This window comes from Cryobacterium lactosi (genome assembly GCF_004403945.1).
GTDB classification, from domain to species: domain Bacteria; phylum Actinomycetota; class Actinomycetes; order Actinomycetales; family Microbacteriaceae; genus Cryobacterium; species Cryobacterium lactosi.
This window is the reverse complement of the sequence record NZ_SOHM01000030.1, coordinates 57180-171449: the sequence shown is the minus strand read 5'-3', so window position 1 is coordinate 171449 and position 114270 is coordinate 57180. Positions and strand designations below refer to the sequence as shown.

Below are 114270 nucleotides of genomic sequence, written 5' to 3'. Positions count from 1 at the left end.
GGCCCATCTCGATGACAACCATCAACCAAATGATCGACAACGGCGGCTTCCGACCGATCTTCTTCGGCGGCACCGGCGCCGTCCTGGCCCTGGGCAACAAAGCCCGCTGCTTCACCCCCATGCAACGCAAAGCCATCACCGCCCGAGACGGCGGCTGCATCATCCCCGGCTGCACCTGCCCACCCCAATGGACCGAAGTCCACCACGTCATCCCCTGGCAACACGGCGGACCCACCAACGTCACCAACGGAGTGCTCCTCTGCTGGCGCCACCACCACGGCATCACCAACACCGACGGCTGGAAAATCCGCATGGTCCTCGGCATGCCCGAAGTCAAAGCCCCACACTGGATCGACCCCACCGACACCTGGCGCAAACCACCCCAACACCGCGCCCACAACCCCACAACCCGACAACCACCCCACACCGAATGAGTCAGGCCCGGCCGGGTTGGCTGGCTGGCTGGCTGGCTGGGTATCCGGCTGGCTAGTCGCCGAGGTTACGGCGGGCGGAGATGGCTCGGTCGGACTCGCGCTTGTCCTGGCGTTCACGCAGGGTCTGGCGCTTGTCGAATTCCTTCTTGCCCTTGGCCACCGCGATCTCGACCTTGGCCTTGCCGTCGCTGAAATAGATCTTCAGCGGGATGAGGGTGTAACCACCCTCCTTGGTCTTATGGCTGATCTTGATGATCTCCTGCTTGTGCAGCAGCAGCTTGCGCTTGCGACGCGGCGGGTGGTTCGTCCAGGTGCCGGCGGTGTACTCCGGAATGTGCACGGCATCCAGCCACGCCTCACCGGACTCGATGAACGCATAACCGTCGACGAGCGACGCCCGCCCGGCCCGCAACGACTTCACCTCGGTGCCACTGAGCACCATTCCGGCCTCGTACGTATCCTCGATGAGGTAGTCGTGGCGCGCCTTGCGATTGGTCGCGACGACCTTCTCGCCTTTTTCCCTGGGCACGGCATTCTCCTCGATCGGTTCGGGTAAATCGGCCTGGCATCCGCCGGGCAGCCCATCAGTCTAGTGGATCTGATCAGACCTTCAGATAGCGGGTGATCGCGAAGTTCGCCGACGCCGCGGCCAGCGCCGCCCCGAGGACCAACAGGATCGGCACCACGGTGAACGCATCATCGAGGCCGACCAGGGCGAATCCGGTCAGGCTGGCGCCCAGATAGCCCTGCACGAAGTAGTGCACGATCGCCACGATCGCACCACCGGCCAGCAGCGATCCCAGCAGTGCCGCGAAGACACCCTCGAGGATGAACGGCGTTTGGATGAACCGGTTCGACGCACCCACCAACCGCATAATGCCGAGCTCCTTGCGCCTGGAGAAGGCCGACAGCCGGATGGTCGTCGCGATCAGCAGAGCCGCCGCCACGAGCATCAGCGACGCGATCCCGATGGCCGTGTAACTGGCCACGTTCAGCACCGAGAAGATCTGATCGAGGTACTTGCGTTGGTCGGCCACGTTCTCGACACCGGCGACGCCGGAGAGGCTCTCCACCAGCACATCGGAGTCCGCGGGGTTGTTCAGGTTCACCCAGAAGGTCTGGTTGAGCTGATCGGCCGTCACGTAGTCGGCCACGGGGTTGCCCGCGAACTGCGTCTTGAAGTTCTCGAACGCCTGCTCGTGGGTCTCGAAGTAGTACTTGTCGATGAAGGTCGCCAGCGTCGGGGACTGCAGCTGCGCCTCCACCGAGTCGATCTGCTCCTGGCTGGCCTCGCCGGCCGTGCAGGTCTCCCCCGGCGAGATGGCGGTGCACATGTAAATGCCCACCTGTGCGCGGTCGTACCAGAAGTTCTTCATCTGGCCGATCTGCATCTGCATGAGGATCGCCGCTCCCACGAAGGTCAGCGAGATGAACGTCACCAGTACGACCGAAACGACCATCGAGGCGTTGCGGCGCAGGCCGTTGGATGCTTCGGAAAGCACAAGTCCGAGTCTCATCGGGTGGGTCCTACGTTCTGCTCACTGGTCGGGTCGGGCTTTTCGCCCGGAGCGCGCAGGCCGAGCTTCTCGGCCAGGGTGAGCTGTTCTGGTTCATCGTGCTGGGTGACCGGAAGGACCGGCCTGGACATTGTCGAGGTCGGCGGTTCAACCGGCGGCTCGGCATCCGGTCGCGGGGTGACCGCAGCGGGCGCGTCGGCACGCGGCGCACTCGGGGCACTCGGCGCCGGCGGAGCAGGCGCAAAGGCCGGCACGGTCTCTGCGACGGCAGGCCGGGGCTCGGTCGCCGGCACAGTCGGTGCGACGGTCTCGGCGACGGTCTCGGCAGGAACCGTCGGCGGAGCGGTGCTCACCGCAACGGCGGCGGCCTCGACCTCGGCCGATGCCACCTCCTGGGGCAGAACCTCGGGAGCGGGGTGGGTGAACGGCTCGGCCGGGGTCTGATCGGTGATCGGCCCGGTGGTCGCTGCCGTTGTCGGCATCCGCGACGACCGGGACGCGGCCCGTTCGCCCGGCGCAAGCACCATCGGGATGGCCGCGGTGGCGTAGCCGCCCTGACGCTCGTCACGCACGATCTGGCCCGCGGAGAGTTCGATCACGCGGCGCTTCATCTTGTCCACGATGCCCGCCTCGTGCGTGGCCATGATCACCGTGGTACCGCCGGCGTTGATCCGGGCCAGCAGCGACATGATCTCGGCACTGGTGGTCGGGTCGAGGTTACCGGTCGGCTCGTCGGCCAGAACGATCTGCGGCTTGTTCACGATCGCACGGGCGATCGCCACACGCTGCTGCTCACCACCGGAGAGTTCGTGAGGCAGCCGCTGCCCCTTCTCGGCCAGTCCCACCATGTGCAGGGTGTCGGGCACGGCCTCCTGGATGTACCCGCGAGACTTGCCGATCACCTGCAGGCTGAACGCGACGTTGTCGTAGACGGTCTTGTTCGGCAGCAGGCGGAAGTCCTGGAAGACCACCCCGAGGTTGCGGCGGAAGTACGGCACCTTGCGGTTGGAGATGGAGCGCAGGTCCTGGCCGAGCACGTGAATGCTTCCGCTGGACGGCTTCTCCTCCTTCAACATCAGGCGAAGGCAGCTGGACTTACCCGAGCCCGAAGCCCCGACCAGGAAGACAAATTCGCCGCGAAGAATCTCGACGTCGATTGAGTTCAGGGCCGGTCGGTTCGTACCGGGATATTTCTTGGTGATGTGATCAAATCGGATCATGGCGTTTCGAGCCTAGGCAGCCATCCGCGTTTTACCTACTTGCGACATACCTCAACCAGCAAGTCCAAAGGTTCGCGGGCGCCGTGCGATGCCTTAATCGGTCGGGGTTTTACGCCACCGGATGCCCGCGGCGATGAATCCGTCCAGGTCGCCGTCGAACACATTGGACGGGTTGTTGACCTCGTACTCCGTGCGCAGGTCCTTGACCATCTGGTACGGCGCGAGCACGTAGCTGCGCATCTGGTCACCCCAGCTGGCGGTGATGATGCCGGCGAATTCCTTCTTGGTGGCCGCTTCCTGCTCACGCTGCAGCAGCAACAGCCGGGAGGCCAGCACCCGCATGGCCGCTGCACGGTTCTGGATCTGGCTCTTCTCGTTCTGGCAGCTCACCACCAGGCCGGTGGGCAGGTGGGTGATGCGCACGGCGGAGTCGGTGGTGTTGACCGACTGGCCGCCGGGGCCGCTGGAGCGGAACACGTCGACCCGGATGTCGTTGTCGGGGATCTCCACGGCCTCGGCCTGCTCGATCAGCGGCACCACCTCGACGGCGGCGAACGAGGTCTGCCGCTTGCCCGCGGAGTTGAACGGGCTCATCCGCACCAGCCGGTGGGTGCCGGCCTCGACGCTCAGGGTGCCGAAGGCGTACGGCGCGTTCACCTCGAAGGTGGCGGACTTGATGCCGGCTTCTTCGGCGTAGCTCACGTCGAGCACATTGGTGGTGTAGTCGTGCTGCTCGGCCCAGCGCAGGTACATCCGGAGCAGCATCTCGGCGAAGTCGGCGGCATCCACCCCGCCGGCGCCGGCACGGATGGTGATCACGGCCGGGTTCGGGTCGAACTCGCCGTTGAGCAGGGTGTGCACCTCGAGGTCGCCGAGCACCTTCTGCACGCTCTTCAACTCGGCCGTGGCCTCATCGGCCGACTCCTGGTCGCCCTCGGCGTTGGCCAGCTCCACGAGCACCTCGAGGTCGTCCAGGCGCGACTCGATACTCTCGATGCGCTTGAGCTCGCTCTGGCGGTGACTGAGGTCGCTGGTCACCTTCTGGGCATGCTCGGAGTCGTTCCACAGGTCGGGGGCACCCGCCTGGTCGTTCAACTCGGCGATGTCAAGTTTCAGACGGTCGATGTCGATCACCGACCGGATGTCGTCAAACGTGGCCCGCAGCGCGGCGATCTGCTCAGAGAAATCCAGCTCAATCATTGTGGAATCCAGCCTACCGGGCGAGAGGTAGCATCGAACGGATGAGTACCGACCGCCCCTTCAGCCTCCGGGGAGTGGCTCTCGCGGCGTTCTTGCCCACCATGCTCTTCTCGATCGGCGAGGGCGCGATGATCCCGCTGATCCCGCTGGTGGCCGACAGCCTCGGTGCATCCCTGGCCTTCGCCGGATTCATCGCGGCCATGGTGATGGTCGGCGAACTGGCCGGGGACATTCCCAGCGGCGCCGTGGTCTCGCGCTTCGGCGAGCGGAGCTCGATGATCGGCGCATCGCTGCTGGCGATCCTCGCCGTGCTGGTCTGCATAATTGCGCCCAACCCCATCGTGCTGGCCGTCGGCATCTTCCTCATCGGCCTGGCCACTGCGGTGTTCGCGCTCGCCCGGCACGCCTTCATGACCAGTTACGTACCCGTGGCCTACCGGGCCAGGGCCCTCTCCACCCTCGGCGGCGTCTTCCGGGCCGGCTGGTTCGTCGGCCCGTTCATCGCGGCCGGCGTCATCCAGCTCACCGGCAGCACCACCGCGGTCTTCTGGGTGTTCATAGTCTGCTGCCTGGCGGCTGCCGTGGTGCTGCTACTCCTGCCGGACCCCTCGAGCACCTTCGCCAGCGCCGCACCCGGAGCGCCCGCCGGCACCACCGTGCGCACGGCAGGCGAGGACGAGGCCGCGGCGGAGACCACCGGCCTGTTCGCCACCATCTGGCGCTACCGCGGCGTGCTGCTGCGGCTGGGCAGCGGCGCGGGCCTCGTCGGCGCGATGCGTGCCACCCGCACGGTGATGCTGCCGCTCTGGGCGGTCAGCATCGGCATCAACGAGCCGGACACGGCCCTGATCATCGGCATCGCCGGCGGCATCGACTTCGCCCTGTTCTACGCCAGCGGCCAGATCATGGACCGGTTCGGCCGGATGTGGACCGCGATCCCCTCGATGATCGGGCTCGGCATCGGTATGCTCGCCCTTTCATTCACCCACGACCTGCCCGACAACGTGCAGTGGTTCATCGCCGTGGCCATGTTCCTGTCGCTGGCCAACGGCATCGGCAGTGGCCTGCTGATGACTCTGGGCGCCGACCTGGCGCCGCCCACCGGCCCCGCACCGTTCCTGGGCGCCTGGCGATTCACCGCCGATTTCGGGAGCGCCGCCGCTCCCCTGGCCGTCGCCGGCATCACCGCGGTGTTGTCGTTGTCGGTGGCCAGTGGTGTCATGGGAGTGGTGGGACTCCTGGGCGCCGGCGTGCTCTGGCGCTACATCCCGCGGTACGCGCCGCGCCACCCCCGTTTTCCCCTGAGAGAGAAGTAGGTCGACCATGCCCCTGCACGGAGAATACGAGCCCAGCCCCGAGAAGTGGGTACGTGATCAGGTCGACCTCTACGAAAGCTCTGGCGGCACCGCGGGCACCACGATGCGCGGGATGCCCGTGATCGTGCTGTCCACCCTCGGCGCCAAGTCCGGCAAGATCCGCAAGGCCCCGCTGATGCGGGTCGAGCACGACGGCCGGTACGCCGCGGTCGCGTCTCTCGGGGGCAGCCCGAAGAACCCGGACTGGTACGCCAACGTTGTCGCGCATCCGCTCGTCGAGGTGCAGGACGGCCCGCTCAGGCAGGACATGACAGCCCGGGAGATCACCGGCGACGAGAAGGCACTCTGGTGGGAACGTGCCGTGGCGGCGTACCCGGACTACGCCGACTACCAGACCAAGACCGACCGGGTCATCCCGGTGTTCCTGCTCGAGCCGCTCTCCTGATGGCCCGCGCGAAGAAGCGCGGTCCGCAGCTCGACCGGATCGTCCTCGACAACCTGCTCGACAACGACGGCGCCCTGGTGGGCCGCGGCGACGACAGGGAAGCCGAGCGGTTCAGCCGGGTGGACTTCTCCGGCCGGGACCTCACCAGCACGAGCTTCACGGAGTGCGAGCTGCACGCCGTGGACCTGAACACCACGGTGCTGCGCGGCAGCTCCTGGTCGGAGTGCATCGCCACCGAACTGCACGCCGCGGTGTTCAGCGCGCCCCGGTCGTCCTGGCGCGACGTGCGCATCGAGCATTCCCGGCTCGGCTCGGTGGAGATGTACGACGCGAACCTGCGCAGCGTGCAGATCGACGGCTCGAAGCTGGACTTCGTGAACCTGCGCAACGCCACACTCACCGACGTCCTGATCAGCAACTGCATCATCGACGAGCTCGACCTGTCGAGCGCGGTCGTGCAGCGGCTGGAACTGCGTGACTGCCGCATCGGCACGCTCGACGTGGCGGGAGCCCGGCTCACCGACGTCGACCTGCGCTCGAGTGACTTCTCGGCGATCCACAGCTTCGAGGGGCTCAAGGGCGCCACCATCGACGACGCCCAGCTGTCGATGCTGGCGCCGCTGCTGGCCGCGCACCTCGGCATCCTGGTCGAATAGGTCGCCAGGGCCGAGGGCGCGCTGCCGGCTCAGCTCAGGCTAGAGCCACTTCTCGGCGAGGTGCTCGGCCACGACCCGACGGATGGTGCCGCTCTTGCCGCGCAGCACGATGGACTCGGTGCGGATCTTCGGGCCCATCTTGCGCACTCCGCCGACCAGCTGGCCGTCGGTGACTCCCGTGGCCACGAAGTAGGTGTTGTCGCTGGTGACGAGGTCGTCCACGCCCAGGATCCGCTCGAGGTCATGGCCGGCGTCGATGGCCTTCTGGGCCTCGTCGTCGTCCTTGGGGTGCAGCCTGGCCTGGATGAACCCGCCGAGCGCCTTGAGGGCGCACGCAGTGATGATGCCCTCAGGGGTGCCACCGATGCCCACGCACATGTCGATGCGGGTCTCGCTCAGGGCCGCGTTGATACCGCCGGCCACGTCGCCGTCGAGCATCAGTCGGGTGCCGGCTCCGGCCGCGCGCACCTCGTCGATCAGTCCCGCGTGGCGCGGACGGTCGAGGATGGCGATGGTCATGTCGGCCACGTCCTTGCCCTTGGCCTTGGCGAGGGCGCGGATGTTCTCGCCGATCGGCTGGCGCAGGTCCACAACACCGTGGCCCTCCCAGCCGGTGACGATCTTGTCCATGTAGAACACGGCGCTGGGGTCGTACATGCTGCCGCGGTCGGCGACGGCGATCATGCTCAGCGCGTTCTGGCGGCCGTTGGCCGTGAGCGAGGTGCCGTCGATCGGGTCGACCGCGATATCGCAAGACGGCCCGCGGCCGCTGCCGACGTGCTCGCCGTTGTAGAGCATGGGCGCGTCGTCCTTTTCGCCCTCGCCGATGACGACAACGCCGTCGAAATCAACAGTGCCCAGGAACTTGCGCATAGCGTCGACGGCCGCACCGTCGGCGGCGTTCTTGTCGCCCCGGCCGATGAACGGCACCGCACGGATGGCGGCGGCCTCGGTGGCCCGCACCAACTCCATGCCGAGGTTGCGGTCGGGGTGCAGGTAGAGCGAAGCGTGTTCGGTATTCACCATGTGTGGTTGTCCTTCGAGGTCGTATGTGGGTTGCTGAGGGACGTTCCGGATAACTTCGCCGGTACGTCCCCCAGCTTACCCAGCGGTCCGGTGACGACTCAGGCGCTGACTGAGCCGCCGGCCACCGGCCGGTTCAGGCGCCCGCCGCCCCCACCACCAGCCACAGAAGAGCCACGATCAGGAACCCGGCGACCCCGAGGACCGTGGTCAGCACGGTCCAGGTGCGCAGACCGTCCGCGACGCTGAGACCGAGGTACCGGGTGACCACCCAGAAACCCGAATCGTTGACGTGGGAGAGACCCAGCGCCCCGAAAGCGACGGAGAGGGTGATCAGGGCCACCTGGATCACCGAATAGTCCGACGCGGCCACGTTCTCCGCGATCAGACCGGCCGTCGACAGGATCGCGACGGTGGCGGAGCCCTGCGAAACGCGGAGCACCAGGGAGATCAGGAAGGCGAGAACCAGGATCGGCAGGCCGGTGGCAGTGAGGGCGTCGGACAGCGCGGTGCCGATGCCGCTCTCGGTGAGGACCTTGGCGAACGCCCCACCGGCGCCGGTGACGAGGATCACGATCGCGGCAGGCGGCAGAGCGGCTTCGAGGACATCACCGGTGTGCGCCAGGGACCAGCCACGGCGCACAGTAAGGAGGTAGAAGGCGAGCAGGAGCGCAACCAGGAGGGCGAAGATCGGGGCGCCGATGAACGCGAACAACGGGCGGAGCGGGTCACCGAGCGGCAACAGTGTCGCGGCGAGGGTCCCCGACATGATCAGGGCCAGCGGAACCAGGATCAAGGTGAGGATGGTGCCCGCCGTCGGTGGGGCCTCGGTCTTGGTCAGGGTACCCGTGCGGGTCGATCCGGCCGGAGAGCCTCCGCCGGTGGACGCATCCGCACCGCCGGTGCTGCCGGTGCTGTCGGTGCCGAACTGGGCGAACTGCACGGCCGTGGCCGGCAGCATCGTGAACTCGCGCCGGTTGAGCAGCTTGGAGACGAAATGAGCCAGGAAGCCCAGCGGCACGGCGACGGCGAGGCCGATGATGGTGACCCAGCCCAGGTCGGTGCCGAGCAACGCCGACCCTCCGACGATGCCGGGGTGCGGGGGCACGGCCACATGCACCGCGAGCATGATGCCGGCCACGGGCAGGCCGAACTTGACCGGGTTCACCCCGGCGATCTTGCAGAAGCCGTAGATGATCGGCACCAGGATGATGAACCCCACGTCGAAGAAGACCGGGATCGCCAGCACCAACGCCGCAGCGGTGAGAGCGGCGGAGACCCGCTTGGGCCCGAGCAGCGTGGTGAACTTGCCGGCGAGACTCGCCGCGCCACCGGAGACCTCGATCAGCCGGCCGAGCATGGCGCCGAGGGCCACGAGGATGGCGACGGTTCCCAGGGTTCCGCCCATTCCGGCGACGATGGTTTGGATGACGCCGAGCCGCTCCGGGGCGTCTTCGGTTGCCGGGATGGTGGTCAGCGGGATGCCGGCAGCGAGCGCGACGAGCAGGCTGACCAGGAGCAGGGCGACGAACGCCTGAACCTTGAACCGGATGATGAGCACGAGCAGCAGGGCGATGCCCCCTGCGGCGATGCCCAAGAGGATGGCGGTATTCATCGGGGTGTCTCCTTTGACGGTGTGCAGTGACTAGTAGAAGTGAGAAAAGGTCAAACAGAAAATCAGGCGGTGGCCTGTGGGGCGACGACCTTGATGACGGCGGAGTCGTCCGCCGCCGCGAGTCCGGCGGCCTGACCGAGCAGGTAGACCTGCTCAGCGGCCGAGGCCACCGGTGTGGCCAGGCCGAGACCACGGGCCGCCTTGGTGACGATGCCCATGTCCTTGACGAAGATGTCGAGCCGGCTGAGCACCTCGGCGCCGTCCTCGGTGTAGGCCTCGAGCATCCGGGGGCCGCGGTTGGCCAGCATGAAGGAGCCGGCCGCGCCGCTGGACAGGGTGGCGAGGGTGCTCTCGACGTTCAACCCCAGCGCGCCGGCCAGGGCGAGAGCTTCGGCAGCCACAGCGATGTGCACACCGCAGAGCAGCTGGTTGACGGTCTTGAATGCTTGGCCGTCGCCAGGCTTGTCGCCGATGACACTCAGGGTGGAGGCGAGCAGGTCCAGCACCGGCTGGGCCTTGGTGCGGGCAGTGGGATCGGCACCAACCACGATCAGGAGGTCGCCCTGGCCTGCGCGGACCGGGCCGCCGCTCAAGGGCGCGTCCACGAGTTGCACGCCGTGCCCGGCGAGCCTGTGGGCGACCGCGGTGACGTCGTCGATCCCGACGGTGCTGGTCATGATCACGACGGAGCCGGGGCTGAGCACGTCGGAGATCCCGTTCTCCCCAAAGAGGACGTCGCGCAGCTGGTCGCCGTTACGCACGGCCAGCAGCACGGCGTCAGCGCCGGCTGCGGCGCCCTGCGCGGAGTCGAAGACCTCGATGCCGGCGTCGGCGGCGAGGTCCAGACGGGCCTGACTGATGTCGAAGCCGTGAACGGAGAGCGCGCTGGCGAGGCGGGTCGCCATGGGCAGGCCCATCGCGCCGAGGCCGAGAACGGCGACGGTGTAGTCATGGCCGGATGGGTGATTCTGGCCGGAGGCCTGGGTCTGGTTCATGCGGGGACTCCTGTGGGGATAGTGGTGAATGAGGTGAGGGTGTGGGCGCTCAGCGTCTCGACGACGCGAGCCAAGGAGGTGTCGTCGCCGACGTTGCCCGCGAAGACGATGTACGGGATGCCGGCGGCCGGTCCGTCGGTCGGCTCCCAGAGCGAAACGATGCCGGGCAGCATCGGGCCACGCACGATCGCGTGGCGGATGCCGAGCCCGAAGGCGGCGACATCGCTGGAGGTGATGCCTCCCTTGGCAATGACGAAGCGGGGCGGCGAGGCGGCGAGGGTGCGCTGCACGACGGTGACGACGGCCGCGGACACGTCCCGGGAGATCTGCAGGCTGGCCTCTGGGTCGTCGGTCTTCACGAGCACCCGGCTGGTGTGCACGATCACGTCGGTGTGCCGCAGGTTCGACACGATCTCGGCGACCAGCCCGCCCAGATAGTCCCCGGTACCGACGGGGTCAGTTTCGGTCTGCCGGGCGCCCACCACTCGGGCCACGTCGATCTCGACGGTCGCGGCGAGCGGGCGCGCGGTGCGCAGCGCCGCGAGCTGTCGGGTGGTGACTCCCACGTGCGAGCCCACCACGATCAGGCCGCCGCCAGGATGGGACTCGGTGCCGGGGAAGATCTCCGCGCTGGTCAGCGGCTCGCGCTTCTCCTGGCCGATCCGTGCCCGCACGAACGGCGGACCGACCCTGTACAGCAGGGCCTTGCCGCGCCGCTCCGCCTCGTCCAGGCCGAGGGCGAGCAGTCGGAGGTCATCCTCGGACACGGCGTCGGCCACAATCGGGGTCGAGCCTGACACCGCATCGAGGGCGTCGGCGACGGCGGCAGCGCCCGCCCTGATGATGCCCAGGTGGAGCACGACGACGTCGTCGGCCGTGACACGGCCCAGTGTCTTCTCTTCGACGTAGCCGGGAAGGTCGGAATGGGTGTAGCCGAATGTCGAGTCCTGGGCGAACTCCGTCTCGGCGACCGGGGTGAGGCCGTCCGCCCCACGCATGTAGTGCACTCCCCCGATGGTGACCCGTCCCGCGTCGGGGAAGGCCGGCACGATGACGACGCCGTCGATGAGCTCTCCGGTGAGTTCCTCGAGCGTCTGGGCGATGACATCGGTTTCGAGGGGGTAGTGGCCGCGCAGAGTGGAGTCGCCCCGGCTGACGAATCCCAGCGCCAGGCCGTGCCGGGCGGAGGCTGCGACGGCGCTCCGCACGATCTCCCGATTGCGCTCCGCCGCATCGGCCGGGCTGAGGCTGCGAGTGTTGGTCAGCACGTAGATCGCCGCGGACCCCCTGGCGAACGCCCAGTCGAAGTCGGCCTCCGACCAGCTCGTGAGCACGGGCAGGTCGGCGACCGATTGGGTGCCGGTGGGGTCGTCGTCCAGGACCACCAGGATGCGACCGGATTCGGTGACACAGCGGGCAACGTCGGCGGCCGGGACCGAAACTGGGGCGGGAAAGGGGGCGAGGGCAAGACGCTCATCCATGTGGCGTTACTCCTTTGTAAACGCTGTCTGTTGTCAGCTGTCAGACAGGTTACGGGAGTGGGACGAGTTGAACAAGTGATTCAGCGGAACTACTTTTTTCGCACGATCTACCCCGCGGCGTGCACGTATGTGCGGATGTCCGCCAGGGTCTGGTCCATGTGACTGTCCATGGCTCGCCGGGATGCCTCGGCGCCCCCCTGGCTGAGCGCGGCGAGGATCTCCGTGTGTTCCGCGATGGCGTGCTCCTGGATGGCCACCACCCTGGACGTCTCGGTGCGACGGTCGGCCATCACCCTGGTCAGCGGCTCGAAGAGCACCCCAAGGAAGACGTTGCCGGAGGCGCGAAGGATGACGTCGTGGAACGCCAGGTCTGCCCTGACGAAAGCGGCCACGTCGTTGACCGCGTGAGCTGCGCGCATCGCCTGGAGGAACCCCTCCAGGGCCGCCAGATCGGCGTCGGTGCGGCGAGTGGCGGCCAGGAACGCAGCACCGGTCTCGAACATCCGGCGCACCTCGATGAGCTGCTCCGCCACGTCGAGGGCGCTCGCCCCCGCTCCGGCCACTCGCAGCACGGCGTCCAGTGACGTCCACTGCGCGACCGGATTCACAAAGCTGCCCTTGCCTGACTCCACCCGCACGACTCCCTGCGCCTGCAGGGTCTTCATGGCCTCGCGCACGGTCATCCGGCTCACGTCGTGTTCGTCGCCGATCTCGGCCTCGCTCGGCAGTCCCTCGTCGATGCCGATGGAACCTCGCACAATACGGTCGAGCAGGTCATCGGCAACAACGGCGACGAGTGATTTGCGGGCCACGATTCCTCCAACAGGGGTCAGACATCCGATTTCGGACAGCTGACACCATTCTGCCCGGCTTCCACGCTCGGTCCCGAAAGGCCACGGGACCTACTACCCGCTCCCCGCCATGCCGGGCCGAGTCCGCCATCGCTACACTTGATTGACAACCCCGCTCGATTTCGAGGAGAAGCAATGCCCATCGCAACCCCAGACCAATACGCCGAAATGCTGAACAAGGCCAAGTCGAAGGGGTTCGCGTACCCCGCATTCAACGTCTCCTCCTCGCAGTCCATCAACGCCGTTCTCCAGGGCCTGACCGAAGCCGGCTCCGACGGCATCATCCAGGTGACCACCGGAGGCGCAGACTACTTCGCCGGCCACACCGTCAAGAACCGTGCCGCCGGCGCCCTCGCGTTCGCCAAGTTCGCGCACGCCGTTGCTGACAACTACCCCGTCACGGTGGCCCTGCACACCGACCACTGCCCCAAGGGCGCACTGGACGACTTCGTCCTGCCGCTGATCTCGGCCTCCGAGACCGCAGTCGCCGATGGCTTCAACCCGATCTTCCAGTCGCACATGTGGGACGGCTCCGCCATCGCGCTCGACGAGAACCTCGAGATCGCGAAGACCATCATCAGCCGCACCAAGGCGATCAACGCCATCCTCGAGGTCGAGATCGGCGCCGTCGGCGGCGAAGAAGACGGCGTTGAGGGCGACATCAACGACAACCTGTACACGACCTTCGACGACACCGTCAAGATGATCGAGGCCCTCGGCCTCGGCGAACAGGGCCGTTACATGGCCGCGCTGACCTTCGGCAACGTGCACGGCGTGTACAAGCCCGGCAACGTCAAGCTGCGCCCGGAGCTCCTCAAGGAGATCCAGGAGAGCGTCGCCGCCAAGTACGGCACCAGCGCCCTGCCGCTCGACCTCGTCTTCCACGGCGGCTCCGGCTCGACCGATGCCGAGATCGCTGAAGCCGTTGCCAACGGCGTCGTGAAGATGAACGTCGACACCGACACCCAGTACGCGTTCACGCGCGCCATCGCCGACTACATGCTGAAGAACTACGACGGCGTGCTCAAGGTCGACGGTGAAGTGGGCAACAAGAAGCTGTACGACCCGCGCGCCTGGGGCAAGGTCGCCGAGACCGCCATGGCCGCCCGCGTCGCCCAGGCCACCCGCCAGCTCGGCTCCGCCGGACACTCCAACAGCTAGATCAGAAACAACCGGATGACGATGGCAGAGAACGCTCCAGACCAGACGCCGGCGACCCCGCCGGTGGACTACCGCCCCCAGCCCCGCTACGGCGAGCTGGCCCCGGAGGGCTGGACCTGGACCCCGCCGCAGGACGAACACGCGCCTGCGGACTCTGCCGTCGTCACCCCGGAACCGGTCCAGGCCCCCGTGCCCCCTGGCCGGTTCGGGCCGGGTGCAGCACCAGGGTCGGTACCGGGGTCGGCACCGACCTGGGACCGTCCCGTCACCCTCAGCCTGCTCATCCTGGGGGTGCTCGGCGCGTTCTTCACCATCTCGATCCTCGGCTCGATGCCGGAGGCCCTGCAGATGCTCTACACGCAGGCGAGCCTCGGCGACTACACCGCCGCCGACTCGGTCGGCTCGATCATCACCGCCGGCAGCATCGCCCTCGGCGTGCTCTGGCTGGCCACCGCCACGGTCTCCGTAATGCTGGTGCTCCGCGGCCGCCGAGCGTTCTACGTTCCGATCGTCGGCGGCGTCGTCGCCTTCGTGCTGCTGGTCGCGGTCACGGCCGTCGTGCTCGCCGGCGACCCGGCGCTGCTCGACTACTTCAGCCGGCCGTAACCTCTACTCGGGCTGGCTGACCCGGCCACCGAGCGCACGCGCGTCGGTCTTGCCCTGCAGGTCCTTACGCAGTTCCTTGGGCAGCGAGAAGAGCAGATCTTCCTCTGCGGTCTTGACCTGCTCCACGTCGCCGTACCCGGCATCGGCCAGGTCGCGCAGCAGTTCCTCCACGAGCTCCTCCGGCACGGAGGCCCCGCTCGTGACGCCGACGGTGTTCACTCCGTCGAGCCATTCCTGCTTCACTTCGTTGGCGTAGTCCACCCGGTAGGCGGCCTTGGCGCCGTATTCCAGCGCCACCTCGACCAGTCGCACCGAGTTGGACGAGTTGGCCGATCCGACCACGATGACCAGGTCGGAGTCGCGGGCGACCTTCTTGATGGCCACCTGACGGTTCTGGGTGGCGTAGCAGATGTCGTCGCTGGGCGGGTCCTGCAGGTTGGGGAACCGGGCCCGCAGGCGCCGGACGGTCTCCATGGTCTCGTCGACGCTGAGCGTGGTCTGCGACAACCAGACCACCTTGTTCGGGTCGCGCACGGTGATGGTGTCGGCTTCATCGGGGCTGCCGACCAGTGTCGTGTGCTCCGGCGCTTCGCCGGCGGTGCCCTCGACCTCTTCATGGCCCTCGTGGCCGATCAGCAAGATCTCGAAATCGTCCCTGGCGAAGCGCACGGCCTCGCGGTGCACCTTGGTGACCAGCGGACAGGTCGCGTCGATGGCCGACAGGCCGCGCTCGGCGGCGGCGTTGACCACGGCCGGCGACACGCCGTGGGCGCTGAAGACGATATGCGAACCGGTGGGAACCTCATCCACTTCTTCGACGAAGATGGCACCCTTCTTCTCGAGTTCGCTGACCACGTGGGTGTTGTGCACAATCTGCTTGCGCACGTACACGGGGGCGCCGTAGAGCTCGAGTGCTTTCTCGACGGCGATGACGGCGCGGTCCACGCCGGCGCAGTAGCCGCGTGGGGCCGCAAGCAGCACCTTTTTCGGCCCTTCCACCGGGGTATCCTTGAGCCTGTTGGCCAGGCTCGGAATTCTGGGCATGCCAAGGCCGATCACGGGCGCATTAGTACTGGTACTCACCTGAACAGTCTATGCGGGCGCGTCTGGACAGACCGTGCGAGCCGTAAGTAGACCTGCAGACCTGGAGAACCATGAACGCTGTCACGATGCCTGCCGCCGGCGATGAGCCGCCCACCGTCGAGGCCCCCTGGCCGGTCGCGGTGCTCTCGAACAAGATCCGCGGCTACATCGAACGGCTCGGCACCGCCTGGGTCGAGGGCGAGATCGTGCAGTGGGGCGCCAGCGGCGGCAACGTCTACGGCAAGCTCAAGGACCTCTCGGTGGATGCGACGGTGAGCTTCACGGTGTGGTCGTCGGTGAAGGCCCGCCTCACCGGCGACTTCAAGCAGGGTGACCGGGTGATCGCGCTGGTCAAGCCCAACTACTGGGTCAAGGGCGGCACCCTCACGATGCAGGTCTTCGAGCTGCGGCACGTGGGGCTGGGCGACCTTCTCGAGCGTCTCGAACGGTTGCGTGCACAGCTCAAGGCGGAGGGGCTATTCGACGCCTCCCGCAAGCGGCCGCTGCCGTTCCTGCCCCACCGCATCGGCCTGGTGACCGGCAAGGACTCCGACGCCGAGAAGGATGTGCTCCGTAACGCTCAGCTGCGCTGGCCGGCGGTGGACTTCAGCGTTGTGCACGCCGCCGTGCAGGGCGACCGGATGGTCGGCGAGGTCACCGCGGCCATCAAACGGCTTGATGCCGACCCGGAAGTGGACGTCATCATCGTCGCCCGCGGCGGCGGCGACTTCCAGAACCTGCTCGGCTTCAGCGACGAGTCCCTGGTGCGCGCCGTCGCGGCTTGCACGACCCCGGTGGTCAGCGCCATCGGCCACGAGGCCGACCGGCCGCTGCTCGACGATGTGGCCGATCTGCGCGCCTCCACCCCCACCGACGCCGCCAAACGGGTCGTGCCCGACGTCTCCGACGAGTTGAACCGGGTGCAGCAGGCCCGGGCGCGCCTGAGCAGCCGGCTCACCGGCATCCTCGCCACCGAGGTGGACAGGCTCGGCGCCTTGCGCAGCCGCCCGGTGCTCGCCGGCGCCGACTGGATCATCGACAGCCGCTCGCAGGACCTCACCCGGTACGTGGCCCGCGGTGCCGAGCTGATGCACCGCACCCTCGAACGCGCGGGCTCCAGCGTGGTGGAACTCCGCTCCCAGCTGCGCGCGCTCTCCCCGCAGGGCACCCTGGACCGCGGCTACGCCATCGTGCAGCTGCCCGACGGCCACGTGCTGCGCTCGAGCGACCAGGCGCCGGCCGGCACCGATCTGTTGATCACCGTGGGCGTGGGCACCGTGCCGGCGGTCTCGAAATAGAATGGCTGACATGACTTCGTCCGCAGGCACGCCCGTTCCCGTCGACTCGCTCAGCTACGAGCAGGCCAGGGACGAACTGATTCGCGTCGTCTCGGTGCTCGAGCAGGGCGCGTCGACGCTCGAAGAGTCCCTGGCACTGTGGGAGCGAGGCGAGACCCTCGCGACCCGCTGTGAGGAATGGCTGATCGGCGCGAAGGCACGCCTGGACGCCGCCCGCGGCGCGGCCGCCGCGGAATGAGCCGCAGCCCCCGCCCACCGCGCGTCGTCGCGGAGCTCGGCCGCCCGGAGACCGGCCAGGAGCGCGCCACCCGGCTGGCGACGAACTCCCGCAACTACCGCTCGCGCAAGACCATCAACAATCTCGTCTACTCGCTGCTGGCGACCGTGGGCGCCGTCATCGTGCTGGTGCTGATCGTGCCGCGCAGCGACACCCCGCTGACGCGGAACGTGGACTACGCCAGCGTGGCCGAACAGGTCCAAACCGGCGTCGACGTGCCCCTGGTGGCCCCCGAGCTGCCCGCGGGCTGGGCCGCGAACGCTGCCGAATGGCGCAACGGCGGCAGTGACGGGGTCTCCAGCTGGTACATCGGCCTGCTCACCCCGTCGAACGAGTTCATCGGCCTCACCCAGGCCGTCGACGCGAACCCCACCTGGCTGGCCGACAAGCTGGAGAACGTGGCCGCCGACGACACCGTCACCATCGACGGCGTCGAGTGGGACGTCTACCGCAACCCGGCGCCCCAGGAAGACCGGGGCAATTTCGAGTCCGCACTCGTCACCGAGGCCGGCGCCAGCAGTTACCTGCTGATCGGCACCGCTTCCGACGAAGAGTTCAGCGTTTTGGCCGGCGCCCTGGCCGAGCCCATCACCACAGAGAAGAATGGTTCCAGCGAATGAGTGACACCCTCACACCGGCCCAGGTCTGGAACGACCTCGCGGAGGGGAACGAGCGCTTTGTCGCCGGCACGCCCCAGCACCCCCGCCAGGACGTCGACCGGCGCGCCGAGACCGCGTTCGTGCAGACCCCGATGGCCGCCCTGTTCGGCTGCAGCGACTCCAGGCTGGCCGCCGAGATCATCTTCGACAAGGGCCTGGGCGACCTGTTCGTCGTGCGGAACGCCGGCCAGGTCATCTCCGACTCCGTGCTCGGCTCGCTCGAATACGCCGTCGCCGTGCTCAAGGTGCCGCTGATCCTGGTGCTCGGCCACGACAGGTGCGGCGCGGTGCGCGCCGCCATCGACTCGCAAGGCGCGGACGCCGAGACCCTGCCCCCGCACATCAACAACATCATCGAGAAGATCGTGCCGGCCGTGCGCCGCGTCGGCGGCCCCACGACCGGCCCGCTGGACACCGACGACATCGACGCATCCGCCGTGGGCCGGGAACACCTGCGCGACACTGTCGCCGAACTCGTCCAACGCTCCGAGATGATCAGTGCCGCCATCGCAGAAGGTACATTGGCTATCGTCGGCGCGAACTACCGGCTCCTCGAGGGCCGGGCCGACCCGGACATCGTCGTCGGCGTCGTTTAGCGCCGTCGTCACACAGCAATGAATCGAAAGGTATGACACACCGTGGTGGACATTTCAACTGAGACAGGCTCCGTGCCGACCGGGTACCGGATCGAGCACGACACGATGGGCGAGGTGCGGGTTCCCGCCAACGCACTCTACGGCGCGCAGACGCAGCGCGCGGTCGAGAACTTCCCGATCTCCGGGTCGGTGCTCGAGTCCGCCCAGATCGCGGCCCTGGCCCGCATCAAGAAGTCGGCCGCCCTCGCCAACGCCCGCCTCGGGGTGCTCGACTCGGCCATCGCCGACGCGATCGCTGCGGCAGCGGACGAGGTCATCACGGGCCGGCACGACGCCGAGTTCCCCATCGACGTGTACCAGACCGGCAGCGGCACCTCGTCGAACATGAACATGAACGAGGTGCTCGCCACCCTCGCCACCCGGCGCCTGGGCAGCCCGGTGCACCCCAATGACCACGTGAACGCGTCACAGTCCTCCAACGACGTCTTCCCCACCTCGGTGCACATCGCCGTGACCAGCGCTCTCATCGACGACCTGATCCCGTCGCTCGACCACCTCGCGGTGGCGTTCGAGGCCAAGGCCGAACTGTGGGCCACCGCCGTCAAGGCCGGCCGCACCCACCTGATGGATGCCACCCCGGTCACCCTCGGCCAGGAGTTCGGCGGCTACGCCCGCCAGATGCGCCTGGGCATCGAGCGGGTCCGCACCGCGCTCCCCCGCGTCGCCGAGGTGCCGCTGGGCGGCACCGCCGTCGGCACCGGAATCAACACCCCCGCCGGCTTCCCGCAGCTCGTCATCGAACTGCTCACCGCGGAGACTGAACTGCCGATCACCGAGGCCGTCGACCACTTCGAGGCGCAGGCCAACCGTGACGGCCTCGTCGACGCCTCCGGCGCGCTCCGCACCATCGCGGTGGGCCTGACCAAGATCTGCAACGACCTGCGCTGGATGGGCTCTGGCCCCAACACCGGCATCGGCGAGCTGAGCATCCCCGACCTGCAGCCCGGATCGTCGATCATGCCGGGCAAGGTCAACCCGGTCATCCCGGAGGCCGTGCTCATGGTCTGTTCCCGCGTGATCGGCAACGACGCCACCATCGCCTGGTCGGGTGCCTCCGGCGCGTTCGAGCTCAACGTGGCCATCCCCGTGATGGGCACCGCGCTGCTCGAGTCGATCCGGCTGCTCGCCAACGGTGCAAGGGTGCTCGCCGACAAGACCGTCGACGGCCTGGAGGCCAACCTCGACCGGGCCCGAGCACTGGCCGAGTCGTCGCCGTCGATCGTCACCCCGCTCAACCGGGTGATCGGCTACGAGGCCGCCGCCAAGGTGGCCAAGCACTCCGTGGCGCAGGGCCTCACGGTGCGGGAGTCGGTGATCGACCTCGGTTTCGTCCAGCGCGGCGAGGTCACCCTCGAGCAGCTCGATGTAGCGCTCGACGTGCTGAGCATGACGCGGCCGCCGCAGGCGCGCTAACCCTCACGCGAAAGCGGCGAAACGGTTGCTTCAGCTTCGCTGAGGCAACCGTTTCGCCGCTTTCGTGGGCTCAGGCCAGCTCGTTGCCCTCCAGCATTTCGGTGACCAGGGCGGCGATGGCGCTCCGCTCCGATCGGGTCAGGGTCATGTGCGCGAACAGCGGGTGCCCCTTGAGGGTCTCGATGACCGAGGCGACCCCGTCGAAACGGCCCACCCGCAGGTTGTCGCGCTGGGCCACATCGTGGGTGAGCACCACGCGGGAGTTCTGCCCGATGCGGCTCAGCACCGTCAGCAGCACGTTCCGCTCCAGCGACTGCGCCTCGTCCACGATCACGAAGGCGTCGTGCAGGCTCCGGCCGCGGATGTGGGTGAGCGGCAGCACCTCGAGGATGCCGCGCTCGACAACCTCCTCGAGCACGTTCTCGCTGACCAGAGCACCGAGCGTGTCGAAGACCGCCTGACCCCACGGGCCCATCTTCTCCTGCGCGTCACCGGGCAGGTAACCGAGCTCCTGGCCGCCCACCGCGTAGAGCGGCCGGAACACCATGATCTTGCGGTGCTGCTGACGCTCGAGAACGGCCTCAAGGCCCGCGCAGAGGGCGAGCGCCGACTTCCCCGTCCCCGCTCGACCTCCCAACGACAGGATGCCGATCTCCGGGTCGAGCAGCAGGTCGATCGCCAGGCGCTGCTCGGCCGACCGGCCGTGCAGGCCGAACAGGTCCCGGTCGCCGCGCACCAGGCGCAACTCGCCCCGACCGGTGACCCGGCCGAGAGCCGAACCGCGGTCGGAGTGGATCACCAGGCCCGTGTTGACCGGCATGTCCTGCACCAGGCGGGTCTGCAGGGACTCCTTGTCGTAGAGGTCGTTCACCTGCTCGGCGCTCAGGGTGATCTCGTCCATGCCGGTCCAGCCGGAGTCCACGGCCAGCTCGTGCCGGTACTCGTCGGCGGCCAGGCCGATCGAGGCGGCCTTCACCCGCAGCGGCAGGTCCTTGGAGACCACCGTCACGGCGAGCCCGTCGTTGGCCAGGTTCATCGCCACCGCCAGGATGCGCGAGTCGTTGTCTCCCAGTTGCAGACCGCTGGGCAGCACCGACATGTTGGAGTGGTTCAGCTCCACCCGCAGGCTGCCGCCCTCCCCCACCGGGATGGCGAAGTCGAGCCGCTCGTGCTTCACCCGCAGCTCGTCGAGGTAGCGCAGCGCCTGCCGGGCGAAGTAGCCGATCTCCGGGTCGTTGCGCTTGGACTCGAGCTCGGTGATCACCACCACCGGCAACACCACGGCATGCTCGGCGAACCGGAAAATCGCCTTGGGATCCGAGAGCAGCACCGAGGTGTCCAGTACGAAGGTGCGCTCGGTTTGGTCGACCCCTGAGACGCTCTGGTCCGCGTTCAGGTAGTCGGTTCGATTAGCGGTCACAACCACTCCCACCCCGCACCTTTCGGTGCGGATTCGTTGGCGAGCGACCACTAGCTTTTTTCTCGAGCCGTACTTATGTGGCCGTCTCGATCAGGTGCCGTACCTGATGTGTTGAAGGTACGTCGATTGGCTGGGAATTGGAAAAACGACACGCCCAACGTCATGAGACGTTAACGTTCGCCGCCGGCGGGCAGGCAGGCAGGCAGCTCGGTTAGTACGTGGCGCCGGCGGAGTACGCCGTGAAGGCGCCACGGAGCATCTCGACGGTGTCGTCGGCGAGGTGGGCGTGCACGCTGAGGCGCACCCTGCCGCCCCGGGTCGTCACGGTGACGCCGTGGTTGTGCAGCGCCGCGCCCAGGGCGGTGAGGCGCTCGGCGGGCGGCGCGAGCACCACCAGGCCGGCTCGTTGCCGCACGTCCCTGGACGAGACGACAGGCAGGGCGTACTCGTCGGCCAGGTCGATCAACCGGTCGACGTTGTGGCGCACGGCGCCCTCGATCGCGGCCACGCCCACGGCCTGGATCTCCTCCAGCGCCGTCGCGAACCTGGCCTGGGCGATGCCGTCGCCGTCGGTCACCCGGAACGCCGACGCCGCACGCACCGGCGGCAGCACCTGGTCCCAGGGCTCGGTCACGTCGGTGCCGGCGAACCCGGACACGACCGGGGTGAGCCGTTCGACGGCGCGGTCGCTCAGGGCGAGGAAACCGGTACCCCAGCCGGCCCTGACCCATTTCTGACCGCCGGAGACCACAACGTCGGCGACCTCGTAGGCGGCGTCGACCACCCCGAAACCCTGAATGGCGTCCACGATGAGCAGCCGGTCACCGATCACCTGCCGGATGCCCTCCAGATCGGCCCTGAAGCCCGTACGGGAGTCGACCAGGCTGACGGCGACCGCCACGGTGCCCGGTGTCAGCTGGTCGCGCACCTGCCCCGGTGTGACCGCTCCGGCGCGCATCTCGCCGCCGTCGGCCGTGAGCCAGAGCGGCGTGGCAGCGTGCAGCGCCTCGGCGGCCCGCACGGCCGCGAACGGCACGCTGGGAAAGTCAGCCGGCGAGAGCAGCACGTCTCCGGTGAGACCGAACATGGCGTGCATGAGGCCCATGCTGGTATTCGGCTGCGACACGATCTGGTCGCTCCCGAAGCCGAGAACGGCCGCCACCGCGGTGCGCATCCGCAGGTCTTGCTCGCCGAAGTGGCCCAGGCTGCCGAACCGGGCCCTGGCGAGGATCTCGGTCTGGCCGCGGGTTTCGGCGACGACGGCCCTGGAAACCGGGCCGATGCGACCGTAGTCCAGGTAGCCGGGGTCTTCGGTGAATCCGTCCAGGTAGCCCGCCAGGGGCGTGTCGACCGCGCTCACCCGCCGAACCTGCGGTGCCGTTTGGCGAAGTCGCGCAGGGCCCGCAGGAAGTCGACCTGGCGGAGGTCGGGGCCGAGGGCCTCGACGAAGTAGAACTCGCTGTGCGCGCTCTGCCAGAGCATGAAGTCGCTGAGCCGCTGCTCGCCCGAGGTGCGGATGACCAGGTCCGGGTCGGGCTGGCCGCCCGTGTACAGGTGCTGGCCGATCAGCTCGGGGGTGAGGGTCTCCGCGAGGTCTTCAAGGGTTCCGCCGTGGGCGTGGTGGGTGGAGACGATGCTGCGCATCGCATCGGTGATCTCGGTGCGGCCGCCGTACCCGACGGCGAGATTCACGTGCAGGCCGCGGTTGGCGTGGGTACGGGCCTCCGCGGCCGCCAGCGCGCCTTCGAGAGGGCCGGGCAGGCATTTCTTGGAGCCGACCTGCTGCACCTTCCAGTCCCGGTAGTGCGAGAGGTCCTCGGCCAGGTCCGCGATGATCTCGAACAGGGCATCGAGTTCCTCTGTCGGCCGCTGGGTGAGGTTGTCGGCGGAGAGCAGGTACAGCGTGACGACGGAGATGCCGAGGTCGTCGCACCACTCCAGGAATTCGCGCATCTTCGCGGCCCCGGCCCGATGGCCGTGCGCGGCGGAGTCGTAGCCGAGTTGCTTGGCCCAGCGGCGGTTGCCGTCGATGATCATGGCAACGTGCTTGGGCAGGACCGCAGCGGTCAGCCCGCGACGCAGTCGACGCTGGTAGATCCTGTAAAGGAGTCCGCGTCCGAGGGAGGATTGCCGCATCTGCACACAGTTACGCTAGCTCAATCCGGCGGGCGCTATATGCCGCAACGCGTTGGGCGCTGCCGTATCCTGACAGCATGGCCTCCACGGACGACATTCCGAATCTCCCTCTTCTCGAAGACGAGATCGAGCATCCGCTTCCCGAGAAGCCCACCTGGCGGGGCTGGATCCACGCGGGCACGTTCCCGGTCACCATCGTCGCCGGCATCATCCTCCTGCTCGCCGCCGACGGCCCGGCCGCGAAGTGGAGCTCGGCGGTCTTCGTGGCCAGTTCGATGCTCCTGTTCGGCAATTCGGCGTTGTACCACCGGTTCAACTGGCAGCCGCGCACCCGGATGGTGCTCAAACGCATCGACCACGCCAACATCTTCCTGCTGATCGCCGGCTCCTACACGCCCATCACGGTGTTGGCCCTCCCGCCGGACAAGGCCGTGCTGCTGCTGTCGCTGGTCTGGGGCGGCGCGATCCTCGGCATCGCGTTCCGGGTGTTCTGGATCAACGCCCCGCGCTGGCTGTACGTGCCGCTCTACCTGGCGCTCGGCTGGGGCGCACTGATGTTCATCGTCGACTTCTTCCAGGCCGACGCCCTGATGATGACGCTGATCATGGTCGGCGGACTCTGCTACTCGGTCGGCGCCGTCGTGTACGGCCTCAAGAAGCCCAATCCGGTTCCGGGAGTGTTCGGATTCCACGAGATCTTCCACTCGCTCACTGTGGTGGCGTTCCTCTGCCACTGGGTCGCGATCCTGATCATCGCGACCCACCCGCTCTACCCCTAGGGCCCGCTTCGCCCCTACGGAGTGTCGGACTTCTTCTGTTCAGCCGCGGCGGCATCCCGTTCAGCGACCTCGGCCTGCAACCGTTCCCGCATTTCGGCACGGTACGTGGTGCGGCGGATGCGGCGGGCGAGGTCCATGCCTAGCAACAGGGTCACGACCGCGACGAAGAAGATCGCAAAGAAGCCCCACGGCCCCGGTGTGACGGTGTCCGGGTTGAACTCCGGCGGCGGGGTGTTGGACAGGATGAAGCCGAGCACGGGCGCGAACGTGACGCTCATGCGTCGTCCCGCACGCCGCTGAAGAGGTCGGACTCGGGCATGACGGTGTCAACTTTCGATTCGATGAGCTGGAAGTCCTCGTAGGGCCAGGCCTTGCGGACCATGTCGTTGGGCCAGAAGAAGAAGCTGCTCGTGGGTGAGACCTGGCTGGCGTGCGCCTTGAGGGCTTCGTCGCGCACCTCGAGGAAGTCCCCGATCGGCACGTGCGTCGTGGCCAGGTTCGGGTAGTCGCTCATCCGCTCCCTGGCGCTGGCGAGCGGCTCGAGCAGCTCGGAGTCCGGTTCGGCGACGCTCAGCTCGAGGTACATGGCGTCCATGCGTTCGAGGTTGAAGATGCGGTCGTAGTACAGCTTGTCGATCTGCCACGGGGCGCCGGCATCCGGGTACCGCTCGGTGTCAGCCGCCGCCCGGTACGCCTCGAGGGAGACCTCGTGGCAACGGATGTGGTCGGGGTGCGGGTAGCCGCCGTTCTCGTCGTAGGTGATGAGCACCTGCGGGCGGAACTCGCGGATGATGCGCACCAGGGGTTCGGCCGAGTACTCCAGGGGGATGGCGGCGAACGAGTTCTTCGGAACCCCGCCGTCGTCGGACATACCGGAATCCTGGTAGCCCAGCCAGCGGTGCTGGATGCCCATCGCCTGCTGGGCCGCCGCCATTTCCAGGCGGCGGAGTCCGGAGAGGTCCCGCTCGGCCATGGCCACGTCGACCAGGTCTTCGTTGAGGATGCTGCCGCGTTCACCGCCGGTGCAGCTCACGATGAGCACCTCCGCGCCGAGGCTTCGGTAGTAAGCGTACGTAGCGGCGCCCTTGCTCGACTCGTCGTCGGGATGGGCGTGCACTGCCAAGAGCCGCAGCGTCATGAAACTCCTCAGAAATGCCAGCTAACCTAAGGTGCAAGCCTAATCGTTGAACAGTGAGTGTGGAGTCTGAGTGGCCGTGAGCAGCAACCTCGACGAACGCTATGGGCGAACCCCCGGCAGCAGGATCCGTGACCGCCGGGTGCTCTGGATCGTCGCGGGCGCTTTCGCCCTGATCCTCACCGCCTGGGTGGTCTGGGCGGGATTGGACGGCGCCGGCCCGGCGATCGAGGCCAGGGACACCCGGCACCAGATCATCGACGAGGACAGCATCAGCGTCACCTTCGAGGTGTCGCTGCCCACCGACACCGCCTCCAGCTGCGCCGTGCAGGCGCTCAACGAGTCCTTCACCGTTGTGGGCTGGAAGGTCATCGACCTGCCGCCGTCGGACGACTACACCCGCTCGTTCACCGAGGTCGTGAAGACCACGGAGCTGAGCAACACCGGATTGATTTACCGCTGTTGGTTGACCTAGACTGATGTATTCGCCCTGACAGAAGTCGGGGCGTCCGCTGTATGGCGCGGTGTCTTCGTGACGTACTCAGCGACGAACGGCCGCCTCCGCGGCACCATCGGCGCACTATCTGCCGGCGCACCACCGATCAGCACGAGAAGGAGAGAACCATGACTACCGAAACTTCGGTCACCTGGCTGACCCAGGAGGCCTATGACCGCCTCGCTGCGGAGTTGGACACTCTCAGCACTGTTGCTCGGGTGGACATCGCCAACAAGATCGAGTCGGCCCGTTCGGAGGGTGACCTCAAGGAGAACGCCGGCTACCACGCGGCCAAGGAGGAGCAGGGCAAGATGGAGGCCCGCATCCGCACCCTGACGCTGCTGCTGCGCACCGCCGAGGTGGGCCACGCCCCCGAGAGCAAGGGCGTTGTGGAGCCCGGCACCATCATCACCGCCACGATCGCCGGCGATCAAAGCCGGTTCCTGATCGGCAGCCGCGAGATCGCCGGCGACAGCGACCTCGACGTGTACAGCGAGAAGAGCCCCCTGGGCGAGGCCATCATCGGGCTGAAGGTCGGAGCGAAGACGAGCTACGAGACCCCCAACGGCAAGCAGATCGCCGTCGAGATCCACCTGGTGGAGACCTTCACGGGCTGATAACCGCGCACAATATGAAACGGCCGGCTGCACTCGCAGCCGGCCGTTTTTTTTGCGTCTCTAGTCGGTGCGCGGGTCGTACCCGGCGGCGCGCAGGGTGTCGACGACGTGCTGGCGGTGCTCCGGCCCGCGGGTCTCGACGCTGATGTCGAGTTCGACCTCGCTGATCTGCAGGCCCACGCCGTGCCGGGTGTGCAGCACCTCGATGACGTTGGCGTGCGCCTCGGCGAGCAACTCGGAGATCCGGGCGAGCTGGCCCGGCCGGTCGGGCAGCATGATCCGCAGCTTGAGGTACCGGCCGGATGCGGCCAGACCGTGGCTGATCACGCGCTGCATGAGCAGCGGGTCGATGTTGCCCCCGGAGAGCATGGCCACGGTGTTGCCCGTCGCGGTGATCTTGCCGGCCAGGATGGCCGCGACGGACACGGCGCCGGCCGGTTCGACGACAAGCTTGGCCCGTTCGAGGAGCACCAGCATGGCCCTGGCCATGTCGTCCTCGCTGACCGTGACGATCTCGTCGACGGCGTCGCGGATGATCGCGAAGTTGAGCAGGCCCGGCTTGGCCACGGCGATGCCGTCGGCCATGGTGGGGCTGATGTCGATCGCGAGGGCCTCACCGGCCGCGAGGGAGGGCGGGTAGGCCGCCGCGTTCTGCGACTGCACGCCGATGACCCGGATCCGACGATCGTGGCTGGCCGCGTACTGCTTGAGCACACTGGCCATGCCGGCGGTGAGCCCGCCGCCGCCGATCGGGACGATCACCGTGTCGAGGTCGGGCACCTGGTCGAGGATCTCGAGGCCGAGGGTGCCGGCGCCGGCGACGACATCCGGGTGGTCGAACGGGGGGATCAGGATGGCGCCGGTCTCGCGGGCGTACTCGGCGGCGGCCAGCAGCGGTTCAGCGACGGTGTGGCCGCGGAGGATCACCTGGGCGCCGTAGTCCCTGGTGGCCTGCAGCTTGGGCAGGGCGACGCCGACGGGCATGAAGATGGTCGCGTCGATGCCGAGTTCGCGGGCGGCGAAGGCGACCCCCTGCGCGTGGTTGCCGGCCGATGCGGCGACGACGCCGCGGGCCTTCTCCTCGTCGGTGAGCTTGGACAGCCGGTTGTACGCGCCGCGGATCTTGTACGATCCCGTGCGCTGCAGGTTTTCGCACTTGAGGAACACCGGGGCGCCCAGAATTGCCGACAGGAACCGTGAGGTCTCCATGGGGGTCACATCGGCCACCCTGGAGACGACGGTGCGGGCCGTCTCGAAGTCGGCCAGGGTGGGACCGGCCAGATCTGCGGGGGCGAGAACTGCGGGGGTGTCAGTCATGGACGGGTCTCTCTTATTCTGCCGTGCTCTGGGGTACTGCCTGCTGGATACTCCGCGGCTGCCGGAAGCCCGGCCGCTGCGGAATCGTCTGCCACAGGATGGAGCCGCCGGCAGCGGCTGCCGGCGGCACTCCCCCGCGCCAGGCACCGCTGTGGATGTAGCTGATCATAACGTTCAGTACGGCCGCGACGGGAACCGCGAACAGGGCGCCGGGGATACCGGCCAGAAGCGCGCCGGCCGCGACGACGAGCACCACGCCGAGCGGATGCACTTTGACGGCGGTGCCCATGATCAGCGGCTGCAGCACGTGACCCTCGATCTGCTGCACTAGGAGCACAACGCCGAGCATCAGCAGGGCCACGAACCAGTCGTTGAAAATCAGGGCGATGAGCACGGCCACCGCACCGGTGGCCACGGCTCCCACGATCGGGATGAACGAACCCAGGAAGACCAGCACACCGATCGGTATTGCCATCGGCACACCGAGGATCGCGGCTCCGGCGCCGATACCGATGGCGTCGATCGTGGCGACCAGGATCTGCACCCTGGCGAAGTTGCCCAGGGTCCGCCACCCGGCGATACCGGCGCCGGCGATGGCCGGCCGAGCCCGGCGGGGGAAGATCTTGACGATCCAGTTCCAGATACCGGCACCGTCGATGAGGATGAACAGCAGGCTGAACAGGGTCAGCAGCGCACCGGTGGCCAGGTGCCCCAGCGACGAGCCCAACGACAGGGCACCGGTGATGAAGATCTGGCTGTCGTTCTGGAGGGCGTCGACCGCCTGGCTGAGGTACCCGTTGATCTCGGCGTTGCTCAACTGCAGCGGCGACGCGGCCAAGACATCCTTGAGGTTCGCGTAGGAGGCGGCGAACCGGGTGCTCAGCCCCACCGACCCGGCCGCGATCTGCGTGACGGCCAGCGTGACGAGGCCGGCGATCACCGCGAGGGTGCCCACCAGTGCCAGCGCCACGGCGAGGCCCTTGGGCCAACGGTGCCGGGTGAGGAAACCGACCAGGGGCACCAGCAGGGCGGACACCAGCACCGCCACCAGCAGTGGAATCACGATGAAGCGCAATTGCACCACCAGGAACAGCACGACCGCGATGGCCGCGGCGATCACCAGCAGCCGCCACGACCAGGCGCCGGCCAGGCGGATGCCAGCGGGGATGTTCTCGTCCACCCCGTTCGGCACGGCCCGGACGGGCGACACGACCGCCGTGATCGGCTGGGCCGAGGGTACCTCGGGTGCCGTGCGGACTTTACGCCGGCGGCTGAACCAGCCGGATCTTCCCGTGGATGTGCTCACCGAACCAGTCTAAGACGCCGCTTGAACCGGTACCGGTGCGCCGCTGAAGCGCACCATCACGGAGTCGCCCACCTGCAGGCGGTCTCGCACATCGTGCTGCACCACGACGGTGCCGCCCTGCGCGAGCCGCACGCTCGTGCGGCGCAGCGACCCGAGGAAACTGGAGATCAGCACAGTGCCGGCCAGGCTCCTCCCGCTCTGGTCCGCCGGGCCCGCTTCGCCCGGCCCGGCCGGGGCCAGCGTCAGGTCCTCCTGGCGCACGAAGACCTGAACCGCACCATCCGGATGTGACGGATCGAGCAGCGGCAGCACCACACCGTGCACCTCGGCGAAACCGTGCCGCACCACGCCGGGCAGCCGATTGCTCAGTCCCACGAAGTCCGCGATGAACGGGGTGGCCGGCCGGGTGTACAGCTCCTCCGGCGTGCCCACCTGTTCGATCCGGCCGTCCCGCATCACCGCGACCCGGTCGGCCACGGCGAGGGCCTCGTCCTGGTCGTGGGTGACGAACAGGGTCGTGATGCCCAGGTCGGTCTGGATCCGCCGGATCTGGTCGCGCAGCTGCACGCGCACCTTCGCGTCCAGCGCCGAGAGCGGTTCGTCCAGGAGCAGCACCCTGGGCTGGGTGACCAGTGCCCTGGCCAGGGCCACCCGCTGCTGCTGGCCGCCGGAGAGCTGGTGGGCGAACCTGTCGTAGTGTGCGTCCAGGCCCACCAGGGCCAGCGCGGCCGCCGCCCGCTCGCGCCGTTCGGGGGCCGGCACCCGGCGCATCCGCAACCCGAATTCGACGTTCTCGCCGGCGCTCAGGTGTGGGAACAGCGAATAGGACTGGAACACCATGCCCATGTCCCTGCGGCTGGTCGGCAGGGCGGAGACGTCGTCACCGTCGATCCGGATGCCACCGTCGTCGCAGCTCTCCAGTCCCGCCAGCACGCGCAACGCCGTGGTCTTGCCGCTGCCGCTGGGGCCGAGCAGGGCCACGAGTTCGCCGGCCCGCAGGGTGAGGTCGAACTCGGTCAGCGCCAGGTGGGTGCCGTAGCGCTTCGCGACCCCGGAGAATTCGACGACGGCGCCGGTCCTGGTTGCTGCACGCTGCGTTGTCGTCTGGCTCATGGTCGGTCTCCGGTTGGGGTCAGGGTCGGGGTGGCGGTCTGGGGCGGTGAAGCGGTGACCGCGCGCCGCGTGCGGCTGCGGCGCGGGGCGCCGAGCCGGCCGATGGCCATCAGCAGGGCGAAGGCCACGAGCAGGGCGATCAGCGAGAGGATCACCGCCGTGTACGGGTCGTTCTTGCTCACCACGACCAGCGCGGTCTGCAGGTTCACCCGGTTGAGCAGCGAGGCGATGGTGAATTCGCCCAGCACCACGGCCACGGCGATGAACGCGCCGGCGAGGATGCCCCGGCGGAGGTTCGGCACCAGTACCCGCAGCAGCACGCTGCCCCAGCCGGCGCCGAGGGTGCGGGCCGCCTCGCTCAGGGTGCGCACGTCGACGCCGTCGAGGTTGGCCTGGATGGCCCGGTAGGCGAACGGCAGCACGGTGATGCCGTAGGCGAACGCCAGGGTCCAGACGCCACTGCCCACCAGTCGGGCCACGACGGAGAACACCGGCGCCAGGCCCACCACGAGAACGATGGCGGGAATCGAGATCGGCAGGATGCAGATGATCTCCAGGGCCCGGCGCAGCCGCCGGAACCGGATGTGCACGAGCAGCATGGTCGGCACCAGCAGCAGCAGGATGATGGCGACGGTGCCGAGCGCCAGGCCCACCGAGTTGCCCAGCGCCACCAGCACGGGCTTGTATTCGCCGGTGAGGCCGCCCTGGAACAGCTCGGTCCAGCGGTGCAGGTCGTAGCCGCCGACGAGTCCTCGTCGCAGGGTGAACTCGACCATGGCCACGAACGGCACGACGAAGACCAGCCCGACGACGCCGAGGATCAGGCCGCGAACGAACCGGCTGGGAGCGTGGGCTACGCCGCCCGTGGTGCGGAACCCGCCGCTCATCGCTGCCACCTCGCCGCGCGGGACTGCAGCACCGAGTAGCCGATCATCACGACGGTCATCACCAGGATCATGCCCAGGGCGAGCGCCCCGGCCAGGTTTTCCCGACCGAGCATGGTTTCGCTGGTCAGTGCCGAACGGATCTGCAACGGCACGATCTGCGACCCCTGGCTGGTGAGGGCGGCCGCTGTCGCGTAGGAGGAGAACGCGTTGGCGAACAACAGCAGCAGGCTGCCCAGGAAAGACGGCGCCAGCACCGGCAACGCGATCCGCAGCCAGTAGCTGCGCGCGCTGCCGCCGAGGGTGGCGTTGGCCTCGGCCCAGGTGGTCTTCAGCGACACCAGCGCGGGCATGAACGTGATCACCATGAGGGGCACCTGAAAGTAGATGTAGGGCAGCACCAGGCCGGGCAGCTCGTAGAGCCAGACGCCGTCCGCGTAGATGTCGAAGCCGAAGGTGTCGCGCAGGAGCACGGTGACCATGCCCTGGATGCCGATGGTCGCGACGAACGCGAACGCGAGCATGACGCCGCCGAACTGGGCGAGCACGCTGCTGAGCGAGTCGATGGTCGACCGCAGCGGCCCCGCTGGCGGGGCACCGAGCAGCGCGTAGCAGACCAAGGCGCCCACGATCGCGCCGATGATCGCGGTCAAGGCCGACAACCAAATCGAACTGCCGAACGCGGCCAGGACCACGGGGTCGGTGAGGGCGGCGACGGTGTCGAGGGTGAACGCTCCATCGGTGCCGACGAACCCGGTGCCGACCGCGATCAGGGTCGGCAGCGCCAGGAAGAGCAGCACATAGACCGCGAACGGCAGCAGCCCGAAGGCTGCTGCCGGTACACGGAACCTACTGGACAGCCGCTGCCCACTTCTCGCCGAGCAGCGTGGCTGCGGCTTCGCTCTGGGCTGCGGTGGGCACCACTGTGGTGTCCGGCACGGCGGGCAGGGCGTCGAACAGGTCGGCGTCGATGGTGCCAGCCTCGGCCATGGCGTCGGCCCGGGCCGGGCGGGCGCCTCCGGCGAGCCACAGGTTCTGGGCGTCGTCGGAGTAGAGGAATTCCTGCCAGAGGCGCGCGGCGGCCGGGTGCGGCGCATCCACGTTGATCGCCTGGTTGTAGTAGCCGGCGTATCCGGTGCCGGGGAAGACCACGACCTCCCAGTTGCGCTCACCCTCCAGCTGCGTGCCGTAGCCCACGTTGAGGTAGTCCCAGTCGAAGACCACGGGGGTCTCACCGGAGGCGATGGTGGCGGGGGTCGGGTCGATCTTCACGAAGTTGCCGGCGGCGTTGAGGTCGCCGAAGAAGTCGATGCCGGCCTGGAAGTCATCCACGGAGCCGTCGTTCTGCACGGCGGCCATGCCGACCGCGGCGAAGGCGGCGCCGGCCTGGGTCGGGTCGCCGTTGATGGCGACCTTGCCCTTGTAGTCCGCGCCGAGCAGGTCGGCCAGGGACTCCGGTGCCGGCACGGCGTCGGGGTCGTAGCCGACGGCCATGTATCCGCCGTAGTCGCCCACGTACAGGCCGCTCTCTTCCTTCAGGGCGTCGGGGATGTCGGACCAGGTTGCCACCTGGTACGGGGCGAACTGGTCGGTGTTGGCCAGCGCGACGGCCAGGCCGAGGTCGAAGACGTCGGGAGCGGTGTCCTGGCCGGCCAGGTTCTGGGCCGCCTGGATCTCCTCGGCACTGGAGCCGTCGGGCGCGGCCTCGGTGATGGTGATCTCGGGGTACTTCTCGGCGAAGAGGTCGAGCACCGCGCCGTAGTTGGCCCAGTCGCGCGGCAGGGCGATGACGTTCAGTGCGCCTTCGTCGATGGCGGCGGCCTCGAGGGCGGCCAGGTCGCCGAAGGCGGAGATGCTGGTCGCGGTGGAGGCGTCGACGTCGCCGCTGGTGCCGGCCGCGTCGGCGGCGCCGGAGCAACCGGTGAGGGTGAGGGCGACGATTGCGGTCGCCGCGATGGTGGCCGCCAGGGTTCGGGTGGTAGGCAAGGGTTCCTCCGTCGTGAACAGTTCGGTGCCGGGTAACCGGTCGCTGCGAGGCTAGGAGCGGGGAATGTCCTGGTGCCGCCTTGCTCCTGAACGGCGTGTGAACGTCGTGTGTCACCGGGCATCGGTAGGGTCGAGTCGTGGTCCAGACGATCTCCCCCGCCCTTGCCCGCCGCATCGCCCTCGCCGCGCAGGGCTTCGGCCGGCCTGCCGCGCCGGCTCCCGGCATCCGCCAGCTCGGCGCCCTGGTGGATCGGCTCGGGTTGCTGCAGATCGATTCGGTGAACGTCTTCGAGCGCAGCCACTACATGCCGGCGTTCAGCAGGCTCGGCCCGTACGACAAGGCCCAGCTCGACAGGTTGAGCGGCGGCGCCAAGCCGCGGCTCACCGAGTACTGGGTGCACGAGGCGTCGCTGATCCCGGTCGACGACTGGCCGTTGTTCCGCTGGCGGATGCAGGCCTACCGGGACAAGGCGGCCGCCGACGACGCGCACTGGTCGCAGGACAACGCCCCGATGCTGGCCTGGCTGCTGGGCGAGCTGGCCGCGAACGGCCCCATGCGCGCCAGCGCCATCGAGCACGACGCCAACACCAAGCGCGGCCCGTGGTGGGGCTGGTCCGACGTCAAGATCGGCCTGGAGACGCTGTTCCGCTGGGGCGACGTCGTCAGTGGCGGACGGGAGCGGTTCGAGCGGGTCTATGCGCTGCCCGAGCAGGTCTTCAGCACGGAGCTGCTGGACCGGCAGGTCTCCGCCGCCGACGCGCACCGCACTCTCATCAGCCAGGCGGCGAGGGCGCACGGCATCGGTACGGTGAAGGACCTGGCCGACTACTTCCGGTTGCGCACCGAACCCGCCAGGGCCGCCATCACCGACCTCGTGGATGCCGGCGAGCTCATCCCCGTCGAAGTGCCCGGCTGGGGCCGCGGCGGGGCCGCTGGCGCCGCCTGGTTGCACCGGGACGCCCGGCTGCCGCGCCGGATGGATGCCGCCGCCGTGCTCAGCCCGTTCGACCCGGTGGTCTGGGAACGGGCGCGGGCGCTACGGTTGTTCGACTTCCACTACCGGATCGAGATCTACACCCCGCAGGAGAAACGGCAATTCGGCTACTACGTGCTGCCGGTGCTTCTTGGCGACACCATCGTGGGCCGGGTCGACCTGAAGAACGACCGGCAGGCCGGGGTGTTGCGGGTGCAGGCCAGCTGGGCCGAGCCCACAGCGCCCGCCGACACCGCGGCGCGGCTGGCCGGGGTGTTGCGGAGCACCGCGGCGTGGCAGGGCCTGTCCGACATCGAGGTGGTGCCGCGCGGCACCCTCGCGGCCGGGCTGGCTGCGGAGCTGGACTAGTTCCCTAGAACTTGCTGCCCATCGCGTGCAGGCGCTCGATGCGCTCGTTCAGCGGCGGGTGGGTGGCGAAGAGCTTGTCCATCACGCCGGGCTTGAGCGGGTCGGCGATCCAGAGGTGCGCCATCGAGGTGTTCTGCTTGCGCATCGGGCGGCCGTACTCGCCGAGCTTGGCCAGGGCGCTGGCCAGGGCATCCGGCTGCCGGGTGGTGAGCGCGCCCGTCGCATCCGCCAGGTACTCGCGCTGACGCGACACGGCCAGCTGCACGACGGAGGCGATCAGCGGGGCCACGACCATGGCGACCAGGCCGAAGACCAGCACGATCGGGTTGCCGTTGTTGTTGTTGCCGCGGCCGAAGAACGCCATCCGCAGGAAGATGTCGGAGATGAAGCCGACGGCCACAACCAGTCCGAAGACGATCATCGACACCCGGATGTCGTAGTTGCGCACGTGGCCGATCTCATGGGCCATGACGCCCTCGAGCTCGGCGTCGTCCATGATGTCGAGCAGGCCGGTGGTGGCGGCCACGATGGCGTGCTTGGGGTCCCGCCCGGTGGCGAAGGCGTTGGGCGCCGGGTCGTTGATGATGTACACCTCGGGCATCGGCGTGCCCGTGGTGATCGACAGGTTCTCCACGATGCGCCAGAGCCGCGGGTGATCGGTGACGCTGTTCACCCGGATGCCGCCGCTCATGGCGATCGACTGCCGGCCGGCCGCGAAGTACTGGATCAGCGCGTAACCGCCGGCGATGACCAGGGTCAGGATGAGAACGCCCGGGCCCTGCACACCGTAGGCGGCGCCGGCAAGCCAGCCGAGCCCGGAAATGATCACCAGGAACAGCACGATGATGATGACGGTGTTGCGCTTGTTTCGCGCGATCGCGCTATACATGGATCCTCTTCGAGCTCAGGGTGAGAACTGCGTGGTCAGGACTGGTTAGAACTGCACACGGGGCGGCTCGGCGATGGCCGCTGCGTCGCTGACCTCGAAGAACTCGCGCTGGGTGAAGCCGAGGTTCTTCGCGAACAGGTGGTTCGGGAAGACCTGGATCTTGGTGTTCAGCTCCCGCACACCGCCGTTGTAGAACCGGCGCGAGGCCTGGATCTTGTCTTCGGTGTCGACCAGCTCACCCTGCAACTGCAGGTAGTTCTGGCTGGCCTGCAGCTGCGGGTAGGCCTCGGCGACGGCGAAGATGCTCTTCAGGGCGGTCTGCATGTGGTTCTCGGCCGCCGCGGCGTCCACCGGGCCCTGTGCGGAGAGTGTCTCGGCGCGCGCCTTGGTGACGTTCTCGAAAACTGACTTCTCGTGTGCCGCGTAGCCCTTCACCGTTTCGATCAGGTTCGGGATGAGGTCGGCACGACGCTTCAGCTGCACCGTGATGTCGCTCCACGCTTCATCCACTCGCACCTTGAGGGTGATGAGCGAGTTGTAGGTCGCCCACAGGTAGATACCCGCGATCGCAACGAGTACGACAACGATGAGGACCGGGATGAGCCATTCCATGGCAACGTCTCCTTGCGATTGAACCTGTGGGAATTCCCCGTGGCGAGTGCACCGGTGGGGATTGAGCCCATCATAACGAAGCACGCTGGGGCTCCCATGTGCTTCCCATGACACTCCAAGGAATCGCGCCCCGCGGCACGTGACTTTGGACCCTGACCGGCGAATAATGCAGACATGGAGTACTCGCCAGGGACCGAACCGGAGCCGGCCGTCACGGTGTCCGGCCTGCACGTGCGCCGCGGCAGCCGGCCGGTGCTGGCCGGGCTGTCGCTCACAATCCCGGCCGGCCTGGTCGTGGGCCTGATCGGCCCCAGCGGGTCGGGTAAGACCACGCTCATGCGCGCCATCGTCGGCGTGCAGGTCCTGCGGTCGGGTACGGTCACGGTGTTCGGCCGGCCAGCCGGCAGCGCGGCTCTCCGGCACCGGGTGGGCTATGTCACCCAGGACGCCAGCGTCTACGACGACCTGACCGTGCGGCAGAACCTGGATTACTTCCGGGTGGTCCTGGGCGCCGGCCGCAAGGATGTGGACCGGGTGATCGAGGCGACGGACCTGGGCGCCAGCTCCGCCCAGCTGACCGGGTCGCTGTCCGGCGGGCAGCGCAGCCGGGTGTCGCTGGCGGTGGCCCTGCTCGGCTCCCCCGAACTGCTCGTGCTCGACGAACCCACCGTGGGCCTTGACCCGGTCCTCCGGCGCGACCTGTGGGCCCTGTTCCACCGCCTGGCCGCCGACGGAACCAGTCTGCTGGTCTCCAGCCACGTGATGGACGAGGCGGCCAGGTGCGACCGCCTGCTGCTCATGCGCGGAGGCGCCGTGCTCGCCGACGATACCCCGGCCGGTTTGCTCGCCGCCACGGGCACGACGGACATCGAGGCCGCCTTCCTCAGCCTCATCGAGGAGGGCTCATGACGATCACCCGCACCCTCGCCACCGCCGGCCGGGTGCTCACCCAGATCCGGCACGACCCGCGCACCGTCGCGCTACTGCTGCTCGTGCCGAGTCTGCTGATCGGCCTGGTGGCCTGGATCTTCTCGGACACCGAGGTGTTCCAATCGGTGGGGCCGGCGATGATCGCGCTCTTCCCGTTCATCGTGATGTTCCTGGTCACCAGCATCACCACCCTCCGGGAGCGGCGCACCGGCACCCTGGAGCGTTTGTTGTCGATGCCGCTGGGCCGCGGCGACCTGATCCTCGGCTACACACTCGCGTTCGGGCTTCTCGCGGTGCTGCAGTCCAGCATCGCGGCGCTCTTCGCCGTCACGGTCTGCGGGCTGGACATCGCCGGATCGCTCGGGCTGCTGGTGGCCGTCGCCGTGGCGGACGCCATCCTGGGCACGGCCCTGGGGCTGCTCGCGAGTGCCTTCGCCCGCACCGAGTTCCAGGTGGTGCAGTTCATGCCGCTGCTGGTCTTCCCGCAGATCCTGCTCGGCGGTATCTTCCTGCCGCGCGACCAGCTGCCGGAGGTGTTGCAGGCGATCGGTGATGCGCTGCCGCTCTCGCACGCCATCGACGCGCTCACCGCTGTGGCCGCCGAAAGCCACGACGACGCCTACGTGTTGGGCGAACTCCTCGTCATCCTGGCCTGGATCGCCGGTGCGGTGATCCTGGCTTCCCTCACCCTGCGCCGCAGAACCCCCTAGCCCCCTCCCGCGAACTGTGAGCTAAGCACCTTTCGGGGCGCGTTTTGAGTGCTTAAGTCACAGTTCGCGGGGCTAGCGGGAGCTTAAGACCCGCTGGAGCCAGCGGTAGGAGAGCTTGGGGGTGCGCGGGCGGGACGGGTCGGTGAAGTCCACGTAGACCAGGCCGAAGCGCTGCGTGTAGCCGGCCGCCCACTCGAACCCGTCCAGCAGCGACCAGACCAGGTAGCCGCGCAGGTCCACGCCCTCGGCCGGCCCGCCGGGGGCGACGGCGTCCACGGCCGCGACCAGGTGCTCGGCCAGGTAGTCGATCCGGGCCAGGTCGGTGACCGCGCCGTGCGCATCCGTTCGGTCGGGGTAGCTTGCACCGCCGGCGGTCAGGTAGACCGGCGGCAGGGCCTCCTGGTAGCGCTCATGTAGTTCGGCGAGTAGCACCGGCAGGTACTCCGGGGCGTTCGGCCAGCCGAACCCGGTGACCGGATGCTCGCGGAACGCTTCGACATGGAAGGGCAGCCTGCTGGCCATCGGGCGCTCCTCGGCGGGCCGCTCCCCCGGCACGCTGACCTGTCGTGCCCCGCCGGCGGCCACCCGGGTGGGCTGGAAGTAGTCGATGCCGTAGAAGTCCAGCGGTTGATGGATCGTGCGCAGGTCGTCGGGCTCGATCTCGTGCAGATAGCGCAACTCGTTCTCGAACACCCCGGTGGGGTCCGGGTAACGGCCGAGCAGCACCGGGTCGGCGAAGAGCCGGTTGTGCAGCAGGTCGTAGAGCGCGGCTGCGTCGCGGTCGGCCTCCCGGTCGGTGGCGCTCTGCACGGGCGAGTGCACATTGGCCAGGCCGATCCGACCGCTGACGTCGGCGGCGCGCAGGCCCTGCACGGCCAGGCCGTGCGCGAGCAGCTGGTGGTGGCCGGCCGGCAAGGCGTCGAGCAGCAGGGTCTCGCCCGGGGCATGCGCGCCGATCGCGTAGCCGTTGAACATCACCGTGGCCGGGTCGGCGATGGTGACCCAGCGTTCGATCCGGTCGCCGAAGACCTCGCCCATCTGGTGGGCGTAGTCGCCGAAGCGCATCGCCGTGTCCCGGTTCAGCCAGCCGCCGCGCAGCGCCAGCGGGGTGTCCCAGTGGTAGAGCGTGGCCATCGGGCTGATGCCACTGCCGAGCAGTTGGTCGAGCAAGCGGTCGTAGAACGCCAGGCCGGACCGGTTCAGCGACCCGCGGCCGTCGGGCTGCAGCCGCGGCCAGGCGAAGGAGAACCTGTAGATATCTGCGCCCAGTTCGGTCAGCAGCGTGACGTCCTCGGTCAGGTTGGCGACGTGGTCGGCTCCGATCGACGCGTTCTGGCCGTCCAGGATGCGCCCGGGCGCCCGGGTGAAGGCGTCCCAGCTGGATTCGCCGCGGCCGCCGTCGCGGGCGCCGCCTTCGATCTGGAAGGCGGAGGTGGCCGTTCCGATCTGGAAACCGGTGGGCAGCCGGTCGCCCAGCTCACTCGCCCGGTGCTGCCAGGCGCGGGACGCCGGGGTGTTGCTGCTCATGGTCCAAGGACTCTTTCCAGGTAACGGTTGGTGAATCGACGCTCCGGGTCCAGCCGGTCGCGCACGGCGAGGAAGTCGTCGAAGTGCGGGTAGACCGTGCGGAGCGTGTCCGCGGTCTGGTTGTGCATCTTCCCCCAGTGTGGGCGACCGTCGTGCGCGCGCATAATCGCCTCGACATCGGAGAAGTAGCGGCTGGGGTCTTCCCGGTAGTACTTGTGCACGGCGATGTAGCCGGTATCCCGGCCGAAGCCGGTGGACATCCACAGGTCGTCTGCCGCGGCGGTGCGCACCTCGAGGGGGAAGGAGATGCGCCAGCCGCGCTTCTGGATGAGCGCGCGCACCTCGCGGATCGCCGCCGGCACCGCCTCGCGTGGCAGCGCGTACTCCATCTCGTGGAACCGAACGGTGCGGTTCGTGACGAAGACCCGGTGCGAGTGGTCGGTGAAGTCGCGGCGGCCGGTGAGTCTATCGGCCAGCCGGTTGACCCTGGGCACGACCGGCGGCACGATCAGGCCGGCCGCGCAGGTGGCGCGGTACAGCCCGTTGGCCAGCAGCTCGTCGTCGACCCAGCGGTTGAGCCGGCCCCGCGGGGCCCGGCCGGTGCCGGGCGGTAACCGGGTGTTGGTCTTGGTGAGGGCGGTCTCGGTGTGCGGAAACCAGTAGAACTCGAAGTGGTCGGCCGTGGCACTGCGTTCGAGGTACCCGTCCAGCACGGCCTCGACCGGCTCCGGTGTGTCGACGGCATGCAGCAGGTAGGCGGGCACGCACTGGATGGTGAGGTCGACGAGGATGCCCAGGGCGCCCAGGCCCAGCCGCACGGCGGGGAGCAGCTCGGGGTTCTCGGAGTCGCTGACGTGCAGGAGCGAGCCATCGCCGGTGACCAGGGTGACGGCCACGATCTGGGCGGCCAGGCCGGCGAAGCCGGTGCCGGTGCCGTGCGTGCCCGTCGAGGTGGCGCCGGCGATGGTCTGCCGGTCGATGTCGCCCATGTTCTGCAGCGCCAGTCCGTATGGGGCCAGGAGCGCGGGCAGCTCGTGGAGATGTGTGCCCGCGGCGACGGTGACCCGGCCGGCCGCCTCGTCGACGTCGATCAGCCCGCCGAAGGCCAGGTCGAGTTGAACCCCGGAGGCCAGCGCGATGCCGGAGAAGCTGTGCCCGGCGCCGACGGCCTTGATCCGGATGCCCGATTTCGCCGCGGCGAGCACGGCACGTTGCACCGCTCCCGCACTGGTTGGCCGCTCCACCCTGGCCGGCACGACGGATTCGCTGCGTGCCCAGTTCTGCCAGCGCGCACCGCTGGCCGTCACAGGAAGGCCTTCCCTTCGCCCCGGTAGGTCGGCAGCATGTCGACCACGATACCGTTGTCGACCAGCGCGAATTCGTTGAGGTGTTCGCTGAGTTCACCGGATTTGGTGTGCCGCAACCACACCCGGTCGCCCGCCTGTAACCGAGCGGCAGCGGCCCCGGTGACCGGTGACTGCACTTCCCCGGCCATCTCGCGGGGCACCAGGGCCAGACCCTCAGGCCAGACCAGCCGGGGCGAGCGGTCCGCGCCCGGCGGGCCGGAGGCGATCCAGCCGCCGCCGAGCAGGGTCGCCGTCGAGGCAGTCGGTTTGCGCACCACCGACAGCGCGAACGCGGCGGCAGGGGCCGGCTGGAAGCCGGAGTAGTTGTCGAAGAGGTGGCCGCCGAAGAAGCCGCTCCCGGCGGCGATGTCGGTCACCGAGGTGTCGGCGTGGGTGCTCTCCAACGACCCGGTTCCGCCGCCGTTGACGAATTCCAGGTCGGCCACCTGCCGCACCGCGGCGACGGCGGCGGCCCTGCGGGTGCCGATGTCCTCGATCGACCGGTTGCGCACCCATCGGTTCAGACCGCCCTGCAGCGGACGGCCGGCCGGCCGGTCGCCCAGCCCGGCGATCTGTGCCTCGTAGGCCATCAGCCCGACCAGGTCGAAGCCGGGCCGGGAGACGATCGCCACGGCCAGCGCCCTGGCGTCCTCGGGCGTGTGCACGGGCGAGCGCCAGACGCCGAGGTGGCCGAGTACCGGGGCGTTCCAGGACGCATCCAGTTCGAGGCAGACCCGGATGCGTCCACGCTGGGACGGCGCGATCACGGCGTCGATCAGGTCGAGGTGGGCGATCGAATCCACCATCAGGGTGACCCGGCCGGCCAGCTCGGGCGAGCGGGCCAACCGCCGGATCGCCGAGGTGTCGGCGCTGGGATAGCCGACCACGATGTCGTCGACGGTCTCGGCGAGCCAGAGGGCCTCGGCCAGGGTGTACGCCAGCACACCGCTGTAGCCGGGCAGCGCGAGCACGGCCTCGAGCACGCCCCGCACCCGCAGCGATTTGCTGGCCACCCGGATCGGGGTGCCCTGGGCGCGGCGGAGCATGTCCTGGGTGTTGTGCCGCAACGCGCCGAGGTGCAGCGCGCCCACGGGGGTGTCCAGACCTCCGGTGGCCTCGGTCAGGCCGGGCCAGTACGACTCGGGGGTGAGCCAGGGGGCGCCCTGGTCGGTGCTCCGGCCGAGGTCTGACGCCAGGCTCATGCTGGTCGTCCCAGCCGCGCGACGGAGTCGGCGGCCACGTCGAGCAGGCTCGCGGTGGCGGCGTCGTTCCGGTCGACCAGCCACGCGATGGTGAGGCCGTCGGTGAGGGCCACGACCAGGCGGGCGATCTCGCCGACCGGGAGCAGCCAGACCGAACCGCTGCGCTGGGCCGCGGACTCAAGTGCCGCGGCGGCCAGGGCGTGGTAGCGCTCATACTGCGCCTGCGCGAGATCGCGCATCATCGGGGCTCTGAGCGCGTACTGGGTGAGTTCGAGCATGGCCTTCTCTCTCAGTGGGTCCTGGCGCAGGTGATCGGCGTAACCCTGCAGCCCGTCGCGCAGCACCTGACGCAACGGCTCGGGCTCGCCCGGCCCCGCGGAGGCCTCGATGGCAGGCTGGAGCAGCACGGCGGTGGCTTCCTGTTCGACGACGTAACGGATGAGTTCGGCCATCAGCTCGTCGCGGCTCTCGAAGGCGTAGTGGAAGCTTGCCAACGACATGCCGGCATCGGCGACGATCGCACGGGTCGTGGCCTGGGCCACGCCCTTGTCGGCCACGACCCGCAATGCGGCGCGCACCAGAGCGCTGCGCCGGTCAGCGGCGGGGATTCGAGTCACTCGGTCACCTCGTTCCTGCCTGTTCGACGTCGAATAGTGGGGCAGTTGACCCAGTGCATAGTATGCCGCACCGGGCGCGCCGGATTGACATTCCGGGCCATGGACCGTGGAATGGTGTGAGGGGGTCCATGCTCACGTCACGCCGTTCCAGCGCGCACGGGCCGAATCAACGAGCCCGTCGGGGTGGTCGTCGAGCCCTGGTGGCACGGTTGGCCCCGCTGGGCATCCTCGTGGCGGCCCTGATCGTCGGCCCGCTCGCCGGCACCACGACTCCCGCCACCGCGGAATCCGCGGAATCCGTCGGGTCCGTGGAGTCTGCAGCGACCGTGGCCACCGCCGAACCGACGCCGGAGCCCTCGGAGACCGCCCCGGCCTCCCCGGCACCCGAATCGTTCGCGCCGACACAGCAAACTTCGACACAGCAACCGTCCCCGCAACCATCCGCGCAGCCGTCGGAATCGCCGTCGCCCACTCCGTCCACCGCCCCCAGCGCGGCGCCGACCATCGACAGCCCCGGCGCCAACGCCTTCGTCAGCGGCAGCATCACCGTCACCGGCACCCGGGACCCCGCTCAGGAGATCCAGCTGCTCTCCCCCACCGGCGGCGATCCACTGTGCATCGCGGCCCCGGACGGCTCGGCCACCTGGGAGTGCCCGGGGGTACGTCTACCCAGCGGGCCGAGTGTCAGCCTCAAGGCCGTGGTGACCGGGGACGCCGGCCTCGCGGCCTCGCACACGGTGCGGGTGCTCCAGGCCCCCACCGTCACGGGCGGTTCGACCGGTCAGCCCACCACGAGCGGCATCGTGCGCGGCACCGGGTACCCCGGCGCCACCGTGACCGCAACCCTCACCGGCGGAGCACGCTGCTCGTTCACCGCCGACGCATCCGGAGCCTGGGCCTGCCTGTTGCAGGGCACGCTGATCAGCGGGTCGGAGCAGGTCACCGCCTCGCAGCAGACGTCGTTCAGTGCCCCGGAGTCGTCTCCGGCGAGCGATCCGGTCTCACTGACCATCGACGTCGACGCTCCGGCCGCCCCCGTCGTGGTGAATCCCGTGGCCGGTGCCACTCTCCCCACCGCCGCCGGGCCGTACTACGGGCAGGGCGAGAACGGGGCCACGGTCACGGTCTTCGCCGGCGCATACTCGGTGTGCAGTGCCGTGGTTTCCGGCGGTAGCTGGTCGTGCACAGGGTCCGGCGTCGCTGACGGCACCTACGATCTGCGCGCGGTGCAGCAGGATGCCGCCGGCAACGTGAGCCCCGGCAGCCCGGCGATCAAGGTCACCTACGGCGCCGCAACGGCGGCGCCCACTCCGGCACCCACCCCCGCCCCCACGGCGGCGCCACCTGTCGTGCCGGCCCCGACGGCCACGCCGCAACCCACCCCCTCGGCCACACCGGGCAGCGCGAGTCCCACCCCGGCGCCTGCAGTGCCCGGAGGCGGCGACGGCCAGGCCGGGGCGGCCCCGCCGGCGCTCACCGTGCCCGGAGGCTGGAACGACCCCACCCAGTTCAGCACCGCGGTGATCCCGCCCTGGACGGTGGCGCAGTTCCCCTGGCTGCAGGCGGCGATGCTGACCCTGGGCGCTCTGCTGCTGCTCGTGGTGCCCGCCCGCCTGCTGGCCGGCACGATCAGCCGGGCGCGGGGCGGCAGGCCGTTCCTGGCCGGTCATCGGTTCTCCGGCCGCAACCGGGCCCGGGAGGAATTCGAGGTCGCCCCGACGGTGCGGGTCAACCGTTGGGTCGCCTACGGCGGTGCCGTCCTGGCCGCCGCGGTCTTCGTCCTGCTGTCCGGTCCGGTGTCCGGAACGCTGTCCTACCTCAGGCTCCTGCTCGCGGTGACGCTCGCCCTGCTCGTGGTGAACGCCGTGGCCGGCCTGGTGCCGCAGTGGTGGGGGTCACGGGCGCTGCAGGTGGACGTGTCGATGACCATCCTGCCGCGCTACCTCGCGGTCATCGCCGTCACCGCGCTCGCGTCCCGCGTGTTCGAGCTGCAGCCGGCCCTGCTTTTCGGCTTGCTGGGCAGCGTCGTCGTGACGGCGGGGCCCGTTGCGGCCCAGCGCGGTCAGCTGGCCGCCATCCGGGCCGGCAGCCTGCTCGGCCTGGGGCTGGCCGCCCTGGTCGTCGTCGGCACCCTCCCGGTCGCCACCAGCTTCCTCAGCGCCCTGGCCGCGGAGGTCGCGAACACCGTGGTGCTGGCGTCGATCGGCTCCGCCGTGCTGGTCCTCGTGCCGATCGGCAACACCAGTGGGCGCAGCATCCTGGCCTGGTCGCCGCCGATCTGGGCGGCCCTGACCGTGCCGGCCTTCCTCACCCTGTTCGCGCTGCTCTCGCCCATGCTGCCGCAGTGGACGGGCAGCGGCACCGCGAGCCTGCTCTGGCTGGTCGCCGCCGGCTTCGCCGTCGTGAGTGTGGCCGCCTGGGCCTGGCAGCGATTTGTGCAACCGGCGCTCGACTGAGCGCTCGCTCTGGTGCCCCCGCTGGGATTCGAACCCAGACTGTGACGATTTTAAGTCGCCTGCCTCTGCCGGTTGGGCTACGGGGGCACGCCCGGACTGGCCGGGCAGCACAAGTGGATGCCGCACTCGCGTGCGGCATCCACTCGTGACTCTACGGTGCTGAGACGGTCTCCGTGCCGGCTTCGGCTGCGGCGACCTCGGGAACCGGCTTCTTCACCGGGGCCTTGCGCGGTGCGCGCGGGGCCTTGACGGCGGCGGCCGGCGCCGCGGCAGGAGCGGCCGCCGGCGGCTTGGGGCGGGACGCGAACTCTTCGAACACGGCGCGCGGTGTCTGCACGGCCTCGAGCGACACGATGTCGCGACCGAGGAACAGGTTCAGCACCCAGCCGCCGACGACGCGGATCTTGCGCTCCCAGCTCGGCATCGCCAGGCCGTGGTACCCACGGTGCGCGACCCAGGCCGGGAAGCCCTTGAGGGCGAAGTTGCCGGACTGGAATGCGCCGACGCCGACGCCGAGACCGGCGACCGCTCCGAGGTTCTTGTGGTTGTACTCCACGGTGCCTTCACCGCGGATGACCGCGACGATGTTCTTGGCCATGAGCTTGCCCTGACGGACGGCGTGCTGGGCGTTCGGCACGCAGAAGCCGCCGACGCCGCCGCCGGAGAGGTCGGGAACCGCGGTGATGTCACCGGCGGCCCAGGCATCGACGACGATGTCGTCCTCGGTGCCCACGCGCAGGTCGGGGCGCACGCGAAGGCGGCCGCGTTCCTCGACGGGCAGGTCGGTGTTGCGCACGATGCCCGGGTTCGCCATGACGCCGGCGGTCCAGACGATCAGGTCGGTCTCGAAGGTCTCACCGGTGGAGAGTTCGATCTTGCCGTCGACGGCGGAGGTGAGCTGGGTGTTCAGGTGCACCTCTGCGCCACGCTCGGCGAGGTTCTTGATGACCCAGAGCGCTGTCGACTCGGACACCTCGGGCATGATGCGGCCCATCGCCTCGATGAGGTGGAAGTGGGTGTCCTCGAAGGCGATCTGCGGGTACTTGGTCAAGAGCGAGCTGGCGAAGGAACGCAGCTCGGCGAAGACCTCGATACCGGCAAAGCCGCCGCCGATGACCACGAAGGTCAGCAGGCGGTCGCGTTCGGGCCCGGCGGGGAGCTGGGCGGCCTTGTCGAAGTTGGTGAGGACCTTGTCGCGGATCGCGACGGCTTCCTCGATGGTCTTCAGGCCGATGGCCTGGTCAGCGACCCCGGGGATCGGGAACGTGCGCGACACGGCACCGGCGGTGACCACGACGATGTCGTAGTCGAACACCCACGGCTCGCCCACGGGCGGCGTGATGGTGGCCTTCTTTTCCGCGTGGTTCACGTTGGTGACCTTGGCGGTGAGCACATTGGTCTTCTTGAGGTGGCGACGGTGCGCCACAACGGAGTGACGCGGGTCGATGGAACCGGCGGCGACCTCGGGAAGGAACGGCTGGTACGTCATGTACGGGAGCGGATCGACCATGGTGACCTCGGCCTCGCCGGGTCGCAACCACTTCTCAAGCTTCCAGGCGGTATAGAAACCCGCGTAGCCGCCACCGACGATGAGAATTTTGGGCACGATTAGAAGGCCTCCTACAAGGATTGGATACGCGAAAATTTAGAGCTTGGAACGAATTCGCTTGAAATGCCGCGTGGCTCCAATGCCGAACAGCGTTACAAGGATACCAAACCCAACCAGCAGGGCGAGCGGCACGCTCACATAGGTCAGAGTCAGCGGGGTCGGCAGCCACCCGGCAGCGGCGTTCTGCTGCGGCAGGGGCGGGTCGGCGTCCGGCGCCATCGGGGCCGCGGTGCTCGGCGCGGTGGGGGTCAGCGGTGCGGCATCCGCCCGGCGGTGCAGCGTGATCCACTCCTGCAGCAGCTCGGTGGGCGTGGCGGAGGTCGACTTGGGCACGTACGCCGAGACCGCCGCCGCGGCATCGATCAGGCCGTTCCCGTAGATCGGGCTCGGCACGGTGTGACCGTTGGGGTTCGCGGTCTCGATCACCCGGTTGATCACCTCAGCGGCATCCAGCTTCGGGTACGCGGAGCGCACCAGGGCGACCAGCCCCGACACGATCGGCGCGGCAGCGCTCGTGCCGTACCACTCCATATACCCGCCGCCCGGCGCGACGCCGACGAGTTTCTCACTGGGCGCTGCGACCGCAATCGTGATGCCCTGGGAGGAGGCGTCGAAGCTGGCTTCCTTGGACTGGTCGACGCCGGCGACGGTGAGCACGCCCGGGATGGTGGCCGGCGCGCCCACCTCGGTGGTTCCGCTGCCGCGGTTGCCGGCCGCCGCGACGACGACGACGTCGTGCTCGAACGCGTACAGGAACGCGTCATCCCAGCTGGTGGGCCAGTCCAGGGTGTTGCGCGTGAGGGACATGTTGATCACGTCGGCGCCGTTGTCGACGGCCCACCGGATGCCCTTGGCGATCTGGTCGTCATTGCTGAGGACCGCATCACTAGTGCCGAACGCCACGGAGACGGCGAGGATCGACGCCTCGGGCGCCACGCCGATCAGGCCGCCGCCGGTGGGGGTGCCGCGGCCGGCCAGCAGTGAGGCCACCAGGGTGCCGTGTTCGTTGTCGTCGCCGACCGGGGTCTGCCCGTTGGACGACCCGACACCGGAGACGTCGGTGCCTCCGACGACGGCTCCGTTGAGTTCGGTGATACTGCCGTCGACACCGGTGTCGATGACGGCGACCGTCACGCCTTTTCCCTTGGTGGTGGTCCAGGCCTGGCTGAAGCCGTAGTCGTTCAGCCAGTACTCGAGGTCGCGCACCTGGTCGGCCCGGGCGACGGGGGCGTCACCGACCACACCGACGACGGCGACGGCCGCCGCGAGGGTGATCGCGACGCCGGTGAGGGTGCGGCGCCAGGCGCCCGTCACGCGTTGGCCGGCGGGCCCGCCGGCGGAGCATAGTCCAGGCATTCGCACACCTGGGGCGACCAGGCTGCGCGCAGCAGGGCGAGGTCGCCGATCGGGTTGACGCCGGGTCCGGCCGCCAGGGCGTGGGCGGCCAGGGCGTGCAGGCACTTCACCCGCACCGGCATGCCACCGGAGGAGACGCCGGCGAGTTCCGGGACCACGCCGATCATCTCGCGGTCGGCGAGGAAGCTCTCGTGCGCGGACCGGTAGTGCGCGCGCAGGTCCTCGTTGTCGGCGAGCATCTGGTTGTATTCGTTCATCACCTGGGTGGCCTCGAGGAACGACAGTGCGGCCGTCGCGGCGGGGTGGGACAGGTAGTACAGGGTGGGGAACGGGGTGCCGTCCTCCAGCCGCGGGGCCGTGGCCACCACGGTGGGGGCGCCGCAGGCACACCGGGCGGCGATGCCGATCACGTTGCGGGCGGGTCGGCCGAGTTGGGCCGAGACGGTTTTGATGTCGGCCTCTGAGGCGGGGTCGAAGGGCGGTCGGGTCATTGTGCTGCCTCCTGTGGGGCCAGTCCGGCGGTCATCACCGAGCGAAAGACCGAGTCGACCCAGTCAACCTCGGTGTCCTGGATAGCGGTGCTGATCGGCGCGGTGTCGGCGGCGCCGTCGACGCCGGCTCCGGTGTCGTTGATGACCAGGAAGCTGATGTCACCCGGCAGCACGTAGGAGAGCCGGTCGCGCGCCTGGGTGGTCACGAAGGTGCGGTCGTTCCAGCGCTCACGCTCCGCCTTGAGGTCGTCGACGGAGTCCTGCTGCGCCGCGACGGTGTTGCTGAGCTCGTCGATCTGCTGGCGCTGTTCGGCGTAGGTGCGCACGCTGGGCGCGAGGACGATGACCGCGAGCACCAGGATGCCCATCATCACGAAGGAGAAACCACTCAGCCGCAGGCCGCGCAGCCAGCCGCGCACCGCGGAGTCGTCGGCGAGTGTGACGGTTCTCTTCTCCGTCGGGCGGGAGGCCGTCCGGCGCGGTTCGGTCTGGCGCGGTTCGGACTGGCGCGTTTCGGTCTGGCGCGGTTCCGGCGACCGGCGCGGTTTGGGCGGCCGGGGCGGGGTCATGCCTGAACCGGTGAAGGTCACGGTGGCTCCCGTCCGCTGCTCGGTGTGTGGCTGCAGATCTGGCTGCTCGCCGGGGCACACGAAAACGCCCCGGTTCTAGAGTGCCAGATCTTTCGGCCGGCGCCGTTCGTGACGGGGCCGACAACGGGAATCCTGTGCAAACCCGCAGCCAAAGCGGTCACGACGGCCACACAAAGAGCTCCCCGCCCCGGACGGTGTCCGAAGGCGGGGAGCTCGAGTGTCTTCTGGGAGGCGATTAGCCCTTGAAGCGCGGGAACGCGGAGCGGCCGGCGTAGACCGCGGCCTCGCCGAGCTCTTCTTCGATGCGCAGGAGCTGGTTGTACTTGGCAACGCGCTCGCTGCGGGCCGGGGCACCGGTCTTGATCTGGCCGGCATCCGTGGCGACGGCGAGGTCGGCGATGAAGGTGTCTTCGGTCTCACCGGAGCGGTGCGAGATGACGGTCGTGTAGCCGGCGCGCTGGGCGAGGGCGACGGCATCCATCGTCTCGGTCAGGGTGCCGATCTGGTTGACCTTGATCAGGATGGAGTTGGCAGCCTTGATTTCGAGGCCCTTGGCCAGGCGGATCGGGTTGGTGACGAACAGGTCGTCTCCGACGATCTGCACCTTGTCGCCGAGCTGAGCGGTGAGGTGGACGTAGCCTTCCCAGTCCTCCTCCTCGAGCGGGTCTTCGATGGAGACGAGCGGGTACGCCTCGAGGAGCTCGGCGTAGTACGCGACGATCTCGGTGGAAGAAAGTTCCTTGCCCTCGAAGTGGTAGACGCCGTCCTTGAAGAACTCGGTGGCCGCACAGTCCAGGGCCAGGCCGATGTCGGTGCCGGGCGTGTAGCCGGCCAGGGTGATGGCTTCGACGATGAGGTCGAGAGCTGCACGGTTGCTGGGCAGGTTGGGGGCGAAGCCACCCTCGTCGCCGAGGCCGGTTGCGAGGCCCTTGCTCTTCAGCAGGCCCTTGAGGGCGTGGTAGACCTCTACGCCCCAGCGCAGGCCCTCGCTGAAGGTGGGGGCGCCGAGCGGGACAACCATGAATTCCTGGATGTCGACGTCGTTGTCGGCGTGCGAGCCACCGTTGATGATGTTCATCATCGGAACGGGCAGGGTGTGCGCGTTCGGGCCGCCGAGGTAGCGGAAGAGGGGCAGGTCGGCCGAGCTGGCGGCTGCCTTGGCCACGGCCAGGCTCACGCCGAGGATGGCGTTGGCGCCGACGCGCTCCTTGTTGACGGTGCCGTCGGTCTCGTTGAGGACCATGTCGATGATGCGCTGGTCGGCGGCGTCGAGGTCTTCGACGGCCGGGCCGAGCTCGTCGGTGACGGAGCCGACGGCCTTGAGCACGCCCTTGCCGAGGTAGCGCTTCTTGTCGCCGTCGTGCAGCTCGTAGGCTTCGAAGGCGCCGGTCGAGGCGCCTGAGGGGACGGCGGCACGGCTCAGCGTGCCGTCCTCGAGAAGGACCTCGACCTCGACGGTCGGGTTTCCCCGAGAGTCGAGGATTTCGCGTGCAACAACTGCGTCAATAAGAGCCACAACTATCTCCTGTTTGTCTGTCGATCTTCGTTTGGATTTCTAAGTCCGATTGGATTTTGAGGAAGACGCCGCTGTGTTCCAGTCCGAGAACAGTCTAGTGATCGCGCGCTCGGGGCGCTCTAGGACTGAAGTCCCGTCGCCCCGACGTTCATCGATCGTTCAGTCGCCCAGCGGTTTGAAAACGAGCTCGTCCGGATCGACGGAGTCCTGGGTCACGAAGGCGAACCTGCCGTAGCCCGCCTGGCCCGCTCGCTCGAGCAGCGCCTTGAGGTTTTTCGTGCGCTTCTCCAGCCGCACGCGCAGACCGTCGGCGACGAGGGCGGACTTGAGGGCGACGAGGGCGGCCGGGTCGGCATCCTTCTCGTGCACGAGCAGCACGGCCCGGTCGGTGTCTCCGGCGGAGCCGGCGAGAAGGTCCACGATGCGTTCGAAGCCGATCGAGAAACCGCAGGCGGGCACGTCGGTGCCGAGGAACCGGCCGATCATGCCGTCGTACCGGCCGCCGCCGCCGAGCGAGTAGCCCAGGTCGGGGTGCTTGATCTCGAAGATGGTGCCGGTGTAGTAGCCCATCCCCCGCACCAGGGTGGGGTCGAACTCCAGGCTGACGCCGGGCAGGGCGGCGCGCAGGGCGAGCAGGTCGGTGTAGGCCGCGGTGTCGAGCCAGGCCGGCGCGGCAGCGGGGTCCGGCCAGCCCGCATCGGCGAAGCCCGCCAGGGTGTCGGCCAGGCCGGCGGTGTTGATGCCGAGCTGCGCGAGTTCGGCGACCACGCCGTCGACACCGATCTTGTCGAGCTTGTCGAGGGTGATCAGGGCGCGTTCGGTGAGGTTCTCGGCCACACCCCAGGTGGCGAGCATGGTGCTCAAGATGCGCCGGTCGTTGATCCGGATCGAACAGCCGGACAGCCCCAGGTTGTTCAGGGCAGCGACGGTGGCGGTGATCAGCTCGATCTCGGCGAGCGGACCGGCTTCGCCGATGATGTCGATGTCGCACTGCACGAACTGGCGGTAGCGGCCCTTCTGCGGGCGTTCGGCGCGCCAGACCGGGGCGATCTGGATGGACCGGAACACTGTAGGCAGTTCGGCACGGTGGCTGGCGTAGAACCGGGCCAGCGGCACCGTGAGGTCGAACCGGAGACCCAGGTCGGTCAGTGAGAGCAGATCGTCGGCCTCGGCCGCGGCCACCAGGTCGGCGGGACCGATACCGCGCTTGAGCACGGCGAAGCCGAGCTTCTCGTTGTCACCGCCGAGACCGGAGTGCAGCCTGGCGGTGTCCTCCATCACCGGGGTCTCGATCTCGTCGAAGCCGTGTGCGGCGAAGCTGGAGCGGATGACGCCCAGCGCCCGTTCGCGGGTGGCCTTGTCGGCCGGGAGGAAGTCGCGCATGCCGCGGGGAGGGGTCACTGCTGTTGCCATGCCCCAATTCTGTCAGGTCCCCCGGGCGCGCCCGTTCCGGCGACGCTTACAGGGCGCCGCCGGCCGCGCCGGGGGCGTCGGTGTCGCCGCCGGCGTCGCCGACCTGCTCGCGGGCGATGAAGTTCTCGATATCGAAGAGGTTGTCCTTGGCGCGCTTGGCGATGGTGAGCAGGGTCGACATGGAGGCGACCTCCTCGACCTGCTCCTTGAGGAACCAGAGCATGGCCTGCTCGCCGAGCGCGTCGCCATCCTCGCGGGCAGCGCGGAACAGCGCCTCGATCTGGCCGGTGACCTGCTGTTCCTGAGCGAGGGCCAGCGCGATGGGTTCGACGATGTTCGCGAAGCCGTTGATCACGGCGGGAATGCCGGGGATCACGACCTCCAGGCCACGGTCCAGGCGGTACTGCACGAGCATCATGGCGTGGTTGCGCTCTTCGACCGACTGACGGTAGAAGTGCGCGGCGAGTTGGGGCAGGTCCTGGCTGTCGAACCACGTGGCGATGGCGATGTACTGCTGGGACGCGGCGAATTCATTGCCGATCTGCTGGGTGAGAAGGGCGTTGAAGGATGTCTCGGTCATGGTTCGACGTTAGCGGGCCGCGCTGTGCGCCGCTACGCGGACGGGAAGGCGATGATCCCGGCGTCTCCGGGGTCGCTCTCCTGTTCGCTGCTGCGGATCTCGTCCTGCAGGTCGCGAAGGGCCGTGCGCAGCGCCCGCTCGGAGTCCAGCCCCTGGGCCTTGGCCGCCGACACGATGGCCAGCAGGATCGGGCCGAGCTCGGCCTCGCTGTCGATGGGCAGCAGGGCGGGCGGGTCCGTTTCGAGCAGGCCGATCTTCTGGGCCCGGCCGATCACCTTGTCGGCCAGCGCCAGGGCCGGCATGCCCTGCGGGATACCGTCGAGCACGCTGGTGCGGTGCGGCTTCTCGGCCGCCTTCACGTCGTCCCAGCCGGCCACGACGGCCTCGAGGCTCTGCGTGCCCGCGTCACCGAACACGTGCGGATGCCGGCCGACCATCTTGGCTGTCATCCGGGCCGCGACATCCTGGATGTCGAAGTCCTCGCCGGCGGTCTCGGCAGCGATCGACGCGTGGAAGACCACCTGGTAGAGCACGTCGCCGAGTTCCTCGAGCAGGTCGTCGCTGCTGCCGCTCTCGATGGCCTCGATCAGTTCGTGGGTTTCCTCGGTGAGGTACTGCACGAGTGACTCGTGGGTCTGCTCCGCGTCCCACGGGCAGCCGCCGGGCGCGCGCAGCCGGGCCACCGTGGCCACGAGGTTGTCGAAAGCGGATGGGGTGGGCAGGCTGGATTCAGTCACACTCCATCGTAGGCGGCGGGGCTAAACTGGGCGCTGGTGTGCCGGGAAGTCTGGTCGGCGGGCGAAGTGTTTCGCTCACGACGCACGACAGACCCCGTTTTCGGCGGGTGGACAGGACCACGCATGACCTTCATTCGCTCCGAGCGTTACGCCGCCGGATTCCTCCTCTTGGCCGGAGTCCTCGGCCTCCTCGCCGCGAACGTCGCGTTCGGGCCCGCCCTGATCGTGGCCGCCAACGAACACCTGCACACCGGGATCTTCGGACTCGACCTGTCCGCCAAGCACTGGATCAGCGACGGGCTGTTGGCGGTCTTCTTCTTCCTGATCGCCATCGAGCTCAAGCGTGAGCTCGTGATCGGCGACCTGAACAGCGTCGGCAAGGCCGCGCTGCCCGCCCTCGCCGCGCTCGGCGGTGTGGTGGTGCCGGCCGGAATCTACCTGCTGCTCACCCAGGGCTCCGGGCTCGCCGCCGGCTGGCCGGTGCCGACGGCCACCGACATCGCCTTCGCCCTGGGTGTGCTGGCGGTGTTCGGCCGCGGTATCCCCACCCGGGTGCGGGTGTTCCTGCTGGCGCTGGCCGTGCTCGACGACCTGGTGGCGATCCTGATCATCGCGTTCTTCTTCACCCAGGACCCGCAACTTCAGTACATCGGCTTTGCCGCCATCGCCGCGACGCTCTTCGGCGTCACCAGCCGGATGCTCAAGCCCCGCTCCGCCTGGGTGCTGGGCCGGAAACCCGTCTGGCCGATCGTGGCCGCCCTGACTGTGCTGGGCATGGCGACCTGGTACTTCACCTATCTGTCCGGCGTGCACGCCACGATCGCCGGCGTCATCCTGGGTCTGGTGATGGCCCGGGTGCCCGGCGGCCGCGCCCACCACGTGCTCGAGCCGTACTCCAACGCGGTGATCCTGCCCCTGTTCGCGTTCTCGGCCGCCCTTGTCGCCATCCCCCAGGTGAGCGTGGCCCAGCTCAGCCCGGCGTTCTGGGGCATCCTGGTGGCACTGCCGGTGGGCAAGCTGATCGGCATCACCCTGGCCGGCAGCCTCGGCAGCCTGATCTCCCGGCGGCCGAACGGGTCCAAATCCGGGCTCAAGTTCGCCGACATCGTCATGGTCGCCTGCCTGGGCGGCATCGGCTTCACGGTCTCGCTGCTGATGGGCGCTCTTGCGTTCGCCGGCAGCGTCGAGGTTGTCGACGAGGCCACCCTCGCCGTGCTGCTCGGCTCGGGGTTCGCGATCCTGGTGTCGGCCGTCGTGGTCAGTGTGCGGGCACGGCAGTATCGACGGGCCGCGGAAAAACTGCGTCCAGCAGCGATCCCGTCCACGCGATAAGCGCGGCGTCGGCCAGCGGTTCGCCGTTCAGGCGCGGCAGCGGCACGATCATCGACCCGGCCGCGGCCGAGTACTTCGCGCCCGGGTACATCCGTTGCACCCGCACCTGCATCGAGTCGGCCAGGTCGACCGGGGCCACCCGCAGGTTGGAGCCCATCGCGACGACCTCGCCGAGACCGGCCTGCTGGGCGTGCCGGCGCAGCCTGGACACGGCGATGAGGTTGGTGACGGCCTCGGGCGGTTCGCCGTAGCGGTCGGTGAGTTCCTCGAGCACCAGGCCGATCTGATCGTCAGCGGCCGCCAGTGAGCTGGCGCCGGAGAGCTTCTGGTAAGCCTCCAGGCGCAGCCGCTCGCTGTCGACGTACTCCTCGGGAATGTGCGCGTCCACGGGCAGCTCGAGCCGCAGCTCGGTCTGACCCTCGGCGACGTCACCGCGGAAGGTGGACACGGCCTCGCCGATCATGCGCAGGTACAGGTCGAAGCCCACCCCGGCGATATGGCCGGCCTGTTCGCCGCCGAGCAGGTTGCCCGCACCGCGGATCTCCAGGTCTTTCAGGGCCACCTGCATGCCCGCGCCGAGTTCGTTGTTGGCCGCGATGGTGGCCAGCCGGTCGTGCGCGATCTCGCTGAGCGGCTTGTTCTCGTCGTAGAGGAAGTAGGCGTACGCCCGTTCCCGGGCGCGGCCGACCCGGCCGCGCAGCTGGTGCAGCTGGCTGAGCCCGTACTTGTCGGCGCGGTCGATGATGATGGTGTTCGCGTTGGCGATGTCGAGGCCGGTCTCGATGATGGTCGTGGAGACCAGGATGTCGAACTTGTTCTCCCAGAAGTCCACCACCACCTGCTCCAGCTGGGCCTCCGGCAGCTGGCCGTGTGCCACGGCGACCCTGGCCTCCGGCACCAGTTCGGCCAGCTGTGCGGCCACCCGGTTGATGCTGGAGACCCGGTTGTGCACGAAGAAGATCTGGCCCTCGCGCAGCAGTTCCCGGCGGATGGCGGCGGCCACCTGGCGGTCGGAGTACGGGCCGACGAAGGTGAGGATCGGGTGCCGGTCCTCGGGCGGGGTGGCCAGGGTGGACATCTCCCGGATGCCGGTGACGGCCATTTCCAGGGTGCGCGGGATGGGCGTGGCGCTCATGGCGAGGATGTCGACGTTGGTCTTGAGCTTCTTCAGCGCGTCCTTGTGCTCGACTCCGAACCGCTGTTCCTCGTCGATGATGACCAGGCCGAGGTCCTTGAAGATGGTGTTGTCCGAGAGCAGCCGGTGCGTGCCGATGACCATGTCGACGGTGCCGTCGAGCATGCCGGCCACGGTCTCCCGGGATTCCTTGTCGGTCTGGAACCGGCTGAGGGCGCGCAGGTGGATCGGGAAGCCGGCGAAGCGTTCCTGGAAGGTTTCCATGTGCTGGCGCACGAGCAGGGTGGTGGGCACCAGCATGGCCACCTGCTTGCCGTCCTGGATCGCCTTGAACGCGGCGCGCACGGCGACCTCGGTCTTGCCGAATCCCACGTCGCCGGAGAGCAGCCGGTCCATCGGGATGGGCCGTTCCATGTCGGCCTTGACCTCTTCGATGGTGGTGAGCTGGTCGGGCGTCTCCGCGAAGGGGAAGGCCTCCTCGAGCTCGCGCTGCCAGGGGGTGTCCGGGCCGAACGCGTGACCCTTGCTGGCCATCCGTGCCGAGTACAGCTTGACCAGTTCGACGGCGATGTCGCGCACCGCACGGCGGGCCTTGGTCTTGGCGGCAGACCAGTCGCTGCCGCCCATCTTGGACAGCGCGGGGGCCTCGCCGCCGACATAGCGGGAGACCAGGTCGAGCTGGTCGGTGGGCACGTAGAGTTTGTCGCCGCCGTGGCCGCGCTTGGACGCGGCGTATTCGAGCACGAGGTATTCGCGGGTGGTCTTGACCGGGTTGCGCCCACCGCTGGAGACCTCGCGCTGGGTCAGTTCGAGGAACTTGCCGATGCCGTGGGTCTGGTGCACGACGTGGTCGCCGGTTTTGAGCTGCAGCGGGTCGACGACGTTCTTCCGCCGGCTGGCCAGCTTCTTGATCTGCCGCGCGTCGTAGCCGACGGTGCGGCCGTAGAACTCGCTTTCGCTGACCAGGGTGAGCTTGGTCTCCGGGATCTCGAAGCCGTGGGCGATGGAGGCCTTGATCAGGTACGCGATGCCGGGTTCGGGATCCGCCGGGAATTCCGCCACGATGCGGGCGGGCAGTTCGGCGCCGGCGAGAACGTCGGCGGCCCGGTCGACCAGGCCGGCGCCCTGGGCGACGACGGCGACCGTCCAGCCGTCCTTGAGCCGGCTGGAGAGGTGCCCGACGGCGCCTTCGACACTGCCGGCGAAGCTCGGCACGGCGTCGCCCTCGATCCGGATGGTGAGCAGTTCGTCGATCTCGCGGTGTTCGGGCAGCACGGGAATGTCGGTCGGGGCGGCCTGGAACGAGCTGAGCGTCCACCAGACCCGTTCGGTGGCTGGAGCGCCGGGGGCGGAGTAGCGCACGGCGTCCCGCAGGGTGCCCAGGGTGAGGAAGTCGCCCGAGGCCAGGTCGATGGGCGCCTCGGCGCCCGCGGTGGCGGCGTTCCAGGCCGCGGAGAGGAACTCCCGGTTGGTTTCGGCGAGGCTGATGGCGCGGGAGGCGACCCGTTCGGGCGAGATCACCGCGACGGCGGCCTGTTTGGGCAGGTAGTGCGTGACCGGCACCAGCCGGTCCACGAGGGCGGGCGCCAGACTCTCCATGCCCTCCACCGGGATGCCCTCTGCCACCTTGGCGAGGAGGCCCGCGAGGCTGGGGAACTCGTGCTGCATCTCCCGGGCACGCTGCCGCACCGCGGGGCTGAGCAGCAGCTCCCGGCTCGGCGGCAGGGTCACCGAGGCGATGGGCTCGGGCATCGAGCGCTGGTCGGCGACCGCGAAGGCGCGGATCTGCTCGACCTCGTCGCCGAAGAACTCGATCCGGTACGGGTGCGCGGCCATGGGCGGGAACACGTCGAGGATGCCGCCGCGCACCGCGAACTCGCCGCGCCGGGTGACCATGTCGACCCGGGCGTAGGCGACGTTGACCAGGTCCACCGAGATGGCGGCGAGGTCGTGGCCGCGTCCGCCGGCGCTGAGCTCGAGGGGGTCGTAGTCGGTGAGGTTGTCGGCCACGGGCTGCAGCGCGGCCCGCACGGAGGCCACCACGATGAGCGGGCGGCGGCTGGCCGCATCCGAGTTCTCCCAGTCGCGCATCCGGCGGAGCGCGTAGAGCCGGCGGCCCACGATCTCGGCGCTGGGGCTGAGCCGTTCGTGCGGCAGGGTCTCCCAGGCGGGGAATTCGACGATCTCGGCGTCGTCGGAGAAACAACCGAGGTTTTCCCGGAGCGCTTCGGACTCGCGGCCGGTGGCCGTGATCACGAGCAGGGCGCGGCCCTTGTCGAGCCTGGACCGTTGCTCCATGAGCGCGGCCAGCAGCGGGGCGCGCAGGCCCTCGGTGAGGGAGAAGTCGGCGTCACGCGCCGCGAAGGCGAGGGCGTTGTCGAACGTGGAGGCGCGAGAAAGCGCCGGAATCAAGCCCTGAAGAATCACCGCACAAGTCTACGGGTTCCCGCCGACGCTCTAGGCGGGAGGGGCGTGGAACTTCTGCTGCGCGGCGGTGACCCCGTCTGCGGCGATCATTTCGATGGCATCCGCGGCGTCCTCGAGCATGATCGGCAGGGTGCTGCGCTCGGTGCTGGAGAAGTCGTGCAGCACGAAGTCGGCGGCGTTCTGACGGCCGGGCGGGCGGCCGATGCCCATCCTGATGCGGGTGAATTCGTTGCTGCCCGTGGCGGCGATGATGTCGCGCACCCCGTTGTGGCCGCCGTGACCGCCGCCCACCTTGATCTTCAGGGTGTCGAAGGGCAGGTCCAGCTCGTCGTGCACGACGATCAGCCGGGAGACGTCGAGGGAGTAGAACCTCAGCAGGCCCGCGACGGGGCCACCGGAGAGGTTCATGAAGCTGTTCGGCTTGGCCAGGATCAGCTTGGGGCCGCCGGGGGCGCTGCGGCCCTCGGCGACGGAGGCGTTCGCCTTGTGGTTCTTGAAGTTCGCGCGCATCCGGTCGGCGAGCACGGCGGTGACCATGTGACCGACGTTGTGGCGGTTGCCGGCGTAGCCGGGCCCGGGGTTACCGAGCCCGACTACGAGCCAGAGATTGTCGTCCAGGGGGTTCCTTTACACAAGTTTCTGTCCGGCGGTGAAGAGGGGAAGACTACTCGGCGGCAGCTTCCTCGGCGGGAGCCTCGGCCTCGGTGGTCTCTTCTTCCTCTTCCTCTGCGGGCAGGTGCACGCCGATGACGACCATCTCGGGGTCGGAGACGAGCGACGCGCCGGCGGGCAGCTTGATCTCGCTGGCGTGGATGAGGGTGCCGTCTTCCAGGCCCTCGACATCGACGCTGACGCTCTGCGGGATGTTGGTGGCTTCGACCTCGAGGAGCAGGGTCTTGGCGTCGAGGTCCGCGGTGGTGCCGGGGGCGCTCTCACCGGTGATGTGCACGGCGACCTCGACCTGGACCTTTTCACCCTTGCGGATGACGATGAGGTCGAGGTGCTCGATGATCTGGCGAACCGGGTCCTTCTGCACGTCCTTGACCAGGGTCAGGTGCGTGGTGCCCTCGACGTCGAGCTCGAGCACGGCGTTCGCGCGACGCAGCAGCAGTCCGATCTCGTGGGCCGGCAGGGCCACGTGCACGGGCTCGGTGCCGTGGCCGTAGATCACGGCGGGGATCTTGCCCAGCACGCGCAGCTTGCGGGCAGCGCCCTTGCCGAAGCTGTGGCGCGCGTCGGCGGAAATCTTGTTGTTGTTGTTCTTGGCCTCGGCCATGGTGTCTCCTTGCGGGCCTCGTGTGCCCGTATTGATGTGTGCTGGCGCTGGGCCCGCAGTACGGATGCTGGTTCAACTCGAACGCATGTCAGCGTGAGGAAAGGCCTTGGGGGACTTTTCGCCGCGTCGATTACGGATTTCACCGGGCCGGTTTCCCGGGCCCCGCGCGAATCCCTCGCCGAAGTTCAACTCACCACTCTAGACGATAAAGTGACGATCATGGCCAGCCTGCACACCCGAGTGACCGATGACGTCGGCCGGTCCATCGTCGATGGCACGGTTCCGGCGGGCACGATCCTGCTCTCCGATGAGATCGAACGCCGGCAGGGTGTGAGCCGGTCGGTGATCCGGGAGGCGATCCGGGTGCTGGGGTCGATGGGGCTGGTCGAGTCGGTCAAACGGGTCGGCATCCGGGTTCTGCCGCCGGAAAGCTGGAACGCGTACGACCCCACCATCATCCGCTGGCGCCTGCTCGGGCCCGGCAAGGGGGAACAGCTGCGGTCGCTGACCGAACTCCGAAGCGCCGTGGAGCCCATGGCCGCGGAGCTGGCAGCCAGGCACGCGGCCCCCGCGGTCTCCGCCGAGCTGGTGGCCGTGGCCGAGCTGATGCGCAGCGCCGGCGATTCCGGCGACCTGTCCCAGTTCCTTCAGCTCGACATCCGCTTTCACCGGCTGGTCCTGCAGGGGTCGGGCAACCAGATGTTCGCCAAGCTCGACGAGCCCGTCGCGGCCGTCCTGTCCGGTCGAACCGACCTGGGCCTGATGCCCGACCGCCCGCACGAGAACACGCTGCAGCTGCACGCCGACGTCGCCGAGGCCATCGCCGCCGGCGAGCCTGGCGCGGCCCGGGTGGCGATGGAGCTGATCATGCGCCGCACGTACGCGGAGGTGCAGCCCAGCTGGTCCCGCGCATCCGGGCAATAAGTATGATTACATAGGTCCAGCGGTCCACTAATCTTGATGGTGGTCATTGCTCACAGACCCAAAGGAGATTTGCGTGTCAGAAACCGGTTCAGCAAACATCGGCGTCGTCGGACTGGCGGTGATGGGCTCCAACCTCGCCCGTAACCTCGCCAGCCGCGCAGGCAACACCGTGGCCGTCTACAACCGTTCGCCCGAACGCACCCGGCTGCTCATGGATGAGCACCCCGAGGCCGGCTTTGTGGCCTCAGAGACCATCGAGGAGTTCGTCGCTTCGCTGGCGACCCCCCGCACGGCCATCATCATGGTGCAGGCAGGCCGCGGCACCGACGCCGTGATCAGCCAGCTGACCGAGCTGTTCGAGCCCGGCGACATCATCGTCGACGGCGGCAACGCGCTGTTCACCGACACCCTCCGCCGCGAGAAGGCCGTTCGTGAGACCGGCATCAACTTCGTCGGCGCCGGTATCTCCGGTGGCGAAGAAGGCGCCCTCAAGGGCCCGAGCATCATGCCGGGCGGCTCCGCGGAGGCGTACGTCACCCTCGGCCCGATCCTCGAGTCCATCGCCGCGGTCGTCGACGGCGAGCCCTGCGTCACCCACGTGGGCACCGATGGTGCAGGCCACTTCGTCAAGATGATCCACAACGGCATCGAGTACGCCGACATGCAGCTGATCGGCGAAGCGTACGACCTCATCCGTCGCGGAACCGGCAAGACCCCGGCCGAGATCTCCGAGATCTTCACCGAGTGGAACAAGGGCGAGCTCGAGAGCTACCTCATCGAGATCACCGCGGAGGTCCTCAAGCAGGTCGACGCGGAGACCGGTAAGCCGCTCGTCGACGTCATCCTCGACCAGGCCGGCAGCAAGGGCACCGGAGTGTGGACCGTGCAGACCGCCCTCGACCTCGGCATCCCCGTTTCCGGTATCGCCGAGGCCGTGTTCGCCCGCTCGGTCTCCTCCAAGCCCGCTCAGCGTGCCGCCGCCGCCGCCCTTCCCGGCCCGACCGCGAACCCGGTCGAAGACGTGGACGGCTTCATCGAGGGTGTGCGCCAGGCGCTCTACGCGTCCAAGGTCATCGCCTACTCGCAGGGCTTCGACGCCATCGTCGCCGGTGCAGAGCAGTACAACTGGGACATCAAGAAGGGCGAGATCGCGAAGATCTGGCGCGGCGGCTGCATCATCCGCGCCCGCTTCCTCAACCGCATCACCGAGGCCTACACCGAGAACCCCGGACTCGTCTCGCTCGTGACCGCCCCGTTCTTCACCGATGTTGTCGCGAAGGCTCAGGACTCCTGGCGCAACGTCGTCGCCGACGCTGCCCACGCGGGAATCCCCGCGCCGGTGTTCGCGTCGTCGCTGGCGTACTACGACAGCCTGCGCGCCGACCGCCTCCCCGCTGCCCTCACCCAGGGCCAGCGCGACTTCTTCGGGGCGCACACCTACAAGCGCGTCGACAAGGAAGGCACCTTCCACACCCTGTGGTCCGGCGACCGGACCGAGATCGTGACCGAGGGCTCCTCGCACTAGAGGCTGTTCTCCCGCATCACCCGCTCCACCCGCCCGGCAGCTGTTGCCCGTGCGGACATGTGCGCCCGGTACGCCGGGACCATGTGTCCGTTGCGGGCAACAGTTGTCTTGGTCACCGGACGACCGGCACCCCCGCAGCGACCGGCACCGGGACCACGTCGTGCGTTCGGGAGCCCGTGCGGCAAGTCAGGAGCGGCGGGCGGCGCGGGCGAGGCGCAGCGCGCGGCCAGCGAGGCCGAGCGCCAGCCAGGCGAGGGCGGCGAGCACCCCGGGCCAGGGCAGGGTCACCGCCAGGAGCAGGCAGCCGGCGGCACCCGCGTATTGCACCCAGCGGGGCAGCCAGCGCTCTCCGGGCGGCTGGCGCAGCGCGGCCAGGTGCGCGATCGCGTAGTAGACCAGCACTGCGCAGGCCGAGAAGCCCACCAGCTGGGCGGGGTCCAACAGCAGCACCGCGAGCACCGCCACCAGGCCGATGGTCACCTCGGCCGTCATCGGGGTGCGCCGCACGGGCGAGATGCGGCCGAGCGCTCCCGGCAGGTCCCCCTCCCTGGCCATCGCCAGTGCGGTGCGGCTGAGGCCGGCGAGGATGCCCGCGAGCGAGCCCAGGCAGGCGACGCCGGCCAGCAGCCGGGCGACCCAGGTCCACGGCTCGCGCCCGCCCACCAGGTCCGCCAGGGGTGAAGCCGAGGACGCGAGGGCGGCCGGGCCGAGCACGAGCACGCAGAGCAGGCCGATCACCCCGTAGACCACCAGGGTGAGGGCCAGCGCGGTCACGATCGCCCGCGGCAGGGTGCGGCGCGGGTCGCGCACCTCCTCCCCCAGGGTGGCCATGCGGGCATAACCGGCGAAGGCGAAGAAGAGCAGCCCCGCCGATTGCAGGATGCCCGCCCAGCCGCCCTCGACAAGCGTGCCGGCGTCGAACGCCACCGACACCGTCCCTCCGGCGAGGCCGGCACCCACCACGAGCACCAGGGTGAACAGCCCGCCGAGCACCAGCAACACCACCACGGCGCTGAGCCTGGCGGTGCTGCGTATGCCCGCCAGGTTCACCCCGCCGAGGACGAGCACAGCCAGCACCGCCACCAGCCGGGCCTGCTCCGGCCAGAGGTAGCCGCCCAGGATCAGGGCGATGGCGCCGGCCGAGGCGGTCTTGCCGGCCAGGAACAGCCAGCCGGCCGAGAATCCCCACCACGGTCCGATGGTCGCCCGGCCGAACGCGTACGCTCCCCCGGACACCGGATGGCTCATCGCCAGTTGCGCCGAGCTCAGGGCGTTGAGCGACGCGATGAGCCCGGCGAGGACCAGTCCGACGAGCAGGCCGGAGCCGGCCGCGGCGGCGGCCGGTGCCCACACGTAGAAGACTCCGGCTCCGATCATCGCGGCCAGGCCCACCACGGTGGCCCCGCCGGTGCCGAGGTGGCGCCGCAGGGTGTCCTCGGGCCGTACCGATTGGTCCATGCACCCAGAGTAGGCAATCCAGGTGAACCGCAGGCATCCGCACCGGGCCAGGTTCTGATTTACTGGAGGACACCCATGAGCGATTTTCACCCCGAACTCTCCGGCTACGAGCCGACCGACTCCTCCCGGCCCCTCCGCGGCCGGCGGATGCTGCTGCTCATGCGCATCACCGTGGTGCTCGGCCTGGTGGGGCTTGTCGTTCCCGGCGTCCTGACCACCCTGAGCATCGCCTCGGCCACGGCCGTGCGGGCCTGCGGCCAGGCCGTGGCACGCTACTACCCGCTCTCGGAGGGCATCGACGCCAGGTTCGAACTGGCCGGCGCCGGCGGCTTCGGCTGGCAGTGCTACGCGATCGACCAGAACGAACGCCAGACCTTCGTGCTGCCCCTCGGCATCATCCCCGGCCCGTTCCGGCCGCCGGCCACCAGCGTGTCCTGACCCCGAACACACCGACGGCCGGCCCCGAGAACGGGACCGGCCGACTGAGCAGTATTACCAGGGAGCCTTACGCGGCGCCCTCGAACATCGACGTAACGGATCCCTCGTCGAAGACCTCGTGGATGGCGCGCGCCAGAAGCGGCGCGATCGGCAGCACGGTCAGCGTCGGGAAACGCTTGTCCTCGGGGATCGGCAGGGTATCGGTGACGACAACCTCCTGGATGGCGTCGTTCTGCAGCAGTTCGAGCGCGGGCGGGCTGAACACGGCGTGTGTCGCGGCGACGACAACACCGATGGCGCCGGCGGCCATGAGCGCCTCGGCGGCCTGGACGATGGTGCGGCCGGTGTCGATCAGGTCGTCGACGATCAGGCAGACACGGCCCTCGACCTCACCGACGATCTCGTGCACGGTGATCTGGTTGGGCACCAGGGGGTCGCGGCGCTTGTGGATGATGGCCAGCGGGGCGCCGAGCTTGTCACTCCAGATATCGGCGACGCGCACGCGGCCCATGTCCGGCGACACGATGGTGAGGGTGGACGGGTCGAGCTTGGCGCGGAAGTGCTCGAGCAGCACCGGCATAGCGAAGAGGTGGTCGACGGGGCCGTCGAAGAAGCCCTGGATCTGTGCGGCGTGCAGGTCGACCGACATGATGCGGTCGGCGCCGGCGACCTTGAACAGGTCGGCGACGAGGCGGGCCGAGATCGGCTCGCGGCCGCGGCCCTTCTTGTCCTGGCGGGCGTACGGGTAGAACGGGGCGACCACGGTGATGCGCTTGGCCGATGCCCGCTTGAGTGCGTCGACCATGATGAGCTGTTCCATCAGCCACTCGTTGATCGGGTTGGTGTGCGACTGGATGACGAACGCGTCCGCACCGCGAACACTCTCGTCGAAGCGGGCGTAGATCTCACCGTTCGCGAAGGTGCGCGCGTCGGTGGGGATCAGCTCCGAACCAAGTTCTGCGGCGATGTCGATCGCGAGTTGTGGGTGCGCTCGCCCCGAGATGAGCACCAATTTCTTCTCGCCGCTGCTCTTGATTCCAGGCACCTAGTCTCCGCTCTGTGACGCGGCTGTCGCCGCGTCTGTTCCCGGACGGTTGGTCTCTACCCAACCGACCATATTGCGTTGCGGAGCCACGTTGATCGCGAGCGCCCCGGCCTGCACGTCCTTGCGGACGACAGTGCCGGCGCCCGTGTAGGCTCCGTCTCCGATTCTAATCGGCGCGACGAACACGTTGTGCGACCCGGTGCGCACATGCGACCCGATCACGGACGGGTTCTTGTTCACGCCGTCGTAGTTGGCGAAGATCGTTCCGGCGCCGATGTTGGAGTGCACCCCGACCGTGGCGTCGCCGACGTAGCTGAGGTGCGGCACCTTGCTGCCCTCGCCGATGACGGCGTTCTTGGTCTCCACGAAGGTGCCGATCTTGCCGTCGGCGCCCAGCCAGGTGCCCGGTCGGAGGTAGGCGAACGGGCCGACTGTGGCGCCGTCGCCGATCACCGCGAGAGTGCCGTCGGTGCGTTTGACCGTGGCCCCCTCACCGATCTCGCAGTCGAGCAGGGTGGTGTCCGGGCCGATGATCGCGCCGGTGGCCACCGTGGTGGAGCCGAGGATCTGGGTGCCGGGCAGCAGGGTCACGTCGCTGGCGAGCGTGGCTTTGAGGTCGATCCAAGTGGTGGCCGGGTCCTGCACGGTCACCCCGGCCAGCTGCCAGCCACGCACGATGACGGCGTTGAGCTTGGCGGCGGTGTCGCTGAGCTGCGCCCGGTCGTTGATGCCGGCGACGAGCCAGGCATCCGCCACCGGCACGGCGCGCACCTCGGAGCCGGCGGCGCGCAGCAGCCCGATCACATCGGTGAGGTATTTCTCGCCCTGCACGTTGTCGGTGGTGAGACGGGCCAGCTGGTCGCGCAGTTCGGCGAGGCCGAAGATGTAGACACCAGCGTTGGCCTCGTCGACCGCCCGCTCGTCGTCGCTGGCGTCCTTGTGCTCCACGATGCGGTCGAAGGTGCCGTCGTCGCCGCGGATGATGCGGCCGTAGCCGGTGACATCGCCGGGGAACGCGGACAGCACCGTGGCGGACACCCCGGCGCGTTCGCGGTGTGCCTCGATGAAGTTGGTGAGGGTGGCGGCGTTCAGCAGCGGCACGTCGCCGCTGATCACGAGCACATCCCCGTCGAAGTCGGCCGGCAGCGCAGCGACGGCCTGCTGCACGGCACGCCCGGTGCCGGGGACCTCGTCCTGGTCGACGAGCAGGCTCTCCGGCAGGTCGAAGGCGACGAGCTCGGCCAGGCGTTCCCGTTCGTGTCGGAGCACGGTGATCACGTGGGCGGCGTCCAGGGCCCTCGCCGTGGCGAGCACGTGGCTGATGATCGGCAATCCGGCCAGTGGATGCATCAGCTTGGGCAGGCTGGACTTCATGCGGGTGCCCTGGCCGGCGGCCAGCACGATGATGGCGAGGCGGGAATCGGTCACTGGGTTCCTCTCAAAACGAGCTCCGCCGCCAGGACTCGAACCTAGACCTAACAGCTCCAAAGGCTGTCGTGCTGCCATTACACCACGGCGGATTGCACCGGCTACGGCCGGGCAACGGAGTCAAGTCTGCCAGATGCGCGGGCGCCTGGGCGTCATCCGCGCTTTCACGCGGCCGAAAACCGGATAATGGACGAATGCCTGCGAATGACGAAGTCGACCGGATCGTTGATGCCTGGTTGCGGGAGCGCCCCGACCTGGATTTCGCTCCCCTGCAGGTGTTCTCCCGCGTCGCCCGCCTGAGCAAGCATCTGGACCGTGCCCGCCGCACCGCGTTCTCCAGGTCCGAGCTGGATTCCTGGGAATTCGACGTGCTGTCGGCGCTGCGCCGTGCGGGCGCTCCCTACGAGCTGAGCCCGAAGCTGCTGCTGCAGCAGACCCTGGTCTCCAGCGGCACCATGACCAACCGCATCGACAGGCTCGTCGAACGCGGCCTGGTCACCCGGCGCACCGACCCCAACGACGGCCGCGGCATCTTCGTGGGCATGACCGCCGGCGGCCTCACCCGGGTGGATGCCGCGATCACCCGCCTGGTCGACGCCGAGGCGGCCCTGCTGCGGAGCCTGCCCGCCGTCGATCAGGAACGCCTGGCCGCGCTGCTGCGCAAACTCAGCCTGGACTTCGACTGAGCCTCAGCGGCGCAGCGCCTTACGGGCCAGCCGGTTGCCGAGGAACTGCACAACCTGCACGAAGATGACGATCAGCAGCACGGCGGCCCAGGTCACGACGGGGTCGAACTGCCGCCAGCCGTAGAGCAGCGCGAACGCGCCCAGACCGCCGCCACCGACGTAACCGGCCACCGCCGACATGTCCACGAGCGCCACGAAGATGAACGTGTAGCCCAGGATCAGCGGGCCGAGCGCCTCGGGCAGCAGCACCGTGAAGATGATCCGGATCGGGCCGGCGCCCACGCTGCGGGCCGCTTCGATCACGCCGGGCGTCACGGTGAGCAGGTTCTGCTCCACGATGCGCGCCATCGCGAACATCGCCGCCAGCGCGATGGTGAAGATCATCGCGTTGTTGCCGATGCCGGTGCCCACCACGGCACGGGTGAGCGGTTGCACCGCCGCCAGGAAGATGATGAACGGGATGGGCCTGATGGTGTTGACGAGGACGTTGAGCACCCCGAAGACAGCCCGGTTGGCCAGGATGCTGCCGGCCCGGGTGAGGTAGAGGCCGAGGCCGACGACCAGGCCGCCGAAGCCACCCAGGAGCAGGGTGAGGCCCACGATGTACAGGGTCTCCCATGCGGCAACCCACAGTTGGGGCAGGAGAGTGATGAGTCCGTCCATGGTCAGCGCACCTCGGTGACTGTCGTGAGCGCGCGCACCCGGTCGAGCGCGGCGTCGATGGTCACGTCGTCGCCGGTCAGCGCGAGCGTGAGATGCCCGAACGGGCGTCCCTGGATTTCGTTGATGCCGCCGTAGACCACCTGGAAGGCGATACCGTCGCGGGACAGTTCCCCGAACACCCGGGTCTGGTCGACGGTGTCGCTGCGGAACGCGAGGGTGACGATGCGGCCGGTGTGCCTGGCACGGAGCACGTCAAGCTCCGGCTGGGACGGGAGGCCTTTCACCACCGTGGACACGAAACGCGCGGAGGCGGCCTGCTGCGGGTTCGAGAACACGTCGAACACGTCGCCGCGTTCGATGATGCGGCCCTGGTCCATCACGGCGACCTTGGTGGCGAGAGTCTGGATGACATCCATTTCGTGGGTGATCACGATGATGGTGACGCCGAACTCGCGGTTGACCCGCTTGAGGAGTTCGAGCACCTCGTGGGTGGTCTCCGGGTCCAGCGCGCTGGTGGCCTCGTCGGCCAGCAGCAGCGCCGGCGAGGACGCGAGGGCGCGGGCGATGCCCACACGCTGCTTCTGGCCGCCGGAGAGCTGGTCGGGGTAGGCGCCGGCCTTGTCGGCCAGGCCCACGAAGTCGAGCATCTCGGCGACCCGCTTGGTGCGGTCGGCCTTGTCGCGGCCGGCCACCTCGAGGGGGTACGCCACGTTGCGGGCGACGGTGCGGGAGTTCAGCAGGTTGAACTGCTGGAAGATCATGCCGATCCCCAGGCGCACCGGTCGCAGTTCGCGTTCGGGCAGTTGGGCGACGTCCCGGCCGTCGATGAGGATCTGCCCGGCCGTGGAGCGCTCGAGCACGTTGACCAGGCGCACCAGGGTGCTTTTGCCCGCCCCTGAATAGCCGATGATGCCGTAGACGTCGCCGGCGTCGATGCTGATGCTCACGTCGTCGATCGCGGTCACGTCCGGGGCGCCCTTGACGGTGGCCGGGTACACCTTGCTGACGTTTCTCAGTTCGACGAGTGGGGTGGGGGCTGGCATGCAGGTCCTTCGGTTGGAACGGGGAAAGGCCGGCCGCACCCCACGGGAGGGGCGGCCGGCCGGGGACTGCTTACTTCTGGGCTGCGGTGTCTTCCTCGACCGTGGCCAGGGCGGCCTGCAGGTCGGCGGGCGACGTGGTGGCCAGCACGGCGGAGTTGCCGGAGACCTCGAGCAGGCCGTCGGTGACGGAGGCCGTGGTCTGGAAGAGCTCGACGAGCGTGGCGTAGGTCTCGTTGTCCTTGTCTTCGGCGCGCACCGCGAACACGTTCACGTACGGCAGGGCGGACTCGTCGGAGGGGTCGTCCTTGATCAGGGCGTCCTCGAACTTGAGGCCGGCCTTCTCGACGAAGTCGTTGTTGATGATCGCGGCATCCACGTCGGGCAGCGACGTCGCGGTGAGCGACGGCTCGAGCGCGGTGACGGTGACGGTGGACTTGGCGGTGTCGACGTCGTCCAGGGTGGTGAAGATGGATCCGCCGTCCTTGAGTACGACGAGGTCGGCGCTCTGCAGCACCAGGAGGGCGCGGGCCAGGTTGCTCGCGTCGTTGGGCACGGCGACCGTGTCGCCCTTCTTGAGGTCAGCGATGTCGGTGACCTTGGTGGAGTACAAACCGAGGGGGTAGATGGCCGTCGCGCCGATGGGCGTGAGGTCCTCGCCGCTGGAGACGTTGTAGTCGGCCAGGTACACCAGGTGCTGGAACTGGTTGATGTCGATGTCGCCGTTGGTCAGCGCCGGGTTGGGCTGGTTGTAGTCCGCGAAGTCGACGATCTCGACGGAGATGCCCTCGTCGGCGGCGGCCGCGGTGTAGTCGGCCCAGTACGGGTCGCTGGCCCCGACGACGCCGATCTTCACGGTCTCATCGCCGCCGCCTGCCGCACCGGCGCAGCCGGCAAGCAGGGTCAGGCTGGCGCCGACGGCCAGGATGCTCAGGAAGCCCTTTTTCGCGCTGTACTTCTTCACTTCAGTGTTCTCCACGTCTCGGTCGCTGTGTGTGCGTGCAACGCAGGACGAGAAGCTGGCTGGCACAGGTCATCCACGGGATCGTCGCGTGGGAATTCTGTGCCGCATCGTCGCGTGGCACTCTTCTACGGTAGCCGCAGAAGGCACGACGACCGTACCGCGCCGACGCACTTCGTCACAGATACTGCGACGAACGCCGCCCAGTCACAGGATCTGCGAGCTGGACGGCGGGTCAGCGAACCGGTGCGCCGGTCGCGTGAAACAGCTGACTCACTTTTCGAGCAGCACCGACAGTTCCACCCAGCGGGTTTCGAAGCCGGCGACGGCGTCTTCGGCCGCGGCGACCTCGGTCTGGAGCGCGCCAAGGCCCGTGTAATCGCTCTGGTCGTGAGCGGCGAGGGCGTTATGCAGTTCCTTGATCTTGGCCTGCTGCTTGGCGACCTTGCGGTCGATGGAGGCGAGTTCCTTCTGCGCGTTGCGGAGCTCCGCACCGCCCAGCGCCGGCTTGCCGGAGCCCTTGACCGTCGCGGAGGTCGGCGAGGCCGCATCCGCCGTGAAGGAACCGCCGGCGACCTGGCGCTTACGCAGCTCCAGGTACTGGTCGACACCGCCGGGCAGGTGGTGGAAGCCGCCGTCGGAGACCGCGTACTGGTTGTCGGTGACACGCTCGATGAGGTACCTGTCGTGCGAGACGACGAGCAGCGTGCCGGGGAAGGAGTCGAGCAGGTCTTCCATGGCCGCGAGCATGTCGGTGTCCAGGTCGTTGGTGGGCTCGTCGAGGATCAGCACGTTCGGCTCGTCCAGCACGATCAGCAGCAGCTGCAGGCGGCGCTTCTGGCCACCGGAGAGGTCCTTGACCTGGGTGGACAGCTGGGCGCTCATGAAGCCCATCCGCTCGAGCATCTGCCCGGGCGTGATCTCCTTGCCGCCGGCCATGTACGAGGTGCGCTGCCGGGCGATGACGTCGCTGACCCGGTCGTTGCGGATGTCGTCCAGCTCGAACAGCTGCTGGGTGAGCACGGCGACCTTGATGGTCTTGCCGCGCTTGACCTTGCCGCTGGTGGGCTCGAGGGTGCCGGCCACCAGGTTCAGCAGCGTCGACTTGCCGGCGCCGTTGACGCCGAGGATGCCGGTGCGCTCGCCCGGCGCGATCAGCCAAGTGATGTCGTTGAGCACGGTCTTCTCACCGAAGGTGACGGTGATGTCCACGAGGTCGACGACGTCCTTGCCGAGCCGCTGCATGGCCATCGACTGCATCGACACGGTGTCGCGGGGCGGCGGCTCGTTCTCGATCAGTTCGTTGGCCGCATCGATGCGGAACTTGGGCTTGGCGGTGCGGGCCGGGGCGCCGCGGCGGAGCCACGCCAGTTCCTTCTTCATCAGGTTCTGGCGCTTGCCCTCCATCACGGCGCTCATCCGGTCGCGCTCCACGCGCTGCAGGATGTAGGCGGCGTAACCGCCCTCGAACGGTTCGATCAGGCGGTCGTGCACCTCCCAGGTCATGTTGCAGACCTCGTCAAGGAACCACCTGTCGTGGGTGACGACCACGAGGCCGCCGGAGTTCTGCGCCCACCGGTTCTTGAGGTGCCCGGCGAGCCAGGCGATGCCTTCGACGTCGAGGTGGTTGGTGGGCTCGTCGAGGAAGACCACGTCGTGGTCGCCGATGAGGACCTGGGCGAGGGCCACCCGGCGGCGCTGGCCACCGGAGAGGTCGTCGACAAGGGTGTCCCAGGGGATGTCGCGCACGAGGCCCGCGATCACGTCGCGCACCTTCGAGTCGCCGGCCCAGACGTGCTCGTCGATGCCGCCGACGATGGTGTGGCCCACGGTCTGGCCGTTGACGAGGTCGTCGGACTGGTCGAGCACGCCGATGGTGACGCCGCGCCGGCGGGTCACCCGGCCGGAATCGGGCTCCATGCGCCCGGCGAGCAGGCGCAGGAGGGTGGACTTGCCGTCGCCGTTACGGCCGACGATGCCAATGCGGTCGCCCTCGTTCAGTCCGGCGGTGACGCTGTCGAAGATGACGCGGGTGGGAAATTCAAGGTGCAGGGACTCGGCCCCGAGCAAATGTGCCATAGGGTTCGAGCCTAGCCGTCGCAGCTGAGAGCCCGGACCGCCGGTGGGCTAGGAGGTGAGGATCCGGGCGCCGTGCACGGGGCCGGTAGCCCGCACCACGTGCAGCCTGGCGGCGCTCAGCGCCACCTGCAGCTCGAGCCCCGCGTCCAGGTCGGGCACCAGGAACGCCACAGTGGGGCCGGACCCGGAGAGGATGCCGGCCAGGGCGCCGTTCGCCTCGCCGAGCTCGAGCACCCGGCCCAGGCCAGGCGCCAACTGCAGCGCCGGAGCCTGCAGGTCGTTGTGCATCGACTCGGCCAGCATGGCCGGGTCGCCAGCGCGCAGGGCCTGCAGCACGTCCGCGTCCACGGTGGGCTGCTGCTGCACGGGGAAGATGTCCTGGGCGTGCCGGGTGCGGTGCCGGTCCAGCTCGCTGTAGACCGATGGGGTCGACATGCCGAACTCGGCCAGGGCGAGCACCCAGTGGAAGGTGCCCTTGGCCAGGGCCGGGCTCAGTTGGTCACCGCGACCGGTGCCGATGGCGGTGCCGCCGGTGAATGCGAACGGCACATCCGCGCCGAGGGTGGCCGCGATCTTCAACAGTTCCTCGCGGCTCAGTTCGGTTCCCCAGAGCGCGTCGCAGGCGAGCAGCGTGGCCGCGGCATCCGCCGACCCGCCGCCCATGCCGCCGGCAATGGGCACGTTCTTGTCGATCCGGAGGTGCACCCCGCCGGTGTAGCCGGTCGCCCGCGCGAGCGCCCTGGCGGCCTTGATCGCGAGGTTGCTCTCGTCGACGGCCAGACCCGAGGTGTCGATGGAGCCGGTGAACTCGACGCTGAAGTCGTCAGCGGCCCTGGCGCGCACGTCTTCGTAGAGGGAGACGGCCTGGAACGCGGTGGCGAGATCGTGGTAGCCGTCGTCCATCACGGCGCCCACTTTGAGGAAAACGTTGATTTTGCCCGGTGCCCTCGCATGCACAACCGGTGAGGTCGCCGTGTTGGTCATGCCTCTAACCTAGGCCAGCCAGGCCCGGGCGATCGCCAGGAAGTTGTTGACGGTGAGCTGCTCGCCACGTTCGGTGGGGTCGATGCCCGCAGCGGTGAGCACGGCCGCCGCCTGGGTGGAGTCACCGAGCACGCCGGACAGCGACTGCCGCAGCATTTTGCGGCGCTGCTGGAAGGCCCCGTCGACCAGGGCGAACGTGGCCAGACGTAATTCCTCGGATTCGAGTTCTTCGGCGCGTCGCTCGAACGCGATGAGGATGGAATCGACGTTCGGGACCGGCCAGAACACCTGCCGGCTCACCTTGCCGGCGGTGCGGAACTGGCCGTACCAGGCGGCCTTGACGCTGGGGCTGCCGTAGATCTTTGACCCCGGCGCAGCGGCGAGGCGCTCCCCCACCTCGGCCTGCACCATCACGACGCCGGCGCGGATGGAGGCGAAGTGCTCGAGCAGGTGCAGCAGCACCGGCACCGACACGTTGTAGGGCAGGTTCGCAACCAGCCGGGTGGGCTCGCCGGGTAGCTCGGCGATTTTCAGGGCGTCGGCACGGATGACCGTGAGCTGTGCGGTCGGCTGCATGAGCTGCACGGTCAGCGGGAGCTGTTCGGCCAGACGGTCGTCGATCTCGACGGCCACGACGGCGGCGCCCACTTCGAGGATGCCCAAGGTCAGCGAGCCGAGGCCGGGACCCACCTCGACGACGGTTTCGCCGGGCTGCACGGCGGCGACCTTCACGATCCGCCGCACGGTGTTGCCATCGATGACGAAATTCTGTCCGAGCTTCTTGGTCGGGTTCACCCCGAGCATCTCGGCGAGGTCGCGGATCTCGGCCGGCCCGAGCAGGGTGGGCGCGGCCGGGTCTGTGGCTGGTGTGTGGGCAGAGTCGGTCATGCGAGGCCTCCGGCCGGGCTGATGCGAGGGTCACGGGCGGTGTCGGTCAACACAACGGGTTCCGCGTCCCAGCGGCCGTAGACGAGTTCGGTGTTCGAGGTGATCTGGGCGGCGAGCACGGCGACGTCGGTCTGCAGGTGGTCGGCCATGGCGCGCAGGGTGTGCGGCAGCAGGTACGGCGCGTTGGGACGGCCGCGGTGCGGGGTGGGCGTGAGGTAGGGCGCGTCGGTCTCCACCAGCAGCAGGGAGCGCGGCGCCACGTCCAGCGCTTCGCGCAGGGTGGCGGCGTTCTTGAAGCTGACCGGGCCGGCGAACGACAGGTACCAGCCCTGCTCCGCGCAGAGCCGGGCCAGTTCGGCGCCGCCGGAGAAGCAGTGGAACACCGTCCGTGCCGGCGCGCCGACCCGCAGCAGGGTTTCGACGACCTCGTCGTGGGCGTCGCGGTCGTGGATCTGCAGGGCCAGGCCGTGCCGCTTGGCGATCTCGATGTGCGCCTCGAACGAACGGAACTGGGCGGCCCGGCCCTCCGGTGCGGTGCGGAAGAAGTCCAGGCCGGTCTCGCCGATCGCGCCCACGCGGGGCCGCCCGGCGAGCTCGTCGATCACGGCGAGCCCCTCGTCGAGGGTGCCCGCGCTCTCCAACTCCGGCGCCTCGTTGGGGTGGATGGCGACGGCGGCCAGCATCCGCGGCTCCCGGGCGGCCATCTCGGCCGACCACCGGGAGGTGGCCACGTCGGTGCCCACCTGGATCACGCCGCGGACGCCCACACTGGAGGCCAGGTCGAGCTGCTCGGCGACAGAGAGCGGGGTGATGCCGTCGCTGATCTCCAAGTGCGTGTGGTTGTCGTAGACGCCCACGACGAGGGGAACGGGCGCGGGCGGGTAGACCAGGTCTCGGCCCGCGCTCGCCTCGCGAGAACGGATGTGGGTGGAGTTGGCTGGGTCGTTAGCCAACAGTCGCCTCGATGCGCGGGAACAGGGCGGCCAACGGTGACACGTGGGTGCCGCCCGTCCATTCCCAGGCCCGGTGGATCGGCGTGTCCTGCACCGCTCCGGTGCCGCCCAGAGCACTCCACAGGGTGGCGGTGGCCTGCGGGGTCACCGGGGAGAGCAGCACGGCGAGGGTGCCGAGGCCGCGCACCACGGTGTGCAGCACGGTTTCCAGGCGTTCGCGGTCGTCGGGGTTCTTGGCCAGCGCCCACGGCTCCTGCGTGGTGATGTAGCCGTTGAGCTCGTCGACGAGTTCCCACACCGCGGCGAGGGCCTCGTGCAGGGCGAGCCTGTCGATGGCTTCGTCGGCGGCCTGGCTGACCCGGATCGAGGTCGCGAGAATGGCGGCATCCGCGGAGGTTTGAGTGCCGCCGGCCGGGATCTCGCCGTCGCAGTAGCGCACGACCATGGCGATGACCCTGGATGCCAGGTTGCCGAAGCCGTTGGCCAGTTCGGACTGGTAGCGGGCGGACAGGTCCTCCCAGGAGAACGAGCCGTCCTGGCCGAAGCTGATGGCGCGCATGAAGTAGTACCGGAACGTGTCGGAACCGAAGACGTCGGTGATCTGGTTCGGGGCGATGCCGGTGAGCTTGGACTTGCTCATCTTCTCGCCGCCCACGAGCAGCCAGCCGTGGCCGAAGACCTGGGTGGGCACCGGGAGCCCGGCGGCCAGCAGCATGGCGGGCCAGATCACGGCGTGGAAGCGCAGGATGTCCTTGCCGACGATGTGGGTGGCGGGCCAGAGCCGGCTGAACTTCTCATCGTCCTGGCCGTAGCCGGCCGCGGTGATGTAGTTCAGCAGTGCGTCGAACCATACGTAGACGACGTGGCTGTCGTCCCAGGGCACCTTGATGCCCCAGTCGAAGCTCGAGCGGGAGATCGACAGGTCGGAGAGGCCCTGCTTGACGAAGGAGATGACCTCGTTGCGGGCGGACTCGGGCTGGATGAAGGCGGGGTTGGCCTCGTACAGGGCCAGCAGCTGGTCGGTGAAGGTGCTCATGCGGAAGAAGTAGTTCTTCTCGTGCAGCAGTTCAACGGGGATGGAGTGGATGGCGCAAACCTGCTGGCCGGTGTACTCGCCGGTGCCGTCGACGAGGTCGCTGGGCTGCTTGTACTCCTCACAACCCACACAGTAGAAACCCTCGTACTCGCCCGTGTAGATGTGGCCGGCGTCGAAGAGGTGCTGCAGGAACTTCTGCGCGTTCACCTCGTGGCGCACGTCCGTGGTGCGGATGAAGTCGTCGTTCTTGATGTCGACGGTTTCCAGCAGCGGCTTCCACGCCGTCTCGACCAGCCGGTCGGCCCACTCCTTGGGGGTCACCCCATTGGCCGTGGCGGTGCGCAGGATCTTCTGGCCGTGCTCGTCGGTGCCGGTGAGCAGCCAGGCGTCCTCGCCGCGCTGGCGGTGCCACCGGGCAAGCACATCCGCGGCCACCTCCGTGTAGGCGTGCCCGATGTGCGGGACATCATTCACATAGAAAATAGGCGTGGTGATGTAAAAAGATGAGCCGTCGGACATGCTTTCATCTTATGGGGACCGGCCAGCGCCGCCGACCCTGTTACGCCTCGCGGCTGCGCGGCCGGTGTCAGCCCAGCGGCAGCTCGGGTTGCGGGGCTGCCTTCTGACGGGATGTCCCGGCTCCGGCGGCCTTGCCGGTGAGAGCGGCCTCGTACAGGTCGCGTTTGCCGAGACCGGATGCGGCGGACACGTCAGCGGCGGCGTCCTTCAGGCGTGCCCCGGCCGCGACCAGGGCCAGCACCTCGTCGACGCCGGTGGCCAGGTCGAGCACCCGAGGCGTGGCTCCGGCCACAACGATGCAGATCTCCCCGCGCACACCCTCTGCGGCCCACTCGGCCAGCTCGGCGGCGGTGCCCCGCTTGACCTCTTCGTAGAACTTGGTCAGTTCCCGGCAGACCACCACCCGGCGCTCGGCGCCGAGCGCGGCGGCGAGGTCGGTGAGCGAGGCGGCGAGCCGGTTGGGCGATTCGAAGAAGACCATGGTGCGGCGTTCGGTCGCCACCTCGCGCAGCGCCTGCATCCGCTCGCCGTGTTTGCGGGGCAGGAAGCCCTCGAAGGTGAACCTGTCGGTGGGCAGGCCCGAGACGGCCAGCGCGGTGAGCACGGCCGACGGACCGGGCAGCGCCGTGACGGTGACGCCGGCATTGATGGCGGCATCCACCAGGTGGAAGCCGGGGTCGGACACCGTGGGCATGCCGGCATCGCTGAGCACGAGCAGGTCGGTGTCGCGGGCCAGCTCCACGAGCTCGGCGGCCTTGCCGCGTTCGTTGTGGTCGTGCAGTGCGATCAGCCGAGGCCGGTTCTCCACCCCGAGGGCCTTGAGCAGGTGCACGGTCACCCGGGTGTCCTCGGCGGCGATCACGGTGCTCGTGCGCAACGCCTCGATCAGGCGGGTCGAGGCGTCCCCGAGGTTTCCGATGGGGGTGGCAGCCAGAATGATCATGTACTCAGTCTCGCAGCCCTGGCTCTGCCAGTCGCTCACTACGATGGTCAGGTGCTCCTCACCCACCCCGCGCCCGATCGTCTGACCCAGCGTTGGCCCGACCTGTGGGCCAACCGGTGGGTGCGCCTGGCCGGACCGGCGCTCGTGCTGCTGGTGGCCGCTGTCTTACGGTTGTGGAACCTCGGCCACCCCGGCACCCTGGTGTTCGATGAGACCTTCTATGTGAAGGACGCCTGGAGCCTGTTCAACAACGGCTACGAGTCGACCTGGCCGGATGGTGCGGACGCCCTGTTCGCCGCCGGGCAGAGCAACATCTTCGGCACCGCTGCGTCCTTCGTGGTGCACCCGCCGCTCGGCAAGTGGCTGATCGCGCTGGGGATGGCCGTGTTCGGCGCCGACAACCCGTTCGCCTGGCGGGTCGTGACCGCGCTGGTCGGGCTGCTCGCCGTCGCACTGCTGATGCTCATCGCCCAGAAGCTGTTGGGCTCGGTCCTCCTGACCACGATCGCCGGGTTCCTCTTCGCCATCGACGGTAACGCCATCGTGATGAGCCGGGTGGCGCTGCTCGACAACTACGTGATGTTCTTCGCCCTGCTCGGCTTCGGCGCGGTGCTGATGGACCGGGACCACCACCGGGTGCGCCTGGGCGCCTGGCTGAACGAGAAGCGGGACAACGAGATCGAGCCCACCTGGGGCCCCGCACTCTGGTGGCGGCCGTGGGTGCTGGCGGCCGGACTGGCGTTCGGTCTGGCCTGCTCGGTGAAGTGGTCAGGCGCCTACTTCCTGGCCGCGTTCGGCATCTACCTCGTGGTGGTCGACGCGCTCGCCCGACGCAGGGCCGGGCTGCCGTTCTGGGCCAGCGGGGCGATCCTCAAGCAGGGCCCGGTGACCTTCCTGCTCCTGGTGCCCGTTGCCGTCCTCACCTTCTTGGTCTCCTGGACCGGCTGGTTCGTCACCCGCGGCGGCTACTACCGGGACTGGGCCGACCAGGCCGGTCAGGCCTGGACCGGGGCACTGGCCTGGGTGCCGCACAGCCTGCAGAGCTTCTGGCACTACCAGTCAGCGGCGTACGCGTACCACGTGGGCCTGGTCACGCCGCATCCGTACCAGGCGAACCCGCTCACCTGGCTGATGATGAGCCGGCCGACGAGCATGTACTACCAGGGCTCCTCGCTGGGCGAGAACGGCTGCGGCTACGCCACCTGCTCCGAGGCGATCACCGGCATCGCCAACCCGCTGATCTGGTGGGCGGCGAGCATCGCCATCCTCTACCTGGTCTACAGGCTGGTGCGGTACCGCCAGTGGCAGGTCGGCCTGATCCTCATGGGCATGGTCGCCGGCTACCTGCCCTGGCTGATGTACCTGAATCGCACGGTCTTCCAGTTCTATACGATCGCGTTCCAGCCGTACCTGATCCTCGGTCTCACACTGGTGATCGGCCTGCTGCTGGGGAGTGTCTGGGGCCGGGTGGTCGTGGTGGTGTTCCTGGTCCTGGCCACACTCGTGAGTGCCTTCTACTTCCCGCTGTGGACAGGCGCTCAGGTTCCGTTCGGCTTCTGGCAGGCCCACATCTGGCTGCCGAGCTGGCGCTGACCGGCTCAAACGCCCTTATTGCAGGCCGTGCATACAGCCAGACATATGCCCAAATTGGAATACATCCGCTGTTAAAGGCGTGTGAATTCGAGCCGATTTCGGGGTCAGAACCCGTAGGATGGCCGGTATCTGCTTGACGAGTGTTTGCTCTACTACCGACTGAGAAGTCCAGATACAAACCAAAGGCCTCATGTCGGAAGCATCTGCCGCACCCACGGTGCGTATTGTCCGCACTCGCAAGGGTGGCGACTCCAAGAACCCCACCACCGAGTACTCCTCCCTGCTGCACACCGTGCGGAACCTCGGTCTGCTCGGCCGCCGCACGGGCTTCTACTGGGGTGTCTTCGCCGCTCTGGTCCTGATCACCGCCGGCCTCGGCGTCGGTTTTGTGCTGCTGGGCGATTCCTGGTACCAGCTGATCATCGCCGGTGTGCTCGGCATCATCCTCACCCAGTTCGCCTTCCTCGCCCACGAGGCCTCGCACCGCCAGGTCTTCGAGTCCGGCCCCGCGAACGACCGGGCCGGCCGCATCCTCGCCAACCTGTTCGTCGGCATCAGCTATGCCTGGTGGATGACCAAGCACAGCCGGCACCACGCCAACCCGAACGTGGTGGGCAAGGACCCGGACATCGACCCCGACGTGATCCGCTTCAACGAGAAGGACGCGTCAGAGGTCAACTGGATCACCTCCTTCATCACCCGCAAGCAGGGCTACCTGTTCTTCCCGCTGCTCACCCTCGAGGGCATCAACCTGCACATCCACGGCTTCAAGACCGTCTTCGGCAAGGGCAAGGTCGACAAGCGTTGGCTCGAGATCACCATGCTCACCACGCGCATCCTGGTCTACTTCGCCGTGATCTTCTACTTCCTGCCGCTGGGGATGGCGTTCGCCTTCATCGGTGTGCAGATGGCCGTCTTCGGCGTCTACATGGGCGCATCGTTCGCCCCCAACCACAAGGGCATGCCGCAGCTGCCGCACGAGAGCAAGGTCGACTTCCTCCGTCGTCAGGTACTCACGTCGCGCAACATCCGCGGCGGCACCTTCATGGACACCTTCATGGGCGGCCTGAACTACCAGGTCGAGCACCACCTGTTCCCGAACATGGCCCGCCCGCACCTGAAAAAGGCGCAGGAGATCACCAAGGAATACTGCGAGTCCAACAAGATCCTCTACACCGAGACCGGACTGTTCGAGTCGTACGGCATCGTCGTCGCCTACCTCAACAAGGTGGGCCTGGCCGCCCGCGACCCGTTCGACTGCCCGATGGTGCAGCGCTTCCACCACCGCTGACCCCCTCGCGAACCGTGAGGAAAGCCCCAAGAATCTCGGATTCTTGGGGCTTTTCTCACGGTTCGCGCCGCCGTCGGTAGGGTTGAGTAAATGTGGATGTGGGGAGTTGCGGCGGCCGGGATGGCCACCCTGGTGGCGTGGGGTGTGCACACCATGGTTCCCGCGATCCCGCTGCTGACCGCGGCGGTGCTGCTGGGCATCGTGGTGGGCCAGCTGCCCGTGCTGCGCCCTGCGCTGGCCGGCCCGCTGAAGCCCGGTCTCTCCCTGGCCGCCAAACGCCTGATGCGGATCGGCGTGGTGCTGCTGGGCCTCAAGCTCAGCCTGGTCGACATCGCCGCGCTCGGCTGGCTCACCATCACCACCACGGTGCTGATCGTGCTGCTGACCTTCTTCGGCACCCTGTGGCTGGGTCGCCGGGTGGGCCTGCCCGGCAACCAGCCGTTGCTCATCGCCACCGGCTTCGCCGTCTGCGGAGCCTCCGCCATCGGCGCGATGAGCGGGGTGATCAAGGCCAAGGACCGGGAGACCGCCACCCCGGTGGCGCTCGTGACCCTGTGCGGCACCCTGGCGATCGGCGTGCTGCCGCTGCTCTGGCATCCGCTGGGCCTGACCGACCTGCAGTTCGGCCACTGGGTCGGCGCCGGGGTGCACGATGTGGGCCAGGTCGTCGCCACCGCGCAGATCGCCGGGTCGGCGGCCCTCGCCGTGGCCGTGGTCGTCAAGCTCACCCGGGTGTTGATGCTTGCCCCGCTGGTGGCCGGCGTGGCGGTCTATGAACGCCGCAGGGCGCCCGCCCCGGTCACTCCGGCCGGTGACGTGATCGGCTCCCCCGCCGCTGCGCCCGCCGCCCGCCGGCCGCCTGTGCTGCCCCTGTTCGTCGCCGGGTTCCTGGCGATGGTGCTCGTGCGCACGTTCGTTCCGCTGCCCGCGAGTGTGCTCGACAGCATCGACCTGGTGCAGACCGTGCTGCTGGCCATGGCCCTGTTCGGGCTGGGCACCGCGGTGCGCCTGACCGAGCTGGTGCGGACCGGCGGCAAAGCGCTGGGCGTCGGCCTGGCCTCCTGGCTGCTGATCGCCCTGCTGGCGCTGGCCGCCGTGTTCATCAGCTGAGCCATGTGGCGCTCTGTTACGCCGCCGGGCCGCGGTCCGGCACCGGGCCGGTAGCGTACTCCCATGGCAGATCGCGAGTACGGCTTCACGACCAGGGCAATCCACGCCGGGAACATCCCCGACGCCGTCACGGGAGCGCGGGCTCTGCCCATCTACCAGACCAGCGCTTTCGTCTTCGATGACACCGCGGATGCCGCCGCCCGCTTCGCCCTGCAGAAGTACGGCAACGTCTACTCCCGGCTGTCCAACCCCACCGTGGCCGCATTCGAAGAACGCATCGCCAGCCTGGAAGGCGGCCTCGGCGCCGTCGCCACCGCCTCGGGCCTGGCCGCGCAGTACATCACCTTCGCCAGCCTGGCCGGCGCGGGCGACCACATCGTCTCCAGCGCCAACCTCTACGGCGGTTCGATCACCCAGCTCGACGTCACCCTGCGCCGCTTCGGGGTGGAGACCACGTTTGTGCAGTCCGCCGACCCGGCCGACTACGCCGCGGCGATCACCGACAAGACCAAGCTGATCTTCGCCGAGACCGTCGCCAACCCGTCCGGTGAGGTCGCCGATATCGAGGGCCTCGCTGCCGTGGCGCACGCCGCCGGCATCCCGCTGATCATCGACTCCACCATCGCCACGCCGTACCTGTGCCGGCCGATCGAATGGGGCGCGGACATCGTCATCCACTCGGCCACCAAGTTCCTCGGCGGCCACGGCACCACCCTGGGCGGCGTGGTCGTGGAGAGCGGCCGGTTCAACTGGAACAGCGACAAGTTCCCGCTCTTCACCGAGGCCGTGCCCAGCTACGGCGGCCTGGAGTGGTCGGGCAACTTCGGCGAGTACGCCTTCCTCACCCGCCTCCGCGCCGAGCAGCTGCGCGATATCGGCCCGGTGCTCGCCCCGCACTCCGCGTTCCTGCTCGCCCAGGGCGTCGAGACGCTGCCGTACCGGCTGCAGGCGCACGTGAACAACGCCCGCATCGTGGCCGAATGGCTCGACGCCGACCCGCGCGTGGACTTCGTCAACTGGGCCGGTCTGCCCAGCCACCCGCACTACGAGCGCGGCCTCAAGTATCTGCCCAAGGGTCCGGGCTCGGTGTTCAGCTTCGGCGTCAAGGGCGGCCGTGACGCCGGCCGCACCTTCATCGAATCGGTCGACCTGGCCAGCCACCTGGCCAACATCGGCGACGCCAAGACCCTGGTGATCCACCCGGCCTCCACCACGCACGCCCAGCTGAGCGAGCAGCAGCTCGTGGACGCCGGCGTGCTGGCCGGTCTGGTGCGCATCAGCGTGGGCATCGAGGATGTCGACGACATCATCTACGATCTCGACCAGGCCCTTGCGCAGGCCGCAGGCACGTCAGGAGCGTCATGAGCACCGACACCGTGAACAGCACCGAAACCGTTCAGCTCACCAACGGCCTGAGCTGCAGCGTTCCCACCAACTCCCCCCTGGCCAAGCTGTTGCGCACCCAACGCACCTGGGAGGGACCGGACGCCAAGGCGCGCCTGGGCATCCTGCGGCGCGCGAAGTCCATCGCCATCGTGGGCGCCTCCCCCAATCCCGCCCGCTCCAGCTACTTCGTGGGAACCTACCTGCAACAGTCGAGCGACTACAGGGTCTACTTCGTCAACCCGCGCGCCGACACCATCCTCGGCGAGAAGGCCTACCCCGACCTGGCGTCACTGCCGGAGGTGCCCGACATCGTCGACGTGTTCCGCAAGGCCTCCGACATCCCGTCCGTGATCGACGACGCCCTCGCTGTGGGCGCCAAGACCGTGTGGGTGCAGCTGGGTATCTGGAACCAGGAGGCGGCGGAGTACGGCGAGTCGAAGGGGCTGACCATCGTGATGGACCGCTGCATCAAGATCGAGCACGCCAGGTTCCACGGCGGGCTGCACCTGCTCGGCTTCGACACCGGGCAGATCACGGCCCGCAAGACCATCCGCTAGCTCCGCAGGCGGCGCGGTCCGCGTACGATGGGGCGAGTGACAGCGTACGTATCGGCTCTCGACCTCTTCTCCATCGGAATCGGTCCATCCAGTTCCCACACGGTCGGCCCGATGCGGGCCGCGCTGGCCTTCGCCGAACACCTGGCCGAGAGCGGCCGGCTGGCCGAGGTGCGCCGCATCCGGTGCTCACTCTTCGGCTCCCTGGGCTCGACCGGTCTCGGCCACGGCACTCCGGACGCCATCCTGGCCGGCCTGGCGGGCCTCCGCCCGGAGGCCTGCGACCCCGACGAGGTGCGCAACCTCTGGGCCCACCTCGCCCCTGGCGCCACCCTGCTGGTGAACGGCGTGCACCCGGTGCCTGTGCAGCAGAGCGACGTGGTCTTCGAACCCCGCACCCGGCTGCCCGGCCACCCCAACGCGATGACTCTCTCGGCCTGGAGCGACGACCCGGCCGCTCCCGCTGTGCTCGAGGAGACCTACTACTCGATCGGCGGCGGCTTCATCCGCCGCGACGGCGACCCGATCCGGCCCGCCTCGACTCTCGTCCAGCCGATGCCGTACGCCTCGAGCGCGGCGCTCCTGGCGCTCTGCGACGATCACGGTATCGGCATCTGCGACGTGGCCCGCGCCAATGAGGAAGCCGTGCACGGCGCCGACAGGCTGGATGCTGGACTGGACGCGATCTGGTCGGCGATGCACGCCTGCGTCGAGGCCGGGCTCCGCGTCGACGGAACCCTTCCCGGCGGGCTCGGCGTCAAACGCCGCGCCTCGGCGATTCGTATGCAGTTGGAAGAATATGACGGTCAGACCCAGCGGGAGCGGGACACCTCCACGGAGTGGCTGCACGCCTTTGCCCTGGCGGTGAACGAGGAGAACGCCTCCGGCGGCCGCGTCGTGACGGCGCCCACCAATGGCGCCGCCGGCATCATCCCCGCCGTCGCGCACTACTACCTGCGCTTCGTGCCCGGCGCCAGTGTGGCCGGCATCCGCCGGTTCCTGCTCACCGCGGTGGCCATCGGTTCCCTGGTCAAGGCGAACGCCTCGATCTCCGGCGCGGAGGGCGGCTGCCAGGCCGAGGTCGGCTCAGCCTGTGCCATGGCCGCCGGGGCGCTCTGCGCCGTGCTGGGCGGTACCCCCCGCCAGGTGGAGAACGCGGCGGAGATCGCCATGGAGCACCACCTCGGCCTCACCTGTGATCCCGTCGGCGGCCTCGTGCAGGTGCCCTGCATCGAACGCAACGCCATCGCCGCGTCGACGGCCGTGTCCGCGGCACGGTTGGCCCTGCACGGCGACGGCACCCACCTGGTGTCGCTGGACACCGTGATCGAGACCATGCGGCAGACCGGCCTGGACATGATGACCAAGTACAAGGAAACCAGTGAGGGCGGCCTCGCGGTCAACGTCATCGAGTGCTGACCCTCCCCCGCAGTGGGCACACCGGCGGGGTGCCCCCGGCCAAATCCCTGACCTAAGCTAGGTTCCCGGGGGTACACCATCGACAATCTCAGCCACAACCTGCCGGCACAGCCGCGCACCGCATTCTTTCGCACCGGACGCGCGATCGCGCTGGCCGCCGTGCTCTCCGGCGGGCTGGTCCTGGCCGGCTGCGCCGCGGCGCCTGCTCCGGTGGTCACCCAGACGATCGTGATCACCCCGACGCCCACTCCCACCCCCACAGCGACGCCCACCCCGGCCCCGACACAGGAACCGGTGGCGGAGGCGCCCGCGCCGGAGCCCGTTCCGAACCCCGATGTGCCGGCCGAGCCCATCCCGGAGGGCCCCGCTGTCGACAACGGTGCGATTCCCGGCGCCCAGGCCGCACCTGAGTACAACGGCGCTGGCGAACCGATCAGCTACACCGTGATCGAGGGCGACTCGTTCTTCGACATCGCCCAGCGGTTCGATCTGCCGATGCAGCAGCTGCTACGGATGAACCCGAAGGTGTCCGGGCTCGGCGAGAACATCTACCTGCGTCAGGTCATCAACCTCGACTGGACCACAACGGGCTGATCCCCGCCTCACCGCACCGAGGCGTGAATCCGTTCGATCAGTTCGATGGTGTGCGCCGAGTCGACGGCGTTCACCGGCAGCGGAGCACCGCGGAGCAGGGCGTCGGCCAGGCCCTCGTAGAAGGCCGCGTAGTGTCCGCGCTGGGTCGGCACCACCTGGCTGGCCCCGTCCGCTCCGAGCCGACCCCAGGTGGCTTCCGGCTCGAGTCCGAAGTCGGCGTCGCTGGGCAGGTTGCCGGCCTGGATGGCTGCTTCCTGTCCGTCGACGCCCCACTTGGTGTAGCCGGCGGCCGAGCCGAGCACCCGGAACCGTGGTCCGGCCTGGGCGGCGAAGGAGCTCACCCACAGGTGCGAGCGCACCCCCGACCCGTGGTGGAGAGACACGAAGGAGTCGTCGTCGGCGGCGCCGCCGGGCCGGCGGGTGGACAGCTCGGCGGTGAAGTCGTCGACCGGGCCGAACAGGAGCACGGCCTGGTCGATCAGGTGGGCGCCGAGGTCGTACAGCACGCCGCCGCCCGCGGCCGGCGTCGCGCCGGCCTTCCAGCTGCGCGGGGTCCCCGGCTTGAAGAACTCGAATCTGGACTCGAACCTGTAGACGTCGCCGAGGGCATCGTCGGCCAGGAGGGCCTGCAGAGTGAGGAAATCGCCGTCCCAGCGCCGGTTCTGGAACACCGTCAGCGGCAGTCCCAGGCTCTCGGCCCGGTTCAGCAACGCCCAGCCTTGCTCGGAATCCACCGCGAACGGCTTGTCGATGACGACGGCCAGGCCCGCGTCCAGGGCCGCGTTGGCCAGGGCCACGTGGGTGTCCGGCGGGGTGCCGATGACCACGACGTCGAGGTCGGCCGCCTGAGCGAACAGCGCCTCCGCCGTGGGCACGATCCGCACGTCGGGGTAGCTTTCGGTGGCCCGGGCGCCGCGCTCCGGGTCGCCGGTCACGATGGCCTCGAGCGAGAAGTCGGGGTTGGCCGCGAGGAACGGCGCGTGGAAGACCCGGCCGGAGAGCCCGTAGCCGATCACGGCCGCGCGGATCGGCCCGGTCAGCCTGGCTGCCGTGGGGCCGGCGACAGTCGGGGCCGGTCGCGCATCCGCCCGGGCGCCGTGCTGCGGGCCCGGTCCGGGTCGCGGGCCGGGCTTGGGAGCCGGCTTCGGCGTGTTGATCGGGGATTCCGGCTGAATATCTGAATTGGCCATGGCCCGAGGTTACGCCCTTCCGGCTAGAGCGGCGGCGTCACGTGGTCGAAGATGACGCTGGTGCGGGTGGCCGCCACGACAGGGTCGGCCGAGAGATTGTCGACCACGAAACGACGCAGGCCTGCCGTGTCCTGCACGGCCACGTGCAACAGGAAATCTTCGTTGCCGCCCACGAAGAAGAACTGCACCACCTCGGGCAGGTCGCGGATGCGGGTGGCGAACGGCGTGATCTGCGACCGGGCGCCGGAGTGGATGTTGATGCTGATCAACGCCTGCACGCCCAGGCCCAGCGCGGCCGGGTCGACATCCACGGTGAACCGGCGGATCACGCCGCGGGTCACCAGGGACCGCACCCGCTCGAGGCAGGTGGACGCGGCGATGCCCACCGAGGCGGCCAGGGCGGCGTTCGACAGCCGCGAATTGGAGCGCAGCAACCCGAGCAGGCCGTGATCCACGGCGTCGAGGACATCCGTGCGAACGGCCAGTCGCTTCTTGGGTGCATCCATCCGAGGTCCTTTTCTGCCGAGGGCGGGAAGCTAGAGCCGGTTGATTCCGGTCACGGTCAGGGCCGGGATGCCCAGCTCGTCGGACTCGGCGAGGTCGATCCGGGCGCTGATGCCCCAGTCGTGATCGCCGGCCGGGTCGTCGAAGATCTGCCTGGCAGTCCACACCGTGGCGCCCTCGTCGAGGATGAGCAGCCCGGCGCCGCGCGCGTTCGCCCCGGCCAGCAACTCGTCGTGCTCGGCGAAGTAGCCGTCCATGGCGTCGGCCCAGGCATCCGCCCCGAAGCCGCTGTCGCGGTCGAGGTCGCCCAGCGCGTCGTAGTTCTCCAGCGCGGCCAGCTGCACCCTGCGGAAGAGTTCGTTGCGCACCAGGATCCGGAACGCCCGGGTGTTGGTGGTGAGCCGGTGCGGCGCGGGCGGCACCACGGCGTGCGCGGTGGCCTCGTGTGCGGCCAGGTCGGGGTGGATGAGTTCCTCCCACTCGTCGAGCAGGCTGGAGTCCACCTGCCGCACGAGCTCGCCGAGCCACTCGATCAGGTCGAGCAGGTCCTCGGTCTTGGCTTCGTCCGGGATGGTCTGCCGGGCGGCCCGGTAGGCATCCGAGAGGTAGCGCAGCACCACACCCTCGCTGCGGGCGAGCTTGTAGTAGGCCACGAACTCGCCGAACGACATGGCGCGTTCGTACATGTCGCGCACCACGGTCTTGGGCCGCAGCGGGAAGTCGGCGATCCAGGGCTGGGACTGCTTGTAGGTCTCGAATGCGTAGCTGAGCAGCTCGTCCAGGGGTTTGGGCCAGGTGATCTCCTCGAGCAGCTCCATGCGCTGGTCGTACTCGATGCCCTCGCTCTTCATGGCGTTCACGGCCTCGCCGCGGGCGGCGAACTGCTGGCCCATCAGCACCGGGCGCGGGTCGTCGAGAGTGGACTCGAGAACCGAGATCATGTCCAGCGCGTAGGTGGGCGCCTCGATATCCAGCAGGTCGAACGCAGCCAAGGCGAATGGCGACAGCGGCTGGTTGAGCGCGAAGTTCGCCTGCAGGTCAACAGTGAGACGGATGCTGCCGTCCGCACCCTGCTCCACGATCCCGGCCGCGCGCAGGGTCTTGTAGATGCCCAGGGCGCGGCGGGCGTGGGCGAGTTGACGCTTCCACGGCTCGTGGTTGTCGAACACCAGCGAGTACACGTTGGCGTAGGCGTCGCCGCCGCGGGCGATCACGTTGATCAGCATGGCGCTGGTCATCTGCATGCTCGAGGTGAGGGTCTCCGGTTCGGCGTCGACGAGCCGGCGGAACGACGGCTCCCCCCAGGAGACGAAGCCCTCCGGGGCGCGCTTGCGCACGATCTTGCGCCGCTTCTTGGGGTCGTCGCCGGCCTTCTCGATGGCCTTGAGGTTCTCGGTCTCGTGGTCGGGCGCCTGCACCATCACGGTGCCGGCGGTGTCGAAGCCGGCCCGGCCCGCCCGGCCGGCGATCTGGTGGAACTCGCGGGCGTTGAGCTGGCGCATCTTCACGCCGTCGTACTTGGTCAGGGCGGTGAACAGCACGCTGCGGATGGGCACGTTGATGCCCACGCCGAGGGTGTCGGTGCCGCAGATCACCCGCAGCAGGCCGCGCTGGGCGAGCTGCTCCACCAGCCGGCGGTACTTGGGCAGCATGCCGGCGTGGTGCACGCCGATGCCCATCCGGATCAGCCGGGAGAGGGTCTTGCCGAAGCTGGTGGTGAACCTGAATTCGCCGATGAGCTCGGCGATGGCCTCCTTCTGCTCCTTGGTGACCACCTTCACGCTGGAGAGCGCCTGGGCGCGTTCGAGCGCGGCGGCCTGCGCGAAGTGCACGATGTACACGGGCGCCTGGCCGGTCTTGAGCAGGTCCTCGACGGTCTCGTGCACCGGGGTGGTCTCGTAGAAGTAGTGCAACGGCACGGGGCGCTCGACACCGGTGACGACGGCGGTGTCGCGGTTGGTGCGCCGGGACAGGTCCGCGGCGATGTCGGTGACGTCGCCCAGGGTGGCCGACATGAGGATGAACTGCACGCGCGGCAGCAGCAGCAGCGGCACCTGCCAGGCCCAGCCGCGGTCGGGGTCGGAGTAGAAGTGGAACTCGTCCATCACGACCTGGTCGACCGGGGTGTCCTCGCCGTTTCGCAGCGCCAGGTTGGCGAGGATCTCGGCGGTGCAGCAGATGATCGGGGCGTCGGAGTTGACCGACGAGTCACCGGTCATCATGCCCACGTTCTCGGCGCCGAAGATCTCCACCAGCGCGAAGAACTTCTCGCTCACCAACGCCTTGATCGGGGCGGTGTAGAAGGTGCGCTTGCCGGCCGAGAGAGCGGCGAAGTGCGCACCGACGGCCACGAGCGACTTGCCGGTGCCGGTGGGGGTGGAGAGGATGAGGTGCGCCCCCGACACGATCTCGATGACTGCTTCCTCCTGCGCCGGGTAGAGGCGCAAGCCCGCATCCGCTGCCCAGCCCTCGAAGGCCTCGAAAAGCTGGTCGGGATCGGTGACGTGCGGGAGGGCGGTGAGGGTTGCCATGATCCCCAATCCTCCCCTATCCGGCTGGTGGGCACCTGCACCGGCCAGCCGGACGGAGCCGACACCCTGGTCAGGCGGCGTGCTGCATCAGCCAGGCCAGCAGGTAGGCGCGGCTGTTACCGTCGTCGATCCGTGCCTCCGGCAGCCCTTTGGCGGCGTCCAGGGCTGCGGATGCCGCTTCCCGGCCCTGCAACGCCGAGTACATCAGCAGGTAATCGCCGAACATCACGTCATAGGTCGATCCGGGTAGGGCCTCGCCCAGGTTGGCCTGAACCCTGTCGGGGTCACCGCCGAGGTAGTCCGCGACCGGGCTCATCGGCAGCACCAGGATGCCGAGCATGGCGCTCGGCTCGGCGCTGAACCAGGTGGCGTAGTCGCGTTTGCCGCCCCAGACCAGCGAGGTGACGGTGTGGTCGAAGCCCGCGTAGACCGGGTCGGCCAGGTCGAAGTCGGTCCAGTAGGCGAGGGAGGAGGCGGCCTCGTTGGAGAGCATCCAGCCGGCCTCGGTCGCCAGGCCCGCCTGCGAGCTCACGTCGGCCCACAAGGCCAACCCGTTCCACGCCGTCACGGCCTCCGAGCTGGACTCCTGGTTGTTGCCGTCACCGAACGGCGAGGTGCCGCTGGCCCAGGAGTGCCCGGCGTAGGCGTCGAACACCCGACGGTCGGGAAAGTAGTCGCTGCCGCCGCTGGTGGCCAGGTCGGCGGCGAGCAGGTTGAGCACAGGGGCCCAGCGCCCGGCCAGGTCGGGGTTCTCGGCCGCGACCACCGCCGCGGCATACAAGAAGTAGCCGTAGTGGAAGTGGTGGTCGTTGAATTCCTCCGAGCCGAACGATGTCGCCAGGCCCACCAGTCCCCGGGCGTCGGGGTCGTAGACGAAGCAGCGCTCGGTGCGCACCGCACAGCCGTCGGGGTCCATCCAGTCGTCGAGGGCTGCACTGAGGCGGTCCGTCAGGGCAGTCACCGCGTCATCGGCGCCCACCTGCCGGGCCACCTCGAGCAGGTTGGCGGCCCGGTAGAGCGACTTGCCACCGAAGTAGGTGTCGGCGGCGAAGGTGGTGGTGCCGGCCACATCCGCCCGCACCTGGTCGGCCAGCCGTTCGCGGTCGTCGCCGCCGAGGGCCGCGAGGTCCAGGGCGCCGCTGGGCGTGACAGTGGGCACCGACCAGTCCAGCGTCGGCCCCTGGCACACCGTCAGAGTGCCATAGATGCTCCGGTACTCCCCCGCGGCGCAGGCCGGCTTCCCGGCACGACCCTCCTGTTGGTGCGGCATCACGGCGATGAGGGTGTCGCCGCCGTCGTCGGTGTCGTAGTGGATGGTCGTGGTCGCGGAATCGGCGTCCGAGCTGTACTCGAGGCGGGTGCCGCTGACCGGGTGCGTGGCCGCCTCGACGAAGGCATCCTGATCACCGCCGTCCGGCAGGGCGAACCAGGTCGCGGACTGGCCCGCTGCGAGCGTCAGATCGGTGCCGTCGGCGAGCGTTCCGTCGCTCACCAGCCCGTAGGTGTCGCCGGCCACGTCGACAGTCCACGCCCCGCCGGCCGCGCCCTGGGCCTCGGCGAAGGCCGTCGGCATGGCCAGGGCCACCTCGGCCGTGGCCGTGAACGACACGAACGGTGAGCCCTCTGCGATCACAGTGCGGCCGACCGCGGCGCCGTCGACGAACTGGCCGATGGTGACGGACGCCTCGTCGTAGGCGGTCACCTGCTGCTCCAGGCGGTCCTGGGCGGCGTCGACCCGCACGCCGATCTGCCCGGCGAAGCCGCCCCTGATCACGGTGGGGTCTGCAGATATGGTCGGCAACCCGAAGGCGAATCCGGTGTCGGTCAGTTGGAATGACAGTGGCAGGGGGAACACCGGCATCGACTGCTCGCCGAACACCAGTCCGGAGAACCACCGGTTGGTCGGGGGAATGAGCCCATCGGCCAGGCGCGCCACCGGCAGCGGCTTCACAGTCGTGTGGGGCACCGCGTCGACGAGAGGTGCGACCTCGGCGCTGGGGAAGATGGCGGCGCCGGACGTCACCGCTCCGCGGTCGGCCGGGCCGGCGACATCCGTCGTGGTGCACGCGGCCAGCGCGACGGCGATCACGAATGCAGCGGCCACGGCGGGTGTGCGTCTGATGCTCAGCACCGTCACAGCCCGATCGTCCGCAGGAAACTGAACAGGCCGTCGCTGGCGCCGGCGAGGAGACCGTCGTCGCGTAGCTCGATCGTGGCCGTCACCGGCGTGCCGGGTGCCATGAGACCGTCCGCGGCGCCGTCGACCAGATCCGGGCTCACGACCCTGGCTGTGGTTTCGGCCTGACCGTCGGCCGTCTGCACGTCCAGGGTGTCCATCGTGCCGGCCACCCTGGTCTGGTTGGGCAGCACGATGTCGACGGCGGCACCGGGTTCGATCCGCGCATAGTCGCCGCTGGTGAGCACGAAGTCGGCCGACACGAACAGGGACCCGGTCTTGTCGATGACCGCGAGCACCTGGCCGGCCTGCACGAAGGAACCGCGTTCGGTGGTGATGTCGGTGAGGGTGCCGTCGACGGAGGCGGTCAGGGTGAGCACCCCGTCGTCGGCCACCGAGTAGGCCACGCTGTCGACCGTGACCAGTCCTTCGGCAAGGTCCGCTTGCAGGGTGGGGCTCTGCAGGGTGAACAGGGCTTGCCCGGCCCGAACGTGGTCGCCATCGTCGACGAGCCGATCGAGCACCGTTCCGCCGTAGTCGGAACCCACCGGGTACTCCGCTGCCTGGATCGACGCGGAGGCGCTCATCACCTGGGCCTGCCGCTGGTTGAACACCAGTGTGAGGACCGCGACGATGCCGACGACGGCGACGAGTCCGATGAGGAGCTTGAACCGATTGGCCCAGGTCATGAGGTCACCATCTTTCGGGTCAGGGCACGGGCACGACCGGCGCGGTACGACTCGTGCAGAGCCGTGCCCACGAAGGTGCCGAGGATGAGCGTGTTGGTCACGTTCCATGCCGTGGCCAGGGTGAGGGTGCCGATAACCAGGTCACGCCACACCCCCACCACCGATGTGAGCAGGAGGAACACGAAGAACAGCACCTGCGGGATCATGAAGTTGAACGGTGACCTCACCCTGGACGTGTTGCCGGTGGCGCTCCAGTGCTGTTCCTTGCCGACCAGCACGTTGACCAACGCCGCCACGTAGATGGGGAAGGACGCCGTGGCGAGCATCAGTGTCTCCCAGCGGAACGATCCCATCGTGTAGAACGCCAGCAGCACCTGCATCAGGTAGAAGCCCGCGTAGTACAGCAACCAGGTCACCACCGTCGTCGAGAGGTTCATCGGTCGCAGGTCCAGGTAGATCTCCAACGGCGGCACCAACAGGAGCAACAGCGGAGCGATCCCGGTGAGGTAGAAGGATGCGGTCACCAGGTACTGCAGCCGCTGGTCGAAGGTGAGGCGGCGCCGAGGGCTGAGCGGGTTGCTGTGCAGCAGGATCTCGAAGCCACCCGTGGCCCAGCGCAGTTGCTGCTTCGTGTAGGCCTCCACGGTGTCCGGCGCGTGACCGGTTGCCAGCACGGTGGGGATGTAGATGGACTTCCAGCCGCGCTCGTGCAACTTGAGTGATGTCCAGACATCTTCGGACTTGGAGTCGGTGTACATGCCGCCGATGTCGTTGATGGCGTCCCGACGGAAGACCACATTGGTGCCCACGCAGAACGCCGCGTTGAACCGGTTGCGGCCGGGCTGGATGAATCTGTAGAAGACGGCCTGCATGTAGCCGGCGCCGCGGGAGATGACGTTGTGCAGGTTGCTGTAGGCCTGCGGGGTCTGCACGAAGGAGACCCTGTCATCGATGAAGAACGGCAGGGTCTCGAGCAGGAACTCAGGTTTGGGCACGAAGTCCGCGTCGAAGATCACGAAGTACTCCGCTGTGCTCGCGGTGAGCGCATGGTTGACGTTGCCCGCCTTGGCGCCGTTCGAACTCAGCCGCCGGAGGTAACGCACGCCCAACTCGGCGGCCAGATCACGCACCGCGTCCGAACGGCCGTCATCGAGCACCCAGGTGAGGTGCTCGCCATGCATCGCGCGTACCGCGGTCACGGTCGTCCGGATCACGTCGATGTCCTCGCCATAGGTCGTGACGAACACATCGACCGTCGCGGGCTGGTCGCCCAGGTGCAGGGGCCACCGCTCCGGCTGGTCCATCAGACCGTCCCTGACGAGGGATCGAGAGTGGATCAGGGTCGCCTGGGCCTGGTGCACATTGAACTCCCGCGGGTCGCTCGACCCGGACAGGATTGTCCACATCGACAGCAGCGCCTGGAAGATCAGGATCGACTCGGCCGCGATGACCAACGAATACGGCAGCCAGTCACCACGGCTGGCCGGGTTGAGCAGGAAGTTCGCGTAGGCCAGGATGCCGACGGTGGCGATCAGCACCAGCATCACCAAGGATGGCGAATGGGCGTGACCGGTGGGCGCTGGCCGGCCCTGCCGCGGGTCGGTGGTCACTCGGTGGGCGGGAATTCGGTGCATGGCCTCGGGCGGCACCACGGACTCCAGGGTGGATTCGGGAGGGCCGGGTACGCCTAGGCGGGGATGAAGGGTGGTCATCCGTCTCTCTTTTCGGTGCCGGATTCTGGGGTCCGGGGTTCGCGAACGGGGTCTCGGGCGAGGTTCGCGGTGCTAGTGCTGAACGCAAGCGTGGCCGGGGAGGTCACGGGTGGGGCCGAGGAGCTGGTTCGAAGAGCTGGTCGATTGATCCGGGAGCGCACGCCGGAAACCATCCGGCAATGGGTGCTGACGGGTGGGCGGTGGGCTTCGGTGTCCGGGTGTCGCGGGATCTATCGAGATCGGGATCCACGAGGGATCGGGATGCGGATGGAACGGCGAGGCGCCAGGGACGGCGTTGACGACAAACGGGGAGGTCGGGTTCGACCGTTCGTCGTGGCGGGTAGATATCACCGTAGAACCGGCACCCCTCGTCTGCCAACCCGTTCCCGCAACGTTTTCGTGTTCGTAACATGGCGGTAACCCGGGCTCCCGTAAGCCTTTCGTAAGGCCGATCCCGCACGATTCCCCGCATATCTCCCAGCGTGCGAATCTATGCTGGGGCCATGTCCAGCCCGCTGTCTCCCCCGTCGGCATCGGCTTCGCCCGGCGATTCATCGTCCGGCCCGGCAGCCGCCCGCGGCCGGGAAACGACCTGGCTGGCTGCTGTGGCCGGTCTGGCCGCTGTGCTGGCCGGTTTCGGCCTGGCCGAGTTGGTCGCCGGGCTCATCGCACCGGGTGCCAGCCCGGTGCTGGTCGTCGGCGCGCTCCTGATCGATCTGGCTCCGGCCTGGGCCAAGGAGCTCGTGATCTCGCTGTTCGGCACCGCCGACAAGGTCGCCCTGGTGGTCTTCATCGCACTGGTCGCAGCGGCCCTGGCGGCGCTGGCCGGCATTCTGGAATACCGTCGGCCGCCGTTCGGCCGGTACGTGATCGTGGCCGCGGGTCTGGTGGCGCTGGCGGCCGCGCTCACCCGCGCCGGAGCATCCCCGTTCGACGCCGTCCCACCGGTGCTGGCGATGCTGGTCGCCGCCCTGGTGCTGAGCATGCTGACCCGGCGCCTGCAGACCAGCCGGGCTCCGGCTGAAGCGGCCGCGGCGGCCTCCGTTGACGCCGGCCGGCCGGCCTCCGTCACCCCGGCGGCGGCCTCTCGGGCCGCGCTGGACCGACGCAAGTTTCTCGCCTACACGGGCGTCAGCGCGGGCGTCGGCGTGCTCGCGGCGCTCGGCGGCCAGCTGCTCACCGCCGGCAGCAGGGCAGCGGATGCGGCGCGGGCGCTGTTCACCCTGCCGGCTCCGACGGTGCCGGGTGCGGCCATCCCCGCCGGGGCGTCGTTCGCGGTCGACGGTCTCACGCCGATCATCACGCCCAACGCGGAGTTCTACCGCATCGACACCGCTCTCTCGGTGCCCCGGGTCGACCCGTCGACCTGGACCCTGAAGATCAGCGGCATGGTCGAGAACGAGGTGGAGATCGATTTCGCCGAGCTGCTGGCCCTACCGTTGGAGGAGAGCACCACCACGCTGGCCTGTGTGTCGAACTACGTGGGCGGTGACCTGATCGGCAACGCGGTCTGGCTGGGATACCCGATCCGCGAGCTGCTCGCCCGGGCCAAGCCCCGCGCCGACGCCGACATGGTGCTCTCCCGCAGCCAGGACGGCTGGACGGCGAGCACGCCGATCGAGGCGCTCACCGACGACCGCAATTCGATTCTCGCGGTGGGTATGAACGGCGATCCGTTGCCGCTGGAACACGGTTACCCGGTGCGGATGGTGGTGCCCGGCCTGTACGGCTACGTGTCGGCGACCAAGTGGGTCACCGAGCTGGTGGTCACCCGGTTCGACCAGGAAACGGCCTACTGGTCCACCCGCGGCTGGTCGGAAAAGGGTCCGGTGAAGCTGTCGAGCCGGGTGGATGTGCCCCGCGAGAACGCGACCGTCGACGCCGGCACAGTGACGGTGGCCGGCGTGGCATGGAGCCAGCACGTGGGCATCTCCGCCGTCGACGTGCAGGTGGACGACGGCGACTGGAACCCCGCGACCCTCGCCGACGCGATCTCCGTCGACACCTGGCGCCAGTGGCGCTGGGACTGGGACGCCCCGAGCGGCTCCCACACGATCCGGGTTCGTGCGACGGATGCCGAGGGCCTGGTGCAGACCAGCAAGCTCGCGGATGTCGCGCCGGACGGTGCCACGGGTCTGCACGAGATCAGCGTCTCGGTCTCCTGATCGTGGCCGGCCGAGCACTGCCGCTGACGGCCGCGGCGGTCGGCTATTTCGAAGACGTGCTCGGACGCCGGCGGCGTGACCTCCTGCTCGAGCTGAGCCGGCAGGGTGACACCCTGAATGCCGTGCGCGCCGCCCGCAGCGGCGGGGATGCCGATGACGAGCACGACCCCGAGGGCCCGACGCTCTCCGACGAGTGGTCGCTGCGCGCGGGGGTGCACGCCGAGCTGACCGCGTCCCTGGCGGCCATCGACGCGGCCTTGGTGCGCATCGACGACGGCAGCTACGGGATCTGCCTGCGCCGGGGCGAGCCGATCGGGCGCGAGCGGCTGGAGGCCCGGCCGGCCGCCGAGCTGTGTATCGACTGCGCCCGGGAGGCGTAGGCCCTCCTCCACAGGCCGGTCTCTTCAGCACTTGTCCACGGCTGTCTTTTCGGGCCTGGGAGTGCCGGTGGCGGGTGATTCACTGTCCCTATGGCCACCTCAGATGCCACACCCGGAGTAGACCCGATAGCGGCGGCGATCAGCGCGGTGATCGACCCGCTGATCACCAACGAGAAGGCGCTGGCCGCGTGCTACGCGCAGCGCACCCGGCTGCTGGCCGAGCTGGACCGGCTCGGCCACGACCCGCGGATCATCGCGGGCCTCTGCGGTGACCCGGTCGAGTCCGGCCGGAACGACCCCGACACCGGCGCGCACGGCCCCGCCTGGGACGACGAGGAATTGGCTCGCCGGTGCATGGCCGCCGAGGCCGCGGGGGCGTTGCGGGTGAAGGCGAGCACGGCGGGGATCATGGTGTTCAACGCCGTCCGCCTCACCGACCAACTACCCCAGTTCCACGCCGCGTTGGCTCGCGGCAGCATCACCTGGGGTCACGCACTGAAGATGCTCGATCTCACCGACGGGGTGCCCGAGGAGATCCTGCCCGCGTTCGAAACGAAGGTGCTGCCCGCAGCGGAGAAACTCACCTCCACCCAGTTCGTCCGGGTCGCCGGCCGGATCCTGGAGCGGATGCACCCGGTGCCCTTGCAGACCCGCGCCGACGCCGGCTTCGTCACACGAAGGCTGGTGCTCCACCCCGACGCCGACGGTATGGCGTGGCTGAACGCCTACTTGAAAGCCGAGGACGCCCAGGCGATCTACGACAGGCTCAGCCGCATCGCCACCACCCTCGACACCGACACCAGCGCCGAGGCCTCGGCACCCGGCGCTGACCCGACCAGCACCGGCCCATCCAGCACTGACCCGATCGGCAGCGGCCCGACCGGCACCGCCGAGCCCCGTACCAAGGACCAGCGCCGCGCAGACGCGTACCGCGACCTGCTCCTAGACGGCGTCGGCCCGGCCGGGCTGGGCCACGGCATCCGCGGCACCGTGCACCTCACCGTCCCGGCACTGACGCTGCTGGGTCGCAGCGACGAACCCGCGATCCTTGAGGGCTACGGCCCGATCGACCCCGAGACCGCCCGCCGCATCGCCGGCACCGCCACCAGCTGGAGCCGTATCCTCACCCACCCCGAGACCGGCTGCCGACTGAGCATGGGCCGCGAGCAATACACCCCACCGGCGGATATGCGCCGCTACCTCGACGCCCGCGACCGAACCTGCCAAGGAATCGGCTGCACCCGCCGCGCCACCCTCAGCGAAATCGACCACACCAGGCCCTGGAACACCGGCGGCCCCACCGACGTGGACAACCTCGTCCACCTCTGCACACCCTGCCACCGCCTCAAACACCAATCCAGCTTCACCACCAACCAAGGCCCCGGCGGCGCCCTCACCTGGACCACCCCCGCCGGCAGAAAATACACCTCCGCGCCGGCCAACACCGACCCCATCACCTACGACCCCGCCACCTGCGACCCCGCCACCCACGACCCAGCCATCCTCGGCACCGCCACCAACGACCCGGCGACCAACACCCCCACCACCTACGACAGCCCGCCGCCCGGTCCGCCTCCGTTCTGATCACGCGTCACTGAAAGTGCGCCCCTCCGGCGCGCGGCGGTGTGAAAGGCTGAGGCGTGAGCGAAAGACTGGAAGGCGAACGTCCTGGCCGCGCTACGCCGTTCCGATTCACACAGTCCCGGTTCACACAGTCCCGGTTCACACAGTCCTGGTTCACACAGTCCCGGTTCACACAGTCCTGGTACACGAGCGTCATGTCGGCAGCCCTGAGCTATCACCTCGGCGGGTTCATACTCATGGTCCTGCAGCTAAGCGGCCGCGGCGAATGGAGCCGATTCCCCTGGATCTACCTCGACGTGGTGCAGGCCCTGGCATTCCTCGCCCTCGGCGCCGTCTGCAGGATCCTGAGCAGCTCGGTCTTCCGGTCGTCCGACTCGGCATCCCGAGTGGTGTGGGGCGACCTCGGTGTGGTGGTGCTGGCGATCGCCGGGGCCTCCGCGATTGCATTGCCCCTGGACAGTTCTGGCGCATTTCTGCTCGCACTCATCCTGATCGTCCCCTGGGCGCTGCCGTTTGCCGCCCTGCTCAGCGGACTCTCGATCCTCGCTCAGCGGTATGTCTGGCTGCAGATCGTGCTCACGGCGGTTCTGCTGATCAATGTCGCCTTGTTGCTGGTGGGACTGGCCGCGGGAACCGCGGCCCCGTAGACCGGGCGCCGATGCTCCATTAGGCTTCCGCCAAGCGAAAGGAACCTCATGGGCATCGTCTCCCCCGGCTTCTTCGGCCGCCGCCGCCAGGGCGATCCGGCGCTGCCGCCCGGCCAGTACCTCACCGAGAGTTTCCCGGTGCTCTCGGCCGGGCCCACCCCGCGGATCGCGCCGGAGGAGTGGGAGTTCACCATCACCACCGAAACCGGCCAGGTGCACCGCTGGAGCTGGGACGAGTTCCTCGCGCTCAAACAGGATGACGTGACACAGGATATCCACTGTGTGACCAGCTGGTCCAAGCTCGGCACCAGCTGGCGCGGCGTTTCGCTGGACACCCTGTTCGAATCGGTCGAGTCAGACTGCGAATTCACCATGGCGCACTCCTACGGCGGCTACACCACCAACGTTCCGCTCGACGATCTGCTCGGCGGCAAGGCCTGGATCGCCCACGAGTTCGACGGCGAAGCCCTCGAACCGGCCCACGGCGGCCCGGCCCGTCTGCTGGTGCCGCACCTGTACTTCTGGAAGAGCGCCAAGTGGGTGCGCGGCTTGGAGCTGCTGCGCCAGGACGAACCCGGCTTCTGGGAGAGCAACGGCTACCACATGTACGGCGATCCCTGGCGCGAAGAGCGCTACTGGTGAGAACCGGCTGGAGAGTGGCGGAGGTGATCGGAGTGAGTCAGGAGACCCGGACCGCGCGCACCCTGCGGTTGCGGCTGCCGGGCCTGACCGGACACCGGGCCGGCCAGCACGTCGACGTGCGCCTCACCGCCCCGGATGGCTACACCGCGGTGCGCTCGTACTCGGTGGCGTCGGCGCTGCCCGGCGACGAACTCGAACTCACCGTGGAGGAACTGGACGAGGGCGAGGTGTCGCCCTACCTTGTGCACGGCGTTTCGGTCGGCGACCAACTCGAGGTGCGCGGCCCGGTGGGCGGCTGGTTCGTCTGGGACCCGGCCGACCCGTCCCCCGTGCAACTCATCGCCGGCGGCTCCGGGGTGGTGCCGCTGATGGCCATGATCCGGGCACACGCCGCCGCCGACCCAGCATCCCCCGGCGCGACCGCCGAGTTCCGGCTGCTCTACTCGGTGCGGAGCCCCGACGCGGCCTACTACGGCGCCGAGCTCGACGAGCTCGCCGGATCGGACCTCCTCACCGTCACCTACGTCTACACCCGCGAGGCCCCGGCCGGCAGCCCCGTTCCGCCTGGGCGGCTGGATGCCCGGGCGCTGAGCATCGCGGTGCTGCCGGTGTCGGCGAACCCGGCCTTCTTCATCTGCGGGGCTACCGCGTTCGTGGAGACGGTGGCCGACTGGCTCGTGCAGGCCGGCTACCCCGCCGACCGGATCAAGACCGAGCGTTACGGCGGAATGGGGAGCACACCATGAGGAGCACACCGTGAGGTGCACGCTGTGACCGACTACCTGGACGGCAACGCCGCGGCCGGGCCGCTCAGCGAATTCTTCGCCATCGACGTCACCACCGCCCGCGGCCGGTGTCTGCACTGCGGCCGCACCGACGCCCTGGCCACCGCGCAGCTCTACCCCAACTCGCACGGCCTGCTGCTGCGATGCCCCGGCTGCACGGAGATCTTGCTCCGGCTCGTGGACACCGGCGACACCGTCTGCCTCGACCTGCACGGGCTGAGCTTCGTCGAACTCCACCGCGACTGACGGCTCGCCGGCTTCCCAGCTAAACCCGCCGCCGCCCGCTTAGGCTGGATCACGGCGAATCTAACGCCGTTCAGACACCCGGGAGCGTGCATGCAGGGATCGGTCATCCTCGACGTCATTCTGGTGGTGCTCCTCGTCGCCAGCCTGGGCGCCGGCTACCGCAGCGGCCTGATCGGCAGCATCAGCGGCATCCTGGGCCTGGTCACCGGCGCTGTCGCCGCCTACTTCATCGTGCCTCTGGTGCCCACCTGGGTTCCCGCCGCCGAGTGGCGCACCCCCGCGTCCATTGCCGCGGCGCTGGTGCTGGTCATCGTCGGTCTCACCGTCGGCGAGTCGATCGGACTGGCCCTGCGCCGTCGCACGCCCCGCAAGCTGCGCGGCGTGGACAGGCTCTTCGGCGCCGTGATCGGCGTGGCCGCCGCGGCGGCCGTCATGTCGATGGTCGCGTTCAGCGTCGGTGCCCTGGGCATCCCGGTGCTCACTTCCGCGATCGCCTCCTCCGGTGTGGTGCGCACCATCGACTCGGTCACCCCCGACCCGGTGAAAAGCTTCCTCGCCCAGCTGCGTTCCACAGTCGTCGACGACGGCCTGCCCGTCATCGCGGATGCGTTCGGCGGTCAGAGCCCCACCCTGCCCGAGGCCCAGCTCGACAATGCCGCGCTCGACACGGCCGCGGCATCCGTGCTGCGCATCACCGGCAACGCCGTGGCCTGCGGTCAGAGCCAGTCCGGCTCGGGCTTCGTCATCGCCCCCGAGCGGGTGATGACCAACGCCCACGTCGTGGCCGGAGTCACCGAAGCCGTCGTGGAGGTGCCCGGGGCCGGCGCCCTGACCGGCGAGATCGTCTACTTCGACCCCGTCGACGACCTCGCGATCATCGCCGTACCGGGGCTGTCCGCCGCACCGCTGACCATGCAGGGCGACCTGGCCGTGGACAACGAGGGCGTCAGCCTGGGCTACCCGTTCGGTGGGCCGTTCGACTCCGATCCGGCCCGGGTCATGTCGCTCGGGTCTGTGCTCGTCGCCGACATCTACGGCCAGTCCCCCACCGCCAGGGATGTCTACACCCTCGCCGCGGATGTGCAGCAGGGCGAGTCGGGCGGCCCGCTGCTCAGCGTCGACGGCCGGGTGGCCGGCGTGATATTCGCCAAGGCCGCCAACACCGCCAACGTGGGCTACGCCCTGACGATGTCCGAGGTCGCCCCGGTCGTCGCCCAGGCCGACGGCCTCTCAACGGCGGTCAGTTCCGGTACCTGCATCCAGGGCTAGGTCCGCCGTATTCAGAGCTCGGTGCGGGGGTATGGTGACCGCATGACTTTCCGGCCGGAGGACTATCGGGCCCCGCTCGAGCAGGCGGTTCGGTATGCCCGCGAGTGGTTGGATTCACTGCCGTCCCGGCCGGTGAAACCGGCGGCTCCCGTCGACCAGCTGGCGGCGGCCTTCGCCCGGCCCCTGCCGGAAGAGCCCGCCGATCCCGCCGCGGTGGTGGCCGAGCTGGCCACCTTGGCCGAGCCCGGGCTCATGGCCATCGGCTCCGGCCGCTTCTTCGGCTGGGTGATGGGCGGCACCCTGCCTGCGGCCCTGTCGGCGGACTGGCTGGTGAGCGCGTGGGACCAGAACGGCGGCCTGCGCTATGCGACCCCGGCGACCGCGGCGATCGAGGAACGCGCCGGCGCCTGGATCCTGGACCTGCTGCACCTGCCGGCCGCAAGCGCCGTTGGCTTCACCACCGGGGGCACGATGGCGAATTTTGTCGGGCTGGCCGCCGGTCGGGGTGCCGTGCTCGGCGCGGCCGGGTGGGACGTCAACCGGGATGGCCTCACCGGCTCGCCCCGGGTGACGGTGCTCGCGGGCGTCGAGGTGCACATCTCCGTGCTCCTCGCCCTGCGCTACCTGGGCCTGGGCGGACCGACCCTGGTCGCCGCCGACCCGCAGGGCCGCATCCGTCCCGACGCCCTGGCGGAGGCGCTGTCGGCAGTCACCGGGCCGTGCCTGGTGGTGCTGCAGGCCGGCAACTTGCACTCCGGCGCCTTCGACCCGATGCGTGAGTGCATCCGGCTGGCCCACGATGCCGGAGCCTGGGCGCACGTTGACGGCGCCTTCGGGCTGTGGGCGGCAGCAAGTCCGCGCTGGGCGAGCGCCCTGGACGGCCTGGACACCGCCGATTCCTGGGCGACGGACGCGCACAAGACCCTCAACGTGCCCTACGACTGCGGCATCGCCGTTGTGGCGGATGCGGCCGGGATACGTTCGGCGTTCGGGGCGCAGACCAGCTACTTCGTGCAGGATGACGCCGGCGCGGCCGATCCTATGGAACTGGTTCCCGAACTGTCCAGACGAGCGCGCGGCGTTCCGGTCTGGGCGGCGCTCCGCTCCCTCGGCCGGAGCGGCACTGTCTCCCTCGTCGAGGGGCTCGCCGACAACGCCAGGGCACTCGCCGCGGGGTTGGCCGCGCTGCCCGGCGTCGAGGTGCTCAACGATGTGGTCTTCACCCAGGTGTCGGTTTCGTTCGGCACCGACGACCGCACCGTGAGGGTGACCCAGGCGCTCATCGACGGCGGCGCGGTCTGGATGAGCGGGTCGGTCTGGTCGGGGCGGGCGGTGCTTCGCATCTCGGTCAGCAACTGGTCCACGGATGCCGCCGATGTGGCCGTGGCCGTCGACGCCGTCGCGCAGGCCCTGGCCACCGTCACCACCGCCGCCACCGACGGAGAGTGACCGCACTCCCGGGCTGGCAGACTGGATCCATGACTATCACCGCCGCCGCAGACGGCTCGGCCCTTGGCAACCCCGGACCGGCCGGCTGGGCCTGGTACATCGACGACAACAATTGGGCCGCCGGCGGTTGGAAGCACGCCACCAACAACCAGGGCGAGCTCAAGGCCGTCCTCGAACTGTTCCGGGCCACGGCGCACGTGGACGACGACCTGCTGGTGCTCTGCGACAGCCAGTACGTGATCAACGCCATCACCAAGTGGATGCGCGGCTGGAAGGCCAAGGGTTGGCGCAAGGCCGACGGCAAGCCCGTGATGAACCTCGACCTGCTGCAGGAGCTCGATGAGGCCCTGGTGGGCCGCAAATACAGGTTCGAGTGGGTCAAGGGCCACGCGAACCACCCGCTCAACGAGGCCGCCGACTCCCGGGCCCGCGCGGTGTCCGAGGCCTATCAGCGGAACGCCTCGATCCCCACCGGTCCGGGCTTCGTCGCCGGCGGGCCGGCTCCGGCTGCGCCGAAGGCCGCGCCGGTCAAGGCCGCACCGATCAAGGCCGCGCCGGTCAAGGCCGCGCCGGTGAAGAGCGCAGCACCGCGCGCATCCGCCGACCTGGGGCTGTTCGACTTCGAGGTCGACCGCCCGCACACCGTGCAGGTGGCGCTGAGCACCGAGGAGCTCGGCCGGCTCAAGCGCCGGGCGACCGGCCGCGGAGTCAGCCCTGAAGAGCTGCTCCGCGACCTGATCTGATCTGACTAGCGCCGCAGCTTCGGCTGCGTCTTCGGCTTGGCCGCGTTCTTGTGCGGCAGGAGCGTGTTCGCCTCGTCGAGCGACATACCGTTGGTCTCGGGCACCTTGGTGAGAACGAACAGGAACGACAGCCCGGCGAACAGGGCGTACATGCCGTAGGTGAGCGGCAGCGAGAGCGCCGCCATCGGCGGGAACGTCACCGTGATGAGGAAGTTCGCCACCCACTGGGCGGCGGCGGCCAGGCCGAGCGCCTTGGCGCGGATGGTGTTCGGGAAGATCTCGCCCAGCAGCACCCAGACCACCGGTCCCCAGGAGGCGCCGAAGGAGATCACGAACACGTTCGCGGCGACGAGCGCGATGGGACCCCAGGCGCCCTGCAGTGCGAGTTCGCCGTCGACCATGACCGACTGGCTGAACGCGACGGCCATGGTGGCCAGGGACACGGTCATGCCGATGGAGCCGCTGAGCAGGATCGGGCGCCGGCCGATCCGGTCGACGAGCGCGATCGCCACCAGGGTGACCAGGATGTTCGTCACCGATGTCGCCACCGAGATCGCCAGCGAGCTGGACTCCTCGAAGCCCACCGCGCTCCACAGGGTGGTCGAGTAGTAGAAGATCACGTTGATGCCCACGAACTGCTGGAACACCGACAGGATGATGCCCACCCAGACGATGGGCTTGAGGCCGAGAACCTGCCCGCGCAGCGACCCGGTGCGCTTGGCCTTGATGTCGTCGTCGATGGAAGCCTTCATGTCGCGCAGCTCGCGGTCGACATCGCCGTGCGGCCAGACCCGCAGCAGCACCTCACGGGCCTTGGTCTCCTTGTCGTGCAGCACCAGGTAGCGCGGCGACTCGGGCAGCACCAGGGCGATGACGCCGTAGACGACGGCGGGGATCGCGGCGATCAGGAACATCCAGCGCCAGGCCTCCAGGCCCCACCAGAATATCTCGCTGGCGCCGCCGGCGGTCGTGGCGAACACGGCGTCGGAGAGCAGGGCCGCGAAGATACCGATGGTGATGGAGAGCTGTTGCAGGGAACCCAGCCGGCCACGCATCTGCCGGGGCGAGATCTCGGCAATGTACGCGGGAGCCACGACCGAGGCGAGCCCGATGCCGATGCCGCCGACGACACGCCAGACGATGAGGTCGACCACGCCGAAGGCGAGGCCGGAGCCGATGGAGCTGGCGAAGAACACGATCGCGCCGGCGAGCATCACCGGGATGCGGCCGAACCGGTCCGCGAACCGGCCGCCGAGGAAGGCGCCGGTGGCCGCGCCGAGCAGGGCACTGGCCACGGCGAAGCCGGTGATGGCTTCGGTGAGGCCGAACTGGCCCTGGATGGCCTCGACCGCTCCATTGATCACGGAGGAGTCGAAGCCGAAGAGGAACCCGCCGAACGCGCCGGCGATCGCCAACGCGATGACCTTGCGGTTCGTCGCGGGTTTGTCTGTCGGCATCCGGTCCGTTTTCGGCCCTGTTGTGTTTGTCATCGCCACTTCCCCCGTATCCGCTGGTGTTTTCGTCGTCTGGGCAACCTGAAAATCCTACGCCTGACCCGCACAAGGGGGTGACCGTGGTATCTATGTCCCATGACACGATTCCTCGGGGTGGATCTGGCCTGGGCCGAAGGCACGGCGGCGAAACCGGCCAACGAGAGTGGGCTCGCCTGCATCGACGACACCGGCCGGGTGATCCACGCGGGGTGGGCTCGCGGCATCGACGAGGTCGTCAACTGGGTGCAGTCGATGGTCGAACCCGGCGCGGTGCTCGCCGTGGACGCCCCTCTCGTGGTGAACAACCCCACCGGCATGCGCGAGTGCGAACGGGAGACCGGGTCGCGGTACGGCCGGTGGCACGTGGCGGCGAACGCGTCCAACCAGGCCCTGACGCGCCTGGGCGGCGTCACCCTGCGTGGCCGGCTGGAGGATCTCGGCTGGACCCACACCGACGGCCTCGAGCCCGTTGAAGCGGGGGCCTCGAGCCTCTTCGAGTGCTACCCGTACACGACCCTGGTGGGAGCCGCGGAGTTCGGCTACGACGAGCGGCGCCCCCGCTACAAGCGGATGGGCTCGGCGCTGCCGATCGTCCAGCGCCGCGCCGAACGCGCCCTGGTCTGCGACGACCTCATCGAGCGGTTGTGGCGGCTGCACGCGGGCTCTCCGCCGCTGGACCTGGCCACGCACGAGGCGACCGACAGCCTGGTGACCGAGCCGACACCGTTGGCCGACGCGGCCTACAAACACCGCGAGGATCTTCTCGACGCGGTGCTGTGCGCCTGGACGGCGTCGCTCTGGCACCGGTTCGGTACCGCCCGGTGTCAGGTCCTCGGTGCCGCAGACCCGCTCGTGGTCAACGGCCGCCGGGGCACGATCATCGCACCGGCCCGGCCGGAACAGCGCCGGGGCGAGGATGCCCTGCGGGCCGCCGCGCTCAACGCACCGGCAGCCAGCGCCCCTGCACCCGCTCGGTGATCAGCCAGGTCACCGGCATGGCCACCAGCCGGGTCCGCGCCACGACGTGGTCGCCGATGGTCAGAGCCGCGTCGCCGCCGTCGGCGGTGAAGCGCACGGTAGCGCGCGCCGAACCGGCCACCACGGCCAGGTCGGAGGCCTCGACGGTGGTGCGCTCCGCGGCCGCGGCCGCGGCCGCGGGGAGCACAGCGTCCGGCCGCACCCCCGGCTGAAGGGCGCCGATGGTCATGATCACGCGGTAGGAGGGCATTCATCCAGAGTAGGCGGCGAACCCGGCGCGCCTAGTCCCGCTAGTCCCGCGGCGGCAGCTGCTGCAGCGCCCAGGTGTTGCCGTCGGGGTCGGCGAAGTAGACGAAGCGACCCCAGTCCTGCTCATCCACCTCGCTGGCTTCGACACCCGCGGCCGCCAGTTGCGCCCTGGCGGCATCCGCGTCGGCGACCACCATCTGGATGCCCTGCTGCGTGCCCGGTGCCATCTCGGTCATGCCGTCACCCAGCACGATCGAACACGCCGAACCCGGCGGAGTGAGCTGGACGAACCGCATCGCCTCGTTCACCCGGATGTCGTAGTCGTCGTGGAAACCGACCTGGTCGACGTAGAACGACTTGGCCCTGTCGACGTCGGTGACCGGGATCGGGATGAGTTCGATCTTCATGTCCATGGCGGGCAGCCTATGACTGACCGGTGCCCGCCGCTAGAAGCGGATGTCGCTGCGTGACCTGGTCACCTCCGCCAGTACCTCGGGCAGCACCGCCACCCCAGTGCCCGGCCCGGTCGGCACCCTCAGGTGACCGTCCTCGAGCACGAATGGGGCGGTCAGGTCCCGGGCGTAGTAGCGGTCGGAGGCCGAGGTGTCCCCCGGCAGCACGAAGTTGGGCAGGCCGGCCAGCGCCACGTTCGCGGCCCGGCCGATGCCCGTCTCGAGCATCCCGCCGCACCACACCGGCACGCCGTGTGCGGCCGCGACGTCGTGGATGCGCCGGGCCTCCAGGTAGCCACCCACCCTCGACGGCTTGACGTTGATGATGCTGCACGCGCCGAGACTGATCGCCGCGGCGGCGTCCTTGGCCGACTCGATCGACTCGTCCAGGCAGACCGGGGTGCTGATCAGCCGCGCCAGCGCAGCGTGTCCGAGCAGGTCGCGCTCGCCAAGCGGCTGCTCGATGAGCAGCAGGTCGAACGGGTCGAGCCGGGCGAGGTGCCGGGCATCCGCCAGCGAGTACGCGGTGTTCGCGTCGACCTGCAGCAGCAGGTCGGGGCCGAACCGCTCGCGCACCGCGCGCACAGGCTCGAGGTCCCAGCCGGGTTCGATCTTGAGCTTGATGCGCAGATAGCCCTGCTCGAGGTAGCCGGCCACGGCCTCGAGCAGCTCGTCGACGGAGTCCATAATGCCCACCGAGACGCCGGCGGGCACACTGTCGTGCACGGCGCCGAGGTAGCCGCCGAACGACTGGCCGTTCTCCCGCAGTTGCGCGTCGAGGATCGCCGTCTCGAGCACGGCCTTGGACATCTGGTGGCCTTTCACCGGGGCGAGGGCGTTGCCCACCCGCTCGGCGGTGAGCGCATCGCCGAGGGCCTGCAACCGGGGAATCAGGTGGTCCCGGATCACCAGGTCGCTCGCGTCGATGAACTCCGAGCTGTAGAGCGGCCACACCTCGGCCGCGCACTCCGCCCAGCCCTCGGCATGAGCCGTCGACACGTGTACCAGGGAGATCTGGCGCTCCGTGATGGTGCCGAAGGACGTGCGGAACGGCCGCACGAGCGGCATGCTCACCCGGCGCAGCTCGATGTTCTCGATTCTCATGGTGCGGAGTTTACGGCGCATCCCCAGCCATCCGCGCGGTCCCGTCGATTAGGGTTCGAAGAATGAGCAGCCTGGTGGATGGATTTGTGAACAGCTGGCGGTCGCACCTGCTCGTCACGCTCTCGGGCAACGACGAGGGCCGGCCGGCCTGGGTCGGCACCATGGAGCAGGGCGACGATGCCGGCTTCTTCGGACCGGGGTCGGCGTCCTGGGCCGTGCACGGCGGCATGGCCACCATGGTCGCCGGCATCCGGGCGCTGCTGATGCAGACGCTGCACCCGGGTGCCATGGCCGGGGTTCACGACTGGTCCAGGTATCGGGAGGATCCGCTCGGCCGGCTCAGCGGCACTATCCAATGGCTGGTCACGGTGACATTCGCCGCCAGCGAGCAGGCCGAGCGGGAGTCGGCGCGCGTGGGAAAGTTCCACGACAGGGTCGCGGGCCGCTACGTCGACGCCCGCGGCGTCGAACGGGAGTACTCGGCCGGAGACCCCGAACTGCTGTCCTGGGTGCACGTGGTGTTCACGGATGCCTTCCTGGCCAGCCATCGGCTCTGGGGCGGTCCCATCCCCGGCGGCGCCGACGGCTACGTGCGGGAGTGGGCCAAGGCCGGCGAGCTCGTCGGGGTGCAGGACCCGCCTCGCTCCGACGCCGAGCTCGCCGCACAGCTGACGGCTTTCTCCGACGCCGGCGTGCTGATGGGCGGCGACCGTGTCGCCGAGGCCGTGCGGTTCATCCGCAACCCGCCGCTGCGGCGCGGCATGATGCCGTTCTACCGCATCATGTTCGCCGGGGCCGTGGCCTCGATCCCGGTCCAGTACCGGCGGATGCTGGGACTTCGCCGCTCTCCCCTGCCCGTGGTCTGGGCCACCGGCGCGGTGCTCGGCCTGGTGCGCCTGCTGCTCGGGGCCTCCTCCACCTCGGAGGACGCCGCCCGTGCCCGGATCGCCCGCCTGGCCGTGTCCTAGCCGGGAACGCCGCCGGATTCTCGGCGCAGGGTGACGGCGATGGTTGCGGCCGCGGCGGCGAACAGGGCGGCTGCGATGGCGATGACCAGGGCGTTCGGCTGCACGATCGACTGGCCGGCGAGGGCCTGCCCGGTCACCAGGGCCAGCACACCCAGGTAGAGGCCGACCAGGACGCGCAGGATGCCGCGGCGGACGAGTGGACGGGCTAGGGCGGGTATCCGCCGGGCGAGCGCTTCGAGCAGCAGGGCGGCCAGCGGCAACACCTGCAGGGCATGCATGCCCACGAAGTGCGGGATGCGCAGGTCGCCGGCCACGGTGCTCCAGCCCAGCAGGGGCAGGCCAGGGCCGCCGTCGGCGACGCCAACAGTGTGCGCGCCCACGATCCCCTGGTAGTCGTCGAGTTGGGCCGCGGTCGGCCCGGTCATCAGGAACGCCAGGCCCATGCCCACGAGGGCGATGAGTAGTCCGGAGCGGATCGCGAGGGCCCGGGCCGGGTCACCCAGGTCGGTGCGAAGCAGCAGAATCGCGATGGGGACGGCGGCGACCCAGACCGTGACGATCGATGCCGCCATCACCGACCAGAGTGCGGCGTGGAACGCGGTGGACACGTTGAAGTGGCTGGTCAGGCCGGCCGCTGCGGCTCCGACGATGATCACCATCTCCACGACGAGGAACACCGCGGCGACGGTGCCGGCCCACCAAGCCAGCCGGCGCCGGCCCGCGAAGGCACCGGGCAGCAGCCCGATCAGCCAGGACAGGGTCACCGCGTAGAGGCCCACCGAGATCGCGAACTTGAGTGGCTTGGCCCAGAGCGGCGCGCCCGTGATCACACGGGGATCGACGGCGAGGCCCACGAGTGCAGCGGTTGCGACGACGGCCATGGCCATCGCCAGCCAGATCAGCGGTCGGTGCCAGCGGATGGCGGGCAGCGAATTCATGAGGCACCTCCGGAGTAGCGCTGGGACGAGACGTGTTCCTGGGCGGCCCGGCGCAGCCCGGCGAAGAGGGCGTCGCCGAGAACGGTGCCGATGACCACCATCTCGGTCTTGGACTCCCGGTCGTCTCGGGCGTCGACCTCGTCGAGGTCGGCCTCGGCCACGGCGAGCGCCGCGGCCGCGTAGGCGGGCACCCAGCCGCTGAGGTCGGGCTGGCCGAGCTCGGCGAAGGTCTGCAGTACCCGGGCCGCGGCCAGGCGGCCGGGATTCTCGGGTGACACGTGCCATCCGCTCAGCACCTCGTCGACCTGCGCGACCACCTGGGCCGACAGCGCTTCGGGGTCGATCTCGGGCGACACCGTGCGCTGGGCGATTTCGAAGGTGTGGGCGAGCCCGAGGTCGGAGTCGATGGCGTCGATCACCTCGCGGGCGGCGGCGACGCTCAGGCCGCCCACCTCCAACAGTCCCCGGATGACCCGCAGCCGGCGCAGATGATCCGGTCCGTAGAGCGACTGGTTGGGACCGCTCTTCTCCCCCGCGGGCAGCAGCCCCTCCCGGAGGTAGTACTTGATCGTCGCCACGGGGACCTCGCTGGTCGTGCTCAGTTGCGCCATCTTCATGCGGATAGTGTAGCTATCGGATAGTGAAACTGTCTACCCCGGTGCAGTGGTCCGCCGATTACAGTTGCACGGTGCCCCAACGTCCCCACACCGTTCTGTCCCCCACCCCGCCGACAGTGCGGGCGACACTGCGCAGCCCGAAGGCGCTCAGCGTCGAGGTGCTCGCGGGAGTCGTGACCACCCTCGCGCTCATCCCCGAGGTTATCTCCTTCTCGATCATCGCCGGCGTCGACCCCAAGGTGAGCCTGATCGCCTCGGTGGTCCTGGCCACCTCGATGTCGTTCCTGGGCGGTCGGTCCGCCATGATCACCGCCGCCGCCGGCGCCGTCGCCCTCGTGGTCGCCCCGCTCGTGAAGGACCACGGAGTCGAGTACCTGCTGCCGGCGGTGCTGCTGGCCGGGCTCGTGCAGATCCTCTTCGGCGTCACCGGCCTGGCCCGGCTGATGCGCTTCATCCCCAGGTCGGTGATGATCGGCTTCGTCAACGCGCTGGGCATCCTGATCTTCGTCGCCCAGGTGCCGCATCTCATCGACGTGCCCTGGCTGGTCTACCCCTTGTTCGCCCTCACCATCCTCATCGTGGTCGGGCTGCCCAGGCTCACCACGGTCGTGCCTGCGCCGCTCGTGGCCATCGTGGTGGTTACCGCGATCGCCATGATCGCCCACCTCGCCGTGCCCACCGTTGGGGACCAGGGCGATGTCTCCGGCGGTCTGCCCGGCCTCACGCCGCTGCTCGTGCCGCTGGACCTGGAGACCCTGCAGATCATCTGGCCCACCGCACTGAGCGTGGCGTTCGTGGGCCTGGTGGAGACCTTGCTCACCGCCAAGCTCGTCGACGACATCACCGACACCCGCTCCCCCAAGGGCCGCGAGGCCTGGGCGCTGGGCATCGCCAACCTGCTCGCCGGCCTCTACGGCGGCATCGCCGGCTGCGCGATGATCGGCCAGACCGTCGTGAACGTGAAGCTCGGCCGGGCCCGCACCCGCATCTCCACCTTCGTGGCCGGGGTCTTCCTGCTGCTGCTGGTCACCGCACTCAGCGGGCTCATGGAGCAGATCCCCATGGTGGCCCTGGCCGCCGTGATGATGGTCGTGGCCATCACCACCGTCAACTGGCACAGCGTGCGCCCGGCCACCCTGCGCCGGATGCCCGTGCCCGAGACCGTCGTGATGCTCACCACCGTGATCGTGGTCGTGGCCACCCACAACCTGGCCATCGGCATCGTGGCGGGTGTGGTGCTGGCGATGGTGCTGTTCGCCCGCCGGGTGGCGCACGTCGTGAAGGTCGACCGCACGCTCGCCGGCGACGGCCTCTCGGTGCGGTACGCGGTGAGCGGACCGTTGTTCTTCGGCAGCAGCAACGACCTCGTCGAGCAGTTCTCCTACGGCGCCGACCCCGCCACGGTCGACGTCGACCTGTCCCAGGCGCAGATCTGGGATGCCTCCACCGTGGCGGTGCTCGACTCGGTGGAGACCAAGTACCGCCAGCACGGCGCCACGGTCACCTTCCACGGCCTCGACGAGCGCAGCCGGGCCATGCACGGCCGCCTCACCGGGCGGTTGTAGGCGGGTTACGCTCCGGCGAAGAACGCACCGATCGCCGCGGAGAGCGCGAACGGGTCGTTCACGTGCGCCAGTTCGCGGGCCGAGTGCATCGACAGGAGCGGGATGCCCACGTCCACGGTGCGGATGCCCAGCCGGGTCGCGGTGAGCGGCCCGATGGTGGAGCCGCAGGGAATCGCGTTGTTCGACACGAACTCCTGGTAGGGCACGTCGGCGGCAGCGCTGCAGCGCGCCCAGAGGGCCGCGCCGGCCGCATCCGTGGCGTAACGCTGGTTGCCGTTGATCTTCAGCAGCGGACCCCGGCCGGCCAGCGGCAGGTTGGCCGGATCGTGCCGCTCGGGGTAGTTCGGGTGCACGGCGTGGCCGGCATCGGCCGAGACGCACCAGGAGTCGGCATAGGCGCGCTTCCGCTCGGACACCGTGGCACCGAGGTCGTCGCCGATTCGACTGAGGATGTCGTCGAGCATCGGCCCGCTCGCCCCCGACCTGGACTGCGAGCCCAGCTCCTCGTGGTCGAACGCGGCGAGCACGTTGATGGTCTCGTCATTTCCCGAGGCCTGGATGAGCGCCAGCAGGCCGGCGTGCACCGACGAGAGGTTGTCCATCCGGCCGGCGGCGAACAGCTCGTGGTTCAGGCCGAACCGGGCGGGCGGGTTGGTGTCGGCGGTGAGGATGTCGTAGCCGGCGACATCCTCGCCGGCGACCCCGGCGAGCGCGGCCAGGTGCCCGACCAGGTCGGCCTGGCGCAGGTCGCCCACCCCGAACACCGGGTTGAGGTGCCGCTGCCGGTCCAGGGTGAGTGACTCGTTGGCGGTGCGGTCCAGGTGCACGGCCAGCTGCGGGATCCGCAGGAACGGGCCGGTGCGCACCAGGTACTCCACCCCGTCTGTGGTGACCAGCCGGCCGGCCAGTTCAAGCTCGCGGTCGAGCCACGAGTTGGCCAGCGGTCCGCCGTAGACCTCGACGCCGGCCTGCAGCCAGCCGTAGGAGCCCGTCGTGGGCTTGGGCTTGAGTTTGAAGCCTGGCGAGTCGGTGTGCGAGCCCAGGATGCGGAACGGCGTTGTCGGCGTCGCCCCAGCCGGTTGCACCCAGGCGACGATGGCGCCATCCCGCACCACGTAGTAGCGGCCGGCACTCGTGCCGGCCGTCCAGTCCTCCGCCTCGTCCCTTCGCTCGAAGCCGGCCTCGTCCAGCCGACGGGCCGCCTCCGCGGCCGCGTGGTACGACGACGGTGACGCGGTGATGAATCGGGCGAAATCGTCGATGTATGCCGAGAGTGAAGTCATGCGTCCATCCAACCACCCACACCTCGACAAGCACGCCCAGCGGTGCGACTCTCGCACCAGGCGAGGAGGGCATCGTGACCGACACGGCGAACGAGAACACACTGGACCCGTGGGTGCTGCGCTTCGACGGGTTCGACCCGGCGGCAGAGGGGCATCGTGAAGCGCTGTGCACCCTGGGCAACGGCTACTGGGGCACCCGCGGCGCCGCCCCGGAGGCGCGCACGGATGCCGTGCACTACCCGGGCACGTACCTCGCCGGGGTCTACAACCCGCTGAGCACGGAGATCCACCTCGGTGAGGCCATCAACGACAGCGCAGCTGGGAGAACGGCCGCGGTCGAGCCGGGCATCCGCACTCCGTTCCAGCCGGTGCCGGGGTCCCCGGCGGCGGAGTTCCCCGGCGCGCATGTGCGTGACGACGAACACATGGTGAACGCCCCCAACTGGCTGCCGCTCTGGTTCCGCACCGGCGGCGGGCCCGGCACGAGCAGTGTGGGCGATTTCGCCGCCCCCGACACGGGCTGGTTCCACCCGGAGACCGCCGAACTGCTCGACTACCGCCAGGAGCTCGACCTCCGCCGGGGTCTGCTCACCCGGCTGATCCGGTTCCGCGACACGCGCGGCCACGTCACCCGGGTGCAGAGCCGGCGGTTCGTCTCCCAGGCGGCGCCGCATGTGGCGGTGCTGGAAACCACCTTCGTCGCCGAGGACTGGTCCGGCCCGCTCACCGTGCGGTCGGCCATCGACGGCCGGGTCGCCAACCGCAACGTGGCCGCCGACAGGCAGCTGGCCCATCTGCACCTGATGCCCCGCACGGCCAGGGAACTGAACCAGGACTCGGTGCTGCTCGAGGTCGAGACCACCAGGTCCGGCATCCACATCGCCATGGCCGCCCGCACCCGCGCGTACGCCGGCGGCGTGCTGCTCGAGCCCGAACGGCGTTTCCTCACCGACTCCAGCCGCTGGGTCGCCCACGAATTCGACCTCACCCTCAAGCTGGGAGTGCCCGTGCGGGTGGAGAAGGTTGTTGTGGTGAGCACCTCCAGGGACCGCGCCGTGGTCTCCCCACCGATGGCCGTGGCCACCTGGCTGGGCCGCACCCCGGACCCGGCCGAGCTGCTGGCCGCGCACGAGCGGGAATGGCAGATCCTCTGGGACGAGTTCGCGGTGCACCTGCACAGCGGGGCGCGGCAGTCGCTCGCGCTC

106 protein-coding genes, 2 tRNA genes and 1 pseudogene (2 of these 109 running past the window's edge) are annotated in these 114270 nt (G+C 69.0%); 44 read left to right on the top strand and 65 right to left on the bottom strand.

All coding sequences use genetic code 11. The annotated features are described in order from the left end of the window. On the top strand, positions 1 to 434 hold the 3' portion of the coding sequence (locus tag E3T61_RS22350) for an HNH endonuclease signature motif containing protein (protein WP_166793230.1). The gene continues 1396 nt to the left of window position 1, outside the view; the window shows 434 of its 1830 coding nt (coding positions 1397-1830); the start codon falls outside the window, past its left edge; its stop codon occupies positions 432 to 434. Positions 435 to 486: 52 nt separating this feature from the next. Here E3T61_RS22350 and smpB read toward each other — a convergent pair whose 3' ends face one another. The 4 genes from smpB to prfB all read right to left on the bottom strand — a co-directional run bounded on the left by smpB (position 487) and on the right by prfB (position 4371). After that, entirely contained in the window at positions 487 to 963 is a 477-nt protein-coding gene (gene smpB, locus E3T61_RS13280) for an SsrA-binding protein SmpB (RefSeq protein ID WP_066599783.1), read from the bottom strand. Between the two features lie 73 nt (positions 964 to 1036). Beyond that, complete coding sequence (gene ftsX, locus E3T61_RS13275; protein ID WP_134641321.1) at positions 1037 to 1951, bottom strand: permease-like cell division protein FtsX; 915 nt, start codon at positions 1949 to 1951, stop codon at positions 1037 to 1039. Continuing rightward, positions 1948 to 3171 carry a cell division ATP-binding protein FtsE gene (ftsE, locus tag E3T61_RS13270; RefSeq protein ID WP_134641320.1) on the bottom strand — a complete coding sequence of 408 codons (1224 nt, stop codon included), beginning with the start codon at positions 3169 to 3171 and terminating at the stop codon, positions 1948 to 1950. The genes ftsX and ftsE overlap by 4 nt, the downstream gene beginning before the upstream one ends. Positions 3172 to 3264: 93 nt before the next feature. Next, a complete protein-coding gene (gene prfB / locus E3T61_RS13265) occupies positions 3265 to 4371 on the bottom strand; it encodes a peptide chain release factor 2 (protein ID WP_134641319.1) in 1107 nt (368 codons plus the stop codon). Positions 4372 to 4412: 41 nt separating this feature from the next. On the opposite strand from prfB, the gene E3T61_RS13260 reads away from it, so the two are divergent. From E3T61_RS13260 to E3T61_RS13250, 3 genes are read left to right on the top strand one after another with little or no spacing between them, the layout of a single operon-like run. Continuing rightward, complete coding sequence (locus tag E3T61_RS13260) at positions 4413 to 5687, top strand: MFS transporter (protein ID WP_134641318.1); 1275 nt, start codon at positions 4413 to 4415, stop codon at positions 5685 to 5687. Between the two features lie 7 nt (positions 5688 to 5694). Beyond that, positions 5695 to 6132: a nitroreductase family deazaflavin-dependent oxidoreductase gene (locus E3T61_RS13255; RefSeq protein WP_134641317.1), complete on the top strand. Its 438-nt coding sequence runs from the start codon at positions 5695 to 5697 to the stop codon at positions 6130 to 6132. Beyond that, entirely contained in the window at positions 6132 to 6788 is a 657-nt protein-coding gene (locus E3T61_RS13250) for a pentapeptide repeat-containing protein (protein ID WP_134641316.1), read from the top strand. Before E3T61_RS13255 ends, E3T61_RS13250 begins: the two co-directional genes overlap by 1 nt. Positions 6789 to 6827: 39 nt before the next feature. Here the strand turns inward: E3T61_RS13250 and glpX are convergent, their stop codons facing one another. The 5 genes from glpX to E3T61_RS13225 form a co-directional block, all read right to left on the bottom strand. Beyond that, positions 6828 to 7814 carry a class II fructose-bisphosphatase gene (gene glpX / locus E3T61_RS13245; protein ID WP_130176120.1) on the bottom strand — a complete coding sequence of 329 codons (987 nt, stop codon included), beginning with the start codon at positions 7812 to 7814 and terminating at the stop codon, positions 6828 to 6830. A gap of 133 nt (positions 7815 to 7947) precedes the next feature. Next, positions 7948 to 9426 (bottom strand): GntP family transporter, encoded by a 1479-nt coding sequence (locus tag E3T61_RS13240; protein ID WP_134641315.1) that lies wholly within the window; start codon positions 9424 to 9426, stop codon positions 7948 to 7950. Between the two features lie 62 nt (positions 9427 to 9488). Beyond that, complete coding sequence (locus E3T61_RS13235) at positions 9489 to 10421, bottom strand: NAD(P)-dependent oxidoreductase (protein ID WP_134641314.1); 933 nt, start codon at positions 10419 to 10421, stop codon at positions 9489 to 9491. Continuing rightward, entirely contained in the window at positions 10418 to 11902 is a 1485-nt protein-coding gene (locus tag E3T61_RS13230; RefSeq protein WP_134641313.1) for a four-carbon acid sugar kinase family protein, read from the bottom strand. The genes E3T61_RS13235 and E3T61_RS13230 overlap by 4 nt, the downstream gene beginning before the upstream one ends. Positions 11903 to 12009: 107 nt before the next feature. Then, entirely contained in the window at positions 12010 to 12714 is a 705-nt protein-coding gene (locus E3T61_RS13225) for a FadR/GntR family transcriptional regulator (protein WP_134641312.1), read from the bottom strand. 174 nt (positions 12715 to 12888) lie between these two features. On the opposite strand from E3T61_RS13225, the gene fbaA reads away from it, so the two are divergent. Both fbaA and E3T61_RS13215 read left to right on the top strand, forming a co-directional pair. After that, positions 12889 to 13914 carry a class II fructose-bisphosphate aldolase gene (fbaA, locus tag E3T61_RS13220; RefSeq protein WP_134641311.1) on the top strand — a complete coding sequence of 342 codons (1026 nt, stop codon included), beginning with the start codon at positions 12889 to 12891 and terminating at the stop codon, positions 13912 to 13914. 15 nt (positions 13915 to 13929) lie between these two features. Continuing rightward, a complete protein-coding gene (locus E3T61_RS13215; protein ID WP_134641310.1) occupies positions 13930 to 14520 on the top strand; it encodes a DUF6264 family protein in 591 nt (196 codons plus the stop codon). Positions 14521 to 14523: 3 nt separating this feature from the next. On the opposite strand, the gene E3T61_RS13210 is transcribed toward E3T61_RS13215, so the two are convergent. Continuing rightward, positions 14524 to 15564, bottom strand: coding sequence for a 4-hydroxy-3-methylbut-2-enyl diphosphate reductase (locus E3T61_RS13210; RefSeq protein ID WP_130176144.1), 1041 nt, complete (start codon positions 15562 to 15564; stop codon positions 14524 to 14526). Positions 15565 to 15674: 110 nt separating this feature from the next. Here E3T61_RS13210 and xseA point away from each other — a divergent pair, with 110 nt between their 5' ends. The 5 genes from xseA (at position 15675) to E3T61_RS13185 (ending at position 19906) form a co-directional block, all read left to right on the top strand. Then, a complete protein-coding gene (gene xseA / locus E3T61_RS13205; RefSeq protein ID WP_241992558.1) occupies positions 15675 to 16901 on the top strand; it encodes an exodeoxyribonuclease VII large subunit in 1227 nt (408 codons plus the stop codon). Positions 16902 to 16911: 10 nt separating this feature from the next. Then, complete coding sequence (locus tag E3T61_RS13200; RefSeq protein WP_134641309.1) at positions 16912 to 17139, top strand: exodeoxyribonuclease VII small subunit; 228 nt, start codon at positions 16912 to 16914, stop codon at positions 17137 to 17139. Then, on the top strand, positions 17136 to 17798 hold the full coding sequence (locus E3T61_RS13195) for a DUF4245 domain-containing protein (protein WP_134641308.1): 663 nt from the start codon (positions 17136 to 17138) through the stop codon (positions 17796 to 17798). The genes E3T61_RS13200 and E3T61_RS13195 overlap by 4 nt, the downstream gene beginning before the upstream one ends. Further along, positions 17795 to 18433 carry a carbonic anhydrase gene (locus E3T61_RS13190; RefSeq protein ID WP_134641307.1) on the top strand — a complete coding sequence of 213 codons (639 nt, stop codon included), beginning with the start codon at positions 17795 to 17797 and terminating at the stop codon, positions 18431 to 18433. Before E3T61_RS13195 ends, E3T61_RS13190 begins: the two co-directional genes overlap by 4 nt. A gap of 72 nt (positions 18434 to 18505) precedes the next feature. Then, entirely contained in the window at positions 18506 to 19906 is a 1401-nt protein-coding gene (locus E3T61_RS13185; protein WP_255455684.1) for a class II fumarate hydratase, read from the top strand. Between the two features lie 70 nt (positions 19907 to 19976). Here E3T61_RS13185 and E3T61_RS13180 read toward each other — a convergent pair whose 3' ends face one another. From E3T61_RS13180 to E3T61_RS13170, 3 genes are all read right to left on the bottom strand, one after another. Next, the gene (locus E3T61_RS13180; protein ID WP_174777020.1) at positions 19977 to 21326 is read right to left on the bottom strand and encodes a PhoH family protein; all 1350 of its coding nucleotides are present in this window, start codon (positions 21324 to 21326) and stop codon (positions 19977 to 19979) included. 211 nt (positions 21327 to 21537) lie between these two features. Then, positions 21538 to 22686 (bottom strand): aminotransferase class V-fold PLP-dependent enzyme, encoded by a 1149-nt coding sequence (locus tag E3T61_RS13175; RefSeq protein ID WP_241992557.1) that lies wholly within the window; start codon positions 22684 to 22686, stop codon positions 21538 to 21540. Then, a complete protein-coding gene (locus E3T61_RS13170) occupies positions 22683 to 23462 on the bottom strand; it encodes an isoprenyl transferase (protein WP_130176127.1) in 780 nt (259 codons plus the stop codon). The genes E3T61_RS13175 and E3T61_RS13170 overlap by 4 nt, the downstream gene beginning before the upstream one ends. 77 nt (positions 23463 to 23539) lie before the next feature. Between E3T61_RS13170 and trhA the strand changes: the two genes are divergently transcribed. After that, positions 23540 to 24241, top strand: coding sequence for a PAQR family membrane homeostasis protein TrhA (gene trhA, locus E3T61_RS13165; protein WP_134641305.1), 702 nt, complete (start codon positions 23540 to 23542; stop codon positions 24239 to 24241). Between the two features lie 14 nt (positions 24242 to 24255). Here the strand turns inward: trhA and E3T61_RS13160 are convergent, their stop codons facing one another. Together E3T61_RS13160 and mca are read right to left on the bottom strand one after the other, a co-directional pair. After that, positions 24256 to 24519 carry a hypothetical protein gene (locus E3T61_RS13160; protein WP_174777019.1) on the bottom strand — a complete coding sequence of 88 codons (264 nt, stop codon included), beginning with the start codon at positions 24517 to 24519 and terminating at the stop codon, positions 24256 to 24258. Continuing rightward, a complete protein-coding gene (gene mca, locus E3T61_RS13155; protein WP_174777018.1) occupies positions 24516 to 25379 on the bottom strand; it encodes a mycothiol conjugate amidase Mca in 864 nt (287 codons plus the stop codon). The genes E3T61_RS13160 and mca overlap by 4 nt, the downstream gene beginning before the upstream one ends. A gap of 70 nt (positions 25380 to 25449) precedes the next feature. Between mca and E3T61_RS13150 the strand changes: the two genes are divergently transcribed. Both E3T61_RS13150 and greA read left to right on the top strand, forming a co-directional pair. Beyond that, complete coding sequence (locus E3T61_RS13150; protein WP_134641304.1) at positions 25450 to 25851, top strand: DUF4307 domain-containing protein; 402 nt, start codon at positions 25450 to 25452, stop codon at positions 25849 to 25851. A 149-nt stretch (positions 25852 to 26000) separates the two neighbouring features. Next, positions 26001 to 26489 carry a transcription elongation factor GreA gene (gene greA / locus E3T61_RS13145; protein WP_134641303.1) on the top strand — a complete coding sequence of 163 codons (489 nt, stop codon included), beginning with the start codon at positions 26001 to 26003 and terminating at the stop codon, positions 26487 to 26489. A gap of 60 nt (positions 26490 to 26549) precedes the next feature. Here the strand turns inward: greA and ilvA are convergent, their stop codons facing one another. Genes ilvA through E3T61_RS13115 form a run of 6 tightly spaced genes read right to left on the bottom strand, consistent with a single transcriptional unit; the run spans position 26550 to position 33095 of the window. Further along, positions 26550 to 27806, bottom strand: coding sequence for a threonine ammonia-lyase (gene ilvA / locus E3T61_RS13140; RefSeq protein WP_134641302.1), 1257 nt, complete (start codon positions 27804 to 27806; stop codon positions 26550 to 26552). Positions 27807 to 27819: 13 nt separating this feature from the next. Continuing rightward, complete coding sequence (locus tag E3T61_RS13135; RefSeq protein WP_241992556.1) at positions 27820 to 29112, bottom strand: AI-2E family transporter; 1293 nt, start codon at positions 29110 to 29112, stop codon at positions 27820 to 27822. A 9-nt stretch (positions 29113 to 29121) separates the two neighbouring features. Continuing rightward, a complete protein-coding gene (locus E3T61_RS13130) occupies positions 29122 to 30225 on the bottom strand; it encodes an ABC transporter ATP-binding protein (RefSeq protein WP_134641301.1) in 1104 nt (367 codons plus the stop codon). Beyond that, on the bottom strand, positions 30222 to 31112 hold the full coding sequence (locus tag E3T61_RS13125; RefSeq protein WP_134641300.1) for an ABC transporter permease: 891 nt from the start codon (positions 31110 to 31112) through the stop codon (positions 30222 to 30224). The genes E3T61_RS13130 and E3T61_RS13125 overlap by 4 nt, the downstream gene beginning before the upstream one ends. After that, positions 31109 to 31969 (bottom strand): ABC transporter permease, encoded by an 861-nt coding sequence (locus E3T61_RS13120; protein ID WP_134641398.1) that lies wholly within the window; start codon positions 31967 to 31969, stop codon positions 31109 to 31111. Before E3T61_RS13120 ends, E3T61_RS13125 begins: the two co-directional genes overlap by 4 nt. Beyond that, entirely contained in the window at positions 31959 to 33095 is a 1137-nt protein-coding gene (locus tag E3T61_RS13115) for an ABC transporter substrate-binding protein (RefSeq protein ID WP_134641299.1), read from the bottom strand. Before E3T61_RS13115 ends, E3T61_RS13120 begins: the two co-directional genes overlap by 11 nt. Before the next feature lie 137 nt (positions 33096 to 33232). On the opposite strand from E3T61_RS13115, the gene E3T61_RS13110 reads away from it, so the two are divergent. Beyond that, complete coding sequence (locus E3T61_RS13110; protein WP_134641298.1) at positions 33233 to 34438, top strand: winged helix-turn-helix domain-containing protein; 1206 nt, start codon at positions 33233 to 33235, stop codon at positions 34436 to 34438. Between the two features lie 4 nt (positions 34439 to 34442). Here the strand turns inward: E3T61_RS13110 and E3T61_RS13105 are convergent, their stop codons facing one another. Continuing rightward, complete coding sequence (locus E3T61_RS13105; protein ID WP_134641297.1) at positions 34443 to 35327, bottom strand: M48 family metalloprotease; 885 nt, start codon at positions 35325 to 35327, stop codon at positions 34443 to 34445. 45 nt (positions 35328 to 35372) lie between these two features. Further along, positions 35373 to 35939: a LemA family protein gene (locus E3T61_RS13100; RefSeq protein WP_130176138.1), complete on the bottom strand. Its 567-nt coding sequence runs from the start codon at positions 35937 to 35939 to the stop codon at positions 35373 to 35375. A gap of 174 nt (positions 35940 to 36113) precedes the next feature. Here E3T61_RS13100 and E3T61_RS13095 point away from each other — a divergent pair. Both E3T61_RS13095 and E3T61_RS13090 read left to right on the top strand, forming a co-directional pair. Continuing rightward, positions 36114 to 36621 (top strand): annotated as a pseudogene (locus E3T61_RS13095) (ABC transporter ATP-binding protein); the annotation flags it as partial. A 223-nt stretch (positions 36622 to 36844) separates the two neighbouring features. Then, a complete protein-coding gene (locus E3T61_RS13090; protein WP_134641295.1) occupies positions 36845 to 37579 on the top strand; it encodes an ABC transporter permease in 735 nt (244 codons plus the stop codon). Positions 37580 to 37651: 72 nt separating this feature from the next. Here the strand turns inward: E3T61_RS13090 and E3T61_RS13085 are convergent, their stop codons facing one another. Genes E3T61_RS13085 through E3T61_RS13070 form a run of 4 tightly spaced genes read right to left on the bottom strand, consistent with a single transcriptional unit; the run spans position 37652 to position 42271 of the window. Then, positions 37652 to 39106 (bottom strand): glycoside hydrolase family 1 protein, encoded by a 1455-nt coding sequence (locus E3T61_RS13085; protein ID WP_134641294.1) that lies wholly within the window; start codon positions 39104 to 39106, stop codon positions 37652 to 37654. Next, entirely contained in the window at positions 39103 to 40413 is a 1311-nt protein-coding gene (locus E3T61_RS13080; RefSeq protein ID WP_134641293.1) for a D-arabinono-1,4-lactone oxidase, read from the bottom strand. The genes E3T61_RS13085 and E3T61_RS13080 overlap by 4 nt, the downstream gene beginning before the upstream one ends. Next, positions 40410 to 41654 (bottom strand): alanine racemase, encoded by a 1245-nt coding sequence (locus E3T61_RS13075; protein ID WP_134641292.1) that lies wholly within the window; start codon positions 41652 to 41654, stop codon positions 40410 to 40412. The genes E3T61_RS13080 and E3T61_RS13075 overlap by 4 nt, the downstream gene beginning before the upstream one ends. Beyond that, entirely contained in the window at positions 41651 to 42271 is a 621-nt protein-coding gene (locus tag E3T61_RS13070; protein WP_134641291.1) for a TetR/AcrR family transcriptional regulator, read from the bottom strand. Before E3T61_RS13070 ends, E3T61_RS13075 begins: the two co-directional genes overlap by 4 nt. A gap of 200 nt (positions 42272 to 42471) precedes the next feature. Between E3T61_RS13070 and E3T61_RS13065 the strand changes: the two genes are divergently transcribed. Further along, positions 42472 to 44727: an Ig-like domain-containing protein gene (locus E3T61_RS13065; protein ID WP_134641290.1), complete on the top strand. Its 2256-nt coding sequence runs from the start codon at positions 42472 to 42474 to the stop codon at positions 44725 to 44727. A gap of 10 nt (positions 44728 to 44737) precedes the next feature. Here the strand turns inward: E3T61_RS13065 and E3T61_RS13060 are convergent. From E3T61_RS13060 to E3T61_RS13020, 9 genes are all read right to left on the bottom strand, one after another. Next, a tRNA-Leu gene (locus E3T61_RS13060) sits at positions 44738 to 44814 on the bottom strand. Positions 44815 to 44878: 64 nt separating this feature from the next. Next, positions 44879 to 46333: an NAD(P)/FAD-dependent oxidoreductase gene (locus E3T61_RS13055; RefSeq protein ID WP_134641289.1), complete on the bottom strand. Its 1455-nt coding sequence runs from the start codon at positions 46331 to 46333 to the stop codon at positions 44879 to 44881. Positions 46334 to 46372: 39 nt separating this feature from the next. Further along, positions 46373 to 47692 (bottom strand): S8 family peptidase, encoded by a 1320-nt coding sequence (locus E3T61_RS13050; protein ID WP_134641288.1) that lies wholly within the window; start codon positions 47690 to 47692, stop codon positions 46373 to 46375. Next, positions 47647 to 48183 (bottom strand): DUF501 domain-containing protein, encoded by a 537-nt coding sequence (locus E3T61_RS13045; RefSeq protein WP_134641287.1) that lies wholly within the window; start codon positions 48181 to 48183, stop codon positions 47647 to 47649. Before E3T61_RS13045 ends, E3T61_RS13050 begins: the two co-directional genes overlap by 46 nt. Then, complete coding sequence (locus E3T61_RS13040) at positions 48180 to 48773, bottom strand: FtsB family cell division protein (protein WP_134641286.1); 594 nt, start codon at positions 48771 to 48773, stop codon at positions 48180 to 48182. The genes E3T61_RS13045 and E3T61_RS13040 overlap by 4 nt, the downstream gene beginning before the upstream one ends. Positions 48774 to 49008: 235 nt before the next feature. Beyond that, positions 49009 to 50289, bottom strand: coding sequence for a phosphopyruvate hydratase (eno, locus tag E3T61_RS13035; protein WP_134641285.1), 1281 nt, complete (start codon positions 50287 to 50289; stop codon positions 49009 to 49011). Positions 50290 to 50448: 159 nt separating this feature from the next. Further along, positions 50449 to 51702, bottom strand: coding sequence for a histidine--tRNA ligase (gene hisS / locus E3T61_RS13030; protein ID WP_134641284.1), 1254 nt, complete (start codon positions 51700 to 51702; stop codon positions 50449 to 50451). A gap of 46 nt (positions 51703 to 51748) precedes the next feature. After that, a complete protein-coding gene (locus E3T61_RS13025) occupies positions 51749 to 52282 on the bottom strand; it encodes a ferritin (protein ID WP_134641283.1) in 534 nt (177 codons plus the stop codon). 32 nt (positions 52283 to 52314) lie between these two features. Then, positions 52315 to 53019 (bottom strand): nucleoside triphosphate pyrophosphohydrolase, encoded by a 705-nt coding sequence (locus E3T61_RS13020; protein WP_134641282.1) that lies wholly within the window; start codon positions 53017 to 53019, stop codon positions 52315 to 52317. Between the two features lie 123 nt (positions 53020 to 53142). Here E3T61_RS13020 and E3T61_RS13015 point away from each other — a divergent pair, with 123 nt between their 5' ends. Continuing rightward, positions 53143 to 54351 (top strand): Na+/H+ antiporter NhaA, encoded by a 1209-nt coding sequence (locus E3T61_RS13015; protein WP_134641281.1) that lies wholly within the window; start codon positions 53143 to 53145, stop codon positions 54349 to 54351. On the opposite strand, the gene mfd is transcribed toward E3T61_RS13015, so the two are convergent. The 3 genes from mfd to E3T61_RS13000 are packed head-to-tail and all read right to left on the bottom strand — an operon-like array spanning position 54278 to position 59189. Beyond that, positions 54278 to 57913, bottom strand: coding sequence for a transcription-repair coupling factor (gene mfd, locus E3T61_RS13010; RefSeq protein WP_134641280.1), 3636 nt, complete (start codon positions 57911 to 57913; stop codon positions 54278 to 54280). The two genes, E3T61_RS13015 and mfd, sit on opposite strands and share 74 nt — an antisense overlap. A gap of 30 nt (positions 57914 to 57943) precedes the next feature. Beyond that, positions 57944 to 58531 (bottom strand): aminoacyl-tRNA hydrolase, encoded by a 588-nt coding sequence (gene pth / locus E3T61_RS13005; protein ID WP_134641279.1) that lies wholly within the window; start codon positions 58529 to 58531, stop codon positions 57944 to 57946. Positions 58532 to 58577: 46 nt separating this feature from the next. After that, positions 58578 to 59189, bottom strand: a complete 612-nt coding sequence (locus E3T61_RS13000) for a 50S ribosomal protein L25/general stress protein Ctc (RefSeq protein ID WP_134641278.1) — start codon at positions 59187 to 59189, stop codon at positions 58578 to 58580. A gap of 219 nt (positions 59190 to 59408) precedes the next feature. On the opposite strand from E3T61_RS13000, the gene E3T61_RS12995 reads away from it, so the two are divergent. Both E3T61_RS12995 and gndA read left to right on the top strand, forming a co-directional pair. Next, positions 59409 to 60113: a FadR/GntR family transcriptional regulator gene (locus tag E3T61_RS12995; RefSeq protein WP_338145530.1), complete on the top strand. Its 705-nt coding sequence runs from the start codon at positions 59409 to 59411 to the stop codon at positions 60111 to 60113. A 121-nt stretch (positions 60114 to 60234) separates the two neighbouring features. After that, the gene (gene gndA / locus E3T61_RS12990) at positions 60235 to 61638 is read left to right on the top strand and encodes an NADP-dependent phosphogluconate dehydrogenase (RefSeq protein ID WP_241992567.1); all 1404 of its coding nucleotides are present in this window, start codon (positions 60235 to 60237) and stop codon (positions 61636 to 61638) included. A gap of 186 nt (positions 61639 to 61824) precedes the next feature. On the opposite strand, the gene E3T61_RS12985 is transcribed toward gndA, so the two are convergent. Then, positions 61825 to 63096, bottom strand: coding sequence for an APC family permease (locus E3T61_RS12985; RefSeq protein ID WP_134641277.1), 1272 nt, complete (start codon positions 63094 to 63096; stop codon positions 61825 to 61827). A 75-nt stretch (positions 63097 to 63171) separates the two neighbouring features. On the opposite strand from E3T61_RS12985, the gene E3T61_RS12980 reads away from it, so the two are divergent. Next, positions 63172 to 63534 carry a hypothetical protein gene (locus tag E3T61_RS12980; RefSeq protein WP_134641276.1) on the top strand — a complete coding sequence of 121 codons (363 nt, stop codon included), beginning with the start codon at positions 63172 to 63174 and terminating at the stop codon, positions 63532 to 63534. Positions 63535 to 63601: 67 nt separating this feature from the next. On the opposite strand, the gene E3T61_RS12975 is transcribed toward E3T61_RS12980, so the two are convergent. The 3 genes from E3T61_RS12975 to E3T61_RS12965 form a co-directional block, all read right to left on the bottom strand. Further along, the gene (locus E3T61_RS12975; RefSeq protein ID WP_134641275.1) at positions 63602 to 64579 is read right to left on the bottom strand and encodes a ribose-phosphate diphosphokinase; all 978 of its coding nucleotides are present in this window, start codon (positions 64577 to 64579) and stop codon (positions 63602 to 63604) included. Continuing rightward, complete coding sequence (gene glmU / locus E3T61_RS12970) at positions 64580 to 66007, bottom strand: bifunctional UDP-N-acetylglucosamine diphosphorylase/glucosamine-1-phosphate N-acetyltransferase GlmU (RefSeq protein WP_134641274.1); 1428 nt, start codon at positions 66005 to 66007, stop codon at positions 64580 to 64582. Between the two features lie 20 nt (positions 66008 to 66027). After that, positions 66028 to 66099 (bottom strand) — tRNA-Gln (locus E3T61_RS12965). A 102-nt stretch (positions 66100 to 66201) separates the two neighbouring features. Between E3T61_RS12965 and E3T61_RS12960 the strand changes: the two genes are divergently transcribed. Then, positions 66202 to 66693 carry a MarR family winged helix-turn-helix transcriptional regulator gene (locus E3T61_RS12960; protein ID WP_134641273.1) on the top strand — a complete coding sequence of 164 codons (492 nt, stop codon included), beginning with the start codon at positions 66202 to 66204 and terminating at the stop codon, positions 66691 to 66693. A gap of 3 nt (positions 66694 to 66696) precedes the next feature. Here the strand turns inward: E3T61_RS12960 and E3T61_RS12955 are convergent, their stop codons facing one another. The 9 genes from E3T61_RS12955 to rsmI form a co-directional block, all read right to left on the bottom strand. After that, positions 66697 to 67356: a methionine ABC transporter permease gene (locus tag E3T61_RS12955; RefSeq protein WP_174777017.1), complete on the bottom strand. Its 660-nt coding sequence runs from the start codon at positions 67354 to 67356 to the stop codon at positions 66697 to 66699. 2 nt (positions 67357 to 67358) lie between these two features. Beyond that, positions 67359 to 68399: a methionine ABC transporter ATP-binding protein gene (locus tag E3T61_RS12950; protein WP_134641271.1), complete on the bottom strand. Its 1041-nt coding sequence runs from the start codon at positions 68397 to 68399 to the stop codon at positions 67359 to 67361. A gap of 70 nt (positions 68400 to 68469) precedes the next feature. Beyond that, the gene (locus E3T61_RS12945; RefSeq protein WP_241992555.1) at positions 68470 to 69375 is read right to left on the bottom strand and encodes a MetQ/NlpA family ABC transporter substrate-binding protein; all 906 of its coding nucleotides are present in this window, start codon (positions 69373 to 69375) and stop codon (positions 68470 to 68472) included. A gap of 255 nt (positions 69376 to 69630) precedes the next feature. Then, the gene (locus E3T61_RS12940) at positions 69631 to 71436 is read right to left on the bottom strand and encodes an ABC-F family ATP-binding cassette domain-containing protein (RefSeq protein ID WP_134641270.1); all 1806 of its coding nucleotides are present in this window, start codon (positions 71434 to 71436) and stop codon (positions 69631 to 69633) included. A 48-nt stretch (positions 71437 to 71484) separates the two neighbouring features. After that, a complete protein-coding gene (locus E3T61_RS12935) occupies positions 71485 to 72420 on the bottom strand; it encodes a 4-(cytidine 5'-diphospho)-2-C-methyl-D-erythritol kinase (RefSeq protein ID WP_134641269.1) in 936 nt (311 codons plus the stop codon). A gap of 9 nt (positions 72421 to 72429) precedes the next feature. Continuing rightward, positions 72430 to 73308, bottom strand: a complete 879-nt coding sequence (gene rsmA / locus E3T61_RS12930; protein ID WP_134641268.1) for a 16S rRNA (adenine(1518)-N(6)/adenine(1519)-N(6))-dimethyltransferase RsmA — start codon at positions 73306 to 73308, stop codon at positions 72430 to 72432. Further along, the gene (locus E3T61_RS12925; RefSeq protein WP_134641267.1) at positions 73305 to 74261 is read right to left on the bottom strand and encodes a TatD family hydrolase; all 957 of its coding nucleotides are present in this window, start codon (positions 74259 to 74261) and stop codon (positions 73305 to 73307) included. The genes rsmA and E3T61_RS12925 overlap by 4 nt, the downstream gene beginning before the upstream one ends. After that, complete coding sequence (gene metG / locus E3T61_RS12920; RefSeq protein WP_134641266.1) at positions 74254 to 75816, bottom strand: methionine--tRNA ligase; 1563 nt, start codon at positions 75814 to 75816, stop codon at positions 74254 to 74256. The genes E3T61_RS12925 and metG overlap by 8 nt, the downstream gene beginning before the upstream one ends. A 67-nt stretch (positions 75817 to 75883) precedes the next feature. Then, positions 75884 to 76759, bottom strand: coding sequence for a 16S rRNA (cytidine(1402)-2'-O)-methyltransferase (gene rsmI, locus E3T61_RS12915; RefSeq protein WP_134641265.1), 876 nt, complete (start codon positions 76757 to 76759; stop codon positions 75884 to 75886). A 51-nt stretch (positions 76760 to 76810) separates the two neighbouring features. On the opposite strand from rsmI, the gene E3T61_RS12910 reads away from it, so the two are divergent. From E3T61_RS12910 to E3T61_RS12880, 7 genes are all read left to right on the top strand, one after another. After that, positions 76811 to 78352, top strand: coding sequence for a dolichyl-phosphate-mannose--protein mannosyltransferase (locus E3T61_RS12910; RefSeq protein WP_241992554.1), 1542 nt, complete (start codon positions 76811 to 76813; stop codon positions 78350 to 78352). A 190-nt stretch (positions 78353 to 78542) separates the two neighbouring features. Beyond that, on the top strand, positions 78543 to 79643 hold the full coding sequence (locus tag E3T61_RS12905; protein ID WP_134641264.1) for a fatty acid desaturase family protein: 1101 nt from the start codon (positions 78543 to 78545) through the stop codon (positions 79641 to 79643). A gap of 90 nt (positions 79644 to 79733) precedes the next feature. Beyond that, positions 79734 to 80753, top strand: coding sequence for a YeiH family protein (locus tag E3T61_RS12900; protein ID WP_134641263.1), 1020 nt, complete (start codon positions 79734 to 79736; stop codon positions 80751 to 80753). Positions 80754 to 80816: 63 nt separating this feature from the next. Further along, positions 80817 to 82118 carry an O-acetylhomoserine aminocarboxypropyltransferase/cysteine synthase family protein gene (locus E3T61_RS12895; protein WP_134641262.1) on the top strand — a complete coding sequence of 434 codons (1302 nt, stop codon included), beginning with the start codon at positions 80817 to 80819 and terminating at the stop codon, positions 82116 to 82118. Next, complete coding sequence (locus tag E3T61_RS12890; RefSeq protein WP_134641261.1) at positions 82115 to 82696, top strand: CoA-binding protein; 582 nt, start codon at positions 82115 to 82117, stop codon at positions 82694 to 82696. The genes E3T61_RS12895 and E3T61_RS12890 overlap by 4 nt, the downstream gene beginning before the upstream one ends. 36 nt (positions 82697 to 82732) lie before the next feature. Then, entirely contained in the window at positions 82733 to 84112 is a 1380-nt protein-coding gene (locus E3T61_RS12885; protein WP_134641260.1) for an L-serine ammonia-lyase, read from the top strand. 159 nt (positions 84113 to 84271) lie between these two features. Then, positions 84272 to 84706, top strand: a complete 435-nt coding sequence (locus E3T61_RS12880; protein ID WP_206751529.1) for a LysM peptidoglycan-binding domain-containing protein — start codon at positions 84272 to 84274, stop codon at positions 84704 to 84706. Positions 84707 to 84714: 8 nt separating this feature from the next. Here E3T61_RS12880 and E3T61_RS12875 read toward each other — a convergent pair whose 3' ends face one another. From E3T61_RS12875 to E3T61_RS12850, 6 genes are all read right to left on the bottom strand, one after another. After that, entirely contained in the window at positions 84715 to 85896 is a 1182-nt protein-coding gene (locus E3T61_RS12875; protein WP_134641258.1) for a Gfo/Idh/MocA family protein, read from the bottom strand. Between the two features lie 23 nt (positions 85897 to 85919). Continuing rightward, the gene (locus tag E3T61_RS12870) at positions 85920 to 86402 is read right to left on the bottom strand and encodes an Lrp/AsnC family transcriptional regulator (RefSeq protein ID WP_134641257.1); all 483 of its coding nucleotides are present in this window, start codon (positions 86400 to 86402) and stop codon (positions 85920 to 85922) included. 30 nt (positions 86403 to 86432) lie between these two features. After that, a complete protein-coding gene (locus E3T61_RS12865; protein WP_134641256.1) occupies positions 86433 to 88931 on the bottom strand; it encodes a DEAD/DEAH box helicase in 2499 nt (832 codons plus the stop codon). A 70-nt stretch (positions 88932 to 89001) separates the two neighbouring features. Then, positions 89002 to 91068: a glycosyl hydrolase gene (locus E3T61_RS12860; protein WP_134641255.1), complete on the bottom strand. Its 2067-nt coding sequence runs from the start codon at positions 91066 to 91068 to the stop codon at positions 89002 to 89004. Beyond that, complete coding sequence (locus E3T61_RS12855) at positions 91065 to 91796, bottom strand: efflux RND transporter periplasmic adaptor subunit (protein ID WP_166793228.1); 732 nt, start codon at positions 91794 to 91796, stop codon at positions 91065 to 91067. The genes E3T61_RS12860 and E3T61_RS12855 overlap by 4 nt, the downstream gene beginning before the upstream one ends. Continuing rightward, on the bottom strand, positions 91793 to 93508 hold the full coding sequence (locus E3T61_RS12850; RefSeq protein WP_241992553.1) for a glycosyltransferase family 2 protein: 1716 nt from the start codon (positions 93506 to 93508) through the stop codon (positions 91793 to 91795). The genes E3T61_RS12855 and E3T61_RS12850 overlap by 4 nt, the downstream gene beginning before the upstream one ends. A gap of 503 nt (positions 93509 to 94011) precedes the next feature. Between E3T61_RS12850 and E3T61_RS12845 the strand changes: the two genes are divergently transcribed. The 10 genes from E3T61_RS12845 to E3T61_RS12800 all read left to right on the top strand — a co-directional run bounded on the left by E3T61_RS12845 (position 94012) and on the right by E3T61_RS12800 (position 103418). Beyond that, positions 94012 to 95673, top strand: coding sequence for a molybdopterin-dependent oxidoreductase (locus E3T61_RS12845; RefSeq protein ID WP_134641253.1), 1662 nt, complete (start codon positions 94012 to 94014; stop codon positions 95671 to 95673). A gap of 2 nt (positions 95674 to 95675) precedes the next feature. Then, on the top strand, positions 95676 to 96053 hold the full coding sequence (locus E3T61_RS12840) for a TraR/DksA family transcriptional regulator (protein ID WP_241992552.1): 378 nt from the start codon (positions 95676 to 95678) through the stop codon (positions 96051 to 96053). Positions 96054 to 96143: 90 nt separating this feature from the next. Further along, the gene (locus tag E3T61_RS12835) at positions 96144 to 97637 is read left to right on the top strand and encodes an HNH endonuclease signature motif containing protein (protein WP_134641252.1); all 1494 of its coding nucleotides are present in this window, start codon (positions 96144 to 96146) and stop codon (positions 97635 to 97637) included. Between the two features lie 194 nt (positions 97638 to 97831). Next, entirely contained in the window at positions 97832 to 98284 is a 453-nt protein-coding gene (locus tag E3T61_RS12830; protein WP_134641251.1) for a hypothetical protein, read from the top strand. A 48-nt stretch (positions 98285 to 98332) separates the two neighbouring features. Then, positions 98333 to 98926 (top strand): sulfite oxidase-like oxidoreductase, encoded by a 594-nt coding sequence (locus E3T61_RS12825; protein WP_134641250.1) that lies wholly within the window; start codon positions 98333 to 98335, stop codon positions 98924 to 98926. A 32-nt stretch (positions 98927 to 98958) separates the two neighbouring features. Continuing rightward, a complete protein-coding gene (locus E3T61_RS12820) occupies positions 98959 to 99672 on the top strand; it encodes an FAD-binding oxidoreductase (RefSeq protein ID WP_241992551.1) in 714 nt (237 codons plus the stop codon). Between the two features lie 24 nt (positions 99673 to 99696). Continuing rightward, positions 99697 to 99957, top strand: coding sequence for a DUF6510 family protein (locus E3T61_RS12815; RefSeq protein ID WP_134641249.1), 261 nt, complete (start codon positions 99697 to 99699; stop codon positions 99955 to 99957). Positions 99958 to 100047: 90 nt separating this feature from the next. After that, positions 100048 to 101226, top strand: a complete 1179-nt coding sequence (locus tag E3T61_RS12810) for a MarP family serine protease (RefSeq protein ID WP_134641248.1) — start codon at positions 100048 to 100050, stop codon at positions 101224 to 101226. A 42-nt stretch (positions 101227 to 101268) separates the two neighbouring features. Next, positions 101269 to 102675, top strand: coding sequence for a pyridoxal phosphate-dependent decarboxylase family protein (locus E3T61_RS12805; RefSeq protein ID WP_134641247.1), 1407 nt, complete (start codon positions 101269 to 101271; stop codon positions 102673 to 102675). 29 nt (positions 102676 to 102704) lie between these two features. Next, positions 102705 to 103418 carry an RNase H family protein gene (locus tag E3T61_RS12800; RefSeq protein WP_134641246.1) on the top strand — a complete coding sequence of 238 codons (714 nt, stop codon included), beginning with the start codon at positions 102705 to 102707 and terminating at the stop codon, positions 103416 to 103418. Positions 103419 to 103423: 5 nt separating this feature from the next. On the opposite strand, the gene E3T61_RS12795 is transcribed toward E3T61_RS12800, so the two are convergent. After that, a complete protein-coding gene (locus E3T61_RS12795; protein WP_134641245.1) occupies positions 103424 to 104908 on the bottom strand; it encodes a sugar porter family MFS transporter in 1485 nt (494 codons plus the stop codon). A gap of 99 nt (positions 104909 to 105007) precedes the next feature. Here E3T61_RS12795 and E3T61_RS12790 point away from each other — a divergent pair, with 99 nt between their 5' ends. Continuing rightward, positions 105008 to 105889, top strand: coding sequence for a DUF429 domain-containing protein (locus E3T61_RS12790; RefSeq protein ID WP_134641244.1), 882 nt, complete (start codon positions 105008 to 105010; stop codon positions 105887 to 105889). On the opposite strand, the gene E3T61_RS12785 is transcribed toward E3T61_RS12790, so the two are convergent. Genes E3T61_RS12785 through menC form a run of 3 tightly spaced genes read right to left on the bottom strand, consistent with a single transcriptional unit; the run spans position 105849 to position 107694 of the window. Further along, positions 105849 to 106139 carry a hypothetical protein gene (locus E3T61_RS12785; protein WP_134641243.1) on the bottom strand — a complete coding sequence of 97 codons (291 nt, stop codon included), beginning with the start codon at positions 106137 to 106139 and terminating at the stop codon, positions 105849 to 105851. The genes E3T61_RS12790 and E3T61_RS12785 overlap by 41 nt on opposite strands. A 40-nt stretch (positions 106140 to 106179) precedes the next feature. Then, positions 106180 to 106551, bottom strand: a complete 372-nt coding sequence (locus tag E3T61_RS12780) for a VOC family protein (protein WP_134641242.1) — start codon at positions 106549 to 106551, stop codon at positions 106180 to 106182. 33 nt (positions 106552 to 106584) lie between these two features. Continuing rightward, complete coding sequence (menC, locus tag E3T61_RS12775) at positions 106585 to 107694, bottom strand: o-succinylbenzoate synthase (protein WP_134641241.1); 1110 nt, start codon at positions 107692 to 107694, stop codon at positions 106585 to 106587. Between the two features lie 62 nt (positions 107695 to 107756). Between menC and E3T61_RS12770 the strand changes: the two genes are divergently transcribed. Continuing rightward, positions 107757 to 108662, top strand: coding sequence for an oxygenase MpaB family protein (locus tag E3T61_RS12770; RefSeq protein WP_134641240.1), 906 nt, complete (start codon positions 107757 to 107759; stop codon positions 108660 to 108662). On the opposite strand, the gene E3T61_RS12765 is transcribed toward E3T61_RS12770, so the two are convergent. After that, on the bottom strand, positions 108659 to 109600 hold the full coding sequence (locus E3T61_RS12765) for a hypothetical protein (protein WP_338145529.1): 942 nt from the start codon (positions 109598 to 109600) through the stop codon (positions 108659 to 108661). The two genes, E3T61_RS12770 and E3T61_RS12765, sit on opposite strands and share 4 nt — an antisense overlap. Next, a complete protein-coding gene (locus E3T61_RS22590) occupies positions 109597 to 110217 on the bottom strand; it encodes a MerR family transcriptional regulator (RefSeq protein ID WP_134641238.1) in 621 nt (206 codons plus the stop codon). Before E3T61_RS22590 ends, E3T61_RS12765 begins: the two co-directional genes overlap by 4 nt. 71 nt (positions 110218 to 110288) lie before the next feature. Between E3T61_RS22590 and E3T61_RS12755 the strand changes: the two genes are divergently transcribed. Next, complete coding sequence (locus E3T61_RS12755; protein ID WP_241992549.1) at positions 110289 to 111782, top strand: SulP family inorganic anion transporter; 1494 nt, start codon at positions 110289 to 110291, stop codon at positions 111780 to 111782. Positions 111783 to 111787: 5 nt separating this feature from the next. Here E3T61_RS12755 and E3T61_RS12750 read toward each other — a convergent pair whose 3' ends face one another. Further along, positions 111788 to 113065 carry a M18 family aminopeptidase gene (locus E3T61_RS12750; protein WP_134641237.1) on the bottom strand — a complete coding sequence of 426 codons (1278 nt, stop codon included), beginning with the start codon at positions 113063 to 113065 and terminating at the stop codon, positions 111788 to 111790. 74 nt (positions 113066 to 113139) lie between these two features. Between E3T61_RS12750 and E3T61_RS12745 the strand changes: the two genes are divergently transcribed. Further along, positions 113140 to 114270 carry the beginning of a glycoside hydrolase family 65 protein gene (locus E3T61_RS12745; protein ID WP_166793227.1) on the top strand. The gene runs 1464 nt beyond the window's last position, so 1131 of the gene's 2595 nt are visible here — the first part of the coding sequence; it begins with the start codon at positions 113140 to 113142; its stop codon lies off the right edge, out of view.

Coding starts and splice junctions, on each gene's coding strand:
- ftsX (WP_134641321.1), bottom strand. CDS start 1,951: ATGAGACTCGGACTTGTGCTTTCCGAAGCATCCAACGGCCTGCGCCGC.
- ftsE (WP_134641320.1), bottom strand. CDS start 3,171: ATGATCCGATTTGATCACATCACCAAGAAATATCCCGGTACGAACCGA.
- prfB (WP_134641319.1), bottom strand. CDS start 4,371: ATGATTGAGCTGGATTTCTCTGAGCAGATCGCCGCGCTGCGGGCCACG.
- E3T61_RS13260 (WP_134641318.1), top strand. CDS start 4,413: ATGAGTACCGACCGCCCCTTCAGCCTCCGGGGAGTGGCTCTCGCGGCG.
- E3T61_RS13255 (WP_134641317.1), top strand. CDS start 5,695: ATGCCCCTGCACGGAGAATACGAGCCCAGCCCCGAGAAGTGGGTACGT.
- E3T61_RS13250 (WP_134641316.1), top strand. CDS start 6,132: ATGGCCCGCGCGAAGAAGCGCGGTCCGCAGCTCGACCGGATCGTCCTC.
- glpX (WP_130176120.1), bottom strand. CDS start 7,814: ATGGTGAATACCGAACACGCTTCGCTCTACCTGCACCCCGACCGCAAC.
- E3T61_RS13240 (WP_134641315.1), bottom strand. CDS start 9,426: ATGAATACCGCCATCCTCTTGGGCATCGCCGCAGGGGGCATCGCCCTG.
- E3T61_RS13235 (WP_134641314.1), bottom strand. CDS start 10,421: ATGAACCAGACCCAGGCCTCCGGCCAGAATCACCCATCCGGCCATGAC.
- E3T61_RS13230 (WP_134641313.1), bottom strand. CDS start 11,902: ATGGATGAGCGTCTTGCCCTCGCCCCCTTTCCCGCCCCAGTTTCGGTC.
- fbaA (WP_134641311.1), top strand. CDS start 12,889: ATGCCCATCGCAACCCCAGACCAATACGCCGAAATGCTGAACAAGGCC.
- E3T61_RS13215 (WP_134641310.1), top strand. CDS start 13,930: ATGACGATGGCAGAGAACGCTCCAGACCAGACGCCGGCGACCCCGCCG.
- E3T61_RS13210 (WP_130176144.1), bottom strand. CDS start 15,564: ATGCCCAGAATTCCGAGCCTGGCCAACAGGCTCAAGGATACCCCGGTG.
- xseA (WP_241992558.1), top strand. CDS start 15,675: ATGAACGCTGTCACGATGCCTGCCGCCGGCGATGAGCCGCCCACCGTC.
- E3T61_RS13200 (WP_134641309.1), top strand. CDS start 16,912: ATGACTTCGTCCGCAGGCACGCCCGTTCCCGTCGACTCGCTCAGCTAC.
- E3T61_RS13195 (WP_134641308.1), top strand. CDS start 17,136: ATGAGCCGCAGCCCCCGCCCACCGCGCGTCGTCGCGGAGCTCGGCCGC.
- E3T61_RS13190 (WP_134641307.1), top strand. CDS start 17,795: ATGAGTGACACCCTCACACCGGCCCAGGTCTGGAACGACCTCGCGGAG.
- E3T61_RS13170 (WP_130176127.1), bottom strand. CDS start 23,462: ATGCGGCAATCCTCCCTCGGACGCGGACTCCTTTACAGGATCTACCAG.
- trhA (WP_134641305.1), top strand. CDS start 23,540: ATGGCCTCCACGGACGACATTCCGAATCTCCCTCTTCTCGAAGACGAG.
- E3T61_RS13160 (WP_174777019.1), bottom strand. CDS start 24,519: ATGAGCGTCACGTTCGCGCCCGTGCTCGGCTTCATCCTGTCCAACACC.
- mca (WP_174777018.1), bottom strand. CDS start 25,379: ATGACGCTGCGGCTCTTGGCAGTGCACGCCCATCCCGACGACGAGTCG.
- greA (WP_134641303.1), top strand. CDS start 26,001: ATGACTACCGAAACTTCGGTCACCTGGCTGACCCAGGAGGCCTATGAC.
- ilvA (WP_134641302.1), bottom strand. CDS start 27,806: ATGACTGACACCCCCGCAGTTCTCGCCCCCGCAGATCTGGCCGGTCCC.
- E3T61_RS13130 (WP_134641301.1), bottom strand. CDS start 30,225: ATGAGCCAGACGACAACGCAGCGTGCAGCAACCAGGACCGGCGCCGTC.
- E3T61_RS13125 (WP_134641300.1), bottom strand. CDS start 31,112: ATGAGCGGCGGGTTCCGCACCACGGGCGGCGTAGCCCACGCTCCCAGC.
- E3T61_RS13105 (WP_134641297.1), bottom strand. CDS start 35,327: ATGTATAGCGCGATCGCGCGAAACAAGCGCAACACCGTCATCATCATC.
- E3T61_RS13100 (WP_130176138.1), bottom strand. CDS start 35,939: ATGGAATGGCTCATCCCGGTCCTCATCGTTGTCGTACTCGTTGCGATC.
- E3T61_RS13090 (WP_134641295.1), top strand. CDS start 36,845: ATGACGATCACCCGCACCCTCGCCACCGCCGGCCGGGTGCTCACCCAG.
- E3T61_RS13085 (WP_134641294.1), bottom strand. CDS start 39,106: ATGAGCAGCAACACCCCGGCGTCCCGCGCCTGGCAGCACCGGGCGAGT.
- E3T61_RS13075 (WP_134641292.1), bottom strand. CDS start 41,654: ATGAGCCTGGCGTCAGACCTCGGCCGGAGCACCGACCAGGGCGCCCCC.
- E3T61_RS13050 (WP_134641288.1), bottom strand. CDS start 47,692: ATGCCTGGACTATGCTCCGCCGGCGGGCCCGCCGGCCAACGCGTGACG.
- E3T61_RS13045 (WP_134641287.1), bottom strand. CDS start 48,183: ATGACCCGACCGCCCTTCGACCCCGCCTCAGAGGCCGACATCAAAACC.
- hisS (WP_134641284.1), bottom strand. CDS start 51,702: ATGGCAACAGCAGTGACCCCTCCCCGCGGCATGCGCGACTTCCTCCCG.
- E3T61_RS13025 (WP_134641283.1), bottom strand. CDS start 52,282: ATGACCGAGACATCCTTCAACGCCCTTCTCACCCAGCAGATCGGCAAT.
- E3T61_RS13015 (WP_134641281.1), top strand. CDS start 53,143: ATGACCTTCATTCGCTCCGAGCGTTACGCCGCCGGATTCCTCCTCTTG.
- E3T61_RS13000 (WP_134641278.1), bottom strand. CDS start 59,189: ATGGCCGAGGCCAAGAACAACAACAACAAGATTTCCGCCGACGCGCGC.
- E3T61_RS12995 (WP_338145530.1), top strand. CDS start 59,409: ATGGCCAGCCTGCACACCCGAGTGACCGATGACGTCGGCCGGTCCATC.
- gndA (WP_241992567.1), top strand. CDS start 60,235: ATGGGCTCCAACCTCGCCCGTAACCTCGCCAGCCGCGCAGGCAACACC.
- E3T61_RS12985 (WP_134641277.1), bottom strand. CDS start 63,096: ATGGACCAATCGGTACGGCCCGAGGACACCCTGCGGCGCCACCTCGGC.
- E3T61_RS12980 (WP_134641276.1), top strand. CDS start 63,172: ATGAGCGATTTTCACCCCGAACTCTCCGGCTACGAGCCGACCGACTCC.
- E3T61_RS12960 (WP_134641273.1), top strand. CDS start 66,202: ATGCCTGCGAATGACGAAGTCGACCGGATCGTTGATGCCTGGTTGCGG.
- E3T61_RS12955 (WP_174777017.1), bottom strand. CDS start 67,356: ATGGACGGACTCATCACTCTCCTGCCCCAACTGTGGGTTGCCGCATGG.
- E3T61_RS12950 (WP_134641271.1), bottom strand. CDS start 68,399: ATGCCAGCCCCCACCCCACTCGTCGAACTGAGAAACGTCAGCAAGGTG.
- E3T61_RS12940 (WP_134641270.1), bottom strand. CDS start 71,436: ATGGCACATTTGCTCGGGGCCGAGTCCCTGCACCTTGAATTTCCCACC.
- E3T61_RS12935 (WP_134641269.1), bottom strand. CDS start 72,420: ATGACCAACACGGCGACCTCACCGGTTGTGCATGCGAGGGCACCGGGC.
- rsmA (WP_134641268.1), bottom strand. CDS start 73,308: ATGACCGACTCTGCCCACACACCAGCCACAGACCCGGCCGCGCCCACC.
- metG (WP_134641266.1), bottom strand. CDS start 75,816: ATGTCCGACGGCTCATCTTTTTACATCACCACGCCTATTTTCTATGTG.
- rsmI (WP_134641265.1), bottom strand. CDS start 76,759: ATGATCATTCTGGCTGCCACCCCCATCGGAAACCTCGGGGACGCCTCG.
- E3T61_RS12905 (WP_134641264.1), top strand. CDS start 78,543: ATGTCGGAAGCATCTGCCGCACCCACGGTGCGTATTGTCCGCACTCGC.
- E3T61_RS12900 (WP_134641263.1), top strand. CDS start 79,734: ATGTGGATGTGGGGAGTTGCGGCGGCCGGGATGGCCACCCTGGTGGCG.
- E3T61_RS12895 (WP_134641262.1), top strand. CDS start 80,817: ATGGCAGATCGCGAGTACGGCTTCACGACCAGGGCAATCCACGCCGGG.
- E3T61_RS12890 (WP_134641261.1), top strand. CDS start 82,115: ATGAGCACCGACACCGTGAACAGCACCGAAACCGTTCAGCTCACCAAC.
- E3T61_RS12875 (WP_134641258.1), bottom strand. CDS start 85,896: ATGGCCAATTCAGATATTCAGCCGGAATCCCCGATCAACACGCCGAAG.
- E3T61_RS12870 (WP_134641257.1), bottom strand. CDS start 86,402: ATGGATGCACCCAAGAAGCGACTGGCCGTTCGCACGGATGTCCTCGAC.
- E3T61_RS12865 (WP_134641256.1), bottom strand. CDS start 88,931: ATGGCAACCCTCACCGCCCTCCCGCACGTCACCGATCCCGACCAGCTT.
- E3T61_RS12855 (WP_166793228.1), bottom strand. CDS start 91,796: ATGACCTGGGCCAATCGGTTCAAGCTCCTCATCGGACTCGTCGCCGTC.
- E3T61_RS12850 (WP_241992553.1), bottom strand. CDS start 93,508: ATGACCACCCTTCATCCCCGCCTAGGCGTACCCGGCCCTCCCGAATCC.
- E3T61_RS12845 (WP_134641253.1), top strand. CDS start 94,012: ATGTCCAGCCCGCTGTCTCCCCCGTCGGCATCGGCTTCGCCCGGCGAT.
- E3T61_RS12835 (WP_134641252.1), top strand. CDS start 96,144: ATGGCCACCTCAGATGCCACACCCGGAGTAGACCCGATAGCGGCGGCG.
- E3T61_RS12830 (WP_134641251.1), top strand. CDS start 97,832: ATGTCGGCAGCCCTGAGCTATCACCTCGGCGGGTTCATACTCATGGTC.
- E3T61_RS12825 (WP_134641250.1), top strand. CDS start 98,333: ATGGGCATCGTCTCCCCCGGCTTCTTCGGCCGCCGCCGCCAGGGCGAT.
- E3T61_RS12810 (WP_134641248.1), top strand. CDS start 100,048: ATGCAGGGATCGGTCATCCTCGACGTCATTCTGGTGGTGCTCCTCGTC.
- E3T61_RS12805 (WP_134641247.1), top strand. CDS start 101,269: ATGACTTTCCGGCCGGAGGACTATCGGGCCCCGCTCGAGCAGGCGGTT.
- E3T61_RS12800 (WP_134641246.1), top strand. CDS start 102,705: ATGACTATCACCGCCGCCGCAGACGGCTCGGCCCTTGGCAACCCCGGA.
- E3T61_RS12795 (WP_134641245.1), bottom strand. CDS start 104,908: ATGACAAACACAACAGGGCCGAAAACGGACCGGATGCCGACAGACAAA.
- E3T61_RS12790 (WP_134641244.1), top strand. CDS start 105,008: ATGACACGATTCCTCGGGGTGGATCTGGCCTGGGCCGAAGGCACGGCG.
- E3T61_RS12785 (WP_134641243.1), bottom strand. CDS start 106,139: ATGCCCTCCTACCGCGTGATCATGACCATCGGCGCCCTTCAGCCGGGG.
- E3T61_RS12780 (WP_134641242.1), bottom strand. CDS start 106,551: ATGGACATGAAGATCGAACTCATCCCGATCCCGGTCACCGACGTCGAC.
- menC (WP_134641241.1), bottom strand. CDS start 107,694: ATGAGAATCGAGAACATCGAGCTGCGCCGGGTGAGCATGCCGCTCGTG.
- E3T61_RS12770 (WP_134641240.1), top strand. CDS start 107,757: ATGAGCAGCCTGGTGGATGGATTTGTGAACAGCTGGCGGTCGCACCTG.
- E3T61_RS12765 (WP_338145529.1), bottom strand. CDS start 109,600: ATGAATTCGCTGCCCGCCATCCGCTGGCACCGACCGCTGATCTGGCTG.
- E3T61_RS22590 (WP_134641238.1), bottom strand. CDS start 110,217: ATGAAGATGGCGCAACTGAGCACGACCAGCGAGGTCCCCGTGGCGACG.
- E3T61_RS12750 (WP_134641237.1), bottom strand. CDS start 113,065: ATGACTTCACTCTCGGCATACATCGACGATTTCGCCCGATTCATCACC.